At 50.7% G+C, this 115,343-nt stretch carries 98 protein-coding genes (2 of these 98 running past the window's edge); 78 read left to right on the plus strand and 20 right to left on the minus strand.

Translation table 11 applies throughout. From position 1 onward, the window contains the following. A protein-coding gene (locus AC0YNX_RS24655) for an ABC transporter ATP-binding protein (protein WP_475818347.1) crosses the window boundary here: on the plus strand, positions 1-682 show its 3' portion. Its footprint begins 245 nt before the window's first position; 682 of the gene's 927 nt are visible here — the last part of the coding sequence; the start codon falls outside the window, past its left edge; its stop codon occupies positions 680-682. Next, entirely contained in the window at positions 675-1,409 is a 735-nt protein-coding gene (locus tag AC0YNX_RS24660) for an ABC transporter permease (protein ID WP_475818348.1), read from the plus strand. The genes AC0YNX_RS24655 and AC0YNX_RS24660 overlap by 8 nt, the downstream gene beginning before the upstream one ends. A gap of 96 nt (positions 1,410-1,505) precedes the next feature. Here the strand turns inward: AC0YNX_RS24660 and AC0YNX_RS24665 are convergent, their stop codons facing one another. Then, positions 1,506-2,375 carry an AraC family transcriptional regulator gene (locus AC0YNX_RS24665; RefSeq protein WP_475818349.1) on the minus strand — a complete coding sequence of 290 codons (870 nt, stop codon included), beginning with the start codon at positions 2,373-2,375 and terminating at the stop codon, positions 1,506-1,508. 171 nt (positions 2,376-2,546) lie between these two features. Here AC0YNX_RS24665 and AC0YNX_RS24670 point away from each other — a divergent pair, with 171 nt between their 5' ends. The 9 genes from AC0YNX_RS24670 (at position 2,547) to melA (ending at position 13,850) form a co-directional block, all read left to right on the plus strand. Beyond that, positions 2,547-4,097: a HEAT repeat domain-containing protein gene (locus tag AC0YNX_RS24670; protein WP_475818350.1), complete on the plus strand. Its 1,551-nt coding sequence runs from the start codon at positions 2,547-2,549 to the stop codon at positions 4,095-4,097. Positions 4,098-4,300: 203 nt separating this feature from the next. Beyond that, positions 4,301-4,957 (plus strand): GntR family transcriptional regulator, encoded by a 657-nt coding sequence (locus tag AC0YNX_RS24675; RefSeq protein WP_475818351.1) that lies wholly within the window; start codon positions 4,301-4,303, stop codon positions 4,955-4,957. A gap of 117 nt (positions 4,958-5,074) precedes the next feature. After that, the gene (locus AC0YNX_RS24680; protein WP_475818352.1) at positions 5,075-5,998 is read left to right on the plus strand and encodes an ABC transporter permease; all 924 of its coding nucleotides are present in this window, start codon (positions 5,075-5,077) and stop codon (positions 5,996-5,998) included. Between the two features lie 16 nt (positions 5,999-6,014). After that, positions 6,015-6,917, plus strand: coding sequence for a carbohydrate ABC transporter permease (locus AC0YNX_RS24685; protein ID WP_475818353.1), 903 nt, complete (start codon positions 6,015-6,017; stop codon positions 6,915-6,917). Between the two features lie 105 nt (positions 6,918-7,022). Next, positions 7,023-8,732 (plus strand): type 2 periplasmic-binding domain-containing protein, encoded by a 1,710-nt coding sequence (locus AC0YNX_RS24690; RefSeq protein WP_475818354.1) that lies wholly within the window; start codon positions 7,023-7,025, stop codon positions 8,730-8,732. 44 nt (positions 8,733-8,776) lie between these two features. Then, positions 8,777-9,874, plus strand: coding sequence for a mandelate racemase/muconate lactonizing enzyme family protein (locus tag AC0YNX_RS24695; protein ID WP_475818355.1), 1,098 nt, complete (start codon positions 8,777-8,779; stop codon positions 9,872-9,874). Positions 9,875-10,107: 233 nt separating this feature from the next. Further along, positions 10,108-11,298, plus strand: a complete 1,191-nt coding sequence (locus AC0YNX_RS24700; protein ID WP_475818356.1) for a SulP family inorganic anion transporter — start codon at positions 10,108-10,110, stop codon at positions 11,296-11,298. A 23-nt stretch (positions 11,299-11,321) separates the two neighbouring features. Next, positions 11,322-12,218 carry a helix-turn-helix domain-containing protein gene (locus AC0YNX_RS24705; protein ID WP_475818357.1) on the plus strand — a complete coding sequence of 299 codons (897 nt, stop codon included), beginning with the start codon at positions 11,322-11,324 and terminating at the stop codon, positions 12,216-12,218. Positions 12,219-12,353: 135 nt separating this feature from the next. Then, positions 12,354-13,850 (plus strand): alpha-galactosidase, encoded by a 1,497-nt coding sequence (melA, locus tag AC0YNX_RS24710; RefSeq protein ID WP_475818358.1) that lies wholly within the window; start codon positions 12,354-12,356, stop codon positions 13,848-13,850. Between the two features lie 65 nt (positions 13,851-13,915). Here melA and AC0YNX_RS24715 read toward each other — a convergent pair whose 3' ends face one another. From AC0YNX_RS24715 to AC0YNX_RS24730, 4 genes are all read right to left on the minus strand, one after another. Continuing rightward, positions 13,916-14,689, minus strand: coding sequence for a pirin family protein (locus tag AC0YNX_RS24715; RefSeq protein WP_475818529.1), 774 nt, complete (start codon positions 14,687-14,689; stop codon positions 13,916-13,918). 70 nt (positions 14,690-14,759) lie between these two features. After that, complete coding sequence (locus AC0YNX_RS24720; protein ID WP_475818359.1) at positions 14,760-15,149, minus strand: DoxX family protein; 390 nt, start codon at positions 15,147-15,149, stop codon at positions 14,760-14,762. 93 nt (positions 15,150-15,242) lie between these two features. Then, positions 15,243-15,698, minus strand: a complete 456-nt coding sequence (locus AC0YNX_RS24725) for a MarR family winged helix-turn-helix transcriptional regulator (protein WP_475818360.1) — start codon at positions 15,696-15,698, stop codon at positions 15,243-15,245. Between the two features lie 221 nt (positions 15,699-15,919). Then, complete coding sequence (locus AC0YNX_RS24730; protein WP_475818361.1) at positions 15,920-16,654, minus strand: hypothetical protein; 735 nt, start codon at positions 16,652-16,654, stop codon at positions 15,920-15,922. Positions 16,655-17,004: 350 nt separating this feature from the next. Between AC0YNX_RS24730 and coxB the strand changes: the two genes are divergently transcribed. From coxB to AC0YNX_RS24790, 12 genes are all read left to right on the plus strand, one after another. After that, complete coding sequence (coxB, locus tag AC0YNX_RS24735; protein ID WP_475818362.1) at positions 17,005-18,048, plus strand: cytochrome c oxidase subunit II; 1,044 nt, start codon at positions 17,005-17,007, stop codon at positions 18,046-18,048. A 9-nt stretch (positions 18,049-18,057) separates the two neighbouring features. Further along, entirely contained in the window at positions 18,058-19,968 is a 1,911-nt protein-coding gene (ctaD, locus tag AC0YNX_RS24740; protein WP_475818363.1) for a cytochrome c oxidase subunit I, read from the plus strand. Then, the gene (locus AC0YNX_RS24745; protein WP_475818364.1) at positions 19,965-20,585 is read left to right on the plus strand and encodes a cytochrome (ubi)quinol oxidase subunit III; all 621 of its coding nucleotides are present in this window, start codon (positions 19,965-19,967) and stop codon (positions 20,583-20,585) included. The genes ctaD and AC0YNX_RS24745 overlap by 4 nt, the downstream gene beginning before the upstream one ends. 3 nt (positions 20,586-20,588) lie before the next feature. After that, positions 20,589-20,906: a cytochrome C oxidase subunit IV family protein gene (locus AC0YNX_RS24750; RefSeq protein WP_475818365.1), complete on the plus strand. Its 318-nt coding sequence runs from the start codon at positions 20,589-20,591 to the stop codon at positions 20,904-20,906. 84 nt (positions 20,907-20,990) lie between these two features. Continuing rightward, entirely contained in the window at positions 20,991-21,890 is a 900-nt protein-coding gene (gene ctaG, locus AC0YNX_RS24755) for a cytochrome c oxidase assembly factor CtaG (protein ID WP_475818366.1), read from the plus strand. A gap of 43 nt (positions 21,891-21,933) precedes the next feature. After that, positions 21,934-22,398, plus strand: coding sequence for a DUF420 domain-containing protein (locus tag AC0YNX_RS24760; protein WP_475818367.1), 465 nt, complete (start codon positions 21,934-21,936; stop codon positions 22,396-22,398). A gap of 157 nt (positions 22,399-22,555) precedes the next feature. After that, positions 22,556-23,593: an aldose 1-epimerase family protein gene (locus AC0YNX_RS24765; RefSeq protein WP_475818368.1), complete on the plus strand. Its 1,038-nt coding sequence runs from the start codon at positions 22,556-22,558 to the stop codon at positions 23,591-23,593. 14 nt (positions 23,594-23,607) lie between these two features. Further along, positions 23,608-24,369: a DeoR/GlpR family DNA-binding transcription regulator gene (locus tag AC0YNX_RS24770; protein WP_475818369.1), complete on the plus strand. Its 762-nt coding sequence runs from the start codon at positions 23,608-23,610 to the stop codon at positions 24,367-24,369. A 214-nt stretch (positions 24,370-24,583) separates the two neighbouring features. After that, the gene (locus AC0YNX_RS24775) at positions 24,584-25,402 is read left to right on the plus strand and encodes a class I fructose-bisphosphate aldolase (protein WP_475818370.1); all 819 of its coding nucleotides are present in this window, start codon (positions 24,584-24,586) and stop codon (positions 25,400-25,402) included. Between the two features lies 1 nt (position 25,403). Beyond that, on the plus strand, positions 25,404-26,564 hold the full coding sequence (locus AC0YNX_RS24780) for a Gfo/Idh/MocA family protein (protein ID WP_475818371.1): 1,161 nt from the start codon (positions 25,404-25,406) through the stop codon (positions 26,562-26,564). A gap of 2 nt (positions 26,565-26,566) precedes the next feature. Beyond that, entirely contained in the window at positions 26,567-27,820 is a 1,254-nt protein-coding gene (locus AC0YNX_RS24785) for a carbohydrate kinase family protein (RefSeq protein WP_475818372.1), read from the plus strand. Positions 27,821-28,044: 224 nt separating this feature from the next. After that, the gene (locus AC0YNX_RS24790) at positions 28,045-28,593 is read left to right on the plus strand and encodes a D-lyxose/D-mannose family sugar isomerase (protein WP_475818373.1); all 549 of its coding nucleotides are present in this window, start codon (positions 28,045-28,047) and stop codon (positions 28,591-28,593) included. A gap of 165 nt (positions 28,594-28,758) precedes the next feature. Here the strand turns inward: AC0YNX_RS24790 and AC0YNX_RS24795 are convergent, their stop codons facing one another. Then, positions 28,759-29,469: a FadR/GntR family transcriptional regulator gene (locus AC0YNX_RS24795; RefSeq protein ID WP_475818374.1), complete on the minus strand. Its 711-nt coding sequence runs from the start codon at positions 29,467-29,469 to the stop codon at positions 28,759-28,761. A gap of 156 nt (positions 29,470-29,625) precedes the next feature. Between AC0YNX_RS24795 and glcD the strand changes: the two genes are divergently transcribed. The 6 genes from glcD (at position 29,626) to AC0YNX_RS24825 (ending at position 36,833) form a co-directional block, all read left to right on the plus strand. Continuing rightward, on the plus strand, positions 29,626-31,041 hold the full coding sequence (glcD, locus tag AC0YNX_RS24800) for a glycolate oxidase subunit GlcD (protein WP_475818375.1): 1,416 nt from the start codon (positions 29,626-29,628) through the stop codon (positions 31,039-31,041). Beyond that, complete coding sequence (locus AC0YNX_RS24805) at positions 31,034-32,554, plus strand: (Fe-S)-binding protein (RefSeq protein ID WP_475818376.1); 1,521 nt, start codon at positions 31,034-31,036, stop codon at positions 32,552-32,554. The genes glcD and AC0YNX_RS24805 overlap by 8 nt, the downstream gene beginning before the upstream one ends. A gap of 130 nt (positions 32,555-32,684) precedes the next feature. After that, positions 32,685-33,125, plus strand: coding sequence for a hypothetical protein (locus AC0YNX_RS24810; protein WP_475818377.1), 441 nt, complete (start codon positions 32,685-32,687; stop codon positions 33,123-33,125). After that, positions 33,115-33,828, plus strand: coding sequence for a M24 family metallopeptidase (locus AC0YNX_RS24815; protein ID WP_475818378.1), 714 nt, complete (start codon positions 33,115-33,117; stop codon positions 33,826-33,828). Before AC0YNX_RS24810 ends, AC0YNX_RS24815 begins: the two co-directional genes overlap by 11 nt. 775 nt (positions 33,829-34,603) lie before the next feature. After that, on the plus strand, positions 34,604-35,506 hold the full coding sequence (locus AC0YNX_RS24820; RefSeq protein ID WP_475818379.1) for an ABC transporter ATP-binding protein: 903 nt from the start codon (positions 34,604-34,606) through the stop codon (positions 35,504-35,506). Next, entirely contained in the window at positions 35,499-36,833 is a 1,335-nt protein-coding gene (locus AC0YNX_RS24825) for an ABC transporter permease (RefSeq protein WP_475818530.1), read from the plus strand. Before AC0YNX_RS24820 ends, AC0YNX_RS24825 begins: the two co-directional genes overlap by 8 nt. 57 nt (positions 36,834-36,890) lie before the next feature. On the opposite strand, the gene AC0YNX_RS24830 is transcribed toward AC0YNX_RS24825, so the two are convergent. The 5 genes from AC0YNX_RS24830 to AC0YNX_RS24850 form a co-directional block, all read right to left on the minus strand. Continuing rightward, entirely contained in the window at positions 36,891-37,982 is a 1,092-nt protein-coding gene (locus AC0YNX_RS24830) for a GerAB/ArcD/ProY family transporter (RefSeq protein WP_475818380.1), read from the minus strand. Between the two features lie 33 nt (positions 37,983-38,015). Next, a complete protein-coding gene (locus tag AC0YNX_RS24835) occupies positions 38,016-38,231 on the minus strand; it encodes a hypothetical protein (RefSeq protein ID WP_475818381.1) in 216 nt (71 codons plus the stop codon). Further along, the gene (locus AC0YNX_RS24840) at positions 38,231-39,430 is read right to left on the minus strand and encodes a Ger(x)C family spore germination protein (protein WP_475818382.1); all 1,200 of its coding nucleotides are present in this window, start codon (positions 39,428-39,430) and stop codon (positions 38,231-38,233) included. Before AC0YNX_RS24840 ends, AC0YNX_RS24835 begins: the two co-directional genes overlap by 1 nt. A 3-nt stretch (positions 39,431-39,433) precedes the next feature. Next, positions 39,434-41,017 (minus strand): spore germination protein, encoded by a 1,584-nt coding sequence (locus AC0YNX_RS24845; protein WP_475818383.1) that lies wholly within the window; start codon positions 41,015-41,017, stop codon positions 39,434-39,436. Between the two features lie 144 nt (positions 41,018-41,161). Further along, entirely contained in the window at positions 41,162-42,022 is an 861-nt protein-coding gene (locus tag AC0YNX_RS24850; RefSeq protein WP_475818384.1) for an AraC family transcriptional regulator, read from the minus strand. Positions 42,023-42,168: 146 nt separating this feature from the next. Here AC0YNX_RS24850 and AC0YNX_RS24855 point away from each other — a divergent pair, with 146 nt between their 5' ends. From AC0YNX_RS24855 to AC0YNX_RS24870, 4 genes are all read left to right on the plus strand, one after another. Then, positions 42,169-43,113 (plus strand): aldo/keto reductase, encoded by a 945-nt coding sequence (locus AC0YNX_RS24855; protein WP_475818385.1) that lies wholly within the window; start codon positions 42,169-42,171, stop codon positions 43,111-43,113. Positions 43,114-43,128: 15 nt separating this feature from the next. After that, the gene (locus tag AC0YNX_RS24860) at positions 43,129-44,148 is read left to right on the plus strand and encodes a zinc-binding alcohol dehydrogenase family protein (protein WP_475818386.1); all 1,020 of its coding nucleotides are present in this window, start codon (positions 43,129-43,131) and stop codon (positions 44,146-44,148) included. A 129-nt stretch (positions 44,149-44,277) separates the two neighbouring features. Then, a complete protein-coding gene (locus tag AC0YNX_RS24865) occupies positions 44,278-45,903 on the plus strand; it encodes a glycoside hydrolase family 140 protein (RefSeq protein WP_475818387.1) in 1,626 nt (541 codons plus the stop codon). Between the two features lie 127 nt (positions 45,904-46,030). Further along, the gene (locus tag AC0YNX_RS24870; RefSeq protein ID WP_475818388.1) at positions 46,031-46,873 is read left to right on the plus strand and encodes a TetR/AcrR family transcriptional regulator; all 843 of its coding nucleotides are present in this window, start codon (positions 46,031-46,033) and stop codon (positions 46,871-46,873) included. A gap of 78 nt (positions 46,874-46,951) precedes the next feature. Here AC0YNX_RS24870 and AC0YNX_RS24875 read toward each other — a convergent pair whose 3' ends face one another. Next, entirely contained in the window at positions 46,952-47,740 is a 789-nt protein-coding gene (locus tag AC0YNX_RS24875; RefSeq protein ID WP_475818389.1) for an ABC transporter permease, read from the minus strand. Continuing rightward, positions 47,737-48,624 (minus strand): ATP-binding cassette domain-containing protein, encoded by an 888-nt coding sequence (locus tag AC0YNX_RS24880; protein WP_475818390.1) that lies wholly within the window; start codon positions 48,622-48,624, stop codon positions 47,737-47,739. Before AC0YNX_RS24880 ends, AC0YNX_RS24875 begins: the two co-directional genes overlap by 4 nt. Positions 48,625-49,614: 990 nt before the next feature. Between AC0YNX_RS24880 and AC0YNX_RS24885 the strand changes: the two genes are divergently transcribed. Beyond that, positions 49,615-49,803: a hypothetical protein gene (locus tag AC0YNX_RS24885; protein ID WP_475818391.1), complete on the plus strand. Its 189-nt coding sequence runs from the start codon at positions 49,615-49,617 to the stop codon at positions 49,801-49,803. Between the two features lie 57 nt (positions 49,804-49,860). On the opposite strand, the gene AC0YNX_RS24890 is transcribed toward AC0YNX_RS24885, so the two are convergent. Beyond that, positions 49,861-51,069, minus strand: a complete 1,209-nt coding sequence (locus AC0YNX_RS24890) for an ROK family protein (protein ID WP_475818392.1) — start codon at positions 51,067-51,069, stop codon at positions 49,861-49,863. A 221-nt stretch (positions 51,070-51,290) separates the two neighbouring features. On the opposite strand from AC0YNX_RS24890, the gene AC0YNX_RS24895 reads away from it, so the two are divergent. Both AC0YNX_RS24895 and AC0YNX_RS24900 read left to right on the plus strand, forming a co-directional pair. Continuing rightward, positions 51,291-51,929, plus strand: coding sequence for a chromate transporter (locus AC0YNX_RS24895; protein ID WP_475818393.1), 639 nt, complete (start codon positions 51,291-51,293; stop codon positions 51,927-51,929). Positions 51,930-51,949: 20 nt separating this feature from the next. Continuing rightward, positions 51,950-52,483, plus strand: coding sequence for a chromate transporter (locus AC0YNX_RS24900; RefSeq protein WP_475818394.1), 534 nt, complete (start codon positions 51,950-51,952; stop codon positions 52,481-52,483). A gap of 72 nt (positions 52,484-52,555) precedes the next feature. Here the strand turns inward: AC0YNX_RS24900 and AC0YNX_RS24905 are convergent, their stop codons facing one another. Next, the gene (locus AC0YNX_RS24905) at positions 52,556-53,557 is read right to left on the minus strand and encodes a formylglycine-generating enzyme family protein (protein WP_475818395.1); all 1,002 of its coding nucleotides are present in this window, start codon (positions 53,555-53,557) and stop codon (positions 52,556-52,558) included. A 177-nt stretch (positions 53,558-53,734) separates the two neighbouring features. Between AC0YNX_RS24905 and AC0YNX_RS24910 the strand changes: the two genes are divergently transcribed. Beyond that, positions 53,735-55,207: an arylsulfatase gene (locus AC0YNX_RS24910; RefSeq protein ID WP_475818396.1), complete on the plus strand. Its 1,473-nt coding sequence runs from the start codon at positions 53,735-53,737 to the stop codon at positions 55,205-55,207. Between the two features lie 332 nt (positions 55,208-55,539). Here AC0YNX_RS24910 and AC0YNX_RS24915 read toward each other — a convergent pair whose 3' ends face one another. After that, complete coding sequence (locus AC0YNX_RS24915; protein WP_475818397.1) at positions 55,540-56,415, minus strand: helix-turn-helix domain-containing protein; 876 nt, start codon at positions 56,413-56,415, stop codon at positions 55,540-55,542. A gap of 150 nt (positions 56,416-56,565) precedes the next feature. Here AC0YNX_RS24915 and AC0YNX_RS24920 point away from each other — a divergent pair, with 150 nt between their 5' ends. Both AC0YNX_RS24920 and AC0YNX_RS24925 read left to right on the plus strand, forming a co-directional pair. Further along, on the plus strand, positions 56,566-58,563 hold the full coding sequence (locus AC0YNX_RS24920; RefSeq protein WP_475818398.1) for a glycoside hydrolase family 127 protein: 1,998 nt from the start codon (positions 56,566-56,568) through the stop codon (positions 58,561-58,563). Between the two features lie 183 nt (positions 58,564-58,746). Continuing rightward, positions 58,747-60,039, plus strand: coding sequence for a hypothetical protein (locus AC0YNX_RS24925; protein ID WP_475818399.1), 1,293 nt, complete (start codon positions 58,747-58,749; stop codon positions 60,037-60,039). On the opposite strand, the gene AC0YNX_RS24930 is transcribed toward AC0YNX_RS24925, so the two are convergent. Then, positions 60,016-60,204, minus strand: coding sequence for a hypothetical protein (locus AC0YNX_RS24930; RefSeq protein WP_475818400.1), 189 nt, complete (start codon positions 60,202-60,204; stop codon positions 60,016-60,018). The genes AC0YNX_RS24925 and AC0YNX_RS24930 overlap by 24 nt on opposite strands. Before the next feature lie 41 nt (positions 60,205-60,245). Next, the gene (locus tag AC0YNX_RS24935; RefSeq protein ID WP_475818401.1) at positions 60,246-61,100 is read right to left on the minus strand and encodes a helix-turn-helix domain-containing protein; all 855 of its coding nucleotides are present in this window, start codon (positions 61,098-61,100) and stop codon (positions 60,246-60,248) included. Between the two features lie 184 nt (positions 61,101-61,284). On the opposite strand from AC0YNX_RS24935, the gene AC0YNX_RS24940 reads away from it, so the two are divergent. From AC0YNX_RS24940 to AC0YNX_RS24980, 9 genes are all read left to right on the plus strand, one after another. Continuing rightward, on the plus strand, positions 61,285-62,628 hold the full coding sequence (locus AC0YNX_RS24940) for an ABC transporter substrate-binding protein (RefSeq protein WP_475818402.1): 1,344 nt from the start codon (positions 61,285-61,287) through the stop codon (positions 62,626-62,628). Between the two features lie 68 nt (positions 62,629-62,696). After that, the gene (locus tag AC0YNX_RS24945; RefSeq protein ID WP_475818403.1) at positions 62,697-63,599 is read left to right on the plus strand and encodes a carbohydrate ABC transporter permease; all 903 of its coding nucleotides are present in this window, start codon (positions 62,697-62,699) and stop codon (positions 63,597-63,599) included. A 28-nt stretch (positions 63,600-63,627) separates the two neighbouring features. Further along, a complete protein-coding gene (locus AC0YNX_RS24950) occupies positions 63,628-64,464 on the plus strand; it encodes a carbohydrate ABC transporter permease (RefSeq protein ID WP_475818404.1) in 837 nt (278 codons plus the stop codon). A 68-nt stretch (positions 64,465-64,532) separates the two neighbouring features. Further along, on the plus strand, positions 64,533-65,090 hold the full coding sequence (locus AC0YNX_RS24955; RefSeq protein WP_475818405.1) for a P-loop nucleotide/nucleoside kinase family protein: 558 nt from the start codon (positions 64,533-64,535) through the stop codon (positions 65,088-65,090). A gap of 93 nt (positions 65,091-65,183) precedes the next feature. Further along, positions 65,184-65,570 carry a VOC family protein gene (locus AC0YNX_RS24960; protein ID WP_475818406.1) on the plus strand — a complete coding sequence of 129 codons (387 nt, stop codon included), beginning with the start codon at positions 65,184-65,186 and terminating at the stop codon, positions 65,568-65,570. 630 nt (positions 65,571-66,200) lie between these two features. Then, a complete protein-coding gene (locus AC0YNX_RS24965) occupies positions 66,201-66,737 on the plus strand; it encodes an SMI1/KNR4 family protein (protein WP_475818407.1) in 537 nt (178 codons plus the stop codon). 149 nt (positions 66,738-66,886) lie between these two features. Continuing rightward, complete coding sequence (locus AC0YNX_RS24970) at positions 66,887-67,399, plus strand: phosphoesterase (protein ID WP_475818408.1); 513 nt, start codon at positions 66,887-66,889, stop codon at positions 67,397-67,399. A 174-nt stretch (positions 67,400-67,573) separates the two neighbouring features. Next, positions 67,574-69,151: a histidine kinase N-terminal 7TM domain-containing diguanylate cyclase gene (locus tag AC0YNX_RS24975; protein ID WP_475818409.1), complete on the plus strand. Its 1,578-nt coding sequence runs from the start codon at positions 67,574-67,576 to the stop codon at positions 69,149-69,151. Between the two features lie 158 nt (positions 69,152-69,309). After that, a complete protein-coding gene (locus AC0YNX_RS24980) occupies positions 69,310-70,344 on the plus strand; it encodes an aminoglycoside phosphotransferase family protein (protein WP_475818410.1) in 1,035 nt (344 codons plus the stop codon). Between the two features lie 218 nt (positions 70,345-70,562). On the opposite strand, the gene AC0YNX_RS24985 is transcribed toward AC0YNX_RS24980, so the two are convergent. Continuing rightward, a complete protein-coding gene (locus AC0YNX_RS24985; protein WP_475818411.1) occupies positions 70,563-76,502 on the minus strand; it encodes a galactose-binding domain-containing protein in 5,940 nt (1,979 codons plus the stop codon). 608 nt (positions 76,503-77,110) lie between these two features. Here AC0YNX_RS24985 and AC0YNX_RS24990 point away from each other — a divergent pair. From AC0YNX_RS24990 to AC0YNX_RS25065, 16 genes are all read left to right on the plus strand, one after another. Further along, positions 77,111-78,808 (plus strand): alpha-1,3-galactosidase-related protein, encoded by a 1,698-nt coding sequence (locus AC0YNX_RS24990; RefSeq protein WP_475818412.1) that lies wholly within the window; start codon positions 77,111-77,113, stop codon positions 78,806-78,808. 323 nt (positions 78,809-79,131) lie between these two features. After that, entirely contained in the window at positions 79,132-80,205 is a 1,074-nt protein-coding gene (locus tag AC0YNX_RS24995; RefSeq protein ID WP_475818413.1) for a hypothetical protein, read from the plus strand. 198 nt (positions 80,206-80,403) lie between these two features. Then, positions 80,404-81,246 carry an undecaprenyl-diphosphate phosphatase gene (locus AC0YNX_RS25000; protein ID WP_475818414.1) on the plus strand — a complete coding sequence of 281 codons (843 nt, stop codon included), beginning with the start codon at positions 80,404-80,406 and terminating at the stop codon, positions 81,244-81,246. Positions 81,247-81,298: 52 nt separating this feature from the next. Further along, a complete protein-coding gene (locus AC0YNX_RS25005; protein WP_475818415.1) occupies positions 81,299-81,754 on the plus strand; it encodes a divergent PAP2 family protein in 456 nt (151 codons plus the stop codon). A gap of 328 nt (positions 81,755-82,082) precedes the next feature. Continuing rightward, positions 82,083-82,766 carry a response regulator transcription factor gene (locus AC0YNX_RS25010; RefSeq protein ID WP_475818416.1) on the plus strand — a complete coding sequence of 228 codons (684 nt, stop codon included), beginning with the start codon at positions 82,083-82,085 and terminating at the stop codon, positions 82,764-82,766. Positions 82,767-82,771: 5 nt separating this feature from the next. Continuing rightward, positions 82,772-84,130, plus strand: coding sequence for a sensor histidine kinase (locus tag AC0YNX_RS25015; protein WP_475818417.1), 1,359 nt, complete (start codon positions 82,772-82,774; stop codon positions 84,128-84,130). Positions 84,131-84,188: 58 nt separating this feature from the next. Further along, a complete protein-coding gene (locus tag AC0YNX_RS25020) occupies positions 84,189-84,944 on the plus strand; it encodes a hypothetical protein (RefSeq protein WP_475818418.1) in 756 nt (251 codons plus the stop codon). A 544-nt stretch (positions 84,945-85,488) separates the two neighbouring features. Next, complete coding sequence (locus tag AC0YNX_RS25025) at positions 85,489-86,436, plus strand: lysylphosphatidylglycerol synthase transmembrane domain-containing protein (protein ID WP_475818419.1); 948 nt, start codon at positions 85,489-85,491, stop codon at positions 86,434-86,436. Further along, the gene (locus AC0YNX_RS25030; protein ID WP_475818420.1) at positions 86,433-87,995 is read left to right on the plus strand and encodes an alkaline phosphatase family protein; all 1,563 of its coding nucleotides are present in this window, start codon (positions 86,433-86,435) and stop codon (positions 87,993-87,995) included. Before AC0YNX_RS25025 ends, AC0YNX_RS25030 begins: the two co-directional genes overlap by 4 nt. After that, positions 87,946-88,704: a glycosyltransferase family 2 protein gene (locus tag AC0YNX_RS25035; protein ID WP_475818421.1), complete on the plus strand. Its 759-nt coding sequence runs from the start codon at positions 87,946-87,948 to the stop codon at positions 88,702-88,704. The genes AC0YNX_RS25030 and AC0YNX_RS25035 overlap by 50 nt, the downstream gene beginning before the upstream one ends. A gap of 198 nt (positions 88,705-88,902) precedes the next feature. Then, complete coding sequence (locus AC0YNX_RS25040; RefSeq protein ID WP_475818422.1) at positions 88,903-90,105, plus strand: hypothetical protein; 1,203 nt, start codon at positions 88,903-88,905, stop codon at positions 90,103-90,105. Between the two features lie 24 nt (positions 90,106-90,129). Continuing rightward, positions 90,130-91,611, plus strand: a complete 1,482-nt coding sequence (locus tag AC0YNX_RS25045; RefSeq protein WP_475818423.1) for a stalk domain-containing protein — start codon at positions 90,130-90,132, stop codon at positions 91,609-91,611. 84 nt (positions 91,612-91,695) lie between these two features. After that, on the plus strand, positions 91,696-92,619 hold the full coding sequence (locus AC0YNX_RS25050) for an FTR1 family iron permease (protein ID WP_475818424.1): 924 nt from the start codon (positions 91,696-91,698) through the stop codon (positions 92,617-92,619). Positions 92,620-92,718: 99 nt separating this feature from the next. Then, on the plus strand, positions 92,719-93,396 hold the full coding sequence (locus AC0YNX_RS25055) for a response regulator transcription factor (protein WP_475818425.1): 678 nt from the start codon (positions 92,719-92,721) through the stop codon (positions 93,394-93,396). Further along, positions 93,393-94,820, plus strand: a complete 1,428-nt coding sequence (locus tag AC0YNX_RS25060) for a HAMP domain-containing sensor histidine kinase (protein ID WP_475818426.1) — start codon at positions 93,393-93,395, stop codon at positions 94,818-94,820. The genes AC0YNX_RS25055 and AC0YNX_RS25060 overlap by 4 nt, the downstream gene beginning before the upstream one ends. Before the next feature lie 86 nt (positions 94,821-94,906). Continuing rightward, on the plus strand, positions 94,907-95,932 hold the full coding sequence (locus tag AC0YNX_RS25065; RefSeq protein WP_475818531.1) for an extracellular solute-binding protein: 1,026 nt from the start codon (positions 94,907-94,909) through the stop codon (positions 95,930-95,932). Positions 95,933-96,042: 110 nt separating this feature from the next. Here the strand turns inward: AC0YNX_RS25065 and AC0YNX_RS25070 are convergent, their stop codons facing one another. Then, on the minus strand, positions 96,043-96,591 hold the full coding sequence (locus AC0YNX_RS25070) for a TetR/AcrR family transcriptional regulator (RefSeq protein WP_475818427.1): 549 nt from the start codon (positions 96,589-96,591) through the stop codon (positions 96,043-96,045). A 193-nt stretch (positions 96,592-96,784) separates the two neighbouring features. On the opposite strand from AC0YNX_RS25070, the gene AC0YNX_RS25075 reads away from it, so the two are divergent. The 14 genes from AC0YNX_RS25075 to AC0YNX_RS25140 all read left to right on the plus strand — a co-directional run. Continuing rightward, positions 96,785-97,834 carry an NAD(P)-dependent alcohol dehydrogenase gene (locus AC0YNX_RS25075; RefSeq protein ID WP_475818428.1) on the plus strand — a complete coding sequence of 350 codons (1,050 nt, stop codon included), beginning with the start codon at positions 96,785-96,787 and terminating at the stop codon, positions 97,832-97,834. Between the two features lie 85 nt (positions 97,835-97,919). After that, positions 97,920-98,597, plus strand: a complete 678-nt coding sequence (locus tag AC0YNX_RS25080; protein ID WP_475818429.1) for an SDR family NAD(P)-dependent oxidoreductase — start codon at positions 97,920-97,922, stop codon at positions 98,595-98,597. 47 nt (positions 98,598-98,644) lie between these two features. Beyond that, complete coding sequence (locus tag AC0YNX_RS25085; protein ID WP_475818430.1) at positions 98,645-99,502, plus strand: alpha/beta hydrolase; 858 nt, start codon at positions 98,645-98,647, stop codon at positions 99,500-99,502. Between the two features lie 161 nt (positions 99,503-99,663). Continuing rightward, positions 99,664-100,383, plus strand: coding sequence for an MBL fold metallo-hydrolase (locus tag AC0YNX_RS25090; protein ID WP_475818431.1), 720 nt, complete (start codon positions 99,664-99,666; stop codon positions 100,381-100,383). A gap of 52 nt (positions 100,384-100,435) precedes the next feature. Further along, complete coding sequence (locus AC0YNX_RS25095) at positions 100,436-101,008, plus strand: TetR-like C-terminal domain-containing protein (RefSeq protein WP_475818432.1); 573 nt, start codon at positions 100,436-100,438, stop codon at positions 101,006-101,008. Between the two features lie 47 nt (positions 101,009-101,055). Further along, positions 101,056-101,550, plus strand: coding sequence for an NUDIX hydrolase (locus AC0YNX_RS25100; RefSeq protein ID WP_475818433.1), 495 nt, complete (start codon positions 101,056-101,058; stop codon positions 101,548-101,550). 408 nt (positions 101,551-101,958) lie between these two features. Beyond that, complete coding sequence (locus AC0YNX_RS25105; protein WP_475818434.1) at positions 101,959-103,008, plus strand: Gfo/Idh/MocA family protein; 1,050 nt, start codon at positions 101,959-101,961, stop codon at positions 103,006-103,008. Positions 103,009-103,136: 128 nt separating this feature from the next. Continuing rightward, positions 103,137-104,756, plus strand: a complete 1,620-nt coding sequence (locus AC0YNX_RS25110) for a response regulator transcription factor (RefSeq protein ID WP_475818435.1) — start codon at positions 103,137-103,139, stop codon at positions 104,754-104,756. After that, the gene (locus tag AC0YNX_RS25115; RefSeq protein WP_475818436.1) at positions 104,753-106,462 is read left to right on the plus strand and encodes a cache domain-containing sensor histidine kinase; all 1,710 of its coding nucleotides are present in this window, start codon (positions 104,753-104,755) and stop codon (positions 106,460-106,462) included. The genes AC0YNX_RS25110 and AC0YNX_RS25115 overlap by 4 nt, the downstream gene beginning before the upstream one ends. Positions 106,463-106,628: 166 nt before the next feature. Further along, positions 106,629-107,609, plus strand: coding sequence for an ABC transporter permease (locus tag AC0YNX_RS25120; RefSeq protein WP_475818437.1), 981 nt, complete (start codon positions 106,629-106,631; stop codon positions 107,607-107,609). A 22-nt stretch (positions 107,610-107,631) separates the two neighbouring features. Beyond that, positions 107,632-108,528: a carbohydrate ABC transporter permease gene (locus AC0YNX_RS25125; RefSeq protein WP_475818438.1), complete on the plus strand. Its 897-nt coding sequence runs from the start codon at positions 107,632-107,634 to the stop codon at positions 108,526-108,528. 50 nt (positions 108,529-108,578) lie between these two features. Continuing rightward, positions 108,579-110,243 (plus strand): extracellular solute-binding protein, encoded by a 1,665-nt coding sequence (locus AC0YNX_RS25130; RefSeq protein ID WP_475818439.1) that lies wholly within the window; start codon positions 108,579-108,581, stop codon positions 110,241-110,243. 108 nt (positions 110,244-110,351) lie between these two features. Next, entirely contained in the window at positions 110,352-112,742 is a 2,391-nt protein-coding gene (locus AC0YNX_RS25135; protein ID WP_475818440.1) for a hypothetical protein, read from the plus strand. Next, on the plus strand, positions 112,742-115,343 hold the 5' portion of the coding sequence (locus AC0YNX_RS25140; protein WP_475818441.1) for an endo-alpha-N-acetylgalactosaminidase family protein. Its footprint extends 839 nt past the window's final position; the window shows 2,602 of its 3,441 coding nt (coding positions 1-2,602); it begins with the start codon at positions 112,742-112,744; its stop codon lies off the right edge, out of view. Before AC0YNX_RS25135 ends, AC0YNX_RS25140 begins: the two co-directional genes overlap by 1 nt.

Below are 115,343 nucleotides of genomic sequence, written 5' to 3' on the forward strand. Positions count from 1 at the left end.
CGTTATTGAGTATCCGGGCTTCTATCCAAACTTGACGGCAATCGAGAACCTGGAGCTTCATCGCAAAATGATGGGTGTTCGAGAGTCCGATGTGACCGAGGATGCCCTTCATACGACAGGGCTGTGGGATGCGCGCAATCGCAAAGCATCGAATTTCTCGCTTGGCATGAAGCAGCGCCTTGGCATCGCTCGCGCGATTCTTCACCGCCCTGAGCTGCTGATTCTGGATGAGCCGACAAATGGTCTTGATCCGATGGGGATTAAGGAGATCCGGCTTCTCATTCAAGAGCTGGCGCAGAAGAGGAAGATTACGATTCTCGTCTCCAGCCATATCTTGAGCGAAGTGGAGCAGCTGGCGACGAAGGTCGGCATCATTCATCGCGGCAGGATGCTGGAGGAGACGCCGATGCAGCTGCTGAAGGAGCGGAACCGTCAGTATATCAGCCTGCAAGTGGATGAGCCGGAGCGTTCGAAGGAGCTGCTCGCGAAGGAGATGGGCATTCAAGATTGCCGGCTTGATGAGGACGGCTGGCTGCGCATCTACGATGACGGCCATATGCCTGGCGAGATGAATCGCTTGCTCGTACGCGAGGGGATTCTCGTGAACAGTCTCCACGCGATGAAAGACTCGCTCGAGGATCACTTCGTTCGCTTGGTGGAAGGCGGTGCGGTACATGCTTGATCTGATTGCTTGCGAATGGCTGAAGTGGCGCAGATCGCGCATGCTCTGGCTGATTCTTCTCGGGGCGCTGCTGCCAGCTGTGCTGAATTTCTTCGTTGAAGTGCATAACTCAGGCACCGGCGCAGAGTTTGGGTGGAAAGGCTATTTCGGCGATAATCTCATGATGATGATGATGCTTATGTGTCCGGCCTTATATTCATTATTAATTGGTTACTTGTTCGCACGTGAGTTCCAGGAGCGTACCGTCAATAATATGCTGACAGGACCCTACTCGCGTAACCTGGTACTGGCTGCAAAATTCATTATAGCTGTCCCAGTGCTCGCATCCGTACTCATTCTCTCGTTCCTGCTGACGTTCGGCTCTGCCTTCGTGTTCACGTCAGATCTGCCGTCTGCTTCTGTTTTCTGGCATGCGCTCGGCAAATACGGTTTGCTCCTCGTCCTTGAATATGCGCTCGTACCGATAGCGGCTGCAGTTGCGCTGCTCTGGCGCAGCTACATCCCGGCGATGGGGCTCGGCGTATTCGCGGTCATCTCGGAGCTGACGATCATGCAGTCCAAGTACATTATGTACTATCCGTGGAGCGCTCCGCTGAACATGCTCGACACGATGAACGAGCACTACAAATCGACTTCGACCGGCATCATAACGATGTGCGTCGCTTTCATTGTACCGCTTCTCTTTATCTTGACGTACTTCCGCAGAACGGATGTACACAGCGGATAAATAGTAGCTAGCTTGTGCACCAAGAAAAAACTCACTGTCCATCAGGGCAGTGAGTTTTTTCTGTGCTTGTTTGCGCCCTTGGCGTACGAGGCGGCGTTAAACCTCAGATTCCCGAAAAGACTGAGGCGACTTCCCCGTGTATTTGCGGAACGTCCGAGAGAAGTAATGGACGGAGCTGAAGTGGTACTTGTCTGCGATTTGCATAATGCTGAGGTTAGAAGAACGCAGGTCTTCCTTCGCTCTGCTGATGCGGAATTGATTGATGTACTGGATCGGCGATAAGCCGGTTGTACGTTTGAACAGATCGAAGAAGTAGCCTCTACTGACGCCGAGCGAATCGGCGTAACGCTCAATGACCATATCTTCGCCGCTGAGCAGATCAACCTCCATTCTCTCCAGCAGCTTGCTGATGCGAGGATCCGGGATATGCGATTCTTGCAGCGAGTACGTTAAGAAGTGATGGATGAATTCGGCAAAATGGCTCTGAGCCGTCATGCTTCTCAGAAAGGTCCGCTCATTCGTATGCTCATTCGAGATAAAGCTTCGCTGAAGCAGATCGGTCCAGTTCAGCAGCGATGCGCTCACGTTTGAAATTTCGGGCAATGGGAAAGGGAACTTCTCGCCGAGCAGTTCCGTCCTCAGCAAACTGCGATCGTAGCAGATCGGGGCTGTTTCATCCTCGAATACGGCTGTGCGATCGACGTAAAACCAATCGAAATAGCAGCATACTTTCGTCATCGGCTCGTCCTTATCCGCGATCCAGTCATGGGGTTGTCCCGGCTCCATATAGACCATCATGCCTGGGTAGACTTCATATTGGTCGCCTCGCAGCCGGAAGAAGCCTTGTCCCTCCGTGATGATATAGATGGAGCTCGTATAGACGTAACGATTGAGGCTGGTCTGCCCGCGATAGAACGAATATTTGGTAGCGTAGTAGACATAAGGGTGGAATTTAGAGAAGTCCATCGCAGCCGAGTCCCTTCTTCATAGTGTGCTCGATTCATGTGCTTGATTGAATTGACCTGACTATTGTGCAACTGTCTGACTGTGAGCTAAATACAATTCAGGTCGATATCTAGTACATTAAATATAACACATCACTTATTCGAGAAGGGGCTGCATAGGATGGAAAGCGAGTTGAAATTGCTCAATGATGAGCAGATGATTCAGTTTATTACGAAAGGTTATGTCGTACTTCAGAACGAATTGCCGGAGCAACTGCACCGGAGCGTGATGAATCAAATCGACTTCGCTTTTCAGAATGAAGGGAATCCTGGCAATAATATTTTGGCGCGTGTCCCGGACATTCAGAAGTTCTTTGATACGCCTGTAACGAAGGGCGCGCTTACTAGCGTTCTAGGACCTGACTATTATATGCATCCGCATCGCCATATGCACTACAATCAGCCGGGCAACGGGAAGCCAGGCGGCGGAGAGTGGCACAAGGACGGCTTCTGGTCATCCATGCGCAGCCATCGTCCATGGTGGGTGATGATGTTCTATTACACGCAGGATATTACCGAAGATATGGGCCCGACGGCAATCATGCCCGGCTCCCAATATAATGAGAAATTCCCGAACCAGGCGGAGCTGCTGCCAACTGGCAAAGCGGGCACAATCGCGCTTGTTCACTTCGATCTCTGGCACAAAGCTTCGCTCAACACGTCGAACATTGACCGCTATATGCTCAAGTTCCAATTCGTCCGTCTAGCTGAACCGGCGTCGCCAAGCTGGAATCATACGAATGCAGTGCCGGCGTTCCCTGACGACGCACCAGATGCCCATTTGAATTTGTGGCATGACGTGTGGAACTGGCTCCGAGCGGATAGAAGTACGGCGAACATTGGCGGTGGCGGTAATGAGAACGAAGTCACTAGGCTAATCGAGGAGTTATCCAGTGAGGATGCAGTCATTCGCAGCCAAGCAGCTGACCAACTCGGCTTGATCGGCAAGGCAGCAGAAGCAGCTGTTCCGAAGCTGGCGGAGCTGATTCGCGATTCATCTGAGAATGTGGCGCTCAATGCCGTATATGCGCTTGGACATATTGGGGATTCCGGTACGGCTGCTTTGCTGAAGGAGCTTGGCGATGGCTCCAAGCTAACGGCACAGCGCGCGGCGTATGGACTTCAAGCAGCAGGAGCAGAAGCCATCCCGGGACTTATTCGTCTTCTGGCACTTGGCGAAGAGAACAGCAGGGCGCTCGCAGCCTTCGTGCTGGGTATGCTTGGATCGGAGGCTTCTTCCGCTGTTCCATCCTTAATTGTCGCGCTGAATGATGTAAGCGCTTGGGTTCGCCGCAACGTCGTGGAGGCGCTCGGCATGATCGGCGAGCCGGCGGATGAGACGGTTCCGGCGCTTGTGCGGACAATCGAAGAAGCGGTTGCGAAGGAGTCTGCGGCGGACCAGGAGAATGCGAGCAACGGATCCTATGTTTACAATCAAGAATATATTACGAACAAGATTGCCTATACAGCGGCATTATCCTTACTGCGAATCGGTAAGCAAGGCGATGCGGATCTGGTCATCGACGGTCTTGAAGCCGGTCTCCAGAGCAAGGACCGTTACGCGAGAGCTTACGCGTTCGAAGCGCTGACCGCGATCCGCACGGATCGGGCGGTAGATGTGCTGATCAAGCAATATCGCACGGCGCGCTGGTGCCCGGATACGCATAAGGCAAGCACGTTCTAATCGATAACTGGTGAATAGCCGCTGTGCTGGCTCTCCTGGCCGGCGGCATCTCTCCATGTGAAGTTTCGCCTAAACGCGAAGCTTCTTTGGTGCTGGCTGCCGGTCACGGAAATATCTGCTTCTAAACCGAATCATACATGATATACTATTGGACATAAACGAACCTCTTACAACTCCACTACACGAGAATAGGATGATCTGGGATGTCCAAGAAGCAATTAAGTCGTTATGTATTGACCGACGAGCTATACGCCCTATTAAAACAGCAAATTTTATCCCACGTTATGCCTGCAGGCGAGAAAATCAATATTGATAAGCTGGCAAGAGACTTCGGCGTGAGCAATATTCCGATCCGCGAGTCGTTATTCCGCCTGGCCTCCGAAGGCTTCGTGACCGTTATTCCGTTCAAAGGCATGTTCGTTGCAGAGATGAGCTTGAAGGATATCGATGAAATCTTTGAAATCCGCATTCAGCTGGAAGAACTCGCTATTCGTAAAGCAGCGACGCGGATCAAGAAGGAGCGTCTGCAGCAAATTCTGAATGCGCTTGATGGCAACAACGAAGTCATAGCGGATGAGAAGAACGAGGAGAATGAAGTACAACAAATGAACGAGGGACTGCATGGGACACTCTTAATCTATGCAGATAATTTCAATCTCCAGCAGATGGTGTCGTCGCTCATTGAACGGATCCATCGCTATTTGAATTTGCATCACTACAAGATCGATCTCGAAGCAGAGAAAGAAGAGCATCGCAGCATCGTCAATCACTTGCTCGCAGACAATACGGAAGAAGCGATTAAAGCGATGCGGTTGCATCTGCAGAACTCGTATGAGAGGCTAGTAGCCAATTTCAAATAATATCCAGGACCCTATCCTGTTTTTTTATAAATTCATGTTTACATTATAAATCGTGTATGATATTTTATTTCATGACAAAATAAGAGCGCTTTCATCGAAGGGGAGGGAAATGCCGGGATGGTCAAACCGGATACAGCTCGTCTGCAACGAAGAATACTCAGACACTGGCAGCTTTATCTCATTGTGCTGCTGCCGACGATCTTCTTAATCACGTTTAACTATGTACCAATGCTCGGTGTCCAGATCGCATTCAAGGAGTTTAGTCCTGTCAAAGGCATATGGGGAAGCCCGTGGGTAGGCGGCAAGCAGTTCAACATGTTCTTCACCTCTCCGTTCTTCTGGCCGGTTATTCGCAACACGCTGCTCCTTAGCGTCTATGCTTTGCTCATCGGAACACCTGCCGCCATTCTGTTGGCACTTGCGATGAACGAGGTGCCAAGCCAGCGGTTCAAGAAGGTCGTTCAAATGACGACTTATGCACCATACTTTATCTCCACTGTAGTCCTCGTCGGTATCATCAACATCGTTCTCTCTCCTAGCACCGGCATCTACGGGCAATTCACCCATCTTCTCGGCATTGATCAGGCCTATGATATTTTGGGCCAACCGAAAGCTTTCTCCTCTCTGTATGTTTGGTCAGGCGTCTGGCAGGAAACGGGATATGGGGCTGTTATTTATCTCGCTTCGCTCGCGAACATTAACCCGGAGCTGCACGAGGCGTCCAAGATTGATGGAGCTTCCAGGCTACAGCGGATCGTACATATTGATTTGCCGGCAATTCGCCCAACCATCATCGTTCTGCTCATTCTCTCCGTAGGCGGTTTGCTCAGCGTAGGCTTCGAGAAAGTGTTCCTGCTGCAAAATATGATCAATCTGGAAACCTCTGAAGTCATCTCGACTTACGTGTATAAGATCGGTCTCGTGAACACGAATTTCAGCTTTGCGGTTGCGGTCGGATTATTCAATTCCATTGTCGGCTTCATCCTGATCTTCACGACCAACCTGCTCGCCAGAAGATATTCCGACTCCAGCTTGTTCTAATGAAAGGGGACTCCACGTGAACCAAGCTATTCGCATTCGAGAATCCTGGGAGGACCGGCTGCTCCTAACGTTTGTATATGTGGTGTTAGGTCTTGTTACCATTGCCGTCGCTTACCCGATTATCTTTATCATCAGCTCATCCTTCAGCTCGTCCTCCGCCGTCATGGGCGGCAAAGTATGGTTCCTGCCGGTGGAGCCGACCTTGTACGGTTACGCAGCCGTGTTCAAGTATAAGCAAATTTGGACCGGTTACTTGAACTCCATCTTCTACACAGGAGTCGGTTCCACGCTAAGCGTCGCGCTTACCATTATGATGGCGTACCCGATCTCGAGAAAGACGTTCGTTGGCCGCAATATTCTCGTCTGGCTTCTGCTGTTTGCAATGCTGTTTAGCGGCGGACTCATTCCGTATTACTTGGTCGTTCGCAATTTGCATTTGCTTGGTACGGCTTGGGCGATGATTCTGCCAGGCGCGCTAAGCATCTTCTCGGTCATTGTTGCCAAGACGTTCTTTCAATCCTCGATTCCGAACGATCTGTACGAAGCGGCGCAAATCGACGGTTGCACGGACGCCGGATTTCTAGTAAGAGTCGTCCTGTTTCTGTCGAAGCCGGTCATCGCCGTACTGTTTCTATGGTCGGCCGTCGGCAACTGGAATTCTTACTTCAATGCATTGATCTTCCTCAACGACGCCAGCAAGTATCCGTTGCAGCTCGTGCTTCGAGAGATCTTGGTCGTCAACAATGTGGATACGAGCTCGATGTCGCTTAGCGCTGAGCAGTTAAAGCATTTTGAAGATATGAAGACGCTGCTGAAGTACTCGGTCATCGTGATTTCAAGCATTCCCGTGCTCATCCTGTATCCGTTTATTCAAAAATATTTCGTGCAGGGGGTGATGGTCGGGGCGATTAAGGAATAGTCCACCGTCCGAAAAACGTAAGCGTAGCGTAGTTTAGCAACTTAGCGGCAAGCGGCTTCATCCATTCATGCAAGTGTGATCGAGACAATTTCAGGAGGGGTGTTCATGTTGCGTATTACAAAACTTATCGTAGTTACGGCACTGATCAGCATCTTATTAATGGTATCTGCTTGTTCTTCCAATAACGGCAGCAATAATAGCGGAAGCACGGCAACGAATGATTCGGCTTCGACGAATGCGAATTCCGGTTCGGGCAATAGCACGGCTGCAGTCGATCAGGACAAAGTCGTGAATGTTTCCTTCTTCGCTGTACCTGGCGGCGATATCGTAGATTTGAAGACGAACTGGTTCACGACGTATGTCAAAGATAATTACAAGCTGGATATTAAGTTCAGCATCGCGCCATCGAGCGATGCGGCGACGAAGCAGTCCCTGCTGCTCTCAAGCGGCGATTATCCGGATGTATTCTGGAGCGCGAACTTCTCGCCTTCTGATATCCTGAAATACTCGAAGCAAGGGATTATCGTACCGCTTAACAAGTATATCGACGAGTACGCGCCGAATCTGGCAAAAGCAATTGAGAGCGCGCCAGGCTTGAAGTCGGCGATTACAGCCCCAGACGGCAACATCTATGGCTTGCCTAACTACAACACTTGCTGGCACTGCTTCTGGGGGAACAAAGCTTGGATCGATAAGAGCTTGCTGGACAAATACAATCTGCAAATGCCTGCGACAACGGAAGATTTCGAGCATGTGATGCAAGTATTCAAGGATAATGGCGTTACAGGCTACTCCGGCTCTTCGGATGGCTACGATGTCATTCCATTCCTGATGAATGCATTCACTTATGATAACGCTTCCGACTACTTTGATGTGCAAGACGGCAAAGTGTCGTATGCGCCAACGCTTGATGGCTGGAAGCAAGGTCTTGGTTACCTGAACAGCTTGTATAACAAAGGGCTCATTGATAAACAATCGCTTAGCCAGAAGGGCGATATCGTGAAGCAGCTGGCTGCACAAGGTAAAGTCGGCGTTGTTCCTTCACTCTACAGCGGTGCTTTCCTCGATATGAACGGCCCGAATTATAAGAACTGGGTAACGATTCCGCCGCTCAAAGGTCCGGATGGCGTACAATACGCAGCATTCAGCGGCAATAGCCCGAGATCGCTTTCTTTTGCAGTGACGAACAAAGCATCGGAAGAATCAATCGTAAGACTGATGAAGCTGGTGAACTTTATCTATACGCCTGAAGGCACGCAGATGATGAACTACGGTCCGGAAGGCAAGTATTGGACCAAGGCGGAGAACGGCGTCAAAGGTCTCGGCGGCGAGCAAGCACTGTTCATTACGCAGTCTGATAAATTCTATTCCGCAGGCGCGAAGCAGAATGAAGGCTGGAACCAAATGGGTCCTGTATTCCAAGATATGACGTGGAGAAATGGCTTCGTTAAAGCAACGTCTCCATTCACGCCTGATGGTCTGGAATCACTGCTGCTTCTGGAAACAATGAAGAATTATGCAGGTCACCAGCCGGCACAAGTGTACCCGGGCGCGATCTATATGGAGGATGCGCAGAACCAGAAGTTCGCGCTGCTCAAAACAAACATCGAGCAATACATGAAGCAGTGGACAGCTCAGTTCATTCTTGGTAACAAGTCGGTGGATAAAGACTGGCAGGAATACTTGGACGGCTTTAAGAAGCTGGACCTCGACGGTTATCTGAAAATCGCGCAAGATGCGATGACGACGCCTTTCGATACATCTGCATATCAATCCGATGCGAAGACCGTTGAATTCTTGTCTTCGTTGAAATAAGCAAGCCTATACAGAGCAGCGATTAGTGGAGGGAGAACTTACTTATGAAGATTACGAGCGCGAAGAGCTTTATTCTGCATGTTCCGATTACGCCGCCGATTACGGACGCCATCAATGTAGCGACGCACTGGGGTGTAACCGGCGTCCGCATTGAAACAGACGAAGGCATTACCGGATACGGCTATACCGGAACGACCGCCAAGGGCGATGAGATGATTGCAGATACGATTGATCGTTACTATGCCCCTGCGCTCGTTGGCAAGGATCCGACCATGATCAAGCAAATCTGGGATGAGCTGCGCTTTGGCCCGATGCACTGGATTGGCCGTGCCGGTATTACGCATATGGCGCTCGCGGCTGTAGATATTGCGCTGTGGGATATTGTCTCGAAGGCTGCGAATAAGCCGCTGTGGCAATATCTTGGCGGACATAAGCCGGAGAAGATTAAAGCGTACAATACGAACGGCGGCTGGCTCAATTGGAGCAAAGACCGTTTGATCGCAGACATTACGAATATCGTGGAGCAAGGCTTCTCGGCGGTGAAGATGAAGGTCGGCAAACCGGACCCGCGCGAGGACTTCGACCGTGTGCAGGCTGTGCGCAAGGCGATCGGCGATGACATCGGCCTCATGATCGACGTCAATCAGCAGTGGAATATTACGACTGCGATGACGTGGGGGAAGAAGCTGGAGCAGTTTGATCTGATGTGGCTGGAAGAGCCGCTTAACCCGGACGATATTGCAGGGCATCGCAAGCTGGCGGATGAGCTGAATGTGCCGATTGCGCTCGGCGAGCACGTGTATAACAAATATGCGTTCCGTGATTACATCCATCAAGGCGCCGTTGAATATGTGCAGGTTGACGTTACGCGTGTAGGCGGCGTAACCGAATGGCTGCAAGTAGCGGGACTCGCTGCGGCATATGACCTGCCAATATGCCCGCATGTCGGAGAGATGGGCCAAATTCATCAGCATTTGGTCGCATCGACGCAGAACGCGATCATGCTCGAGTACATCCCATGGATTCGGCATATCTTTGAAGAACCGGCAACTGTCGTTGATGGCTACTATAAGCTGCCGGAGCAGCCCGGTGCTTCAACGACCATTATTCCGCGTTACTTTGATGAGTATCGGATTCGATAGCAACCTCCGCATTACATTTCATGTTTTTTCAAGAAGGGACCTTCATTCGAGAAGGTCCCTTCTTTATTAAGCGCTCCTGCTGCGTTTTCCCGCTTGCGCCGATCTGAACCGCCGCTGAAGTAGAACCATTGAAATAGCCGTTGACCAGCCGATAAACGAGGAGTTATGCTTACCGATAGAACATCGTACTCGACTTGGAAGACTACAATTAAAAGCAACTAGAGGTGGATGAATTGATCGGTAATGGAACATGGCGCACGGAGTGGACGAAGGATGTAAGATTGAATGTGCTGGCAGGGATGACGGCAACGCTTGCACTTATCCCGGATTCATTGGCATTTTCATTTATGGCTGGCGTGCCGCCGCAGGTAGGTATTTATGCAACGATTTGTATTTTGCTCGTGATTACGTTCTTAGGCGGAAGACCGGGGATGATCTCGGCTGCAGCTGGCTCGATGTCGGTCCTGATGCTTACGCTTGTGAAGGAGCACGGCATTGCGTATCTCTTCGCAGCAACGGTATTGACCGGCATCATTCAATATTTGATGGGTGTTTTTAAGCTTGGCAAGCTCGTAAACTACGTGCCGCAGCCTGTTCTAACGGGCTTCGTGAATGCACTTGCAATTATGATCTTTATGTCGCAGCTTCGCTATTTAACCGAGGGCTCCTGGATGATGTATGTGCTCGTTGCGGCAGCGCTGCTAATCATCTATTTGCTGCCCCGGTACTTCAAAGCCATACCTTCGCCGCTCGCAGCAGTTGCTGTGCTGACAATCGTTGTATGGATATTCGGCATTGGCGATGTGACGCGAATTGGCGATATCGCGGCGATTGACGCTTCATTGCCGTCATTCTTGCTGCCGGACGTTCCGCTTTCCTGGGACACTTTCTTCATTATATTGCCGTACTCGCTTTCGCTTGCGGTGGTCGGTTTCACAGAGACGATGTTGACGCAGAACCTGCTCGATGAGATGACAGGCGAGAAGACCGATAAGAACAAAGAAATGCGCGGCCAAGGCATCGCCAACTTCATTGCCGGCTTCTTCGGCGGAATGGCAGGCTGTGCGTTAGTGGCGGAATCGGTCCTCAATGTGAAAATGGGCGGTCGGAACAGGTTGTCCATGCTAGTCGCGGCGCTGTTCCTGCTGCTGCTCGTCGTGGTGCTAGGCGATTTGCTATCGCTCATCCCGATGGCTGCGCTCGTTGGCATTATGCTCATGGTGTGCGTGGCGATTTTCGATTGGAAATCCGTCTTTCAGCTTCATAAAGTTCCGGCAGCGGAAACCATCGTCATGGTCATCACCGTTGGGGCAGTTGTCGTCACGCATGATCTCGCGATCGGGGTCATCGCAGGCGTCATTGTCAGCGCCTTGTTCGTTCTGCTTCGCAGAAGAAACGTAAAGCGCGGAGTCGTGCAAGAGTAGTAGGTAGAGGGAGGGGACTGCCCGTGCTGGAGCGCAAATACAGTTTGTATGATCCGTTATGGCGCGAGGGGGGCGATTACCGTCCCCATATCGTCGCTTACTACTATAAGCAATGGGTAGACTTTCATATGGATGTTCATGCGCATGATGCGATTGAGTTCATGTATGTCATCTCTGGCACCTGTGTTGTCGAGACGGAGGCAGGGGCGACCGCGATGCGCAAAGGTGATCTTATTCTGCTCGATGCCGGCGTCCCCCACAACTTAATTGTAGCGAAGGACAGTCCGTGTCGGATGCTGAACGTCGAGTTCACCTTCACGTCTTGCGACGGTATCTATCCTTCGATGAGGCAGCTGGCGGAGTGCAATTCGCCGTTGTCCCAGTTGCTCGAACGGCATCAGAATTCCATTGTTCTGCGCGACCCGAGCGAAATCCATCATATTCTCAAAAGCATCGTGATGGAGCTGGATACAGGCGGTTCGCGCAACGAGAGCATGACACATCTTCTCCTATCGCAGCTGCTTGTCCGCGTTGCGAGACTCGCGGCAGAGGAGCCGGAGAATCAGGCGACAGCGGCTTCGCACAATCAGCGCTACGTGCGCAAAGCGGCGGAGTACATGCATCAGCATTACGATTGCGATATTCAAGTGAAGGATATTGCTGCGGCTGTCAGCCTGCATCCGGTCTATCTTCAGCGGATTTTCAAAGCGACCATGCATATGACGATAACCGAATACTTGGCTGAACTTCGGGTCGAGAAGGCGAAGATGCTCCTTGCCCGCACGGACATTCCCATCATCGATATCGCTGATTATATCGGATTGAACAGCAGGCAGTATTTCAGTATGCTTTTCAAAAAAGTAACCGGTCTATCGCCGGCAGCCTATCGCAAATCGATTGAAATTCGGCGGCATGGATAGCTCTAGGTTGCAATAGTTGACATGCTCAGGCCAAAGCTGTTGGAAATGTGGAAACGCCTTCATCCGGACTCCTGCTACAATAATGATAATGAATCAAGCTGGTTCTCCAAACTATTCATGCAGGAGGGGTTTCGATTGCCATTTAAAGTGACCTTTATTGGAGCAGGCAGTATCGGGTTTACCCGCGGGCTGCTAAGGGATTTGCTGGCTGTGCCGGAGTTCCGCAATATCGAGATTGCGTTCACGGACATTAATGCGCATAACCTCGAGATGGTTACGCAGCTGTGCCAACGGGATATTGATGAGAATGGGCTGAACATCTCCATTCAACCGACGACTGACCGCAGGGAAGCGCTTCGCGGCGCGAAGTATGTGCTCTGCGTTGTGCGTATCGGCGGGCTTGAAGCGTTCCAGCATGATGTCGATATTCCGCTCAAATACGGCGTCGATCAGTGTGTCGGCGATACGCTTTGTGCTGGAGGCATTATGTACGGACAGCGCGGCATTGCGGCGATGCTCGATATTTGCAAAGACATCCGTGAGATGGCAGATCCGAATGTGCTGCTGCTCAACTATGCGAATCCGATGGCAATGCTCACCTGGGCATGCAATAAATACGGCGGCGTTCGCACGATCGGGCTTTGCCACGGCGTGCAAGGCGGCCATCACCAAATCGCGAATGCGTTCGGCCTTCAGAAGAAGGAAGTCGATATCATCTGCGCGGGCATCAACCATCAGACCTGGTATGTGTCCATCAAGCATAACGGCGTCGACAAGACGGGTGAGCTGCTGGAAGCGTTCGAGAAGCATCCGGAATATAGCCAAACCGAGAAAGTGCGTATCGATATGCTGCGCAGATTCGGCTATTATTCCACAGAATCCAATGGCCATCTGAGCGAATATGTACCTTGGTACCGCAAGCGTGCGGACGAGATCCAGGACTGGATCGACATGGGCGTATGGATCAATGGCGAGACGGGCGGTTACTTGCGCGTATGTACGGAAGGACGCCACTGGTTCGAGACCGACTTCCCGAACTGGATGAAGGGCGATCCGTATGTATACTCGGCGGATAAACGTTCGGAGGAACACGGCTCCTATATAATAGAAGGCCTAGAAACAGGCCGATTATATCGTGGGCATTTCAACGTCGTAAACAACGGAGTTATTACGAATCTGCCGAATGATGCTATCATTGAAGCGCCGGGGTATGTCGATGCCAACGGTATCAATATGCCGGTTGTCGGCGAACTGCCGCTCGGTCCCGCAGCGGTATGCAATGTGAGCATCTCCGTACAGCGACTCGCAGTCGAAGCCGCTGTTCGCGGCGACGACAAGCTGCTCCGCCAAGCGATGATGATGGACCCGCTCGTTGGCGCGGTGTGCAATCCGAAGGAAATTTGGCAGATGGTCGACGAGCTGCTCGTTGTGCAGGAGAAATGGCTCCCGCAATACGGTGCGTCGATTGAAGAGGCGAAGCAGCGGCTTGCCAGCGGCAACCTCATTCCGACGCGCGAAGATTACCGCGGAGCTGCTCGTCTCAAGACCAAATCGGTCGAAGAGATGATGGAGGATCGCGAAGCGGCAACGCGCAATGCAGGCGAAGCGGATAAAGCAAAGGCAGCACATTAATAGAAGAAGGGGATTGCTCCACCGCAGGCATCTTATGCTTGCGGGGGCAATCCCCTTCATTGTTATTAACGTTTTGGATAGAGCGGGTAATCGACATGGGACGGTACATCAATCAGGATGAGGCGAAGCGGTGCATCGCCAGTAGCTGTAATGATGGCTTCCTCGGCTTGGTCGGCTCTCGCTACAATGAAGTCTTTATGCTTGAACGCTGTGTCCTTGCCCGCCTGCGAAGCATAGGTCCAAGAACCGTCGCCGCGGATAGCAAGTGCAGTGAGCGTGCGTCCAGCTTCGATGGTTTGACTGTATGTCGCGCCAGCTTCAAGTTCAACGTCATACATTTGCGCATCAGCTACGATGGAGATCGGCGAGCCGAAGCCCATCACTGTTTTCTTCGTGTAGCCTTCGCCTTTAGCAATCGGGAATTCTTCATGCTCATATTGGTTGTATGTCGGTTTGGTTTTCACCGCTTCCTGGACAGATGGCTCGAACCAAATTTGGAAGCCTTCCATATCGGCGAAGAACCGTTCTTCATGGCTGACGCCGGAGCCGGTCTGCATAAGCTGAACGCCGCCTGCACCTATGATGCTCTTCGTGCCGAGCGTATCACCGTGTTCACCTTTGCCAGCCACAACATAAGTCATAATTTCGAACGCTTGATGCGGGTGAAGCGGGATGTGACCATCTTGGTTCGCGTGAGCCCATGCCCAATAGAACAGTGTGCTTACACGTTTCACTACCGAGCCTTCACCGGGGAAGCCGATTGGCTTCTGCTCCGTAATTTTGCCCCCGTCAAAAGCTCCAATTGCTTGCATGGTAGGTCCGTATACGAGTGTTTGTATCATGATAAATTCCTCCTATTAAATGTAGTTTCGCGTTTGAAGCTTTCATTTTCATTCAATATTAGCCGCATTAGCCGATTGCATATTCTCCTGCGCCGATCAGTGCAAGTCCAATTGCAACTGCGATCAACACGATGTTGTATTCCATACCGTTCTGAGTAACCCAGTAGCCGTTCTTGCGGTGTACCGAGATAATGGCCCCAAGCATCGTCAGGACAATCAGCACAGCTGCCGGGACCATCCAGAAACCGAGGACGAACAGCAGACCGCCACCTAGTTCAGCCAAACCTGCCAATAATGCGATCAGTACGCCGGGCTTCAAGCCGATGGAATCCATCCAACCGCCAGTTCCCTTGAGTCCATAACCACCGAACCAGCCGAAGAGCTTCTGTACCCCGTGACCTGCAAACGTCAAACCGACAACAACGCGAATAATTAATAATCCAAGTGCGATACTCATAATGTTCATTTCTCCCTTTATATATAATTAATATTTTGATTTCTTAAAATTAAGATATTTGATAAAACGAAGCAAGCGCACCAGTCTGATCGACTAAGTGAAGCTGCTCTGTGCGGCAATGCCGAGCTTCTTCAGGAGTTGAATCGCTTGCGCGCGTTCCTCTTCGGATAATCCGCTGACAGCTTTGCCGATTGCTTCTTTATGAAGCGGGAAGATCGAATCGAGAAGGGCTGTGCCTTCTGCTGTAATCTCCGCGAAAATTACTCTCCGGTCTGTAGGGCACGCCTTACGCTGAGCTAATCCTTTGGCAGCAAGCTTGTCGATGACGTAAGTAATGTTGCCGCTCGTCATTAAGATCTTCTCGCCGATCTGCTGAAGCGGCTGCTCGCCTTTATGATAGAGAAGCTCAAGGACAGCGAACTCAGTCGGATTGAGGCCATGCTTGCGAATGTCTTGATGAACATGAGCGCTAACCCATTGGGTTGCTCGGGATAGGACGACGAATAATTGAAGCTCATTGCTTGATTGTTGTTCATTCGGATTACTCATCTTACGTTCACCTCGCTCGCCATATCTCAATATCGAATATCTTAATTTAAAGATAAATTATTTTGGACCAAATGTCAAGCGCCATGATTGAAAAAGGGCAGAAGCTTTATCCACCTGTAAACGCAAGTGGTTAAAGTCTGCCCGAAAGCGTTGTGTATTCATGTATGTGATGTGCAGGTACGCGATCTCATATTAATGAAGAAACTCGGCTAGCTTCCTAATTAGGAATGATTCTTCGAACGCTGCTGCTGAACATTAAGCGGCTCTGGAACTTCGTTGCCGCCAGCAAACTGATGCTTAACAAGCTTATTAAAGGAAGAGATATATGGCGTGAGTGAGTGTCCCGCCCAAGCTTCCTGTGCATACTGAATGAGATGGTTGTTGAATTCCTTGTTCGCCGAGATGTGCACTTCCTGTACGGCAGGAGCCATACGTCGAACATGAACAGCGATTGTCTGCTTCAGCTCGCCGGAGATCTGATTGTGATCATTGATGGATAGAGCAGAGTTATACGGCGTCACCATACGTTGATTGTTCCAATACGGGCTGCCATTCTCTACATTATATACGCCTTCAGTCGTACCTCCATTGTTCTGCTCTCTTGGACCGCCGCTCTTCCGGGTTCCGGTTGCAGTCCAGTCCGTTGTAATTGCGACATAAGCATTCTTATCGGTAAGAAAAACAAGAGCGCCGGCTACGCCGTTAATGCTCGACACATTGCTTGAGATGAGCGAGCTGTACTCGAACCAGTGGTTATCATGCTGTCCGGGCAATCCGCTCATCGTGCCGTACATGCGACTGCCGAGCATTTTCGGATCGCCTTTTTGCTTAGTGCCATAATCGTAGGTGCTGTTCTGGACATGGCGTTCATAATTACAGCCGCTTAAAGCAAGTCCGAGCATGGCAACAGAAGCAATCAGGATGAGAAAAGAACGATAAGCTTCACGCTTTTTCATTAAGGGTAGCTCCTTTCATAAACCTATCTTTAGAATGGGCTCGAAAGAAGCAAATATGCATGTTATTTCAATACATAAAGAACCATGGTTTTTGCACACAATGAAGGATAGACATGGAGGCTTCAAGCGATGGATTGGCAAGTGGAAAAAACGAAAAAAGCGGCGAATTTACTGGTATGAGAACAATTTGTGAACACTGCTGGGAAGATTGACAAATAGCACCTCCAACTTTATATTAAATAAAGTGATTAGATTGCGGAAGTTGTCTAACATCTTGGATTTCACGCAGCACAGCCGCTTTTTGCGCCATCATACGGCAGCTGCGAAAACGTAAAAAGTGGGGTTGATTGATGATGAATCGGTGGCACGTTCTAAAACGGCTTATGCCGCTTCTTGTCGGAATGGTGTTACTGCTGTCAGCGTGTGGACGAGCAGACTTATCTACACTTAGACCGCAAGGGCCAGTAGCCGAAGAACAGTTTGGACTAATGAAATTAACGATCATGATCATGGTTGTGGTCGTTCTGGTTGTGTTTGCAATTGCAGTATACGTTATCATTCGTTTCCGCCGACGTCCAGGTGATAAGTCGATCCCTGTACAAGTGGAAGGTAACCACAAACTCGAGATTATTTGGACAGTTATTCCGATTGTCCTTCTAGTCATTCTTGGTGTGCCAACAGTTAAGTCTGTATTCGGACTTGCGAAGGATTACACACATGATCCGAAAGCCATTCAAATTCACGTAACAGCTCACCAATACTGGTGGGAATTCGAATACCCTAATCTGGGCGTGAAGACAGCGCAAGAGCTGATCATCCCGAATGATGCGGTTATCTCGGTTGAAGCAAAGACAGCAGACGTGCTTCACTCGTTCTGGATTCCTTCGCTGGCTGGTAAGACAGATACAAACCCAGGCGGCAACGTGAACACCATGTACTTCGAAGCTCCTAAGACGGGCGTATACCTCGGTAAATGTGCGGAGCTTTGCGGACCATCTCACTCCTTGATGGATTTCAAAGTTAAAGTTGTTGACCGTGCATCGTTCGACCGTTGGGTAGCAGCAATGAAGAATCCGGTTCAGCTTCCGGACGACCAACAGGTTGCTGATCTTCTTAATAAGCAATGCTTGTCTTGCCACGCTATTGGCGACAAAGGCGTTCAGCTGTATCCGAACCTGACAGGTATCGGAAGCCGTCAAGCTGTTGCAGGTATTCTCGTGAATACAGACAACCCGAAATATAAGAACGAAGGTTCCGTTGAGGACAACCTGAAGAGATGGATCAAGGATCCTCAAGAGGTTAAGCCAGGCACGCTCATGCCTAAGGTTGACCTGACTGACGATCAGATTGATGCCATTGCGAAGTACTTAGCAGGCTTGAAGCTAGAATATTAATACTTAGGAATGAAGGAGGTACCTACTTTGGCTCACGGACATAAGGTGAAACGGTATACCGGTCTGAAGGACTGGCTAACTACCGTAGACCATAAAAAAATCGGCATTCTGTACTTGCTGTCGGGCGGATTCTTCTTCCTGGTCGGCGGTTTGGAAGCCCTCCTGATTCGGATTCAGCTATGGAAGCCGCTCAACGATTTCGTTGCGGCACATACGTTCAACGAATTGTTGACGATGCATGGTACAACAATGATCTTCCTTGCAGCGATGCCGATGATCTTCGCGCTAATGAATGCGATCGTGCCATTGCAGATCGGCGCACGCGACGTTGCGTTCCCGTTCGTTAATGCGATTGGCTTCTGGACATTCTTCGCAGGCGGCGTCCTGTTGAATGTCAGTTGGTTCGCAGGCGGTGCGCCGGATGCGGGTTGGACAGCGTATGCTCCGCTCTCAACAACGACGTACAGCTCGACTCACGGTCTTGACTACTATGTAATCGGACTTCAAATCGCCGGTATCGGTACGCTGGTCGGCGGTATTAACTTCTTGGTTACAATCATCAACATGCGCGCTCCTGGTATGAGCTTCATGCGTATGCCGATGTTTACGTGGACAGCATTTATTACGTCCGCTCTGATCTTGTTCGCTTTCCCAGCACTTACTGTTGGTTTGGTAGCGATGATGTTCGACCGCTTATTCAGCGGTAACTTCTTCGAACCGACCAATGGCGGTAACGCGGTGCTATGGGAGCATATCTTCTGGATTTTCGGACATCCTGAGGTTTATATCCTCATCTTGCCGGCATTCGGTGTTATCTCTGAAGTTATCAGTACATTCTCGCGTAAGCGCTTGTTCGGTTACAGCTCGATGGTATTCGCAACTGTACTGATCGGCTTCCTTGGCTTCATGGTTTGGGCGCATCACATGTTCACAACAGGTCTTGGACCGGTTGCGAACGCATTGTTCTCGATTGCAACGATGTTGATCGCTGTGCCAACAGGTATCAAGATCTTTAATTGGCTGTTCACCATGTGGGGCGGTTCGATCCGTTTCACTACAGCGAATTTGTTCGCAGTCGGCTTCGTTCCTACGTTCGTAATGGGCGGCGTAACAGGCGTAATGCTTGCAGCAGCTCCAGCTGACTTCCAGTATCACGATTCGTACTTCGTCGTTGCTCACTTCCACTACGTAATCGTTGGTGGTTTGATCATGGGCTTGTTCTCGGGTCTGTACTACTGGTGGCCAAAAATGTTCGGTCGCATGCTGAATGAAGGTCTTGGTAAGCTTAGCTTCTGGGTATTCTTCCTTGGCTTCCACTTGACGTTCTTCGTACAGCATTTCCTTGGTTTGATGGGTATGCCTCGTCGTGTATGGACATATCTCGACGGTATGGGCTTCAACAACCTGAACATGATCAGTACGGTCGGCGCAATGCTGATGGGTATTGGTACGATTGTATTCCTTCTCAACGTTGTTATCACATCAATGAAACCACGTAACGCTTCCAACGATCCGTGGGAAGATGGCCGTACGCTGGAGTGGACAATTCCTTCTCCTGCACCTGAATACAACTTTGCAGTAACTCCGCTCGTTCGCGGTTATGATGCTTTCTGGAAAGAGAAGATGGAAGGTAAGAAAGAAATGGTTCCAGCTGAACCGCTTGGTCCGATTCATATGCCTTCACCTTCGATTCTGCCGTTCATTATGTCGATTGGTCTGTTCATCGCAGGTCTTGGCTTCATGTATGCTAAAGGCGACTATGGCACTGGCGCTTGGGCGTGGATCTTAAACCACCACATCATCGCTATCGCTGGCCTTGGAATTACACTTGCATGTATGTTCCTACGTTCCGTAATCGATGATCATGGCTTCCATATTGAAACGGATGAAATTCTTGGGGACAAGGGGGTTAAAGCATGAGCGGACACGCACACGTAGATGGTAAACTCCCTCACGAACCGGAAAAAGCAACACTAGAGGGTCGTAATAAAGTACTTGGTTTCTGGCTGTTCCTTGGCGGTGAAACGGTATTGTTCGGAACGCTGTTCTCAGCGTTCCTCGCTCTCCGCCATCAAGTCGGCGACGGCAACCCGACAGCGAATGAGCTGTTCGAGCTTCCTACTGTAGCACTCGCAACGTTCATCCTGTTGACTTCCTCGCTCACAAGCGTATTCGCGATTCAATCGTTGCATACGAACCGTGTGAAGTCGATGATCAACTGGCTCATTATTACGGTACTCTTCGGGCTTGCGTTCCTTGGCCTGGAGATCTATGAGTTCACGCACTATGTCCATGAAGGACATAAATTCTCCACTAGCGCATTCAGCACGTCGTTCTATACACTTGTTGGCTTCCACGGTGCTCACGTATTGTTCGGGGTTCTCTGGATCTCGATCTTGATCGCTCAAGTGTTAAAGAAAGGTCTGAATGTCGTTACTGCTCCTAAGGTATATGTGGCTGGTATGTACTGGCACTTTATCGACGTCGTGTGGGTATTCATCTTCACCGTCGTTTACTTGATGGGAAAGGTGGGCTAACGAATGGCTGGTCAACAACATTCCGCTACCGAAGAGAACAAGCGCCATAGACACGAAGGTCCTAAGAAACATATTATCGCGTTTATCTTCTCGATCTTGCTGACGATCATTGCATTCGCAATGGTCGCTGCAGGTGAAATTAATACTACGTTCATTTACATCATGCTCGTTGTGATGGCGCTCATTCAAGTTTTCATTCAAATGGGCTTCTGGATGCATATGAAAGATCGCGGACATATCTTCCCGATCGTAGGCATTCTTGGTGGCGTATTCGTCGTATTCACAATTGTCATCATGGCCGAGTACTGGGCTTGGTGGTAATACAGTCGTAATTGAAGAGAGGGAGGTCCTAGTTGGCCCCCTCTTTTGCTGTAAATGAGTGTGTTTGTGGAAAGGGGTACCAGTATGCTCGGATTGCAATATTTCAGCTTTGAAGCGCTGTGGAGCCCATGGTTTTTCTTCTTTATGACAGCATTAGTCATACTCTATTTCTACTTGGCTGGACCTTGGAAGGAAAAGCATGCACCAGAAGCGCCGCCTGTAACGGTGTTGCAGAAGACGTTGTTCATAACAGGTATGGTTCTCTATTATTTGGTGCAGGGCGGACCTTTGGAATTGCTTGGACATCTGATGTTTGCATTCCACATGGTTGATATGTCAGTTGCGTATTTAATCGTTCCACCGATTATTATGTTCAGTATTCCGGCTTACCTATGGAGAAGTATGTTCTCAGCTCCATTCTGGAAACGATTCAGATGGGCGACAAACCCGATTTTCTCGCTTATTGTGTTCAATGTATTGTTCTCGCTCTATCATTTGCCAGCCGTGCATGATTACGTGATGATTCACTTTGCCGTACATCGGATTTACTATCTCGTATTGCTAGTGACGGCATTCTTAATGTGGTGGCAGGTTACTTGCCCTATTCCGGAATGGAATCGACTCACGGATGTACGCAAAATGGCTTATATCTTCGCAAGCGGCATGCTCCTTACTCCTGCTTGTGCGCTTATTATTTTCAACGATACGCCGATGTATGCTACGTACAATGATCCCGAGATATGGGCGAAGGCGATGGGCTATTGTGTCTCCGGAGATCCGGCAGCATTGCTTGCTTCCTTCAAGGGACCGGCTTTCTTCAATCTTATGTCTCCTGCTGAAGATCAGCAGCTTGGCGGTATCATTATGAAGCTTGTACAAGAAGTGATGTATGGGGCTATTCTCGCCCATGTCTTCTTCCATTGGTATAAGAGAGAGCATGCCGATTCTGACGATCCGTTGCCAGAGCATGGCGCGCTGAGTTAGTCAGAAACGTTTCATATTAATAGAAGATTGGACGGGATGATGTTTGTCACTGTATGATGTTTTACCTGCGATAAGTACCTCCTTCATTGCCATTAGCGCCATTCTCGTTGCGATTGGCTGGAATCTCGCAATCAAGCGCAAGCTTGAAGCGCATAAGAAAGTGATGCTTGCCGGCGCAGTTGCGGCGTTGCTGTTCTTCATTATTTATATGAGCCGTACGATATTCGTCGGCAACACGGATTGGGGCGGCTCGGATGAGATGAAGCCGTACTATCTGACGTTCCTATTCTTCCACATCGTGCTTGCAACGGTAGGTGCGGTATTTGGTCTAACGACGCTAACGCTAGCATTCCGTAATCGGTTTGCGAAACACCGCAAGTGGGGTCGTATAACTTCTGTTGTGTGGTTATTCACGGCAGTTACAGGTATTACGGTATATGTGCTGCTATACCTGATGTATCCAGGCGGCCACACGAAGCCGGTTCTGGATGTATTGTTCGGCGGTTAAACAAGTTCGTTTGATGTAAGCAAGAGCGGTTAATCTCGATAAGAGATTATCCGCTCTTTTTTGTTCTTAAAGCCAAGTTTACAGATTCGCAGTGAGCCAGTAAAATACATGTTAAGATGGAACAATACATGTTTGTTTCAAACAGGAGGCGGTAATAGTGTTGCTTCATGGAAGAGAATATACACGCAGGGAGATCGAAGCACGCGTCGGGCGGATTGAACAGATCGGCGGCATTCGCAAGCTGACTTTAGCCGATGGCAATGAGCGCGGTTCGTCTGTCATTTCCGTTCGGACGGGGGCAGGCCTCTCTTTCGATGTAACGCCGGATAAGGGACTGGATCTGTCCGCTGCAACGTTCTCGGGCGGATCGTTATGTTGGCAGTCAGCTAACGGCGATGTGGCCCCCTCGTATTATGACGATAAAGAGCTCGGCTGGTTAAGAACGGCATCCGGCGGATTGTTAATGACTTGCGGTCTTATTAGCGCGGGTTCACCAAGCCATAGCGGAGGCACAAGCTACGGTCTTCATGGCAGAGCGCATCATACGCCAGCGAAGCAGGTTGCGGCTGAAGGCTATTGGATTGGGGATGAGTACGAGATTCGGATAGCGGGTATTATCGAAGAAACTTCGATGTTTGGAGGTCACCTGCGGTTACGTCGCGAAATCCGTACGAGGCTCGGGGAGAACCGGATCTCGATCCGGGATGTCGTGGAGAACGCTGGATTTGAAGCTTGTCCGCATATGATGCTGTATCATTTCAATTTCGGATATCCATTGCTGACAGAGCAGTCGGAGCTAGTATTCCCGAGTGGCAAAGTGAATGCGCTTGTTGCTGGCGTTCCGGTTGAAGGCTATGACAAGTGGACGGCGCCGGCTGCGCCATATCAAGAGCGTGTCTATTATCATGAGCTGGAGAAGTCAGCTATGGGTAGGCATGAAGTGACGATTCGCCAGCCGGAGTTTCCGATTGCGGCAGGGCTGACTGCTCCGATTGGACTGACTCTCGGCTGGAAATCGGATACCTTGCCGAAGCTGGTCCAGTGGAAAATGCCTGGGGCAGGGCTTCATGCACTAGGCATTGAGCCATCCAATTGCGGTGTAGAGGGCATGGAGATCGAGAAGCAGCGCGGGACGCTCGTGATGCTGGAGCCAGGCGAAGCGCGTGAATATGAACTGGATTTGACGATTGCGTAGGAGTGAGAGCAGCGATGACGATGAACTTGAATGAACGGCAGCAGCAGCTGATGACGATGCTGGAGAGCACGGGCGAAGTGAAGGTTGCGGTGCTCAAAGAGACGTTCGGCGTGACGGAAATGACAATTAGGCGCGACCTTGAGAAGCTGGAGCATGCCGGCTATGTGAAGCGGACGTTCGGTGGCGCGATACTCGCGTCGAAGGATGCGACACTGCAGGACCGCTCCGTGGTTATGACGGATGAGAAGAATCGAATTGGAAGAGCTGCTGCATCCCTTGTGCAGGAGAATGACTCGATCTTCATTGACGGCGGAACGACAACCTTATATGTGGCGCGGCATTTGAAGCCGGGCATGAACATAACGGTGGTGACGAATGCGCTGAATATTGCGCTGGAGCTACTGGAGAAGCGGATTACGACGGTTGTGACAGGCGGAATGGCGCTCGAAACGACCTCGACGCTTGTTGGCCCGGGGACGGTAGAGTCGATCGGGAGGATGGCTTTCGACCGCGTTTTCCTGGGAGCAACAGGCGTGAGTGCAAAGCATGGCTTCAGTAACTCGAACATGTATGAGGCAGAGATTAAGCGGATGGCGATAGCACAGACTGCTGAAGTCAACATCGTCGTCGACCACACGAAGTTTGGGGCGAAAGAGTTATTCTCCTTCGGCACGCTTGATGCGGTGCATCGCATCGTGTGCGATCAAGAGCCGGAGCAGTCACTGCTCGCGGCATGTAAGGAGAATAAGGTTGAACTGCTAGCTGCGGCAGAGTGAACACGTAGGCGATTGTTTGTTTATAACATTTTTATAGACAGGTATATGAGGGTTAGTTAGAATAATGTTATAAACGAACATGATTTGTTCGCATTATACAATTCGAAAACATGAAACGTAAACTTTTGCCAAAGGGACGGCTACAGCCGTTTACACTAGTAGCAGAACGAGGAGATGAATTCACATGTCAGCAGCGGCACCACGGTTAAATCGAATGTTTAGTGAGCAGGGGAAATGCTTTGACGTTGCGGTCGATCATGGTTTCTTCAATGAGTACTCTTTCTTATCCGGAATTGAGAATATGCAGACTGCGATTAAGACGATCGTGGAAGCGAATCCCGATTGTATTCAGCTGAGCATCGGACAAGCGAAGTGGTTGCAGAGTGTTCCTGGCAAGAAGAAGCCGGGACTAGTTCTGCGAACGGATGCGGCGAATATCTATGGTACAGAGCTGCCGCGTTTTCTGTTCAGCGAGTTGATTGACCGTGCGATTGAGAAGGCAGTTGCACTAGATGCCGTTGCGGTATGTGTGAACCTTCTGCTCCTTCCCGGTCAGCCGGAGCTGCATCATCAGTGTGTCCGCAATATCTCGCTGCTGAAGAGCGAGTGCGAGAAGTATGGCATGCCGCTTATGGTTGAGCCGCTTGTCATGCTGCCGAATGAGGCGAAGGGCGGTTACATGGTGGATGGCGATATTAACAAAATCATGCCGCTCGTTCGTCAAGGCGTGGAGCTCGGCGCAGATGTTATCAAAGCAGATCCAAGCGACGATGTAACGGAATATCACCGGGTCATCGAAGTGGCTTCAGGCATTCCGGTGCTCGTACGCGGCGGCGGCCGGGCAAGCGACGAAGAGATCGTAAACCGGACGGTAGAGCTGATGAACCAAGGCGCATCGGGTATCGTGTACGGCCGCAACGTTATTCAGCACCCGAATCCGGCAGGCATGACGAATGCGCTTATGGCAATCGTTCACCATGGCGCTAATGCTTCGGAGGCACTGGCGATTCTGGCTGGAAAGGGCGTGGAGTAGAATGAGCACGAGAGTCATTCGATTCGGCGTCATTGGCTGCGGCTTAATGGGCAAGGAATTCGCAAGTGCGGCTGCGAGATGGCTGCATCTGGATCGCGTGGAGTTCGAGCCGCAGATCGTGGCGGTGTGCGATGCGAACCTAGAAGCAACGAGATGGTTCAAGAAGCATGTACCGAGCGTGGAGCGCACCTATACCGATTACCGTGATCTGCTTGCAGATCCTGAGGTAGAAGCGGTATATTGCGCAGTGCCTCATAACCTGCATGCGCAAATCTATGTCGATATTATTGCTTCTGGCAAGCACTTGCTAGGCGAGAAGCCATTCGGAATTGATAGAGAGGCGAATGCGCGGATCTCGGCGGCGCTTGTTGCACATCCGGAGGTCATCGTTCGCTGCTCGTCAGAGTTTCCGTTCTTCCCAGGCGCGCAAGCTCTGATAAAGATGGTAGAAGAGGGCAAATTCGGCCGCATCATTGAGGTGGAAGCAGGCTTCTGGCACTCCAGTGACTTAGATCCTACGAAACCAATCAACTGGAAGCGACGTATTGCAACTAACGGGGAATACGGTTGTATGGGCGATCTCGGCATGCATGTCCTGCATTTGCCAATGCGTTTCGGCTGGAAGCCCAATAACATTCGTGCGCTGCTAAGCAAAATCGTGAGTGAGCGTCCAGACGGCAAGGGTGGCATGGCGCCATGCGAGACTTGGGACAATGCGATTCTGGCATGTCAGGTAGCAACAGCGGATGGCGGCTTTCCGATGGTACTGTCGACGAAGCGTATCGCGCCAGGGCATGCGAACACTTGGTTTATTCGCATACAAGGCACGGAGCTATCGGCGGAATTCAGCACCAAAAATCCGAAGCAGATCGCTACACTCCCGTATTCACCCGGTCAGCAGCAAGCATGGCATCTTGTAGATGTTCCGTATAAGTCGGCCTATGGAACAATTACAGGCGGTATCTTCGAATTCGGATTCTCGGATTCGATTCTGCAAATGTGGGCGGCGTTCTGCGACGAGCTCGCCAATGGCAGAGATGGGATGCAGCAGCCGTTCTACTGCGCAACGCCTGAGGAAGCGCGGGGCAGTCATCGCGTATTCAGTGCAGCACTCGCGTCCGAGCGAACAGGTCAAACGATTGCAATTGACTGGAGGGATTAGCGGTGATCGTTGCTCGCGCAGGTGCGGAAGTCGTCGTTGCCGGGCATATCTGCCTCGATGTCATTCCGGCTATGCATGAAATGAAAGAAGGGATAGGCGCGATCCTGGTCCCGGGCAAGCTGGTCGATATTGGCGCCGCCGTTATCGCGACAGGCGGCGCAGTATCCAACACGGGACTCGCGCTGCACCGGCTCGGGCTGCGCACGACGCTGATGGGCAAGATCGGTGATGACATGTTCGGCGGCGCCATAGTGAATGTGCTGCGCAACTACGGCGGAGAGGAACTGGCTGCGGGCATGATCGTTGCCTCAGGCGAGAGCAGCTCTTACACGCTAGTCATTAATCCGCCGAATATTGACCGGATCTTCCTGCACTGCACCGGAGCCAATGACACGTTCACGGCTGCGGATATACAGGAGGAGGCACTTGCCGGCGCAAGGCTGTTTCACTTCGGCTATCCGCCACTGATGCGGCGGATGTATGAGGATGGCGGCGACGAGCTCGCAGCGCTGCTGGCGAAGGCGAAGGGCGCGGGGCTTACCGTGTCGCTGGATCTGGCGAAGCCGGACCCGGAGTCGCCGGCGGGACGCGCGGACTGGCGCAGCATATTAATGAAAGCGCTACCGCAAGTGGACGTGTTCCTGCCGAGCTTCGAGGAGATTCTGTACATGCTGCGGCGAGAGCAGTACGAGTCGCTGCTTGAGCAGCATGGCACGAACGATCTGCTGCCGTTCGCAGAAGGGATTTTGCTGCGCGAGCTGTCGCAGGAGCTGCTCGATCTCGGGGTCAGCATCGTCGTGCTCAAGCTTGGGGAGCACGGATTGTACCTGCGGACGACGGACGATGCAGCGAAGCTTGCTGCGATCGGAGCGGCGGCGCCAGAGCAGCTGGACGCATGGGTGAACCGCGAGCTGCTCGTGCCTTGCTTCGAGGTCGTAGTCGCCGGCACGACTGGAGCCGGCGATTGCACAATAGCGGGCTTCGTAGCGGGCCTCTTGAAGGGGCTCGCGCCGGAAGCGGTGTTGAATGGCGCCGTTGCAGTCGGCGCCTGCAATGTGGAGCAGTCGGACGCGACGAGCGGCGTGCCCGCATGGGAAGCCGTGCAGCAGCGGATGGCGGCAGGTTGGCGCCGCCGTGAGGTGAAGCTGGCGCTGCCTGGCTGGCGAAGCGGCTTAAACAGTGCGGTTGGTGCTGGAGGCGGCGTGGTTGATGGTGCTGCCGATGGTGTGTGGTATGGGCCGGAAGAGCAGGAGTGAGCGGCGGTAAGCGATTGTTTAAGGTTGTGAAGCCAACTGGAAGAATGCCCGAAGGGCGGAACGAAGTCGGAGCAGCGCTAGCGGTCGCCTTTGTATTTGGAGTCCAACATCTAAGTGTTTAATTGAATCCAGGGACTCCAAATACAACAGCGAGCGTAGACTCGTACCGTCTGTAGGGCATGTTGTCCAGTTGAGTATAATTTTTAAGGGGAGGCACTAAAGGGATGAGAAGAAGCGAAGTGCGCGCGGCGCAGAAGCGGACGGCGGCGATGTTTGATCGTGCTGGCATTACATTGACACCGGAAGAGCGAAGCAATATTGAGGTTGCGGAGTTTGGGCTTGGCGAGCTGGATCGTCAAGGGCTTGAGCTCGTGACGTACATTAATAACGAGCGTTACTGTGCGAAGGATCTCATCTTGTTCCCGGGCCAGACCTGTCCCGAGCATCTGCATCCGCCGGTTGGCGACGATCCCGGCAAGACGGAGACGTTCCGCTGCCGGTATGGCATCGTATGGCTCTACGTTGAAGGCGAGAGCAACGGCACGATTCAGGCGCAGGTGCCAAGGGGAAGCGAGGACTATTACACCGTCTTCCATGAGATCGAGCTGAAGCCGGGACAGCAGTATACCATCCCGCCAGGCACGAAGCATTGGTTCCAAGCTGGGGAGAAAGGTGCGGTCGTGTCGGAGTTCTCGAGTACGAGCCGCGATGAATTTGATATTTTCACCGATCCGCGCGTGTTGCGAGTTCCGGTTATTGAGGAAGATCTATAGAACGAAATGGCAAGGACACCTTCTCATTCAGAAGGTGTCCTTTATTCAATCTATATCCGCTCCCGAGCCTAACGGTTTTCTAATTCCCATTGTTTATTGCTAACGGTGAGCGGTTTGATGGAGCCGGAGAGAGTCTACGACGGCTTAAGCTGATGCTAGGCGTGGCTACGAGAGATTGCCGGTCTTGTCGCGCAGCACCTGCTCCACTTTGGAGAGATGCGCATCCATGCGAGCTGCGGCTTGACCGGCATCCTGCAGCCGGATCGCGTCGATGATGCCGCTGTGCTCCTCTAGCAGCCTGCGTGCCGACTGCTGTTCGGCGTAGAACCAGAGCGAGCGCGTATCGCGCATGCTCTCATGAAGGCGCTGCGAGAGCGACTTCATCAGCTCGATCAGCATCGGGTTGCGCGTTGCGCGCGTGATCTGCTCGTGCAGCTGCACGTCAGCCTGCTCGCCGAAAGCTTCGTCGTCTAGTCGCTGCTCCATCTCCGCAAGCGTTGCCTGCATGGCAGCAAGATCCTCCACGCTGCGATGCTTCGCGGCGAGGGAAGCGCAGCCGGTCTCGAGCACTTTGCGCACTTCGAGCAGCTGGAGCAGGGAGTCTGCGCGATCCAGCCAGTCTTCTCGCGCTGGGGTATCGTCCTGCGTCTCCGGTGGAGCGAGCACGAAAGTGCCGCCCCCTTGGCGGATGTCGAGCAGCCCTTTCGCCTTGAGCGCGCTTAACGCTTCGCGGATTGTAGAACGACCGACATTATATTGGGCAGCGAGGTCGACAACGGAAGGGAGCTTGTCTCCTGGCAACAAGTCGCCTGCTGTGATGCGATCGTGGAGCTCGAGGGATACCCATTCGTAGCTTTTGAGCGGCCTTGCTTGCATGGGGAATCCTCCTTCGGATAACGGTGGTCAGCGCTATTTTTCGAATAGTTAAATATGCATATCCGGTTTCTCCATCTTATGATATACTACTTCCAAAACAAAGTCATCAGATGACCTGATCTATTATTCGTACATGAGGCTAGGGGGAACCGTACCATGCTAGGCGATTCGGTAAAACAGAAGCTGCGCGAAATTGTCGGCAGCCAGTGGTTTAAAGACGACAAGGAATCCTTGATTACACATTCCTATGACAGTACGCCAATGCTGCAATCGCTGCCTGACGGGGTGATTTATCCGGAGAACACGGCGCAAGTGTCTGCGATCTTGAAGCTGCTGAATGAGCACCGGATTCCGGTCGTAAGCCGGGGTTCGGGCACGAATCTATGCGGGGGGACGGTCCCGGTAGAGGGCGGCATTGTCATGGTTATGCACCGGATGAACCGGATTCTTGAGGTCGATCTCGAAAATCTCACTGCTACCGTTCAGCCCGGCCTCAATACGAAGCAATTCAGCACTCATGTCGAAGGGCTGGGGCTGTTCTATCCACCTGATCCTGGAAGTATGGCGATCTCGACCATCGGGGGCAACATTGCGGAATGCTCCGGCGGCTTGCGCGGTCTCAAATATGGCACAACCAAAGATTACGTCATCGGGCTGGAGGCTGTTCTCGCGAATGGTGAGATTATCCGGACCGGCGGGAAGCTGATGAAGGATGTGGCGGGCTACGATCTTACGAAGCTGCTCGTTGGTTCGGAAGGAACGCTCGCCGTTGTAACTGAAGCAATTCTGAAGCTCATCCCGCCGCCGAAGACGAAGAAGACGATGCTTGCGATGTATAAGGACCTCTACGGCGCTGCCCGGACGGTCTCCAAAATCATCGAGAATCGCATCATTCCGGCGACTCTTGAGTTTCTGGATAATCCGACGATTCAGGTCGTGGATGATTTTGCGAAGCTGGGGCTGCCGCGTGATATGGACGCGATTCTTCTCATCGAGCAGGACGGCGATCCGGAGATGGTGGAGCGGGATATTGCGCGCATCGCGGAGATATGCCAGAGCGAAAATGCGGACCGTGTGAGCATCGCAGCGACCGAAGAGGAAGCGCTGAAGCTGATGACCGCTCGGCGGAGCGCCTTCACAGCGCTGGCACGCTTAAGGCCGACGACGATTCTCGAGGATGCGACAGTGCCTCGCTCAAAGATCGCCGAGATGGTGCTCGCAATCAACGAGATAGCGGCGCGGCACAATGTAACGATCTGCACGTTCGGCCATGCCGGTGACGGCAACCTGCATCCAACGGCGACGACGGACGCGCGGGATAAGGAGGAAATTCATCGTGTGGAAGAGGCTTTCGAGGAGATTTTTGAAGCGGCAATCCGACTCGGAGGCACGATTACTGGCGAACATGGCGTCGGGCTAGTGAAGGCACCGTACTTGGAGTGGAAGGTCGGTTCGGCGGGGATTGATGTGATGCGGGGGATCAAGACGGCTTTTGACCCGAACAATATTCTGAATCCGGGCAAAATGTTCGCGAAGTCCACGCGCAAAAGGGTGGTGCTCGGTCATGCCTAATGTGCTCGTGTCGATGTTGGAGGCTAAGGACAATAAGGCCGGCGGTTCTAGTTCCTGCAGTGAGCTCGCGACAACGCTGAAGAATACGCTGAACTATGATCAGCTGACGAACTGCATGCGCTGCGGCTTCTGTCTGCCGGCTTGTCCGACCTTCCGTGAGACGGGGATCGAAGCAGAGTCTCCGCGTGGACGGATTGCTCTTATGAAAGCTGTTGCGGATGGCTTGATGGACCCGGATTATGCGTTCGAGACGCAGATGAACCATTGTCTCGGCTGCCGCGCTTGCGAGCCGGCGTGCCCAGCGGACGTGAAGTACGGGCAGCTGCTGGAACAGGCGCGGGATTCGGTGGAGCAGCATACAGAGAGCCACCGCTGGTGGGTGAAGCTGGCGCGGAAGACCGCGTTCGAAGGGATATTCCCGCATCAAGGGCGGATGCGTCTGCTTGGCGGCGCACTACAGGTGTATCAGAAGTCCGGTCTTCGCGGACTAGTGCGCGGCAGCGGCATGATGAAGCTGTTCCCGAAGCATATGGAGCAGATGGAGCGCATCCTGCCGGATGCATCGTACCGCGGCGTTGTGGAGCAGATCGGTTCCGTTCATCCGGCGAAGGGCGAGCGAGTCGGCACGGTCGGTTTGTTCCGCGGCTGCATTATGGATGTGCTGTTCACGGAGACGAACAAGCATACCGTAGAGCTGCTGAATGCAGCGGGCTTCGACGTCGTTATTCCCGAGTCGCAGAACTGCTGCGGCGCGCTTCATGCGCATAGCGGCGAGCAGGACGGTGCGCGCGAGCTGGCGAAGAGCAACATTGCCGCGTTCAAAGCGGCAGGTGTCGATTGGATCGCCTCGAATGCGGGAGGCTGCGGGGCGCTGCTTGTGGAGTATGACCATCTGCTGCACGATGATCCTCTGTATGCCAGCGATGCAAAATGGTTCGCGAAGCGGACGCTTGATGTGAGCAAGCTGCTCGTGGAGCACGGCCGCTTGCAGTCAGCGGCTACGGCGGCTGTTGCTGCGAGCAAGGTGCAGGGGACTGCGCCGAGCTGTAGCGGTGGGTCTGCAGCGTCCGCGGCTGGCACGGTGAAGGCCGCGGGCGAGACTACTGCTGCGGCTGGCTGCGGTGGCAGCTGCAGTGGCGTCGGCTTTGCAGCGGCGGATCCGGTGCGCATCACTTACCAGGATTCGTGCCATCTGCGCAATGTCATGCGCTCCTCCGAAGCGCCTCGCAAGCTGATGAAGAGCGTCGCGAATGCGGAGTTCGTCGAGCTCTACGAGTCGGACCGCTGCTGCGGATCAGCGGGCATCTACAACTTGACCCAGCCGGAGATGGCAGGTCAAATTCTCGATCACAAGATGGACCATGTGGGGCGGACCGGCGCGCATTATTTGCTGACGAGCAACCCGGGCTGCTTGCTGCAGATGAAGCTTGGTATCGAGAAGCATGGGATGAGCGGGAAGATGGAGGCCGTTCATTTGGTTGATTTTCTGCATGAGCGGATTTGCAAGGAATAGTGTTTTGCTTAGAAGGCGGCTGCGCGCTTGTTGATCAAGTGCATAGTCGTCTTTTTGCATCATTGTCAAAATAGGGATAACCCGTCGCCGCATACCTATGAGTAACAACAGGCGAAAGAGGTGCAGCCGTATGGGGAGATCGCTCGGTTCGTGGCTGATCAGGCTGCTCATTGCGATGTTTATGATTCTGTTTATCTATCCGGCGATTGCGTTCGCATGCCTTGTGATCGGCTTTACTCCGTCCTGGCGGTCGGGACTCGTGATGCTTGCATCTGCTTTGCTGCTGTGGGTTATCCTGAAGCGGGAAGCGAGGCAGATTAGAGCTGTAGGCCGAGCATCGGGTGAGCAGCATCAGCTTAGTCAATTTCCCGGTATGTATGATAATGAAGCGTCATCTTCACCGCCGCCGCTTAGCGATATCTATTACGATATTGCCGAAGGCTTGCGGGAGCAGGAGAACCTGATGAATCTATTGAATAGGGATGCAGATAGACGGCATCCGGCTGGCTGCCGTTGCGCGGCTTGTCCAATCGATACGAGCAGGGAAAGAGGAGAAGCGCATGGAGCTTGAGTCAGAGGAGTTAGCGCGGTACCGATACGTACAGACGATTGCAAAGGAGACGATGCGGGAGCTGGATGATTTTATACGTATTGGTGTGACGGAGGATGAAATCGCAGCTCAGGCAGAAGCAATTATGCGGGGCAAGGGGATCGAAGCATTCTGGTACTATGACATCGGCGCTTTCGTCCATGTTGGTGAACGAACCGTCATCTCGGAATCGGGGAGGAACTATAGGCGAACGGCAGCGGTGGTCGGGAGCGACGATATTGTAACAGTCGACCTCAGCCCAGTCGCTAAGGATCAATATTGGGGAGACTATGCGCGGACATTCGTTATTGCAGGCGGCAGGGTGCGGGACGAGGGGCAAGCAGAGAAAAGTGAGCTCTCAGCTGGCATCGCTGTGGAGAAGGAGCTTCATCGGGAGTTCATGTCCTATGCGAAGCCGGAAATGACCTTCGAGGATGTCTATGTTCACATGAATGCGGCGATAGAGCGGCTCGATTATGTGAATTTAGATTTTGCGGGAAATCTGGGGCATACCATCGAGCGGGAAAAAGGGTACCGCCTTTACATCGAAGCGGGCAATCGGATGAAGCTGGGCGAAGCCCGGCTCTTTACATTTGAACCGCATATCAAGCGTCGGACAGGCAGGTATGGTTATAAAAGAGAGGATATCTACTACTTCCGTGACGGGAGATTGCATGTGTTGTAGGCTGCAGCGTTCACCTCTGCCTCTGGTCAAACTAACCAACAATCTGTAGCTGAGAGACCACATACGTGCTCTCAGCACCCAAACCGCGCCAAAATTCGGCTGAGTGCACACATAGGTGCTCTCACCGCTGCAGTCGTCCAAACTAACCAACAATCTGAGGCTGAGAGAACGCATACGTGCTCTCAGCCACCAAAACCGCGCAAAAAGTTGGCTGAGAGAACGTATATGTGCTCTCACCGCTGCAGTCGTCCAAACTAACCAACAATCTGAGGCTGAGAGAACACATATGTGCTCTCACGAATGGAAATCTCCAAAAAAGCAGAATTCGCGCTATTGAGAGAGTCAAAATCCTCTCTCAACACGTAAAAGCGCCGTTACGACGATCTGAAAGAGTAAATACGCTCTCTCAGAAAAACAACGACCGCCGGGCATATAAACCGGCGGTCTTTCTACTGCTCCTCCCCCAAGCGGAGGAAGAGGAAGAGAGTGCCCGGAGGGCGGTATGGAGGTGGAGCAGCGTCAGGAGTCGCCTACTCTAAATGATCAGCATGGTCTGGACCACGCTGATCATTTAGAGTTTGTTGTCGGATTCCAAACCTATAAATGTTTTATATAATCAGGGAATCCGAACAACAACAGCGAGCGAAGCCCCGTACCGCCCGCAGGGCACGGTTCCCCTCCTATTCCTTCGCGCCTCTTTTTCCAATGGTTTACTTTCATTCCCCCTCTTGCTTATACTGTAACTATCACGTCTGTGAGAGGAGTTTTGCAGGAAATGAATGCATTATCGCTCGAACAAGTTTTCAAGCAGTACGGCGAGAAGACGGCAGTGAACGGCATCAGCTTCGATGTAGGGCAGGGGGAAATTTACGGGCTGCTTGGCGCGAACGGGGCGGGCAAGACGACAACGATGCGGATGGTGCTCGGGCTCATCTATCCCGATTCCGGCCAAATCCGTTATAACGGCAAAGCCTACAGCAAAGAACAGCTGCATGGACTCGGCTATTTGCCGGAGGAGCGGGGCCTGTATCCGAAAGTGATTGTAAGTGACCAAATCATATATCTGGCGCAGCTGCGCGGCATGTCGAAGCGTGATGCAGACCAGAATTTGAAGCGCTGGCTCGATCGGTTCGGCGTGCCGGAGTATTATGGCAAGAAGGTTGAAGAGCTGTCCAAGGGCAATCAGCAAAAGATCCAATTCATCGCGTCGGTCATCCATAAGCCGGCTATCGTCATCATGGACGAAGCGTTCAGCGGACTTGATCCGGTCAACGTGGAGCTGCTGAAGTCAACGGTGAAGGAGCTACGCGACAGCGGCACGAGCATTCTATTCTCGACGCACCGGATGGAGCATGTTGAGGAGCTTTGCCGCAACATTACGATTTTACATAGGTCTAATCCTGTTCTTCAAGGCAATCTGAAAGCGATCAAGAAGCAGTTTCCGCGGGAGCGAATCATGCTAGCCACAGATGGCGATGTGTCTGGACTCGCCGATATTCAAGGGGTGATGAATGTCACTCGTCATGAGTACGGCTATGAGCTACTGATTAGCAATGAAGCAGCTGGCAGACCAGCTCTGGAACTCGCACTACGCCAAACCAACGTCACGCGTTTTGAAATCATGGAGCCAACGCTCAATGAAATTTTCATTAAGACGGTAGGTGAAAACCATGAATAGCAGCTTCTGGACGGTCGTCGGATTTACGGCGAAGAATAAGGTAAGAACGAAAGCTTTTATCATCACAACGCTTATTATTGCGGTCATTATGAGTATCGGTATCAACTTGCCGTATATCATCTCCCAGCTGAGCGGTGAAGGCAAGCCAACAGCAGTCGGTTACATGGAGACGAAGGAAGATCAGTTGGGATCGCAGATGTTCACAGCCAGCCACATTGGCTCAGTGCTCGCCGGATATTATAAGCAGCAGCAGCCGAAGCCTGACCTTGAGATTATCTCCGTTAAACCAGCAAGCGACAGCGATCAAGACAACGAGTCAGCGCTCAAGCAAGCGGTAGCCGATGGAAAGATTGACGGGTATATCACATTTACGCCTAACAAAGAAGGATTCCCGACGGTTACGTATAAGTCCGAGAGCCTGATGGAGGGCAAAGTATCGCAGTCGTTGAAGACCGCGCTTCAAGTGGTGAAGCAGGAGATGGTTCTGAGCGGAGGCGGCCTAAGCGATGAGCTGAAGGCGCTCTTGCAATCGCCGATTCAGATCGACACGGTGCAAATCTCGACGACTGGCGGCGCAGGCTCGATCGGTCAAGGCAAGACGGAAGAGGAGCAAGGCATGGACATGGTCACCGTGTATGTCATTATCATCCTGCTCTTCATGGCTATTATGATCAGCGGTCAAATGATTGCAAGCGAGATTACTGCGGAGAAAAGCTCCCGTGTTATGGAGATTCTCATTACGAGCGTGGCACCGCTGAAGGCGATGTTTGGCAAAATATTCGGGATGTTCCTCGTCGTCCTGCTGCAGCTGGCGCTCTACATTCTCGTGATCATCGGCAACATGTCGATGCCGCAAAATAAAGATAAGCTGAGCAGCTTTGGCATTTCGCTCAGCGATATTGATCCGGTTCTCGTTATCTATGCGCTGCTGTTCTTCTTAACAGGCTATTACCTGTACGCGACTCTGTTCGCGGCAGTCGGCTCAATCGTCAGCCGGACGGAGGACCTCGGTCAAGCGGTGCTGCCGATTACAATGCTGTCGCTCGCAGGCTTCTACATCTGCATCCTTGGCGGCATTAACAACCCAGGCTCGACGCTTGTGAAGGTGTCGTCGTTCATCCCGTTCTTCTCACCGTATGCGATGGTGTGCCGTCTCGGATTGAGCGACCCGCCTTGGTGGCAGGTGTGGGTGTCGATTGGTATTTTGTTAGCGACGATTCTAGTGGCAGGCTGGCTGTCCGCGAAGATTTATCGCGCGGGCGTGCTCATGTACGGCAAGAAGCCGACGCTGCGTGAGATTGGCAAAGCGATGCGCGCTTATAAATAAGCAATTGGAGCAGGTCAATCTTGGTGTGATACCACCATGATTGACCTGCTTTTTTGTCTATTTACTCCTTGCAATTGCTCTGCGAATACCAGCCACAACAAGCAAAATGATCGGAATAACCAGCATGCTTAACAGAATATCGATTGGTGCAACCGTTCTTGCATGTTGACCTAAAGTAAAATAATTCGGAATCCCCCATAAGCTTAATGCCATTATCATTAAGCCAACAGGAAATACGATAGGCCGATAATCCGTAAGGTTCATACAATATCCGATCGACAATGCTGATACATAATAAAATACCGCGATTTTCACGAAATTTCCGGCAACCCACATCGTCAGAAGCAAAGCTTCTAGATTTTCGAAGAAGTCGGCGAAGCTAATATAACGAAATGCAATCAATACGGGGTACGTTTTACTGCCCGAGTCGTGCCCAAGCAAGAACAACACGATTAAATTGATAAATACCATACTAAAGACGATTGCACAGAGAGAAAGCAAAGCCCATTTCTTACCTTTTTGGGGATCTTTTAAACAGGGCAGAAAAAAGGACATTATAAAAAGCTGTGCTGCCCAAGCCTGAGGGCCAATCGAACCCTTAATAACAGGGAAAATTCCATGGTGTAGGATAGGGAACATGTTTTTAACGTTCAAGTCTGGGATAAGTAAACCAAGAAAACATATTGGCAAGATAAAGATCGGAGTTAGAATCATTGCACTCCTTGCGATCATCTCCGCCCCGCCATATACTGCAAAAGCAGTGAGCAACAAAATGGAGGATATGATGACTACGATTGGTGTTCTGAACAAAAAATTGCCGCTGACAAATTCGGCATATTGTCTGGTTATAAGACCTGCTGAATTCATAAGGTGAAAACTGATCCAGATTACCACAATCTTCCCTAAGGCTTTGCCAAGAATTTGCTCACTGTATTCAGCAATGGTCTTCTTTGGATAGAGCTGATGCAGCTTAAGAGCTGTATAAACGCATATACTACCGGTAATAAGGGCAAAAAAGCCGGTCATCCAGAAGTCATTATTTGCATACTGTGCCGAAATGGATGGCAGTACTAAGAATCCTGTCGCCAGTACGGTCGAGTACAAGACGAACGCTAATTGAAATGAAGAGATTTTTCCTCTCTCTAGCATCGGTAATCCCCCTTGGCCTTTCTAATTTGTACATTACTTCAGCAGTGCCTCGAACGGCTTATAAAGGGTCCGAAAAAAAGTTGAAGGACCTGCTACATGGGGCAGATCAAATATGAATAATAGCCAGCCAAGCATAAGCAGAACGATAAAAGCTGCCTTATCCTTCTTTGGTTTTTGCTTTAATTTCGGCCATTCGAAACGCGAGATTAGGATCACTACAGGCGTTATCCATAAAAAAAGCCAATTCATTAGTTCTTCACCTCTTCCGGAGGGACTCCCCCTGTAATGCTCGTCAGACCGGGTCTCAATATATGTGCTTCGATATCTATATACACTTCAACATTCGGGAACATCTCGTCCCATTGGTTTTTCTTTTGTTCCCAGATCTTAGGATATTTCCTGTGAAACGCCATGGCAAAGCCCAATATGTCCACCTTGACATCTTTTTGCACAACGTGAATTGTCGATTGCAATCGTTTCCTTACATCCTTTGCAAATGCTCTTTCGAAAATCTTGAATGCTTCCGGTTGCATCGGATTCAGCTTGGTACCGTTTTGAACGATACTGCCTTCGGTCTGTACTTTTAAGGTCATCTTCCATTGATCCCCTTCAATAGTGGGAATATACTTTACACTGGCTTTTACTGGATTAAGTGAGACAGTCCCATGTTCGTTATTTAGCTTAAAGGTGCTCGTATATTGTCTGATTTCATTCCTCATCCACATAACGCCTCTTGTCACTTTGCCCGAGATTTCCGCGACCATCTTGTCTTTCTTGAAAATAGCGGTCCCGAAAATATATGGCAACGTTTGATCTGGCTTAAGCGTTTCTTCCGCTGGCAAGATCTTAATCAACGGAAGGAGGGCAGCTTGTGAATCCCCAATCAGCATCATTGACAGCTCTTCCATTGTCACTTGAGTTCCTACGTGGCCTCTGGAAAACTCCCGCAGCACTTCAGCAGAAGAACGTTCAACAAGCGGAAGTACTTTCAGCGAATCCGCTGCATCCCCTTGACTCACAAACATATACGCACGCTCTCTTGTCTGGGGATGACGAAGCAAAAAATCGAATTGTTCGCGGATTCCATTCTTTGCGAACGCTTCACTAATGATAAATATTTTGCATTGTCCCCAAAATAATTTCCGAGGAACGATTTGCTGAAGTTTTGACAAAGCATCTGCCGTATCCTCTCCAAGTTCAGACCGTGTGGCGGTTGGTTGTCCGCCGCCGCCACCACCACTGCCTCCTCCAGCACCGGAACTCCCCATTTGATTTTTTGGGAGGAAGATTTGTGCGGTTACTCGAACTTGATTGTTCTTTGCTTTATCGATTGCTAATGCTGTTACCAACGCCAAATCATTGAGCTCTGTACGGTCCCAGCAGCCGCTAAATAGCATACATCCAAGGAGTAAGGGAACAAATTTCAATCGTTTATATAAAGATTTCAAATGTTAACCCTCATCTTCCATTCCCGTTTCGGGTTTTTGATTAGGAGCCTGACGGATATGATTATTCCCTCCTGTGAGGTCAGGACGCGTATCCATCATCCACAAAGGAGCTCTAATCAGGACGTCTCTCCATTGTCGGCCATTAGTGGTTGATAGGGTGGAAAGATATGGGACGCCGAAGGAGTGGATGTGGCATACATGAAGAAGAATACCGATAAAGCCCATCATTATACCGAGCAGTCCAAACATTCCCGCCAGTATCATCATCGGGAAGCGAAGTATCCTTACGGCGATCCCTACGGGATATCTGGGGATCATTAAAGAAGAGATGCCTCCTAGGGCAACCACGATTACCATCGGTGTTGAGATAAGACCAGCCTGCACGGCAGCTTGTCCGATAACGAGTGCGCCTACAATGCTCACGGCAGAGCCGATTTGCTTCGGCAATCGTACTCCTGCTTCACGAAGCGCTTCGAAGGAGATCTCCATCATCAACGCTTCAACAAGTGCCGGAAAAGGGACGACCTCCCTTGAGCTTGCCATACTGAGGAGCAATGAACCCGGAATCATCTCTTGATGAAAAGTGAGAATGGCAACATACAAAGAAGGAAGAAAAAGGGAAATCATGCTGAACGTGTAGCGCAGCCACCGGATAAAAGAGGCAATCATAAATCCTTGATAATAATCCTCTTGACTTTGCATTAAAGTAGCAAAGGTAACAGGTGCTATTAAGACAAAGGGCGTACCTTCCGTCAGAATGGCTATCCGTCCTTCTAACAAATTTCCGCAGGTTACATCAGGACGTTCCGTGGTAAGCAATTGCGGAAAAGGGGAAAATGGGAAATCATGTATCAATTCCTCGATATACCCACTCTCTAGAATTCCATCTATTTTAATGCTTTGGAGGCGATTCTTTACTTTTTCCACCAAGGCAATATCCGCAATACCCTCAATATAAGCAATGACGACATTGGTTTGCGTGTACTCGCCGATTATCATGGATTCCATCTTCAAATACGGGCTCTTGATGATTCGACGTATTTGGGAAGTATTGGTCCGAAGGGTCTCCGTAAACCCCTCCCGCGGGCCTCTGATTCCCGATTCTGCCGAAGGCTCCTCAATTGCACGTTTCTCCCATCTCGCTAGCCCTATTGCAACTCCTTGCAATTCGTTATCGATCATTAGGATCGAATAACCGGTTGAGAGAAACTCAATACATTTCAAGAAGTTGTTAAATTCCTTCACTTGTGGAACGTGCAATTTGTTCTTTATAGATTTCAGAGACATGCTGCCCGATTCTTCCGTTAAGAGAGGTGCAAGGACAAACTCTTCTATTCCTTTGGAATCGGATAAGCCTTCGATATACATAAGTAGGGCATTGGTATTCTCTCCGATGGTGAAGCAATGGAAAATCACGTCCGAGCAGTTGGCATAAATCGAACGGAGCATATCTAAATTCTGCTCCAAACTTGGATAAAGCTCCTGCGGCTGCGGATTATCGTGTAATGACTGCTCTTTAAGATGCTCAGCTTGTCTCATCATATTTCGCTTGTTAATCAAGTATTTAAAATAACCGATTTTCGACATGGGATAAAATCCCTCCGAACTCCTTTTGCTTTTATAATGATCATATCTTTCCCAATTTATGTAATCAGCGAAAATGAAAGAGGCCACCACCTATTGGTGGCAGCCGAGGCTAGCGATGCAAGATTAAGGTCATTGCACTTTTTATTATTCATGCTGCTGGCGATACGACCGCGGCGTCATGCCCGTTAATTTCTTGAAGGCTTGATAGAAGTGGGGAAGCCCCTGAAAGCCGCAGGCAAGCGCGACCGATTCGATGCTTTCGTCCGATGCAAGCAGCAGTTCCTTGGCACGGATAAGCCGCTTGGCATTCACATAGTCGGTGACATTCATCCCCGTGAGCTGCTTGAAGACTCGGGAGAAATGGGCCGCGCTGACACAGGCCTTTTCGGACAGCTCCCGTAATCCGCCGCACTGAACAGGGTCATTATCGATCGTTCGAAGCGCATGATGAATCCACTGCGGACCGATTCGAGTTCTTGCGGCAGCGGCTTCTCTAGTTGAAGGCTGCCGGCTAAGCTCCAACAGCAACTGCTGCAACTGCAAGATAACCGAATGGCGGTAACCGAGTGCTCGAGCCGATAACTCTTCTGCCATCCCAGTAAGGAACCTATTCGTAATTTGTCCGGCCTGCTCAGTGAGTTCCACTTTATATTGCTTCTTCTTACGCGCAATATCGAAGCACCTCAACGGATCGTAATCATCTCCGAGCGAATCCCGCTGGGCTAGCGTTGGGGCGAAGAACAGCGCGGTAGATACAATCGGCTCGCTGTCAGACGGGAATGAACGATGGACGGTATTGCCGGGAATGAGGAACAAGTCTCCGGCGCTCTTCTCGTAAAGGGCGTTATCAATAAAGAAAGTGCCTTTGCCTGAATGAACATATACGATTTCATACATGTCATGGAGATGATCGGGAAGCTCGTTCTCGGTATACCGAACCCCTTGGTAAACGAGATCGAACGGGAATAGCGGATCGAAGGAGAACGGTTTTCTCATCGGCTTCATGCTTCGCGCCTCCAGTACATTTTGAATAGCTATAATATATCAAAATCCGGAATGAAAAAGTGATTTTCTGATATTTTATTATGCCATTATGAGAGTAGAATGGAAGAAAAGAGGTAGTCATCGATAATAGGATTGGAGTGAAAGGAATGGAATATCGGCCACTAGGGAAGACCGGAATGAACGTTTCCAAGCTAAGCTTCGGAGCATCATCTCTGGGCTCCGTGTTTCGACCAACCGACGAAGCAGAGTCTATTCGTACGGTTCATGCCGCCGTTGATGCGGGCATCAACTACATGGATGTTTCCCCATATTACGGCGCCACCAAAGCCGAAGAAGTATTAGGCAAAGCGATAAGCCAGCTGTCGCGGGATCGGTTCTATCTGTCGACCAAAGCCGGGCGGTATGGAGCGGACCAGTTCGACTTCTCTGCCGCGCGAATTGAAGCCAGCCTGGAAGAGAGCCTGCGCAGACTGCATACCGATTATGTTGATATTTTGTTCCTTCACGATATTGAATTTGTACAGCCGGAGATCATTCTGGAAGAAGCAATCCCAGCATTAAACCGATTGAAGCAGCAGGGGAAAATCCGCTTTACGGGTATTTGCGGATTGCCTCTGTCCTTGTTTGAACAGCTGCTTCCCGCAATAGAGGTCGATGCGATCATCTCATACTGCCATTATGCGCTGAATGATACCTCGCTTACGCGATTGCTTCCACTGCTGAACGACAGAGGCGTCGGACTTGTGAATGCTTCGCCATTATCAATGGGACTTCTGAGCACGAGAGGTACACCGGAGTGGCATCCCGCGAGCGATGAACTGAAGTTTAAATGTAATCAGGCGGCTCAGCTGCTTGCGGATCGCGGTGAGGATATTGCTAAGCTTGCGGTCCAGTTCTCCACAAGCAATGAGCAGATCCCGACCACGCTGGTTAGCACTGCTAATCCCGCGAATATCATTCGAAATGCAAGATGGACCGAAGAACCGATCGATCAAGAGCTGCTCCATGCCGTGCTGGAGATACTAGCTCCAATTCATAATCAAACTTGGGTGAGCGGAGTGCCGAGATATAACGTGGATATCGAGGCGTAACGAGGAGGGGCTACGATGAAAGGGATTATTTGCGACCAAATAGAACAGTTCCGGATGACGGATGATCTTCCAGAGCCAGAGCTGCTGGACGGTCATGCGATTGTGAGTATCAAGCGAATTGGCATTTGCGGTACCGACTACCATGCGTTCAGAGGCAATCAACCGTTCTTCCATTATCCGCGCATATTAGGGCATGAGCTGTCGGGTATTATTGAGCAAATTGGCGATAATGAGGGCTCGCTGCGTCCAGGCGATCAAGTGTCTATCATTCCGTATTTACATTGCGGTCAATGTATCGCATGCCGGAGAGGGAAAACGAACTGCTGCACAGATATGCGCGTGCTTGGCGTACATGTCGATGGAGGGATGCGCGAACGGATCGCGGTGCCAATCTCTCACTTGCTTCCTACCGATGGTCTATCTCTGGATGAAGCGGCAATCGTTGAACCTCTCGCAATCGGCGCTCATGCTGTGCGTCGAGCGGGTATCGGCGCTGGCGACAGGGTTCTCGTGATAGGCTCCGGCCCCATTGGTCTTGGAGTGATGATATTTGCCAAACATGCTGGTGCTAGTGTTATTGCGATGGACGTGAACGAGGAACGGCTTGCTTTCTGCAAAGATTGGGCGAAGGTTGACCAGACGATCAACGCTTTGGAATCGGACGTGAAGCAGCGGCTATCCGAGTTAACCGAGGGAGAGTTCCCCATTGCTGTGTTTGACGCGACCGGAAATGCAGGTTCGATGAGCAGGTCATTCGAACTGGCGGCACATGGCGGAACGCTAATATTCGTCGGACTTGTCAAAGGAGAAATTACGTTCTCCGATCCTGATTTCCACAAACGTGAATTAACGCTGATGGGCAGCCGGAATGCGACAAAGGAAGATTTCAATCATGTTCTCCATGTTCTGCGTCATACGGATGTTGCGATCGATAAGTATATTACGCATCGTTCTTCGTTTGACGGAATGATAGATGCGTTCGATCAGTGGCTAAAGCCGGAGAGCAAGGTCATTAAAGCGATTGTCGAGTTGTAAGGAAATCTCCGGATAACGGTAGATTTCCTCGGTTTATTTACTATTTCCATCGCATAGCTTGATCTAAAATGAAAGCAGGCTTAGAAAGCAGGCAGCTGACATTTCTGCGAATCGGGATGGTGACAAAGCTTGGATAATAAGATAGCGGCAAAAGTATGGTCATGTGTGGAGCTTGCGTTCGAGGCGGAGAGAAGCTACGAGAATCCGTTTATGGATGTAGAGCTGCATGCTCGGTTTAGCGGTCCAAATGGACAGGAGCTTCTGATTCCTGGGTTTTGGGGTGGGAATCAGCAGTGGCGGATTCGATTCGCGCCGAGTGAAGCGGGCGAGTGGACGTACATAACCGTATGCTCGGAGGAGTCAGATAGCGGGCTGCATGGGCAGGATGGTACGGTAACGGCCGCCGATTGGCAGCCGGAGGAATTGATCGCTAATCCGAACCGAAGGGGATTCATCCGTGTTCATCAGTCGGGTCGCTCGTTCGAATATGCGGACGGAACGCCATTTTATTGGATGGGGGACACGCTCTGGTCGGCGCATACATTACGGTGCGATCTGGAGTCTACGCTGCCGACATACTTGGATGACCGTAAGCGCAAGGGCTTCAATGTCATTCAGATGGTAGTCGGTCATCCGACGGCAGATGAACACGATGAAGAGACGGCAAGCTATGTGAAATATGATCCGGAATACTTCCTCAACGAGGGAGGAGCTCCGTATCTGAAGCGATATTCTTGTATTAATCCGGCCTACTTCGATTACTTGGATCTGCGTATTGGGCTGATGCTGGAGCAAGGCTTCGTGCCTTGCCTAATGGCGATGTGGGGACAGGATCTGCAGGGCATTCAGGTAGAAGGCGCGAAGCATTATCTTCGTTATATCATTGCGCGGTATGCGGCTTACAATGTGATGTGGTCACCGACAGGCGAGTACTTGTTTACCAATGACGTAGAGGGATGGCGTGAGCTGGGGCAGGAAATTCACCGTTATGATCCGTACGGCCATCCGACCTCCGTTCATTCCATCGCGCCGCATAGCGCAAGTTGCCATTACCATGCAGAGGACTGGTATGACTTTAACTTGATCCAAGTCGGGCATGTGCTCGGGTTCAAAAACTTTATGGCGGAGCTCCCTCTGATCGACTATCGCTTGGAGCCGCCGAAGCCAGCTATTATGAGCGAATCCTGGTATGAGAACCATCCGAATTGCGTGCTGGAGGATGGTCGAATTGACGATAAGGCGATCCGGTTCGCAACCTATGTGCCGCTGCTGCAGGGCTGTATTGGACAGACATACGGCGCTCACGGAATTTGGTCGCTGTACAATGACGATCAGCAGGAGAAGTGGACGGACTTCTTCCGTCCGGATACCTGGACGCATGATCTGAATCTGCCCGGCTCCGGCCAGATGGCACATGTTCGGGCGCTCATGGAATCGGTTGATTGGCAGCAACTCGAGCCGCATCCGGAGTGGGTGAGCACGACGATAGAGAGCAATGTATATTGCGCGGCGATTCTACAGAAGCAGTATGTTGTCTACTGTACCGGCGGCAGGGCAGCAGCTCCGGTCATGGTCATGATTCTTGGGGAGAAGCGGGGCGGCGGGCAATATGCAGGCCAGTGGATGAACCCGAGGACAGGCGAATGGACGCCAGCCACAGGCGAGTTTCACGGCTATGGCAGCGGCATGATGTGGCGAGCGTACACGCCGGATCAGGAGGATTGGATCTTGCGGCTTGAGCGGATTGTAGAGTAATCGGATGGACGTGTTGAGCAGGAAAAGGATCTAGCCGGCTTTTATTTTGGATAGTGTCGAATTGTGATATACTGTTTATATAGTATACAATTTCGGTGCTTGAAGAGCATGATGCCGGAGGATCTGAATGATGCGGAAAGAAAACAATACAGATGTGACGCAAAATGAAACTGTCGATCCCGAAGCGAATGCGACAGTGAGCGCAGGCAGTGATGAGGTGCTCCAAAGCTTGCCGAATGCATTAGCCATAAGCTGGGGATACGTGAAGCAGCAGAAGCGAGGGCCCAAAGGCGAGCTCAGCATTAAGATGATCGTCGATGCAGCCGTCGTGATTGCGGACAAAGACGGGTTATCCGCCGTCTCTATGAATCGTGTCGCACAATCGCTTGGGTACTCCGCGATGTCGTTATACCGCTATATCCAGAGCAAAGAGGACCTGCTTCTGCTTATGCAGGAGGCCGTGTGCGACTTCGTGGTTCCGCCGAGCTCGTCTAATGTAGACTGGCGAGAAGACTTAAGGGAATACGTTCGGGTCACCTCATCCGTATTCTGTGATCATCCTTGGTTCGGCGATATACCGATCTCGGGCGTGCCGATGACGCCCAATCAATTGAGGTTCGTCGACTGGTCGCTCAGATCTATGCGCGGTATGCTGCTGAATGATTTTGAGAAAATGTCCATCGTGCTTCTAGTGAGCAGCTACGCCAGATCAGTCGGACTCCTCCAGCGGGATATGATTCGTGCCGTCCAAGCGGGTTCGACTCCGGAAGCGTTCAGCGGCCTTAGCTATACGGCCGCACTGAAGCAGCTCGTCTCGGCGGATGCTTATCCGGACCTGCATCCGATAGTTGCTTCCGGCGCTTACACGGGAGAGAACGAAACCGAGAATACGGTAGGCAATGACTTCGATTTCGGCCTAGAGCGGATACTCGACGGTATCCAGGCTTTTCTGGAACGGAAACAACCATAACAACAACAGCGCCCGGCCATCACGGCTGGAGCGCTGTTTTTTTGTATGTGATACAAGTGACAGAAGGCCATTGGCGATTTATCGCCGTCCTGCCTTCCGCTTGAAGACAAGGTTGGTCCATACGAATGCGATTGCTAACAGACCGAAGCACCAAGCAAGAGCCAGCCATCCGTTGTTATGAATCGGCGTTCCGTTCAGCAGTCCTCGAATCGTCTCAATTACCGGCGTAATCGGCTGGTGCTCCGCAACTCCGCGCAGCCATGAGGGCATCGTGTCGGTTGGAACGAAGGCGCTTGAGAGATAAGGGAGAAACAGCAGCACGAAGCCATAGCCGCTTGCCGCGCTCGGGTTGCCAGAGGAGAGTCCAATGGCGGCGAACAGCCAGGTGAGAGCGAGAATGAACAGCGTGATGTACCCGAGCGCTGCCAGCCATTCACTCACATAGGCAGAGGAGCGATAGCCGACGAGAAGGCCAACGCCGATGACAATTCCGGTAGCGATAAGATTGCGCGCCACACTTGCTACGATATGCCCCGTAATAACGGCAACGCTATGAAGCGGCATCGTACGGAAACGGTCGATGATGCCGTTCGTCATATCTTCGGCAACACTTACGGCCGTTGAGGAAGAGCCGAAGCCGGCACATAATAGAATGATGCCTGGAACAACATAGACTACGTAGTCCCCGCCGGGGTCAATCGCACCTCCGAATACATAAGTGAACATGAGCATAAGCATGACGGGGAGGATGATTGCCATGAGCAGCGCTTCGGTATTGCGCAAGCTTAGCCGGATGCTCCGTCCGATAAATACGATGTTTGTCGTGAGATAGGAAGCTTTCACTTCCGCCATTTGTGCAGGTGTCATACAGTAGCCTCCTCTTTCTGCCTCGTTGTAAGCGTAACGAATACATCGTCCATGCTCGGTTTGCGAATGGTGACACGCGTGCCAGGTGCAATTTGATCTCCAAGCCCATTAAGAATTCGCCGTACGTCCTGCACACTTCCGCTTGTTGGGATGGACATCACGACTTTCTCATGCTCGTCGATCAGTTCAATGACTTCGCCGCCGACACGGGCTTTCAGCTGTTCCGATGTGCCGGTCGCGACCACACTCCCGCCGGATATAACGGATATGATATCTGCTAGCTGATCCGCTTCTTCCAGATACTGTGTGGTGAGAAACACAGTTATTCCACGCGACTTGAGCTTCACAATAATGTCCCACAAAGCACGTCTGCTTGTCGTATCCAGTCCGGTAGTCGGTTCGTCCAAGAAGAGTACAGGGCGTTCGACGACGAGACTAATCGCCAGATCCAGCTTGCGGCGCATGCCGCCGGAATACGTCTTAACTCGTTTGTCTGCGGCAGCGGCCAAGTCGAAGAGCTCCAGCAGCTCGGCGGTTCTAGTTCGCGTCTGGGCAGCATTCAAGCCAGACAATCTGCCGATCATATTCAAGTTCTCCCGGCTAGTCAGCATATCGTCAACCGCGGCGAATTGTCCGGTCAAGCTAATCGAGCGTTTGACTCCGTTCTGCTCCGTCGCCACATCGTGTCCTGCCACCTTGGCGGTGCCTGCATCGACGCCTGTCAGTGTCGTCAGAATGTGGATCAGCGTCGTTTTGCCGGCGCCGTTCGGACCAAGCAGCGCATAAATGGTACCTGTTGGTACAGTCAAATCAATGTTGTCCAATACCGTCTGCTGACCATAGCTTTTGCGTAAGCCGCGAATTTCGATGGCATTTTGATTCATATGCATACCTCCATTGAATAAGTGATTATAGTGTAAACAGTTATTTATATAAACAGTATATATAATAAACAGTTAATTAGTCAACACATGGACAACACGCAAAACGGAAAATAGCTGGAAGCAGAGCGGAATGCCGAAAGCCGAAAGTGGGAAGCCGAAAGCCGAGAGCCGAGAGCGGGAAGCCGAAAGTGGGAAGCCGAAAGTGGGAAGCTGGAAGTGTGACCCGTGGGGATACACATAGGAGGAAACTGGAGCGGAATGCTGAAAGTGTGACCCGTGGGGATATACATTAGTGGAAAATAGAGCGGAATGCCGGAAGTGTGACCCGTGGGGATACACATCGGAGGAAAATGGAGCGAAATGCTGAAAGAGTGACCCGTGGGGATACACATTAGTGGAAAATAGAGCGGAATGCCGGAAGTGTGACCCGTGGGGATTCACATTGGTGGAAGATGAAGCGGAATGCTGGAAGTGTGTCCCGAAGGGATACACATTAGTGGAAGATGAAGCGAAATGCTGAAAGTGTGACCCATGGGGATACACATTAGTGGAAAATGGAGCGGAATGCTGGAAGTGTGACCCGTGGGGATATACATAGGAGGAAACTGGAGCGGAATGCTGGAAGTGTGACCCGTGGGGATACACATTAGTGGGAAATGGAGCGGAATGCCGGAAGTGTGACCCGTGGGGATACACATTGGTGGAAGATGAAGCGGAATGCTGAAAGTGTGACCCGTGGGGATTCACATTAGTGGAAGATGAAGCGGAATGCTGGAAGTATGACCCGTGGGGATACACATTAGTGGAAGATGAAGCGGAATGCTGGAAGTGTGACCCGAAGGGATACACATTAGTGGAAGATGAAGCGAAATGCTGAAAGAGTGACCCGTGGGGATACACATTAGTGGAAAATAGAGCGGAATGCCGGAAGAGTGACCCGTGGGGATACACATTGGTGGAAAATAGAGCGGAATGCTGGAAGTGTGACCCGTGGGGATACACATCGGCGGAAATCCACCGAAATGTGAGGAAGAAGCTGGTCTGGTGGACTACATTGGCGGAAATCCACCGAAATGGGAGGAAGAAGCTGGTCTGGTGGACTACATTGGTGGAAATCCGCCGAAATGGGAGAAAGAAGCTGGTCTGGTGGACTACATCGGCGGAACAAGTATAGAGTGAAGGGGCTGTCCCACAAGTCATGATGACCTGTGGGACAGCCCCTTCTTTAAGTAACTCCTATCCAATCTCAAGCCGATTCCTGACATTCAATGCCGCGCCGGTCACAACGGCGTCCTCGGCAAGGCTGCCCCTAGTGAAGCGCGGCGCGTAGTCAGGAGCGTAGTACGTATTCTTGAGAGCAGTCTCCGTCGCGATCCGATAGAAGTCGGGGCTTGAGTTCATGAGCACGCCGCCGAGCAGGACAAGCTCTGGATGATAGAGGTTAATCAGGTTCGCGAGTCCAATGCCAAGATAAGCAGCAGCTTGCTGGAAGGACTGCTTCACGGAAGGCTCGTCGTCGTTTAATGCCCGCACTAAGACCTCGTAATTGATCCGCTCCGGAGTGACGCCGTATCGCTCGCACAGCGATGATCCGCCTTTCTTGGCAATCGCCCGCGCGTCGCGCTCCAATGCGGGCACGGAGCAGAACGCTTCGAGCGCGCCGTAATTCCCGTGCTCATGCAGCCTCGGACCATCGGAATGAACGATCATCTGTCCGATGGAGCCTTCGGTATCGTATTTGCCATGTACGATGCGTCCGTTCGTCATCATGGCGGCGCGCAAGCTGACGCCAGCGTGCACGTAGAGCGCGTGCTCGGCTCGCGGTTCGGGTGGCGAGGCACCGATCTCGCCCATGAGCGCGGTGTTTGCTCCATTCTCCAAGAAGGTTCGGTGACCTGTCGCCTGCTCGAACATCTCGCAGATCGGAACGTCCGTCCACCCTTCGGCGGCGAAGTAGAGCGGGCGCAGAATGATGCCTTTGCTCCGGTCAAGCGGACCGACGGCACCGATTCCGAGGCCTAGGATTTGCTCGGCGCCGATTCCGTGATCCTTCAATAAACGCTTCATTAAGCCGGCCGCGTGTGCGACGAGAGCTTCCGGTCTCATGGTTTCATCCATCCACCAGCGGACGAGCGACTTCGGATTAAGCGCCATATCGAACAAGCCGAGCGTTGAAGAAAACCGGGATATTTCCAGTCCGAAAATATATCTGTAATCGGGATTAATACGGTAGAGGATCGGTTTACGCCCGCCGCTTGAAGGCCCGAAGCCGGTCCCTTCAATTAGACCTTCGGAAGCTAGGTCGTCGAGAAGCCTTGTCAGCGTGCTGTTCGTCAATTGGTCAGCCGCAAGCAGCTCGGCTTTGGATATGGTCCCGCCGCTCTCTGCAATTCGCGAATAGATTCTCTCTTTGGGAGTGGAAACTCGATTATCGATTAGGTTCACGGTCTATCCCTGCCAATCGGTTAGCTTTCGAATGAATGGTCCATCTGTAATTCATTATATCGCACTCTACTTGAATTCAAAATAGATTTTACTTATCGGAATACTATTTATCAATGCCTTATATATCAGACATAAATATTTTTGATAACAAATTCCGCGAAATACTTAATTCCAAAATGAAATAAAGATGGTATTATAGTGATATAAGGAGTTGAGCGGTCATGCTGAGCAAGTGGCAGAACCAATTGAAGACATGCGGCGAGTTGTTCGCTGTATTTACAAAGATCGGACCATCGACGTTCGGGGGCGGATACGCGATGATTCCAATTATCGAACGGGAGATCGTCGGCAAACGGCAGTGGCTGGATGAAGCGGAATTGGCAGACATGCTGTCACTCGCGGGCAGCGCGCCGGGAGGCGTAGCAGTGAACTCGGCCGTGTTCATCGGCTATCGCAAAGCCGGCATTGCCGGAGCCATCGCATCCATCATCGGCATTACGCTGCCAGCGCTTATGATCGTCATTGCGCTTAGCCTGGTGTACTTGCTGTACGGCTCGAATCCGAAGCTGATTGCGGCTTTGAAGGGGATTCACGGAGCAGTAATCGCACTCATTCTCATGGCTGCCTACAGGATGGCGAAAGCCTCTGTCATCGACAAGACGACGGCTGTTGTAGCTATGGCGACGGTCCTCTTGCAGGTCATACTGAAGATCAACCCGGTCTACATCGTCTTCATCGGGTTATTCGCGGGCATCGCGCTCATCAAGGGCAAGGAGCTGCTCGGACATCGAACGAGTATAGATAAGATGCCGACGGGGACAAGCGCGCATGAGCTCTTCGCGCCAGAGTATTACATTTAGGCAGAGAGAGGCGATAGACGATGATATGGCAATTGTTTTTTACGTTTCTAAAAATCGGGTTTGTCTCGTTCGGCGGCGGCTATGCGGTTATCCCGATGATTCAATATGAGGTCGAGGCGCATGGCTGGCTCGAGACCGAGCAGTTTCAACATGTAGTCGCGATGGCGGGTATGTCTCCCGGCCCGATCTCGACGAACACCGCGACGCTCGTCGGCTACGACTCGGCCGGCATACTAGGCGGCATTGCCGCAACACTCGGCATGGTGCTGCCGTCGCTTGCGGTCATTGTGCTGCTCTCGGCACTCTTCTTCCGGTTCCAAGGGAGTAAGTGGTTAAGGTCATCGCTTTACGGGCTCCGACCGATTATTGCGGGGATGATCGCGTATGCGGCGCTTCATTTTGGCTTCTTGAGCGGCCAAGAAGCGTTTACGTGGATGACCGTATCGACATTAGCCATTTGTGCGGGCTGTTTGGTGCTGCTCACTCGTTATAAGCTGCATCCGGTTGCCGTAATTGCTGCGGCAGGAGTTGCGGGAATCGTTATTTATACATGAGAAAAAGGTTGTCAGATTGAGGAGGACCTGCAGTAGGCAGGTCCCATCCCTTCGTCCGACAACCTTTTTTGTTTATGCATCGCGCGCGCAGCGGAAGCCGATATTGCTGCTGGAGCTGTCAGGCGTATTCGAGCTGCGTGCAGCTACGCGATAGCGATTGCAGTAGGACTTGTGACAGAGGAAGGAGCCGCCGCGCATGGACTTTGCTGTCCCCTTGGCTGGACCCTTCGGGTTGTGGCGAGGTCCTGTAAGGTGGAAGTTCGGACTGAACCAGTCTGAACACATTTCCCATACGTTTCCAGACATGTTATACAGCCCATAACCATTAGGCAGATAAGCGTTTACCGGCGCTGTTCCGACATAGCCGTCGCTGGCATGATTCTTCGTCGGGAATTTTCCTTGCCAGATATTGCAGCGATGCTCGCCGCCTTGTTTTAATTCATCGCCCCACGGATATCTCTTCTGGACGAGCCCTCCGCGCGCGGCGTATTCCCACTCTGATTCGGTAGGAAGCCGTTTGCCGGCCCATCGGCAGTACGCTTCGGCATCCTTCCAGGTGACGTGGACGACAGGATGGTCTAACCGGCTTGCAATATCGGAATCCGGTCCTTCCGGATGCCGCCAGTCTGCTCCTTGCACGACCCACCACCACGGCGTGCTCTGTACGGCATTGGTGACCTTCTTCGCCGTTTCGGGAGAGACGAGTAGATGAAACACGAACGACCAGCCGAATTGCTCGGTCTCAGTTACATAGCCTGTCTCATCTACGAAACGGGCAAATTCTGCATTGCTGACTGCGCAAGGATCCATATAGAACGGCTCCAGCGTCACTTCACGGACCGGTCCTTCGCCGTCAGCTGGAAATCCCTCGCGGTCGTCCGTTCCCATCAAGAAGCTTCCGCCTTCCAGCAACAGCATGCTCTGCACTTCTGTTCGTTCCGACTCAGCCTGGGCAGCTGCTGCATAGCGCGGCTCGAGCTGTATTGAAGCTTGCGCGTCTTGCGGAGCATCCATATTCGCTTCGCTCCGCTTAGCTGCGCAGCAAGGTTTAATTGAAGATGATTGCAGGTCCATTTGTCCGAGCTCCTTTTTCGCTAGCGTTTGAAGTCATTATACATGGAATTCGGCGTTTTCACTTATTTTTTATGGGTAAGAATCCCGAATTTGATATCCAGCGAGGCTATGTTTGCAAGTAAAATGGAGTTAGATGCTTGATACAAATAATGAACCGCACAATGGGAGGATATAAGGATGCAGCCGAATATTTTGTTGATTACCGTTGATCAAATGAGAGGGGACTTATTGCACTATCTGGGCCATCCCGTCATTCAAACTCCGAATTTGGACAATTTGGCGAGGAATGGGGCCACCTTTACGAACGCCTACACAGCAACGCCTACTTGCGTCCCGGCAAGAGCCGCAATCATGACCGGCATGAAACAGGAGAATCATGGCAGAGTCGGCTATCAGGATAAGGTTCCGTGGAACTATGAGCATACCATTGCGGGTGAATTCGCAGCTGCCGGATACCATACCCAGTGCGTTGGCAAAATGCATGTATATCCTACTCGCAACCTTTGCGGCTTCCATAACGTGGTGCTGCATGACGGCTATATGCATTACAACCGGAATCGTTCCCAGACGACTCCGCTGTCGTGGTGGGACCAGTGCGATGATTACGTGACTTGGCTTCGCGAGAAAGCAGGCTCAAACGTCGATATTATGGATAATGGCCTCGATTGCAACGCCTCAACGGTAGCGCGGCCTTGGCATCTGGATGAATCGCTGCATCCCACGAACTGGGCAGTGACGCAGTCCATCGACTTCTTGCGCAGGCGCGATCCGAGCAAGCCGTTCTTCTTATGGACTTCGTTCGTCCGGCCTCATCCTCCGCTTGATCCGCCGCAAGCTTTCCTCGATCTATACGACGGGATCGAGCTTCCGCAGCCGCCGATTGGCGATTGGGCGGAGCAGACTGACAGCAGACGGGAAGGCTTGAGTCCGACGACCGGCCGCGGCATTGTACATGAGCGTATGCGGTTGAAGGCGCTAGCCGCTTATTATGCGCTGATTACCCATATCGATCATCAAATTGGGCGGTTGTTGAATGCATTATTCGAATATGGCGTTCAGAACAACACAATTATCATGTTCACTGCGGATCATGGCGAGCTGATGGGCGATCATTTGCTGTATAAGAAGGCACTTCCGTATGAGGGAAGCGCGAAGGTTCCTTTTATACTGAACGATCCGACCGGTACATTGGGCTTGCAGAAAGGGAAGCTGGTGGATAACGTCATTGAATTGCAGGATATTATGCCGACGCTGCTTCATGCGGCAGCTGTTCCGATTCCGCATACAGTTGATGGGATGAGCGTGGTTCCACTCGCGCAGCAAGTGGAAAGCGGGGTAGAGTGGCGAGCTTATATTCATGGAGAACATACCTACGGCGAGCTGTCCTCCCACTATCTGACGGATGGCAAACGCAAGTATATCTGGTTCTCGCAGACTGGCGAAGAGCAATTGTTCGATTTGGAGCATGATCCGCAGGAGCTGCGCAATCTGGCTGGGCTCCAGGAGCACGAGAGCATGCTTTCGCTGTGGCGTGATCGGTTGATCAGTGAGCTTGACGGCCGGGAGGAAGGTTATTCGGACGGTTCGAAGCTTATTGTCGGACAAACACCAGTGAATGTGCTGAGCCATCTGATCTCTGGCAGGCATTGATAGTGTAGAGGAGGAGCCTCCGAATGAAGCAAAGGTAGGCTCTAACGGATGTGGCAGTGCTTATTTGCGCAAAAATAACCCTTCCTCAGATGTAACGGTTGTCAGAGGGCTTATTTGGCTCAAATCGGAAGAAAAAGCGGATGAAATCACCATATAGCGTTGCTGAGAACCGTTAGAGATTTATAAGAGAGATTTGAGGCGAAATAGCGCGTGTGGAAACCGTTAGCGGTTGCGAGGATACTAGGGAGCTTTCGTATGGAAGGCTCCCGAATTAGAGAAACCCGACTTCTTATAGAGGAGTCGGGTTTCTTGTATTAATCGTGGTTATAGGTCTATGACGAATACTGCTTGCGGAACCGCAGTGGCGAGACGCCGCTGTATTGCTTGAAGCAGCTGGAGAAGTAAGGCGCGTATTGGAAGCCGACGTGCTCGGCGATTTGCGCGATCGACCATTCCGTCTTGAGAAGCAGCAGCTTGGCTTGCTCCAGCCGATATTCGTGTAGGTATTCCATCGGCGTGCAGCGGTAGATCTCTTTCATGCATCGCACAACATAGTTCGGGTGAAAATGAAGCGCAGCCGCAAGGCTCTCGTTCGTCAGATCCGTCTGATAATGCTGCCGGAGGAACGCTTCCGTCTTCTCCGCAAGCTTCAATGCAGGGGAATCGCTCTTCCCGCTGTTGCTCTCTTCCAGCACATGCAGCAGTTCCAGGAAGAGCTGCTGCTCATTCCAGAATGCTTCGGAGCGGAGCGCGCCAGCCGAAGCAAGCAGCTTCTGCAAATGCCGCTCAGCCATCTCGAACTGTGGCGGTGACGCATACTGCCGAATCCGAATCGGGTGGGGGTTGCTCCAAGCATTGCGTACCGGATGGACAGCGTCTGGCGGAGAATCCGTATCCAACTGATGATAGGTCCCTGTGAAATCAAAATGAGTCCAATAGAAAACCGTCTCTTCCTCGCACGGTCTAACCGAATAATGATAGCGGTCAGGCAGCAGCAGCAGCGTCTGCCCTTTGGTCAACTCCCATTCCTGATCGTCCTCGCCGATGTAGAGCGTCCCTCGAACAACCCACAACAAATCGAAGAGTCCAATATTCCGCCGGCTCGGATGCTGCTCTCCCAGCTGCAAGGTCGTTAAGCCGGTCGTAATGTAATAGGGAATAGGCGGGATTTCCATGATGATGAATGTCTGCTGCTGGCTCATGCTCATGCGTTCGTAATCCTCTCTGAGTGAGTGTCATATTTTATAAAAAAGGTGTTGGACTTATTCGTAGTTTTCTATTGTTTATAACGATAAACTGGATAGCATGAATAGTCAAAAGTCATATAAAAGGCACTTAATATCCAGGAGGGAATACAGATGGGAGCACCGGCAAACGGCAAACAAGGGAAGCAAGATCCACAAGTGAGGATTAGCGATAAATTTTGGGATTTGTATCTAGAGCTTGTCAGGGAGACGGTCATTCCCTATCAGTGGGAAGCGCTGAATGATCGGATTGCGGATGCCGAACCGAGTTATGCGATCCGTAATTTCCGCATTGCGGCGGGGCTTGAAGCGGGCGAATACGGAGGGATGGTCTTTCAGGACAGCGACGTGGCGAAGTGGCTCGAGGCTGTAGGCTATTCGCTTGCGAATCATCCGGATGCAGCATTGGAACGAACGGCAGATGAAGTCATTGATTTGATTGCACTGGCTCAGCACGAAGATGGCTACTTGAATACGTATTTTACGGTCAAAGCGCCAGGAGAGCGGTGGACGAATCTCTACGAAGCGCATGAACTCTACTGTGCGGGCCATATGATCGAGGCTGCGGTTGCTTATTATGATGCAACGGGGAAGAGGAAGCTGCTCGACGTGATGTGCCGGTTCGCTGATTATATTGAGCAAGTATTTGGCAGCGAGCCAGGCAAGCTTCGAGGCTACGATGGGCACCAGGAGATTGAGCTTGCGCTGGTCAAGCTTCACAAGGCAACAAGCGAAGAACGATATTTGAATTTGGCGAAGTACTTCATCGATGAGCGCGGGGCGGAACCGAACTTCTTCACAGAAGAGTGTAGGCACAGTGAGGGAGTTAGTATTTGGACAAAGCAGAAGCTGCCTGTGCCATCTACTAAGCAATTGGCGTATTTGCAAGCGCATCGTCCGGTTCGCGAACAAGATACGGCTGTTGGTCACTCTGTTCGGGCTGTCTATATGTACGCGGCTATGGCAGATCTCGCAAGGCTTACGGAGGATTCGAGCTTGCTGGATGCCTGTCGGCGGTTATGGTCAAATACGACGAAGAAGCAGATGTACATTACGGGCGGAATTGGCTCGACGCACCACGGGGAGGCTTTTACGTTCGATTACGACCTGCCGAATGACACGATTTATGCGGAAACCTGTGCTTCCATCGGGTTGATCTTCTTTGCTCAGCGCATGCTGCAGCTAGAGGCGAAGAGTGATTACGCGGATGTCATGGAGCGGGCGCTGTATAACAATGTCATCGGCAGCATGTCGCAGGACGGCAAGCATTACTTCTACGTCAATCCGCTGGAAGTGTGGCCGAAGGCTTCGCAGCTAAATCCAGGTCGTCATCATGTTAAGGCCGTACGTCAAAAATGGTTCGGCTGCTCCTGCTGTCCGCCGAATGTCGCTCGCCTGCTCAGCTCCTTGAATGAGTATATCTATACGTCGTCTCCAGAGGACAATATCATTCATACGCATCTCTTTATTGGCAGCGAAGCTAGCTTTACGCTTGCGGCTGGCAATGTGTCGTTTACTCAGCAATCGAACCTTCCATGGGAAGGGCGAGTGTCGATTGAACTGACCGAAGCGCCGAATGAGGCGTTCACGCTTGCGCTGCGTATACCTTCGTGGAGTCGCGGGAAGGCGGATTTAACGATAAATGGCAGCAGGACGGAATACGAGGTGGAGAACGGATATGCCGCCGTATGCAGAGTTTGGTCGGCGGGTGATGTTGTAGTGTGGGAGCCTGAGCTCACCGTGCAGCTGACTGCCGCTCATCCGGAAATACGCGCGAATGCGGGCAAAGCCGCTATTGAGCGAGGGCCGTTGGTTTATTGCTTGGAGGAAGTCGATAACGGCGATGGACTCGCATCCTTGTCCATTCAAACAGGCATGAAGCTCCAATCCTCCTACGACACTAGCCTGCTTGGAGGTGCGGTAACCATTACAGCGGAAGGGGTATCGGATAATAGAGACTCATGGCAGCCGGATACACCATATCGCCCGCTAGATGATACCGAGCAGTCCCCAAACATAATCCTTAGAGCGGTGCCGTATTACTTGTGGGGGAATCGCCAGCCGGGAGAGATGACGGTGTGGATTCGGACGGCATCCCCGCGCGGGGAATAGGGTGAATAACAGATGGCTCGGGCACGTTCAATGCCGGAGAAACCATAGGTCGGCTCTCATCAAGGGAGTTCACGCTCAGTTGCACAAATAGTCCATCTTTTCGACTACGATGCTCATTTATCCATCCGTCCGGAAGGAGTATAGTCAATGTGAATCGACTACTCAAGCAGGGGGTTCTGGAGGATGCCGGAGCACAAGACACACAACCGGGTATTGCGGGATGTGGAAGCTGCAAGCAGCAAAATGAGAAGAACGTACCGCGCCGTCAGGGAAACGATGCGCGCGATGGCGGGGTATATGCCGACCATGGGCTGGTGGCCTGGCAAGAAGCTGCTGGCGCGGCATGTTTGGATGGATGCGCTGCATGCCGACATGCTGCGCACGCGCACGCTGGAGCTGCGTTATCCGCGAGTGGACGTGGAAGAAACCGTAGACGGCTGGCTGACGCTGACGCTCGACAAACTGCCGACAGCGGCGGACGACCGGCTATTTCTAGTCGGTGTGTATGAGGTCATCAAGCCGGCCATCTTGGCAGCGCTGACCGATTATCTTGCCCATTCCGATCGGCTGGATGACGCGCCGTCGTTCCTGTATGTCGGCCGAATCATTGCCGAGCTGCAGGAAGAGCTGGAGGAATATCGCAGCTTGCCGCTTCTGCCGGGTGCGGAAGATCGGCCGGATACGGAGGCGTGGAGAAGAATGGTCGCCGATGCCCTTACCCGCTGCGGCGGCATCGATGGGCCTGACCGCGAGGCGGTTCCGGCTAGTGAAGCGGGCGCGGACAGCGATCCGTATTTCGGTCGCCCCGATTACGAGCTGCCGTCAGAAGGCGGGCGAGATCGTTCCTGGGAACCTGCGGTGATGCAAGTATCGCCGCGTCCGGCTCGCAATTTCACGGAGCAACAAATCCATGTTGCCATCGATCATGCGAACGAGGTGTGGGCCTCCGAGACACCGGCCGCATTGATCTGGGAGTACCGGGAGAAGCCGTGGCGTCTTCATTTCGACGCGGCCCGCTGGTGCTATGACGAGATGCGGCATGCGATGATGGGCGTCGACAGGTTGACCGCGATTGGACTGTCGGTAGGCGTTGATTACCCGATGGTGCCGGATCATTGGCGCGCCTTCAAGCAATGCGGCGTCCGTTATTTGCTGCTCTTGCTGCACAAGCTGGAGCAAGGAGGGCCGACGCACAAACAGAATCTGAAGAAAATGTTTATCGAGAAGCAGGATCTTGATGCCGCGCAGGATTGCGACTACGACTGGGCTGACGAGGCTGGTCATCTTGCCTATGGGCTGGCCTGGATTAAGGCTGTTTTCCCAGATTGGGACAAACAGCGGATTATTGACGAAGGCAACCTGGTTTTCGCGGATTGGGGAGAGTGGATTCAAAGCCGGCACCGTGAGGGCAAGCACGGCTACGAGGTTTTCCTCGAGCGGATGGATCGCAAGCTAGCAGCGGTGGACGAAGCCTGATAAGCAGGAGTCGCAAGAAGACGCGCCGATGGCGAGCAAAGCAATGGAACCCGTAAGCCACTTGCGCTTGTTCGTCATTGTGCAGCGGCTCGCTTTCATGCGCCGCCGTGCGAGGCGCGCTTCCTGCTCATGCGGCAAATTACTTGAACAACCTTCAATATGCATACAACAGGCCGCCAGCCTTAAGCTGGCGGCCCGTCTGCATTTTACAGCGTCTCACGGAATCGCTTGGGGGAAACTCCTGCATATTTGCGAAACAGGCGGGAGAAATAGTAGATGTCTTGATAACTGAGCGCGTAGCCTATTTCCTTGACGGTGGCGGAAGTGTTGATCAGCAGCTTCTTTGCCTCGGATATTTTGAGCCGGTGCATGTATTCGTTGAACGGATAGCCGGTGTACAGCTTCACAATGCGGCGCAACGATGATACGGACAAATTATAGTCCCGTGCGATGGCGCTGTCGTCGACCGGGTCGTAGACGCGCAAGCCGAGCTCCTCGATGATCTTCAGCGTCTTCTCCGATTTGCCTTCGGCGGAGGAGGCTTGGTTCATCAGTGAAAATTCGTACAGCAGCGACTCCAGCTGCAGGGAAGCGCGGTCCGCATTGGCCGGAATGCCACTTTCGAGCAGGGAGATAATCAGCTCGAAGCGCTGCTGCCACATCTGCTCGGCGCCTACCTGTACGACCTCTCCTTGGTGAATGGAGCCGCATTCCAACAACTCTCCGATTCGCTCGCCTTCGAAGCCGATGTAATATTCTTCCCACGATCCGCCTTGCTCCGGGCCGTAATTGAAGGTCGCTCCATCCCAGACGAAGAACAGGCTGCCTTTCGTCACCTTCTGCACAGGGCCTGAGTCAGCCTGATAAGTCCCGCTGCCCTCGGCGATATAGGCCAGAGCCCAATTCTGAAAGTGAGCTCTCTTGCGACGCGATATCCGGCCGGGGAGGTGCCCCATGCCGCTGACGATCAGCTTGTTCTTGCGGAGCTTCGATTTGTCGACCTTCAAGTCGATTAAGCGTATCGGGAGCGGGCTAATCAAATAATCCATCAATGTTGTCATCGCTTCCATTGTCTCCTTTTTCGGTGGTACATACAATTACACTAACGGCGGGACAAACGAGCCGGGGCGATTCTCTCATGACAAACAGTATAGCACGGCACCATGTCCCGATCGATAGGAACGTCGGCTTGTCAGGTTGTAAAAAATTACAATAAAGGCAGGGGTTCAGATGGGAAAAAGAAAGATGAAAGTTTGGAGTATCAGCTTGGTGACCGCGGTGTCACTGCTGCTCGTTTCCGCTTGCGGCAACGGCGCGACGGACAACAAAAATGGAGCCGCTTCCAACAGCAGCAACTCGGGCAGTAACAGCTCGAGCAGCAGCGACTCCGAAAGCAACAGCTCGGACAAGTCGGGAAGCTCGTCTTCGGAGGCCGTCAAGATCAAATTCTCCAGCTTCCAGACAGGCGATGTTGCCAAGGACTGGGAGGAGAAGCGGTTTCCGGACTTCAAGAAAGCATCGGGCATCGATGTGGAGCATGTATTTATTAATCATCCCGACACGATCTCGACGCTCCTGATGTGGAACGCGGCCAAGACAATGCCCGATGCGGGCATGCTGAGCGCCGATTACTTGAGTTCCCTTGCAGCCCAAGGGATGCTGGTCGATCTATCGAAGTTCATCGAGCAGCATGATCCTGAATACGATCTCGGCCGGTTCTTCCCGAAGCTGCTGGACGCCTATCGCTATAACGGCGATGTGTACGGCTTGCCGAGCGACTTGGATCTTGGCCTGCTCTGGTACAACAAGGATATGTTCGACAAAGCCGGCCTCCCGTACCCGAACGGAGACTGGACATGGGACGATTATTTGGACGCTGCCAAGAAGCTGACGTCTGGCGACGGACCGGGCAAGGTTTACGGCACCACTCTTCCTCCGGCACAGACGCTGATGTGGCAGAACGGCGCCGATTTCCTCAGCCAAGACGGCAAGGAATCGACGATCGACAGCCCTGAAGCAGTCGAGACAATCTCCTTTATTTCCGATCTGGTTAACAAATATAATGTCACTCCCAAGCCTGGCTCTGATGGCGACAAATTCCAGCTTGGCAAAGCCGCCATGTCGCTCGGCGCTGGTCCGTGGTACGCCCATTACGTGCTCAAGGATGTGAAGTTCAATTGGGGCGTCGCGCCGCTGCCGAAAGGAAAGAACAAAGCGACGACGGCGTTCGGCTCGACCTTCGCCATATTCGCCTCCTCCGAGCATCAGGAAGAAGCATGGGAGTTCATTAAGTGGTTCTTGTCGGACGAGCAGCAGTTCATTCGGGCCAAGCAGTTCTCCTGGTTCCCGCCAGCTTCGACCGTACTCACCATGCCTGGCTTCGACGATGAATCGGTGCTTAACATGACGAAGGAGCAGAAGGATCTGGTCTTGAAGGAAACCGAATTCGGACGTGCTCCGCTCGTTGTCAAAAACCAGAACGAAATTAGTCAAATCGTCAATCGCGAGCTGTCGCTCGTCTGGGCGGGCGAGAAGAAACCTGAAGCGGCCGCTAAAGCGATCAAGGCAGGCGTGCAGCCGTTGTTGTAGTAGCACAAAGCATCAAGGGGCTGCGCCGGCCTGCCGGCTGCAGCCCCTTTGAACAGGAGGACGGATGGGTGTACGGACAACAACGAAAATCGAAAGCTTTCTTCTTGCGGAACATATACGGCTATGCATTTATTGCGCCCGCGATCGCGCTGATGGCCGTCTTCCTTATTTACCCGATCATATCGGGGCTGGTTCTTAGTTTCGAAAGCTGGGACGGCATCCATGGCAAAACGTTCGTCGGCTTCGGCAATTACGCCGAGATTTTTCGGGATGCCACCTTTTATACTGCACTTTTGAATACGCTTTATTTTGTCGTCGGGACAGTTCCGCTCATCGTCGTGCTGTCGCTGCTGTTCGCGGCGCTGCTGAATACCGGCCTGCGCGGAACGGCGTTCTTCCGCGGCGTATATTTCTTGCCGACGATCACTTCAGGCGTCGCCATCTCCGTCATCTGGAAGTGGCTCTACAACCCTGACTCCGGTCTGCTGAACAGCTGGCTGTACGAGCTGGGCTTGCCGACGCCGGACTGGCTCGGAAGCACCAAATATGCGATGCTGTCCATCATCATTATGAGCATCTGGAAATCGCTCGGCACGAACATTGTCATCATGCTGGCCGGGCTGCAGTCCGTCCCGAGCAGTCTGTATGAAGCTGCCGAAATCGACAGCGCCAGCCGTTTCCAGAAGTTTCGCCATATCACCGTGCCGCTGCTGTCGCCGACGATCTTCTTCATCTCCGTCATTTCGATCATCGGCTCCTTCCAGGTATTCGAGCAAGTGCTTGTCCTGACGGACGGCGGTCCCGGCAATTCCACGCTCGTAATGGTGTTCTACATCTATCGGGAAGCGTTTGAAAACTTCAATATGGGCTATGCCTCTGCCCTGTCGTTCGTATTGTTTGTGCTCATCTTGATCGTTACGTTTATCCAGTGGATCGGGAAGAAGTACTGGGTGTTTTCCGAGCTGGAGTAACACACGAAACTAAAGGGGTTGCCTTAAAATGATGTCTATCACACGCAAGCATCCGGGAGCAGCCATCGTGACCTATGCGATTCTGTTGCTGTTCGGCCTGTTCATGATACTGCCGTTTCTGTGGATGCTGTCCACGTCTCTGAAGGACAACCAGCTGGTTTACGCTTACCCGCCGGCATGGATACCTTCGCCCGCGCGCTGGCTCAATTACAAGGAGGCAGTCGCGGCTTTCCCATACGTACGCTATTTCTGGAACACGCTCTATATCTCCGGCCTGATCATCGCAGGAGTCCTGATTACCTCCGCGCTGGCCGGTTACGCCTTTGCCCGCATGCGGTTTCTGCTGCGCAATCAGCTATTCTTGCTTGTGCTGTCCGTCATGATGATTCCCGGCCAGGTCATTATGATTCCGACCTTCCTGCTGGTGCGGGATTTGGGCTGGATCGACTCGCATACGGCGCTGATCGTGCCGAGTCTCGTCTCGCCGTTCGGGATCTTTCTGATGAGACAGTTTTATATTACGCTGCCTGTCGAGCTGGAGGATGCGGCATCGATTGACGGCTGCAGCCCGCTGCGTACGTTCACGTCCATCTTCCTGCCGCTGTCCAAGCCTGCGCTGGCGACGCTCGGCGTCTTCACCTTCATGGGCGCCTGGAATTCGTTCCTGTGGCCGCTTATCTTGATCAGCACCAAATCGAAGCAGCTGCTGACCGTAGGGCTCATCCAATTTAATAATATGTATGCGACGCAATACAATCTGCTGATGGCGGCGACGCTGCTTGTGCTGCTTCCCGTTCTGATCGCCTACATGCTGGCTCAACGATTCTTCGTGGAAGGTATCGCGGCTACAGGGATCAAAGGCTGATGTTAGAAGGAAAGACAGCTATGAAGCGCGAATAGGAGTCAAATACCAATATGTGGATGGTGACTCCTATGAAGTTAGTACTCTTATTCGGCCCGATGGCTGTCGGCAAAATGACGGTAGGGCAAGAGCTTGAGAAGATAACGGATCTCAAGCTGTTCCATAATCATATGACGATAGAGCTTCTCTGTCCGTATTTCGGGTTTACCCCGGAGATGTGGGATTTGACCTATCAGTTCCGCATGCAGATCTTCGAGGCGTACGCGAAAGGTGACGGTTACGGAATGATTTTCACATTCGCTTGGGCGTTTGATGTGCCGGACGAATGGGTGTATGTGAAGCGCGTAGGAGACATCTTCGAAAAGAACGGCGGCGAGGTGTACTGGGTCGAGCTTGAGGCGGATCTGGATGTGAGAATCGAGCGGAATCGAAGCGAGAATCGGCTCGTTCATAAGCCTTCGAAGCGGGATGTGGCGGGGTCGGAAGCGAGAATGCTCGCCGCGGTGGAGCAGCACAGATTGAATTCCAATGAGGGCGAAATCGTGCACGATCGCTACTTGAGGATTAATAATACCGATCTGACGCCAGAGGAAGTCGCGGACCGGATAAAGATACATTTTAATTTGTAAACATTTTACAGTAATAGAGGGTTTCCAGTATCCAATAGAGAATTAGAACGGACAGGTATGACCGGATTTGATTCGAATAGGAGGAAATCCTCGATGACAGAGAAGTTGAAAGCAAGAATTGAGAACTCACTCACCGTATTGCTGGTCACGGATTTAGAGAAGTCGATGAAATACTACGAAGTGGCGCTCGGCTGCGAGGTCAATGAGTTCTGGGCGATTCGGGATAACTTTGGGCTCGGCTTCAAGCTCATACAGGCGCAAGACCCTGAGGATGTTTCGCCGAACAAAGGAACGTGGAACACCTACGCCTACGTTCATACGCATGAGGAGTTGGATGCGCTGTACGAGGAGTTCAAGTCAAACGGCGCGATCATTGCGTCTGAGCCGGTTGTGACGGAGCATGACTGGGGCGCTTGGAAGGATTTTTCTGTGCGTGACTTGGATGGGTATGTGATCGGCTTCGGGTCAGGGAAGAAGTAAGATTGGGGTAATCGTGAGATTATACTCCTCGGCTTCGCTAACGGTTGCCACGAATGCTATTAAGCCTCAGATGCCTCGTATGAAACGCTAACGGTTGTCAGAACGGCTATTTGGCGATATCGGCAGCGATATCAATCGATTTGAGCCCAATAAGCGCTCTGACAACCGTTAAATGTTAGAGAAGGTTATATTTACGTGAATAAGCACTGTGGCAACCGTTACAGTTTTTGTATAACCCCGTTCGACCGCAAAAGATATTTCTCGGGTAGTCTGAAGAGCAGTGACCATTGGTCACTGCTCTTCATTTTTCAGCGATGCTAACGAACTGATATCACCTTATTCGCCACGAAATGCAGCTCCTCAAATTCTAACGAACTCCAGCGGCGCTATTTGCCGCACTTTAAGCCTGACGCAACTATTTGCCCGTAATAGCGTAAATAGGATTCGTTAGCATGTGAAAGTGTGTGAATTCAGCCGAATATCGATGGCACGATTCGTTAGCATGAACAGTCATCGAGTCGGTCTGCCTGTCATCGCCTATAAATTACCTCTAAACAATGGAGGACATTTCTGCCAAGATAATAATGTAGGAGAATTATACTAGAATCCGAAATAGAATAGAGGTTTCACTTGATTAAACTTAACAATTCGACACAAGTAGATAGAAGCACGATTGATCGGTTTCAGAATACAATCAGATTGAAGCTTCCTGCCGACTATATTGCGTTCTTGGAAAATTATAATGGCGGGCATGCGGAGCCCAGCATTATTCAATTGCAGCTCTACCATCCACTGGACATCGAGTCTACAACCGTGTTGTCCTTCTTCGGTCTCGGTCTCGAACAAGGCGATAATCTGGAAGAGAAGTACAACTTCTACAAGAAGCGGCTGCCGGCAGATTCGATTCCGATCTGTAGCGCGGAGGGTGGGAATATCATTCTGATATCGCTCTCTATTGAGAATTACGGCGAAATTTATATGTGGGACCAAGAACGCGCAACACGCTATCGGGCGGAGCTGCGCGAGTTGCAATATATTACCGACTCCTTTGCTGATTTTCTCATTCGAATTATGCCCTACCATCTTAGCGGCGTCCCGATGAAGGATTATGAAGTGGAATCACTCTGGATTCATCCTGATTTCTATAAGATTATGAATGATGATTGAGCTTGGGGCTGATTGAATAATGAAAAGCGTTTATGTAATGACTCTATCTCTCCGACTTTCGGAAGGTGGAGCTTCTTTTTTAAGGTGGGAATCGGTTAGAATAGGTAGAACTTAACCGTCTATCAACGTTGACCAGAGGAGCTGCGACCATGCAAAAAGTATTCTTCATCTCGGACCATCATTTTGGACATAAGCATATTATCGATTTCGAATCGCGGCCTTTCGCCGATGTGGTTGAAATGAACGAGCGGATGATCGAGTGCTGGAATGCGGTCGTCAGCAAGCAGGATAAAGTGTTTCACTTGGGAGATTTCTCGTTCCTGAATCAAGAGAAGACGAAGGCGATCGTGTCGCGGCTGAACGGCTACAAGATCCTCATCCTCGGCAATCATGACCGGGGCCGTTCCCGTCAGTGGTGGCTGGACGTTGGCTTCGATGAAGTGAGCGAGCATCCGATCATCTACAAGGATTTCTTCTTCCTCTCGCATGAGCCGATGTACATGAACAAGCACATGCCTTACGTGAACGTGCATGGACATATCCACTCGCAGAAATATGCAGGCATCAACTATTTCAACGTCAGCGTCGAACACTGGAACTATACGCCGATTACGTTCGAGCAGATCCGCGATGCCGTTGTCCCTAACGAGGAAGGGGAATAAGGTAAGCGGGAATGTGCAGGACAGCTGGGCCAAAATGCTTTATACTGCTGGAAGAAGGATGCTGGCTACGTCTAGTAGTCTTCGAACCTCTTCGATAGTGGAGTCATCGCATGAATATGAATCGTTTGTGACCACGCAGCCAGGTTTCAACCGATATGTGGAGTTGTATATATAGTGGGAACGCCTTATTCGGCGATATTAACGCTTATGGTGACGGCCGGCGTCATTAATGTCATCATGGGCATTTACGTATTCTTTTATCGGTCCAAGCAATCCATGTCCAAAACATTCATCGCGTTCACGCTACTCTCGGCGGTTTATGTGTTTGGCTCGACGCTTGAGCTGTCATCGAGCACTCTTGCAGAAGTGAGGCTCTGGATAAAGTTTGAGTATTTCGGCATGCCTTTTCTGCCGCCGCTTAATCTGCTGCTCGTGATGTACTTCCTCGGCATGGACCGCTTCCTGAAGCGCCCTATTCGTCTTGGGTTGTTCATCGTTCCGGCCATTACATTCGTGCTTGTGCTGACGAATGACGCGCATGGGCTGTACTACCGCTCGATTGAGCTGAAGCAGGGGGCTTCTTTTCTAAAAGCGAACCTGAACGCTGGGCCGTGGTACATCATCGGGGGTGCATATACGTTCGGCTGTATGATCGGCGGCGTGACGCTGCTGCTCATCTACTGGAATCGCATGAAGTCTTCGTATCGTCTTCAGCATATGACCATGCTCGCGGCGCTGGTGCTGCCGCTGGCAGGAGACTTCTTGTACCTGGGCAATCTGACGCCAGATGGCATTGACCCGATTCCGGCTATTATGGCAGTCACGTCCGCACTCTATATGTGGGCGCTTGCCGGCAGAGGGATGTTAAACGTGGTGCCAATTGCCCGCGATAATCTGTTTGAGAGTATGAGCGACAGCGTTCTAGTGCTGGATCTGGAGAATCGGCTTGTCGATTATAATCCGGCAGCGGCGCGTGTGATGCCGGAGCTATCCGCACAGAATCTTGGCATGAATATTGATGAGCTATGGCAGCGCTACACCGACGAGCCGCTTGTGAATTTGGTGAACGGCTTTCAGGATGAGAGAGAAGTAATCTGGACGATCGACGATCGGTCCTATCATTACAGCGTTCGTTCTTCGGTCGTCAACAAGAGCGGAGGGCAGGAAGTCGGCAAACTGCTCATTCTGATTGATATTTCGGAGCAGGTCGAGCTGCAGAAGAAGCTGCATTCGCTTGCTTTCCACGATGGGCTGACGGGGATTTACAATCGCAATCACTTCTTGCATTTGAGTGAACAGCTCATCGCGCAGGCGGCAGAAGGCGATGGGAGATTCGCGGTTCTGCTGTTTGATGTTGATTATTTCAAAAGAATTAATGATACCCATGGCCATGATATCGGCGACCAAGCGCTGCTGCACGTTGTCACCGTATGCCGCGGCATGCTCCGTGATGGCGATGTGTTCGCCCGTTATGGCGGCGAGGAGTTCGTAGTCGCGCTGCCTGGCATGACGCTGACGGAGGCGGGACAAGCTGCGGAGCGCATCCGCGCCGAGATTGCCGCTCACCCTATGGCGCTGCCTGCGGAGAAGATTGCGATTACAGCCAGCTTCGGCGTTGCTGCCGGAGACAGCCATGCGGCTTACGAAGTGAAGCAGCTGCTCAAGCTGGCAGATCAAGCGCTGTATGATGCGAAGCACAGGGGCAGAAACCGGGTTTGTTTGGCTGATTATGCTGTTGCTGTAAGAGACTGATGAGGAAGTCGTCGGTCTCTTTTTTTGTTGCTTATCAACCAAATTCTCCCTAAAATGAACGTATCTTAGAAGAGAGCGAGTGATTGCTATGAGAACGACAGTATTGTTCAATCGGTCCGAGAAGACGAACGACAATAATGGGAGGTTTCACTCAAACGATGGATCAAGCGAAGGATACGATCAATTCAAATAAAAGTGAAGAAGCAGGAAGAGTAGCAGGAGTAGAAAAAGAGGGAAGAGTGGAAAAAGCGGAAGCAGTTACGGGAGCAAGTACGGATTCAGGCACGGAAGCAGTTGGCTTGCATGCCGGTGAGGTACGAGTGGAAGCCGCGCTCGTGAAGCGGCTGCTGGAAAGGCAGTTCCCGCAGTGGGCAGAGCTACCGCTTGTGCGGGTCGAGTCTACCGGGACCGACAACGCCATCTATCGGCTTGGCGATGAGTTGTCGGTACGGCTGCCCCGGATCGAGTGGGCGACGGGTCAGGCAGAGAAGGAGCTGCAGTGGCTGCCGAAGCTGGCTCCGCACTTGCCGCTAGCAATTCCTGCGCCGATTGCGATTGGAGAGCCTGCCGAAGGCTATCCTTGGCAGTGGGCTGTGTATCGGTGGTTCAGCGGTGTAGATGCCATCGTCGGAAGTATTGAAGATTTGGCTGAAGCGGCGAAGTCGATGGCGCAGTTCGTAGCCGCATTGCGCCGGATCGATCCGACCGGCGGGCCGCTTCCTGCCGGTTCTCGGCGGGACACGCTAGCGATGCGGGATGAGCTTGTCCGCAAGATTATTGCGGATCTGCACGGCGAGCTTGATCATGAAGCGGCGGTTGGTGCGTGGGATGCGGCGATGAAGCTGCCGGCGTGGCAAGGGGAGCCGCTATGGATTCACGGCGACCTTCATGCGGGGAACCTGCTTATCGATCAGGGGCGGCTGTCGGCCGTGATTGATTTTGGCTGTATGGGCGTAGGCGACCCGGCGTTCGACATGCTGTTCGCCTGGAGCATTCTCACGGCGGAGACGCGGGAGATCTTCCAGGCTGAGCTTCAGCCTGACGAGCAGACCTGGGAGCGGGGCAAAGGATTCGCGCTGTCGATGGGGCTGATCGCATACCCTTACTACAAGGAGAGCAATCCCGTGTTCGCAGGCGTGGCGAAGCGGATTATTGATGAAGTGCTCGCAGATTACCGCAGCAGCCTGGGGTAGGAAAGTGGCCGGCAGCTGAGAGAACACATATGTGCTCTCGCGCAGCAACCGGCGCGGATTCGTGCCTGAGAGAACGTATATGTGCTCTCGCGCTGGGCAGCAGCGGGCATGCTCATCGACCGAGGGACGTAGGTCAATATAAAGAAACAAGCTGACGCACGGAAGTATCCGGACGTCAGCTTGTTTGTGTTTTCTGATTACTTTGCAGTCAGGTCGGTTTACTCGTAAACCTCCATTTCCAGCAAGGAGTAGCCGTATTGCGTGTTGCGCTCTGTGCCATAAACTTTGACATAACGAGCTTCGGTAGGGTTAAAGAAAATGTTGTCGATATGTTCACGCTCGCGACCATTCGTCGCCTTGTAAACCGTTGTCCAGTTCTCGCCGTCTTCCGATACTTCGATCGCAAATGCTTTAGCCGAGGCATTCTCCCAGTTCAGAAGAACGCGGCTGATAGTGTGCTTCTCGCCAAGATCGACGCTGATCCATTGCGGATCGCTGAATGCCGATTCATAGCGTGTTCCTTTGTTGCCATCGACAGCGAGTTGTCCGCCTTGAAGCGGATTATCCGAAGTGGATGTGTCCTTATGAAGCGCAAGGTTCGTTGCAGCAATTATGGGTTGTACCACGGACACATCTTCATAACCGACGGCATGAACCGTTACAACATGAGGGCTAGCTTCCGTAAACAATGCGCGATTAAGGTTGATGTTGCCGTCCGTAATCGTGTATTGATTGGATTTCAGCGTAACGCCGTTCAATTCAACCGCGTTGATTGCAGTTCTCCAAGCCGCGTCATCAGCGAAAACGATATCGATCGGCTCTCCAACTACGTTATTCGTCGTATCTGCCGTCAGCGCTTGTCCTGCAAGAGGTGCCATGTCGCCGGCATAAACCTCAAACTCCCACAGCGAGAAGCCGTAAGGTGATCCGCGTTTGATCCCGTTCATCTTCACGTACTGCGCGCTGACAGGAGCGAAGGTGAGATCATCGATGCCGCCGTTGCCATTGTCAGCGGAGTAGACCGTCGTCCACGTTTTGCCGTCCATGGAGACGTCAATCGTATACGCTTTGCCGTACGCATTCTCCCAGTTCAGCACCACGCGATTAATTGTAGATACTTTGCCGAGGTTGATGCTCATCCATTGATTGTCTTCGAATGCCGATTCCCAGCGGCGATCCAAGCGGCCGTCAACTGCGTCGGCACTCGAGCGATGATAGTCCAGCGACGAGTCCGTCTCTTTGCCGAACGCAAGGTTCAACGGGTTCGGATTGGTGCCAGAATCCGGCGGCGGCGTATTCGGGCCGCCAGGCTGCTGGTTGCCAGCGATTGTTTGCTGAGCGGACGCTTCGCTGTAGCCTTTTGCCTGAATCGAGATCAAATACGTTTGCGCCTGGTTGAACAAAGAGGCATTCAACGTGATTTTGCCAGCGCTTAGTTGATATTGGTTCGCGTTAACTGTCGTGCCATTGATAGTAATAGACTCAATTGCAGCTCTCCAAGCATCGTCGTCACTAAACGTAATGTCGATGGGTTGACCAACGCTCGCGTTCGTCGAATCGGATACCAGATTCGGCGCGGATGGCAAGCCAGCCCCGTTGCCGTACACTTCAAACTCCCAGAGGGAGTAGCCGTAGTTCGTCGTACGCTCAGTGCCGTTCATCTTGACATAACGTGCAGCGATTGGCGCGAAGCCGATATCGTTGATGCCTGGTTTGCCAGTCGTTGTCTCATAGACGGTTGTCCAATCCTTGCCCTCCGTGGAAACTTCAACGGTATAACTCTTGCCTGCTGCATTCTCCCAGTTCAGAAGGACGCGGCTGATCGTTTCTTTCGATCCTAGATCGACAGTGATGGATTGCGCGTTGCTGAAGCTGGATTCCCATCTCGTCGTTTGGTTACCGTCAACTGCGAAGCTGCTTGCTTGGTTCGGAGCAGACGATGTGTTCGTTATTTTGCGAAGCGCTAGGTTGATGTTCGAGCTCGTCACGACGATTTGCTGAGCGCTCTTCGCGACATAGCCTTGTGCTTCGATCGTAACGTTGTAGATGCCGGCTTCAGGGAACAGGGCTTTGTCGAGTTTAATGGTGCCTGGCGCAACTTGGTATTGATCTGCAGCAAGCAACGTTCCGTTTACTGCAACCGTTTGAATCTTGTTTCTCCAGTCTTCGGCATCATCGAAGGTGATATCCATTGGCTGACCGGCACGGTTCATCGTCGTATCTGCGGCCAGATCCGGTGCATCCAGGCTGCCTGCCGGCGAACCGAACACTTCCAGCTCCCATAGGGAGTAGCCATAGTTCGTCGTACGTTCCGTACCTTCGACCTTCACGTATCTCGCGTTCACGGCAGGGAAGGTGATATCGTCGATGCCTTCATGACCGCGAGTCGTCGAATAGATAGGAGTCCAGCTCTGACCGTCTGTCGATACGAGAACATTGTAGCTCTTGCCGGCTGCATTCTCCCAGTTCAGGCGAATATGGCTGATTCTGTACTCGGACTTCAGGTTGACCCCGATGAATTGCGGATCGCTGAAAGCAGATTCCCAGCGCGTATCCAGCTTACCGTCAACGGCATACGAGCCCTGCTTGTTCGGGTTCTCGGAAGTGAAGGCAGGCTTGTTCAGCGCCAGGTTCACAACCGAGTTCGTAATGACAACCTGCTGTACGCTTGTTTCTGGATAGCCGTTAGATTGAACGGTAACTTTGTAGCTGGCTTCAACCGGGAACAAGGAGCTGTTCAAGGTGAGCTTGCCTGCTTGTACCGTATATTGCGATGGGTCAAGTACTTGCCCGTCCAATTGTACGGCGTCGATTGCTTCGCGCCATTTCAGATGATCGGCGAACGTGACTTCAATCGGTTGACCGAGCATGTTTTGCGTCTTGTCGGACGAAAGGACAGGAGGATCGTTAGCATCCAGATCCGTTACTTCCGTAGGATCGACCTTAACAAGCGATTTCGGACCGACTGTTGCAGAACCCGTTACGCCAGCTGCATTGTGGAACGTGATCGTGATCGCTGCGTTCGTAGGATTCCATATTTCAGCTGTGTACGTCGTACCTTTCTTATAGATGGAAGCGCCGGACCAGCCGGTTGCCCAAATGTCTTTGGTGCGCGAGCCGAGCGTTGCCATGTTGTGCACGAACCAGTACGTGTTGAAGATTTCGTTCTTCTGCGTGTTATCCACCGTAAACTTCTTAAGCACGTCTTGCGGATTGCTCAATGCTTCGATCGGCCATACGATGTGGTACCATGCATTCTCGGGACCTTTGTTATCCTTCACGAGACCGCCATACAAGTCGGCGACTTTCTTCTGATCGAAACCGTAGCTTGTCAGGTACTCGCCGGTAGGCAGCCAGTGGATCCCGTAGATGTTGACTGGATCTCCGCTGAAGAACGTACCGTAGTTATACGCGCTTCCGTATACTTGGCCAACCGATTTGTGATTGAAACCAGGCAGCCAGTTGTCGTTGTCGTAGTTGAACCAGTACTGCTCAACTGCTTTCAGCTCAGTCGTGAAGCCGTAGATCGAGATGTCACGCGTAGCTTTGTCACCGGACAGGAGACTCCACATGTATTCGCCGACCCAACCGAACAGGGACTCGCCAGCTGCTTCTTGGTTGTTTCCGTTGTTGTTATCGCCGTAACCGCCAGCCCATGAATGGCCTTCGTATGGATCGAAGTTACGCAGGAACGGATACATAGGATCTGTCTTGGACGGGTTCGCATAGTCGCGAATAAGATTCTCGACCATACCGCCGTAGTTGTCCTTGAAATCTTGATCGTACGTAGCGAGAACGGCAGAAGCGAAGACATAGTAACCATATGTGAAATGGTGATCCGTCAAGCCCGTGTTCGCGCCGAATTCGCTGTTCTTGTAGTACATCGTGCCCCAAGTCTTGTCATAGTACATGAAGTAGTCAGGCTCGCCCTTCGTGTACGTATACCAATCCGTCAGAATCGTTCTCAGACGGGACAGGAACACTTCCTTGTATGCTTGGTCGCCGACTTGATCGGCTATTAATACGCCCATAGCAAGCGGGTGCAGCACTTTACCTTGCCAGTAAGCGTCGCCGGACATGAAGTTCTTGGACGTTGATTCATCGAGGTAGCTCAATTCTTGAAGCAGCTCTTCGCGATTATAAGAAGGATCGCTCGGCTCCGTGAATTGAGGCACGATGCCGTTAAACTTATCCGTTGTCGTGAACGAGTTGCCTTCACGCAGCTTCAGCGTTCCGCGGATGGATGGATAAGAGAGAGTTGTCAGCGCCGTAGACGATTGCTTCCATTGATGCGGGAGCAGCGCCATCAACGTCGTCGAAGCCATGTCCGCACGCTTCTGGTCGATCTCTGCATCGAAGCGAGTAACGACATCGGAAGTGCTCTCGTCGAAGCTTGGTGTGACGACCGTGTTCTTAACGAATGCATAAGCATGTTTATAGAAGTAGTTCAGGTCGCTTGCTGCAGGCATCGATGCGACGGACAAGTAGTTGTCGCCGTTTCCGAGGCGGATTTTCACTTTATTGCCGACTTTCATGAAGACAGAGCCTGCCGGAGCAAAAGCACCATAGTTGCGGATGACCTCAGCCGCTTGCGGCGAGCCGTCAACGTTAGTTACGGTGAAGCCGATATGGTCACCATTCACGGTAGCGCCTTCGGATGTGAGAACTGCATTTCCTTTATCATCATAGAAGCGCGTGGATGCCGGGAAGTACAATTCCGCTGTCGTCGGATCGCTGAATTCCGAATACAAGTAAGGTGAGCCTTTGACGAACGTCGTTGTCATTTTTGGCGTATCGTTATCGCTCAGCGCTACGGTCGCAGACCAATCGCCGTAACCTACGATCTTGTTCTTGATGTTGTGCGAGCTGATGTTGCCGGCATGCAGATAGAAGTCCGGACCGCCATCGGCTGCTTGCGAGTTGCCCGTATCATTAACCCAGCCTGCGCCAGGATTCAGGACACTAAGTCCCATAGGCGTGTACTTGGATTTGAGCGGAAGCGTGATTAAGCTGTCGCTTAAGTCCTTGATTAGTACCGATTGCCACCAGTCATTGGAAGGAATTGGTGCTTTCAGAGCGTCAGACTTATTGATAGGCGGACGCGGCTGCGGCATGTTGATATCGCTTGTCAGATAGCTGCCTTTGCCAACATCGACCGTTGAAGCGGTAGGAAGAGAAGGAATCGAATAAACCGGCTTCGGATCCCCTTGCACATAATCGTAAACGCTTAAATCAAACAAGGAGTAGCCATAGCTTGTCGTCCGGCTAATGCCTTTCATTCTTACATATCGGCCCGACCCATACACTTGCTTATCCATCCAGCCGTCAGTACCATTCATTTCGCGATAAATGGTTTTCCAATTGAGCGCATCGTCGGACACTTGCAGATCGTAGATGCGTCCGGCTGCATTCTCCCAGTTCAGGCGTATGCGGCCGATGTCGTGCACGCTGCCGAGGTCGACATAGATCCACTCGTCGCTCGTGTGAGCGGAGGACCATCTTGTTGTTTTGTCTGCGTCGTTTACGTTCTCCGGCGGCATGGCAGGCTTATCTTTGTCAGCTTTCTCATAGGAGGAAGCAACGACCGGCTTATTCAGCGCGACGTCTTCCCCAAGGACGACAGGAAGCGGGTTTGTGCCGCCCGTACCATAGACCTCGAATTCCTTGATCGACACGCCGTATCCGCCGCTGCGCTCAAGCGATAGCATACGGACATAACGTCCTTCGCCAGACAAAACGATCGTATCTACGCCGCCGTCGCCTTTCGTATCGGAGTAGATGTCTGTCCATTTGGTCTCGTCATCGGACACTTGAATCTTGTACGACTTTGAGTAGGCATTCTCCCAGCGGATAATCGCCTTGTCGATCTTAGCGTGAGCGCCCAAATCGACGTAAATCCATTGCGGATCTGCGCTGAATGCGCTGCCCCACCGGGAATCCGTGTCTCCATCAACTGCTTTGTCAGGCGTTAGGCCGCCTTCGACTGATGAAGCATACGCCGCCCCCTCATACGTAAGCAGGTGCGAAGCCTCAGTTCCCTTTGCGCTGGCTGCGGAAACGGTTGTACCGCTCCATGAACCGAGAAGCATGGAGAGAGCGAGCACCGACGGAGCCGTCAGCGGCAATTTCTTACGTACTTTTCTTGCAAAAGAACTCATTCATCATTTCCTCCTCTGTTTTGCGCCTCTTGGGGCTTTTTTACCGGGCGACATTTCTCGCTAAGGCGGAATGTCGAAAATCAGAAAAAAATGGAATTTTTCCACCGCGATTATATAACCTGTCGAATTCAGATCACAATGAGCGAAACATCCTACTCCGCATATGAAATAGGTCGATATACTCATGCAATTTTTAACATGAAACGACGGGTGCCTGATTGTTCTGAGCGAGAATGAAAAAGATTCATAGGATGGCGCAAATGCCGTCCGAGCCGCAGGAATAACGAGGTTTTTGGAAGTGGAAGCAAGTTCCAGCTGTTGAAAAAACGAATAGGCCGCAGGACCCCAAAGGTATGTGTCTATTGAAATAGGAAGAATTGGCCCCTTTATCAAATCTTAATAATAAACTCGAAACAAAATCAGGATATTTCTTCCTGATAAGGAGAAATCAAGGGACTCTTGTAATAGAATAAAACGACAGGGGAAATTGATATTGCACATAACTGCTTATCATCCCTATAATAAGATCAAATTTGTTATGGCAATTCGTGATATCGCTTTCAACGGAAACTGGCAAGTATTACGAGCTTAAGCGAGGGAAATAACCAATGAGGAACATTCGTCTTACGGATTTCGGAGCGAAACCGAATAGCGGTGAAGATACGGTACTTCCTATGCGCCGCGCGCTAGAATTTGCTGCGCAACTGAAATCGCCTGTTGTGTTGGAATGTGTCGAGGGGAGTTACGATTTCTACCCGGAGCATGCTGCAAGATTGCCATTCTATATTACGAATAGCGCGAGCGAGCAAGAGAACCCGGACGTGACGAAGACGATCGGAGTGCTTCTCCAAGGTCTTCGCAATCTCATTCTTGAGGGTAATGGGGCATTATTTCGTTTTCACGGTAAATGTACGATGTTCGTTTTCGAGCAATGCGAGAATATAGAAGTTCGTAATCTCCAAACAGACTTCGCTAGACCGACGATGTCTGAAATGGCAGTGGAGGGAATGGGTGATCGGCATATCGAAGTGCGTGTTCATTCTGATTCCTGGTATGAGCTGAAGGGCGGAGACCTCTACTGGAAAGGTGAAGGCTGGAGTTATCGGGCTGGTCCGACGCAGCTCTTCGATCCGGTCACCAATACAACCTGGCGGGTTCGCAACCCGGTTCCGGACGCGCATCATGTTGAAGAGATTGAGCCTGGCAGGCTGCGGCTTCATTACAAAGAAGATAGCATGCCAGAAGCCGTAGTCGGCCTCACTTATCAGATGCGTGAAGGAACTCGTGATCAAGCCGGCGTATTCATTCATAAGAGCCGCAACATCACATGGAACAACGTTAATCTGTACTACACTCACGGATTAGGTGTAGTCGGACAATTCAGCGAAAACCTTACGTTTGATGGTTTATCGATTGCGCCGCGCGAGGGTTCGGGAAGAACAGCGGCTGCCTTTGCCGATGGCATTCATCTATCCAGCTGCCGAGGGCTTGTTCGAATAGTGAACTGTCATTTCGAAGGCACCCACGACGATCCGATTAATGTTCACGGCACTCATCTTCAAATCATCGACAAGCCTGCTGATAATCAGATCCTTGTGCGATTCATGCACGGTCAGAGCTATGGCTTTGATGCCTTTTTCCCAGGGGATGAGATCGAGTTTGTGAATACGGATTCACTAACGGCTTATGACAGCAATACTGTTGTTGACTGTCACCGTATAAGCCCGAGGGATATATTGTTGACTTTAGAACGCCCAGCTTCAACTTGCATCGAACCGAATGATGTTATAGAGAATGTGACCTGGACGCCGGAGGTTGAGATTTGCGGCAATCGATTCGCGCGTATCCCGACAAGAGGAATCCTGATTACAACAAGGCGGAAGGTCGTCATCGAGGAAAATCATTTCGATCGCCTCGCGATGAGCGCCATTCTTATTGCTGATGATGCAGAGAGCTGGTTTGAATCCGGCCGAGCCCTGGATGTCACGATACGGCAGAACACGTTCAATCGATGCGGGGGAGCAGAGCATCCCGTCATGTATATCGCTCCGGAGAATCGCTCCGTGGAACTCGGTAAGCCTGTTCATCGGAACGTTCTGATCGAAGGAAACACCATTATATCCTCGGATGCGCTTCTGCTCGATGCGAAGAGTACCCAGGGGCTTACGTTCCGGCAGAATAAAGTCGCTATTACGGGTTCTTTCCGTAAGAAGGTTGATCTAACCGAGGTTATCCGGTTAACGGCTTGCAGCGACATTCAGATCCAGGATAATAAGATCGTGTCGGAGAATGAGGTGCAACCATGAGCAAGTGTCTGCTCAAGCTGAAAGCATGCGGCTTCAATACCTCTAACTTTGGGGTCACGCTTATGCAATTTACTCTGTGATCACTGTAATAGTACGACGATTAAAGAGGTCCCTAAAAAGAACCTTGTTAAATCAAGGTTCTTTTTTATTTTAGGAGACGTTCTTGTCGGTTTTTTCACGACATAAAAGTCCCACTATTATGTACGAACGACAAAAAAGTCACCATTTGGATCAGGGGAATGTTACAGTGCTGACAAGCGTTTGGTTTAAAATTCGGCTCAAATCATATTGTGGTTTTTGCGATGCGGGGGACTATGAGGATAATGAATGAGTTTGCTAGAAGAATGTTCTTTGCAATGTATAAAAAAGAACCTATAAATGTTGAGTATCAAAGAATTATTGATTCAATTGAGAATAAAACTATTTCTGATGATGCAATTGAACATTTAAATAACTCCTCACTATTAAACGACCTCCAAAATGAATCATTGATATTTAGTAATGATTCAATCTCTGATCTGATAATCAGTTTGGTTTTCACTCATACTAAAAACATTAAATTGAAAGAAACTATTAATTACATTTATGTCGGGTTTGTTGAAAGGGAAGATAAGCTACCACGACCTAAAGTGGAAGCGCCGTTTTTTGATGGATCACGTTTAATAATTATTGATGCAATAACGAAGTTGCAATTGGAGCAAATATGCGAGTTAATTTCTATTAAGTACATGCGGAAGTACGAATACCTTAACAATCTGACTGATGATTTTGATCATGAGTGGCTTAATAAATGTCGACAAAAATTTATTAATTATAGCCAGCTACAAAGTTTGGTTGACTATGAACGATTTCTAGTGGAGATAGGAGGGGAACAGTTACTCAATAAGTTTGCAGAGCTCCATAACGAAATATATGAGGTTTCGATGGGAGCAATTATTGGTCACGAAATTGGCCATTGTTATTTAAGTCATAATGGTTACACAAACAATATAGTTGAAAATCATAATATGGAAATTGAAGCAGACGAGAGTGGTGTACTCTTTGTCAAAGAATATCTACGTTATTATGATCAAACAATTGGTCAGAAACATATTGGTTTACAAGTGTGTGGAATCGCAGTATCCATTATATTAATTGCATTATCAACCCAAAGCTCCACACTAGTAGACAGCAGTACACATCCTTCAATAAGACGCAGGTATTGTCTAATGATTATTTCGATTCAGCGTCTATTTGGCAAGGAATTTGCTAAAGAAACAACAGATATTGTTAGTTGGTTTTGTGAGCTTTCGAATTTTTATCAGTGGGAAGAAGATTGGTGGTCATTTTCAGATATTATTTTTGAGGAGATAGAGAAGGTAATACCTGAATTAATGAAAAATGCAAAGGAAGTTTAAGTGATAAATGATAAGTAAATATTAGACGAACCAAATCATTTTCTGGAATGGACTACAGATCTCATAGAATGTCGATTAGAAATTTAATCTCTGTTAAGACAAAGTTAAGGTTAGATTCATTTTTGCTTGAGGTTATTGACCTACAGTAATAATTGCCTATACATGCATGACAAACAAAATAAGGAGTGTGTACTCATTATGCAAGACATTTTTACTGCCATCGTGCAAGGGATTGTGGAAGGACTTACCGAGTTTCTACCCGTCTCTTCGACGGGGCACCTAATTCTGAGCGGTAAACTTCTAGGCTTCTCTGGTGAGAAAGCAGATACATTTGAAATCATTATCCAGCTCGGCGCTATTTTAGCTGTAGCAGTCGTTTACTGGCGTCGAATCTTGAACTTACTCGGATTAATTCGGTTAAAGCCAAGCGTTATTGAATCTTATCAGTCTGAAGAAATTACTCAATCCAAACATAAACTCAATCTTCTCCATATTATTTTGGCTTGTTTCCCGGCCATGCTACTAGGATTGATCTTGCATTCATTTATCAAGAATTATTTATTTTCTCCTTATACGGTACTTGCTGGACTAGTTCTTGGCGGTATCTTCATGCTCATTGGTCAAAAGAAACAAGCACCTGTAGAAGCAGAAGGAATCGATCAAATCTCATATAGACAAGCTATACTTATCGGATTATACCAATGCCTCGCCCTATGGCCAGGGTTCTCCAGATCTGGAGCAACAATTGCAGGCGGCTTACTTTCGAATGTCAGTTACCGAGCGGCGACGAATTTCTCATTCTTAATTGCGATTCCCATGATGGTCGCAGCAAGTGGATACGAACTGCTTAAAAGCTACGATACTCTAACCTCTTCAGACATTGGTTTCTTTGTAACTGGTTTTGTTGTCGCTTTCTGTGTAGCGCTAGTTGCGGTCATCACGTTCTTGAAATTGCTTGAACGGTTTAAGCTCGCACCATTCGCGTATTATCGCTTCGCTCTTGCTGTCGTTTTTCTAGCTTACTTGTTGATGACAGCATGAGATAAGAGAAGCGTTTCATTCCCTAATGAACTTTGGAAGGAGTCCTCGTATCTTGAGCATTATTTCATATTTACCGTTAATCGCAGCGCTGATCTCCATCTTGGTGGCTCAACTCATCAAAATTCCAATTAACTTCTTTGCGAAGTCGGAGATCGATTGGCGGCGTGCAATTAGCACTGGCGGAATGCCAAGCTCGCATTCTGCAGCGGTTGCCGCACTGACAACTGGAGTCGGTTTGAAAGAAGGCTTTTCCTCCAGCTTGTTTGCGATAGCTTTCGTCTTTGGCGTTATAACGATGTATGATGCCGCCGGCATTCGTAGACATGCAGGTACACATGCATCACTACTGAATCGACTTACTAGTAGACTCGCAATAGAACAAAACGATAATCAGAAATTAAAATATCCGCTCCTTAAGGAAATGTTAGGGCATCGGCCTATTGAAGTACTAGCAGGTGCAGTTCTCGGAATCATAATCAGTCTAGTGCTTTGGCTTATTTTTACGTGAAGAACCGGGCGAAACTGCAATTGAAAAGGATAAGGATGTGTCGATAACAAACCAATGTAAATTGAATCAGCACATTACCCGATTTCGTAGAATCTAGCAACAGTACGTCATGGAATCCTAATTCAAAGCTTAACTTGGCAACATAAATAACCCCAATCAAATGTGTGACAGCATTTGATTAGGGGTTATTTTTGTTATTAATCAAGGAAGTGAATGGTTTTGATATGATCAGAACTTTATGATATCAACTTATGATTTTTCATGTTTATTTCAGAATTAATTGGTATATTTTTTATCTATGAGGCTTTTGCAAGGGGGATAGTTAAGAATGCGTATATTGCTGGCTGAGGACGATGAGACGCTAGGTGAGCTAACGGAGCACCAGTTGAAAAGGCAATATCATGTCGTCGATTGGATGAAGGATGGTCGCCAAGCGCAGGAAGCGATAGCTACTGGTCGTTATGATGTATATGTATTAGATTGGATGTTGCCTGAGTTGACCGGTTTAGAGCTCGTAAGGGAGATCCGCGGGAAGGAAGATCATACTCCGATTCTACTATTGACGGCTCGAGATGCAGTGCAAGACCGGGTGGAGGGGTTACGCGCAGGGGCAGATGACTACATGATTAAGCCTTTTGCTTTTGAAGAGCTGGAAGCAAGGTTATTCGCCTTGTTCAGGCGGCAGGATAGGGGATATCATTCATCGGATACACTCAGCTTAGGGGATATAACGGCAAATATGAGCCGATTTGAAGTAACCCGTAGAGGAACGGTAATTACATTAACACGACGCGAGTTTCAATTGCTCGTCTGTTTGATGCGCCACGTTGGTCAAGTCCTCTCGCGAGAGCAACTACTTGATCAAGTGTGGGGACTTGCGTCGGATGTGACGCTTAACGTCGTTGACGCTACAATTCGATTACTTCGCAAAAAAATGGACGGGCCTTATGAAACAAAATGCATCCAAAGCGTTTATGGCGCTGGATACCGGTTTATGATAGGTGGGGAATGAGATCAATGTTTAAACGGACACGAACCCGGCTAACGCGAGAATTTTCGCTTACTATTGGTATTATTCTGATGATCTCCGCTATTTTTTCTTTATGGATGGTACAGCAAATGCTGACAACGACAGAAGACAGTCAACTTAAATCTTTAAGCAATCAATATGAGGCTGAGCTTCAGAAGTTGATCGAGTCTCCAAAGGGGAATGTGTTGTTCGATCCTTCGGTGAATAAGGAGAAGTTGAACTCGTTTTACGAACCAGGAGGCTTACAACTTAACCAAATGGCTTGGTTGTTCGATCCAAGCGGAGAAATGATATTTGAATCCTCGCCATCTAACAAGAACTCGTCCGGGGTGAATTTTCCACTAACGGCGCTCCTACCAAGCCTCCACGCGGAACCAGATAATGTTTACCGAAATGTAAGCGCGAATGGAAGAACCTTTCGAATCGGCGGCACGATACTTTCAAATAGTAAACTCACGGACTATAGAATTATAGTTGCACAGGAAGTCACCAGTGATATCGATCTATTAACGCAGCTACGATGGGCGTTTGCGGGGTTCGCCTTGCTTATGTTAGCTGCAGGAGGGGCTGCGGGTTATATATTGGCGGGACGCGCGATGGGACCGATATCACAAGCGTTCCATCGACAGGAACAATTCACTTCCGATGCGTCGCATGAACTTCGGACACCGCTTAGTATTTTGAAATCTGCCTACGAGGTGCTAGATGAGGAGAGCGATAAACTGCCTGACTTCCATCGTAATGTATTTATGAAGTCAGGTCGTGAAATTCATCATATGAGCCGGTTAGTCGACAATTTACTTGTGCTTGCGCGAAGCGATAGCGGGCGGCTTGATTTGGTCTTATCACGATTTTCTCTGCGTCATACAATTCGCCAAGTGATGGAACAATTAGAGCCAATTGCGTCTTCAAAGCATGTGAAGTTGATCTGGGAAAATAGCCAAAGTGGATCTGGAGCAGATGAAGCGATGATTCAAGCCGATGAGGTACGCATTCGTCAGCTTATCTTAATCGTGATCGAGAATGCCATTCAGTATAACCGGGAAGGCGGGAGTGTTACCGTCTCCTTGGAAACAGATCCTCAGAAGGTATCCTTTATTGTTAGCGATACGGGGATAGGCATTGAGAACGAGCATCTGCCTCGTATTTTCGAACGATTTTATCGTATGGATAAGGCCCGGACTCGCCGGTCGGAAGGAACTGGCCTTGGTCTAGCGATTGCCAAACAAATTGTTGATGCACACCGGGCAAAAATAGAAGTGTGGAGTACACCTCAGGTCGGTACGACGCTTCGTGTCTCTTTTCCGAGTATTTCAGATTCTTTTCAGAATGTTTCTTTATCTTAATCCATGTAGCCTCCTGATTATAGGGATGGCAAATTCGAAAAGAAGAAGGGATCAAACAATGAAGAAAAATTGGAAGCTCGCTGGCGCAGCGCTGCTAATCGCGATTGCAGTTCCGGTAACCGCTTATGCGGCAGACAACCTAAATGGAAAATCACAGGATGACAAGAAATCAAGCTATGCAGAGGCTCAGAAAGGTGAGAAACCAAGTCCAGGAAAAGACGATAAGTTAGAATTAGATTTGGAAACAATCGCTAAATCAAAGCTCGACCTGGATCAAGAAACGATCGAGCAAGCCCAAAAAGAAGGTAAATCGCTTGCAGATATCGCGAAAGAAAAAGGCAAAGCGCTTCAGCCGCTTATTGATGAGCTAACGAAGGAGATCAGTGATGCGATATTAGCACATCTCGACCCTAAGGATCTCACAGCTCAGGAGAAGGAGAATGTGAAGAAGAAGGCATCCATGGAAGCAGAACGCATCTTCGCAGAACCGCTCAACAAGGAGAGTGCTAAGCAAGAGGGTAGCGACTGGAATCTCGCAGCGGCACTGAAATTAATCGGAATTGACAAGGCTACATTCGCTGAGCAGGTTCAAGGAGGTAAGTCATTCGCTGACATCGCAAAAGATCATGACGTTACTCGTCAGCAGCTAATCGATACGCTAATGTCAGACTTCACTGCCAAAATTGATTCAGTAAAAGCAGAAGGTGCAATTACACAAGAACTAGCAGATCAGAAGAAGCAAGCTTTACTGAAGGAAGTTGAAGATTTCGTAGACCATACACAGACGATGTTCGTGATCAAGGATAAGAAATAGGTACTAGTTGATGATTATCCGCGAAGTCGATCGATAATTTATAATCAAAAGTCCCGAAGAATTTATTCTTCGGGACTTTATTCTTTTTCACATCATTCTCTAATTTTCGTTAGATATAATTCCAAATAGGAAGTGGAATGATTATCATTCTCATTAAATCTCTGGGATGGCGGTGGCTGATGGATAGTCGACGTATGTTTTCGCAGATTGGATACGATCGTAAATACATTTCAAAACTTAAGCCGAGATCGCTTAGACTGAAATATTTAATTCTTTATTTGCTCTGTGAGAGAGGGAGCGCAACGACTATCGAGTTGGCCGAGACATTGTTCGTTCCGATCATTTCTGTTCGAAAAATGGTCAAGAGTCTGAAGATTAGCGGTTTCATTGCTTCACAACCGGGCCCTGTCGAGCGGTTGTTCATCCTACCTAACGGTATTCAGGTTGCAACTGCAGCACGTCAGGAGGGAAAGGGAAGAGAAGCCCACAGTTCCGATCTCACACGCATTCAGTATGATGAGCCGTTAATCCTGCCTTATTCGAAATGAACAAGAAGCTTCTTGTATATACAATCGCATTAGTCTTATTGGTAGTGTTTGTATGTTTAAGTTGGTTTGGGTTTGAAGCTCCTGAGTTCTTCGATCTTCTTTGTAATCTAGGACAACATCCGGGATGGGTCGCGCTCATGTTCACCGCTTACTTCATTTCATTCGTTCTAAAGGCGGAAGCGTGGAGAAACTACGCTGGCGTCAAGTATAAGCGTAATCTGTATTTACATGCCATACATTACAGCTTGCTGGTCAATCATCTACTGCCAATCAAATTAGGCGATTTCGTACGTACCGGCATCTTAATGAAAGTGACACGCAAGAAATGGGACGACGCCTTACATTCCGTTGTGGTTATGAGGTTAGCGGATGTTGTTGTGCTGGCTGCTTTTGCAGGTGCTGGGGCGCTATGGCTCGGATTAACAATATCCTGGGTCGCGATTGCTGCGATCGTCACTGGGGCAATTGTGATCATTCTTATAATGAAGCGAAATCCGAATCGGCTTCCATCTTTTGTACACAGGCATGCAGCTTCGTTGAGGAGTGTCGCATTATCTCGGCGTGGACCTTTTATTTTGGCATTGATCACTGCGAGTTGGGTACTAGAGGCGGCCGTTGTGTACGGCGTAATTCGTATCGGCCAAGTTAATATTGATGCGGCTTCGACAGTTTGGGCGAATAGTGTGACTATCGGCGGGCAGGTTTTCCAAGTGACTCCTGGCGGCATAGGGACCTATGAGAGCACGTTAAGCGGTGCATTAATCGTCCTGGGCCTGAATTGGAAGGATGCATATCACGTGGCGCTGGTGACCCATACCTTTAAGTTCGCCTTTGCATTCTTGGTAGGCGGGTATTCATTAGTTCGATTCCCGATTAACTTACGTGAAGCTCGAAGTTGGACTTCCATGCGATTGAAACGAAACCAGGAAAGGAACCATGTATGAAAAAAGCTTCTTCTTTCGAAATCGTGGCGGCCAGATGCTGGAACCTATTAAACGAAGGAAAGCCGTTCACGCCGATATTTGCTATTGGTCTTTTCATCTTGTATCGATCGGACCAATGGATGGATGTGGATTTCTGGATGGCGGCAAGCTCTTCGCTGCTGCTAGTCGTTCCGTTGCTCGCGATCTTCTATTTATTTGATTATCCGCTTTTTCTGCGGAATTACTTGTGGCTCCCTCTCATCGCTTCGCTGTTGCTGTGGGAACTGCGTAATCTATCTCTCTACGTATTCGCAATAGGCTTGTACTTTTTCTTCACCGTCTTTTTCTGGGGCACGTTCTATTATCGAATGAGGATTGGCACGACGTGGTGGAATTTCACTCGCTTCTGGAAGTTAGTGCTCAAGAACAGCGATTCGACAAGCGGCAATGCGCAGGAGCAACTGCCAAAGCTATTATTAATTCTCTTCTTATGGAACCACTACTATGTTTGGTGTGAATCGGTGAAGGCAAATGCATCCCTGCTGTCGGATCAATTTGGTGAAATCATAACTCTTGGCGTGTTTACACTGTGCCTGTGGTTGTATAGTTGGGTCCTTCACGCGAATTTGTTTGATTGGAAACCGAAGGAAGTGGACCAGTTCACAAGTCAATCCGATCCAACAGGAAATGCAGTTAATGACAAAGTAATCGTAATCGTCGTTGACGGTATGCGCAAAGAACGATTCGAAGAAGCCAATGCGCCATTCATGAAGAAGCTTCGTTCGGAAGGAACCGAATATTCGCAGATGGAGACGGTCTATCCGGCGAGAACGGTCGTTTGTTTCTCCTCCATGTTCACCGGCACGTACCCGAAGGATCATGGCATTCGATCCAATATGGTGTGGAAATTAGGCATACGAGTAGAGAGCATTTTCGATGCTCTGCGCAAGGTCGGCAAGAAGGGAAGGCTGCTAGGCATTGCTCATTTGATTGATTCGATGGGAGACGATGTCGAAAGTGTAACGGCAGTCATGCACAATGACGTAGCTGATCGGAACATCATTGAAAGGGCGAAACGGATCATGGACGAACAGAATCCCGATTTGTTCATCGTTCAATTGATCGGAGTCGATCAAACCGGTCATAGCAGAGGCGTTTTATATGACGATTACATAACGAAAATTGGAGAAGCAGACAAACTTATCGAGGAGTTCGTCGAATGGCTTACCGTTCGAGGCATGATGGCCAATACAACGCTGATTCTATGTGCGGATCATGGACAGGCGGATGGTATAGGCGGACATGGCCATTTGGACGAAGGAGAGCGATTCGTTCCATTCTTCTTGCATGGTCCAACGATTCGGCCAGGTTGCCGGATTGATGAGAAGCAATCACTTATCTCGATGGCGCCGACACTAGCTCATCTACTAGGTTCGCCTTTTCCGAGTAGCAGCAGGGGGAGAGTGCTATTGGAAGCACTCATGCCAGCTAAGAGAAGCACATTTAACGTAGGCAAAAAGGAGCAAGAGAATGATCGCAACAGGAAGCAAGAAATTAATCGTATTTATCCCGGCGCATAACGAAGAAGGGGACGTTGGCCAAGTGATTGCCAGAGTACCTCGGCAGTTTCATCCTGCCATTTCTGTTCAAGTCATCGTCATTAACGACGGTTCGACAGATAGAACAGTCTCGGTCGCCATGGAGGCAGGGGCAGATAAGATCATTTCTTTCCCCGTAAACAAGGGCTTGGGGGCGGCCGTTCGCGAAGGGCTGGCGCAATGCTGCCAACTTGGAGCGGATATTGGATTAATGATTGATGCAGATAACGAATACCCACCTGAGCAAATTCCAGATGTCGTGGCACCAATCATTGCCGGTAAGGCGGATTATACGTTCGGCTCGCGGTTCAAAGGCCAAATTGCGGGCATGAAGGCACATAGGAGAATCGGGAATTACGTCTTCACGCTGCTGCAATCCATTCTACTTCGCAAATGGATCTTCGATGGCCAATCCGGCATGCGAGGGTTCTCTCGGGAAGCGATGGAGCACGCAGAAATTATCCACGATTACAATTACGCACAAGTGCTGACATTAAATTTACTTAGAAAAGGGTTTCGTTTGGAAGAGGTGCCAATCTCCTATCGAGTTCGGATGCAAGGCCAGTCATTCATTAAGTTTCGTCAATACATGTGCGCAGTTCTGCCGGCAGTCTACAGAGAAATGAGAAGACCGGTCAGGGATAAGCAGATCTCCAAGAGCAAGAAGAAAGTGCTTGAAACCATATCGTAAGGAGGAAAACGAGTTGACTTTCGCAACAGGAGGCACAAGAAATGCCGTTTCGGTATGTGCGATGGTTTGCGTTTTTCGGTGCCGTAGCAGTCCTTATCGGATTGTTTGGCCTGAATTTGAAGTTCGCCAGTCCGTTCGTTCGTTCATGGGATGAAGCGAATAGGCTCTGGCGAAAAGAAAGAAGAGGAGGTTGCGCAAGTGTATAGATGGCTTCGAGGCGGCATCATAGCGGTTTTGCTTCTTCTATGGATCGCTCCTACCCAAGCGATGGCTTACTCCTACGGGGATGCCAACACGGAGGACGTCGCCGAAACCTACAAAGCAATTGAAGCTTCTCTTAATGGCTCCTCGCCAGATTGGAGTGCAGCTACTGAATTGCACAAAGCTAGGAGATCCGAAATCAAAGCGCACTTCGGAGAAGCGGTCGCGGTTACGCTGGATAAGAACATCGAAGCAAAAAATGCCAAGCTGTTCATCGCAAACTATAAGGCGGTTCTCGTAATGAATCTGGATCGTCGATTTACGTATGCGAATCAAGACGTCAAGGATTACGCTGCTGCGAAATTGCTTCTGGCAAAGGCGAAAGCGACTTACGACGTGCTCGCTCCTTATGTGCCTACGGGAACGAATGAGGTGTACAAAGCATTTGACGACGCACTAGATGCTCTCGGTAATCCAGGCTTGTTCGGCGTAGGGAAGAAAGATGTAGATCCCGAGAAGTTCAAGACGAAAGTAGATTTTATTTATTCGAAGGTCAAACCGAACTTTCCGTACAAGCCTTATGTTAAACCAGCAGAGAGTAAGCCTGTGAAATCAGACAGCGTGACTAAACCCGATCAGAAACCGGTAACTAAGCCTGATCCGGTCAAGGAGACACCGGTCAAGGAATCGCCTGTCAAGGAATCACCGGCCAAGGAAACTACGCATGTCAAAGAATCATCGGTCAAGGAAACACCGGTCAAAGATGTGAAACCTACGGTCACGCAAGATCCTAAGGAAGCTGAAGCCCTTCCACAAGTGAAAGAGGAGAAGCCAGCCGTGCCGACGACTACAGAAGAGTCGGTATCTCCTGAGCCGAGCGACACCAAAGAGACGGAAGGTGAACTAGACGCGGCTGAATCTGAAACTGTATCAACGGCAGCAGAAGAATCGGCGTCGAATTCCACACCTCAAGATGAAGAACTTGTCGAGGATTCGGCTTCAGCGGGCTCGGTAGAGTCAGAGCAATCTGAACTTGTAGCCGAGGCACCGGGAGAACTCGTAATAGATGAAAGCAAGCAGCATGCTCCGATGGAACGATCGGACAAAACGAATTCCAAAGTTACTCTGTTTGCAATTGCTGGTGTGGTAGTGGCCGGCGGTGGCGTTATTTGGTTGATTCGCAAAAAAGGCTGGATCTAATTATAAATCAAAGGAGAATTAATAATGCGTAAATTCATTTCATTATCATTAAGTCTAGCGCTCATCCTCTCTACTGTATTCATGTTTGCTTCTGCCGTAAGCGCGGAATCGAAGTTTAGTATCAAAGAGGACGCGGAAATAGCAGCGAGACTCCAAGCTTTCACAGATATTAAAGCACTATTTACGGATAAAACAGACTTGAAAGCGGTCAAAGAATTGTACGTGAGCAAATTCCAGACGGAAACAAAACGAATCGACTCGACGATCAAAGCAGATGATCCGAAGATCGATGAGAACGTTATGTTTGTACTCGACAATGCAATCCTTGGTCATTTAAATGTAAATCAGGCAAAGCAAGCTGTTGATAAAGGCCTGCAATGGTATTTCTACTTTGCTATGCGCGATGCGATCAGCAATAAAGTAAGAACGGCTATTGCGAAGGATGACTATGCGACGGCTGTAATCGAATTTGACAAAGTCGTACAGATCTATGAAGGCGCGATTCAAAGCACGGTAGCGAAACGCGATGCTTCGTACGGTTTGGATATGGTCGGCATCTTGAAAGGTACGATAGAGCAACTGATTAAAGACATCGCGGACAAGAACGTAAACGATTTCAACATCCACCGCCAAGTACTGGATAAAACGATTATTAAAACGTATGCCCTAGCAACATATACTTACGCGACGAATATCGCGACGAAGCCGGTAGCGGATCAACCGGCTGCTATCACGGAAGGCTACTTCCTTTATTTGCCCGTCTACACGTACTTGAGAGGCGGAAGCATCGAAGATGCGAACTACGTACTGAGCGCATTCGCTTCCGGCGATGCCAGCAAAGTCAACAAAGACAAAATTCAAGCGGCACTTCAGCGTACGATGATCGGTAAAGTATCGGAATATGTCACGAATGCGTATGTCAAACTGACTGCCGGAGACCTCCAAGGAGCCCGGGGTTACGCAATGGAAGGTAACATGTTCTTATCGACACAAGAAGCGTTCTTCACGAAGGAAGATTATGCTGCAGCCCTTGCATACGCGCAGCAATTTGCAGATGCAATTGATCATTCTGATCTCGCGGCAGCTAAAGCTGCATCATTCCAAGTGCTGAAGTACCTCGTAGTCAAAGATGGTACTCAAATTACAATCAACGACAAAACGTATATCGTGGACGGTCAAAGCCGAACGGCTGCGAATGCTCCGTTCATTAATACTAAAACGTACCGTACTCTCGTTCCAGTACGCTTAATTGCAGATGTGATTAAAGCCCAAGTCAGCTACGACGACGCTACGCAAACCGTCAAAATCGTTAAAGACGGGAAGTCGACAGAACTCAAGGTTGGTTCTGATACAATCGTACAAGATGGTAAAGCCAATGAGACTGTGAAGCTTGATCAGCCTGTTATCATTCAGAATGGCGGATCGTTCATTCCTCTACGCGCTGTAGCTGAACTGTTCGGCATGGGCGTATTTAACGACAAGCAAAACATTATTATTCTGCGATAATTTACATCGTCCGATCGAAGACGCTTGCGCGATTGCGCAAGTGTCTTCCTCAGGTTTTACAGTTGCTAGGAGGGAGGATTAAGAATGGATATGCAGTCTTTTCTGATCACGTTCCGGGAAGCGCTTGAAGCGATCCTCATTGTTGGCGTGATTTTGACTTATCTTAAGAAAATCGGGCAAACGGATTGGAACAAATGGGTGTGGGTAGGCGTTGGTCTCGCAATAGCTGCGAGCTATGGGGTCGCGCTCGTCTTTCAAACGGTTTTAACCGGGTTTGGGACAATGGGCAGCCAGAATTACTTGAAAATCGGTATCATGATCGTTTCCTGTTTACTCCTATCTCATATGGTATTGTTCATGAGTAAACAAAGCCGCAATCTCCAAGGCGAGGTTGAATCGAAGATCGCTACGATCTTGACGGTAGGTGGCGCGCTGAACATGATTCTTCATTCGTTCCTCGTCGTCGTTAGGGAAGGCGTGGAGACGGTGTTCTTCTTCGCGGCCATTACCGGAGGAGACATACAGAAAGCGTTGCAAAGCTGGGGTGCTCTCTTAGGTCTGATCTTAGCTATCGTTATTGGCTATTTGTTCTTCAAGGGTACGAGAAGAATTCAACTCAAAACGTTCTTTCGCATCACAAGCGTATTCCTCTTGATGATTGCGGGAGGACTGCTTGTTCAAGCGATAGGAATTATGCAGGATATCGGCATGATGGGGACGGTATACAGGACGCCAGGAGGCGAAGTCGGAGAGGTGTACAATCTGACGGCGTTCATGCCGGAGCACCCCCTTGACGAGACGCAGTACATACGCGATACGGGCAAAACACCGCTCATTAATGGACAGATCGGTATCTTTTTCAAAGCTTTTCTCGGGTATACACAAAACCCTTCTTTAGAAGAATTTGTGCTTTACTGGGCGTATTACGTCGTGCTTTTCATCTTCTTGAGCGCATCCAAAGTAAAAGCTGAAAAGTCGAAAACGAAGATTACCGAAGAAGTGGCATAATAATATTTTGAAAAACAAGTGTTGAATGAAGGACAAACATAGACTAGAATGTAACCTATAATGATAATCATTCTCAATGTATGCGGGGATTAAAATGAAATGAAGAAAGTATTGCTTATTGAGGACGAGAGGAATATGTCGCGAATGATCGAACTCGAGCTTCGCTACGAGTCTTTTTTCGTCACGACTGCATCCGAGGGTCACTCAGGACTTCATGTTGCTTTGTCGGAAGAGTGGGATGTGATTTTGCTAGACTTGATGCTCCCCGGGTTGGATGGACTGGAAATCTGCCGCAGAATACGTACTGTAAAAGCCACTCCGATTATCATGTTAAGCGCAAAGGACAGCGTAATCGACAGAGTATCCGGATTGGACTGTGGGGCAGACGACTACTTGCCGAAACCTTTCGCGATCGAAGAATTGCTCGCTCGCATTAGAGTGGTATTTCGTAGAGAGCAAAACCGATATGACAACCAGATGCCGATACTCCAATACCAAGGACTAAGTCTCGACCCTAATACGAGAATTGTAATGAACGAAGGGACTAAAGTCGATTTGACGAAGCGGGAGTATTCGCTACTCTCGGAATTTCTAAGCAATGCCAACCGAGTTCTGGACCGTGAAACGTTGCTGGATAAGGTGTGGGGCTTCGAAGCGGCAGTCGATACGAACGTCGTGGATGTATACGTACGATACTTGCGCCGAAAAATCGATATCCCTGGCAAACCGAGCTATATCGAGACGTTAAGGGGAATCGGTTATGTGATGAGACGATGAGCTTAAAACGCAGGATGGGATTCGTCACCAGAATGCCGATTAAACTTAAACTTACATTAGGGTCCGCCATCTTGCTTGCTTTGCTGTTTCTTGGATACAACTCGCTTCAATATCTAATTATGGAGAAATGGATTATTGATCGGGAGAAGAGCGCTGTCCAAAGAAACATGAACGGGATCTTGAATTACTTTCTCGAAAGAGAAACCGGGTTTAAGACTTCGGAGTTACCTGACATTCGGCACTATTTGGATAAAGTCACCCGAGACGATCAACGAATCCGAATCCTCGACAAAGAGGGTAAGATAGCCATTGCAGTGTCAAATCTGGATTTTCCTTTAGTAGCGGAGCCGGCATCAACGATGCATACGGGATTGACAATTATTCGAGGAGACGAGCATTCCTTGCTCGTAATGAGAAGTCCTCTAACCATCTTTGACTTCGAGGGTACGGTGGAAATCGTAAAAGGCATGAGCGAATTCGAGCAACTGATTGCAGCGATATCGCGTGTTATGATTTATTTCGCCTTGGCGGCCATCGCGCTAAGCTTTTTGGTTGGTTGGCTATTAGCGAGACGTTTGTTGAAGCCGCTTCAATCCATGGCGGTAACGATTCGGAATATTCAAAGAAACGGACTGCAGGAAAGGATGGTACCTGCATCGAACGGTGACGAGATTGCCATACTTATGCAACTGTTCAATGAAATGATGGATCAGGTAGAGGCATCGTTCCAGCAGCAAAGCCGATTCGTCGAAGATGCATCCCACGAGCTCAGGACGCCGATTGCGATTGTAGAGGGACACCTTGCTTTGTTGCGTAGATGGGGCAAAGAGGAACCTGCGGTATTAGATGAATCATTGACGGCATCCCTTCATGAGTTTACTAGGCTTAAAGGACTTGTCACGGAGCTTCTTACCTTGTCGCGTGCTGAGAAAACGAATCTCATTGATGAAGCCTTACTTACTGAACCCGCCGCTGAAATTAAACGAATTGCCGGACATATTGGACTTATTTTTCCGGCTTTCCGGATCGATAGCGATTTGGACGCGCTAAGAGACTATTCCCTTTGCATTTCGCCAGAGCACTTAGAGCAAGTATTACTCATCGTGATGGAGAATGCGGTTAAGTATTCCATGCAAAGCAACTTGATTCGAGTGACGTCGGAAATTCGGGGAGATAAAGCCTTCCTTTTCATAACTGATTACGGGATTGGGATTCCAGAGAAGGATCTTCCTTACGTAATGAATCGCTTCTATCGCGTGGATAAAGCGCGGAGCCGTGATCTGGGTGGTAACGGATTAGGACTTGCTATCGCCAAGAGGCTGATCGAACGTTATGAGGGAACGCTTCAAGTCATGAGCAAGGAAAATAGGGGCACGACAGTGGCCATTGGTTTACGATATTCCATTCTGGATGAATGCCGATAGGGAGGAGAATTCGAGTGAGCGGAAGACGATTCTTTAAGCGCCGAACGTTGTTTGCCTTTGTATTATTCTTTTGCGCAGGTTGCGGTATGTTCGACAAAGAGGCAGAATTGGCACTTAATACGTACGAGCGTATAGATGATAGACCGAAAGCTTCGGCGGAAAATTCCGTTACGGTGTTCACCGCCCGTCACTACTCGGCGGATAGTATATTATTCGAAGCATTCGAGAAACAAACAGGCATTCATGTGAACGAAGTCAAAGGTACCGCTGAGGAATTGATATCGGAGATGAAGCGAGAGGGCGAGAAATCTGAGGCAGATCTTTTCTTCACGGTAGATGGCGGCGTATTGAGTGAAGCGAAACGCGCTGACATACTGCAGCCGCTTAGCTCGGATGTGATTGATCGGAATGTACCAATCGGGAAGAGGGATTCCGATCATTATTGGATCGGAGTAACGACCCGTGCGCGAGTCATTGTATACGCAAAAGACAAAGTCGATAGAGCAGAGCTTTCTACATATGAGAACTTAACGGATTCGAAATGGAAAGGGAGGCTGCTTATCCGCTCTTCTTCCAACTTGTACAATCAATCACTGCTAGCCTCGTTCCTCTCGATAGACGGGAAGTTAGAAGCCGAGAACTGGGCTTCAGGAATTGTACATAACTTCGCACGACCTCCTGAGGGAGGCGATAGGGAGCAAGCGATGGCGATTGCTCAAGGGAAGGGCGATGTCGCGATTATGAACACTTATTATATTGGACAGCTATCCGTATCGGAAGATGCGGAAGAGGTGCGGGCTTCGCAAACAATCGGCGTATTTTTCCCGAATCAGGAGACGAACGGTACGCACATTAATATTAGCGGCATCGGACTTGCGAAATACTCGAAACACGAAGAGAACGCGAAAAAGTTGGTTGAGTACATGACAAGTGTAGAAGGACAGTCGCTACTGTCTCATGAAAGCTTCGAATTCCCAGTGAACGAGCAAGCGGAACTTCCCGAGTTGTTGAAGTCATGGGGAACATTCAAAGCGCAAGACATCGACTTTGATGATCTAGATGAGTACCGAGATGAAGCTATTGGCATTTTTAAGCGTGCAGGCTGGTCTTGATTAAGCATAAAAGTTGAGTATACAATGTTTAAGCGAGCAGAAGTGCTCGTTTTTTTTGTATCGCAAGCCAGGGGGAGTGGAGTAGAGGAATCACATCATGAATTACTAGACTACAAACTCCTGCTCAGCAGCGATCCAACTTGTTTAGCTATTACTTGAGGCGGATACGGCATACCCTGCCTAATCCACCATTCAATTACACCTACATAAGCATTCCCAGCGTATTGCAAGATGATATCATCGCTTAATTCCATATTTTTACGGCTTTCTCTGTCGATTTCGTTCTTGAAGCCTTCCATAAAAGAAGCAAGCAGCTTCGTTCTAAATGATGACGGAGTTCCTTTGCTAGCTAGCATAGTCGAAAAAAACAAATAATTTTTTTCGAAGTATTCAAAGTAGGGAACCAGTGCATCGGTCCAATCCATTTCGCATGCCCATTTATCCATCTCGCCTAACTCATTAATATGTGTGTCTATAAGTTTATCTAGTAAATCATATTTATCCTGATAGTGCAGGTAAATCGTTCCGCGATTTAGGTTAGCTCTGTCTGCAATATCCTGAATTGTGATGTCATCGAAATCTTTTTCAATCATCAGTACTAATACAGCCTGCTTTAGGGCTTCCTGCGTTTTAAGAATTCTTCGATCTACTTTAGCCATTGTAATTCCACCACTCATACTAGATTAATAAACACTTTGAGCTATTGTGTTGAGATATTAACACAAAGAGCTTTTTTAACCATTGAATACAAGCTTATTACTTCTATAATATTAGACATCAGTTGATTAAACAAATTGATTTGTATTATTAAGTGTTGTTGTTGTTGAAGATGATATCCATGGAGGTTAAAAGATGATAAAAGCAAATGCACGTGCGGTATTCGGACCGGAAGGGCCATTCAAACTGACAACAATTGAACGCAGAGATCTTCAACCTCATGATGTCCTTATCGAGATTAAGTTTGCAGGAATATGCCATTCTGACATCCATGCTGCTAGAGGTGAATGGGGACCAGTGAACTATCCTCTTGTTCCAGGGCACGAAATTGCCGGGATCGTTACCAAAGTAGGTTCAGAAGTGAAAAAATATGCTATTGGGGACCGTGTTGGGGTAGGCTGCATGGTTGACTCCTGCAGAGAGTGTGTTCATTGCCACAATGGAGATGAACATTATTGTCTTAACGGGAATACCGGTACCTACGCTGCTACTGATAGATATGGGCACTATACGCAAGGTGGTTATTCCAGCCATATCGTAGTATCCGAAGATTTCGTCGTACGAATTCCGGGCAGCATAGCGCTTGACGCAGCAGCACCACTTCTGTGCGCCGGGATTACGACGTACTCGCCGCTTCGTCACTGGAAAGCAGGTCTGGGAAAGAAGGTAGCTGTAGTAGGATTCGGTGGTCTTGGCCATATGGCCGTAAAGCTTGCTCATGCTATGGGGGCAGAGGTTACGGTTCTATCACAGACACTGAAGAAGGAAAATGACGGATTACGGCTTGGTGCGAGCCATTATCATGCTACCAATGATCCAGAGACGTTTAATAAATTAGCAGGTTCATTCGACCTTATCATCAATACAGTAAGTGCGACAATTGATGTAAATGCTTATCTTTCGTTGCTGGCGCTGGATGGCACGATGATCAATGTAGGAGCTCCGGCAGATGCGATGCCCATACATGTGTTACCTCTTATCCTTAAGCGCCGTTCGTTTGCTGGATCGACAATTGGCGGAATTCGAGAAACGCAGGAAATGCTCGATTTTTGTGCTGAACATCAGATTGTGCCTGAAATTGAGGTTATATCCGCAAATCAGATTGATGAAGCTTGGGAACGCGTGCTAGCTTCGGATGTCCGATATCGATTTGTGATCGAAATCAGCACGATGGAGACGGAATAACGGCAAGCATTTGAAGACTTGGTCCTATGCATCGGAACGATTTATCCAAGAATATATCGGTATGGCCAATTGGAGGGTCTCGAAGGTGAAGGATAAGCCAGCAGCTCTTGTTACAGGAGCGAATCGGGGAATCGGATATGAACTCGTCAAACAATTGGCCTCTTCGGGGTTCAAAGTCTTATTGTCAAGCAGGGATCCTAAGCAGGGGGCGGAAGCTGCGCAGCGACTTGCTAAGTCCGGATTGGATGTATGTTTTGTCCAAATGGACGTCACCGATCAAGAAAGTATCCGCCAAGCAGCTACTACCTTAACCGAGACTGTTGGCCGATTAGACGTACTGATCAACAACGCAGGCGTCTATTTGGATAGGGGTACCACGTTAATGACTATGGATCCTGCGATTCTGAAGGAAACGCTGTCCACGAATTTCTTAGGCGCTTATCATGTCATGCGTTCATTTATTCCTCTGATGGAAAACCGGGGCTTTGGAAGGATCATTAATATATCTTGGAAATATGAAGCAATGAATGCCACGTTGTCTCCAGGGGCTGGTGCGTATAAGATATCTAAACTCGCGTTGAATGCAATGACGCGGTTGGTTGCAGCAGAAGTAAGTGATGACATTAAATTTTATTCAATAGATCCGGGCTGGTTAAGTTCGGATAGGGGTGGGCCTACTGCTTTGAGATCTCCAAAACGTGATGCAGAATTGATTCTCCGGTTGACGATGGAATCTGAAAGACCTCGTGTAAGTTTCTTCTGAGGTGGCGAGGCAATGGATTGGTAGAATAACCATTGGAGGTAATCTTTATGGCATTGGCACAAGTCAACTTTTTTTCTAAATCATTAATGAGAACCGTCCCTATTCAAGTTATCTTGCCCATGGATAAACTGAGTTTTACAGAGATGACTGAGAGGGAGAACAAACCTTATAAAACGCTGTATCTGCTTCATGGACTTTTCGGTAATTATACGGATTGGTTATCGGGAACCCGAATCCAAAAATGGGCGGAAGAGAAGGACTTGGTCGTGGTGATGCCTTCCGGCGATAATTCGTTTTACGTTGACCATCCTGCGCCGGGCGGCGGCAATCAATACGGTGAATTTATCGGGAAAGAACTGGTGGCGATCACCCGTAAAATGTTTAATCTGTCACATAAACGCGAAGATACCTTCATCGCTGGTCTTTCCATGGGCGGTTATGGAGCGATCATAAATGGATTAACCTACCACGATACGTTCGGTTACGTTGCCGGTCTCTCCAGTGCGCTTATCCTTGAACACGCAACTCATTGGACTTATGATGCGTCATTTATTCATAACTGTGCATATTACGAAAGCTGTTTCGGTGATCTTCGCGAAGCGCTAACGAGCGATAAAAATCCCAAGGTTCTCGTGAAAAAATTGAGAGGAAAAATGCAAGTAAATCCAGATCTGAATCTCCCCACAATGTATTTGGCTTGCGGTACCGAAGATTATACCTTGCTCGATGCTAACCGTGAGTTAAGAGATATCCTTATCGATAATGAGATTAAACTGACGTACGCGGAAGGACCAGGCGGGCATGATTGGGATTATTGGGATACACATATCAAAAAGGTGATTGACTGGCTTCCGTTAGACGAAGATGCTTCAGCAGGGTTGAATAGTGGCATTGTAGGCGTGTAACTGCCAGGTTACAATGGTTGAGAAATAGAAACGGCAGCTATGAGGCTGCCGTTTCTATCTTCATGATCAGCAAATTCCCCATTGACAAAAACTAATCCGATTAGTTATTCTAAAAACAATAAAACTAATCATATTAGTTTTCCTGAGGAGGTACGATAATAATGAGAATAACGCGCAAAGGTGACTTGTATCAGCTGACGTTTATGCCTAGATTTTTTCCTGTGAATTGCTACATCATCGATGAGGGCAATGAGCTGACGCTTATCGATGCGGCGCTGCCGTTCAGCGCCGATCCGATTCTGCAAGCGGCGAAGGATATCGGCAAGCCGATTACGCGCATCGTGCTGACGCATGCGCACGGCGACCATGTCGGCGCGCTCGACAAGCTGAAGGCGGCGCTGCCGAGCGCGAAGGTATACATCTCGGCGCGGGATTCTCGTCTGCTCGCGGGAGATCGCACGCTGCTTGAAGGCGAGCCGAACACGCCGATCAAGGGCGGCGTGCCGACGAAGCTGACGACTCGCGCAGATGTTCTGCTAAGCGACGGAGACATGATCGGATCGCTGCGCGCCGTAGCTTCGCCGGGGCATACGCCAGGTTCTATGGCTTTCCAAGATATGCGAAGCGGCGCACTCGTTGCAGGCGACGCGATTCAGACGCGCGGCGGCGTAGCGGTATCGGGACAGTTCAAGCTGTGGTTCCCGTTCCCTGCATTCGCCACTTGGCATAAGGAAACCGCACTCGCCAGCGTACGCAAGCTTCGCGACCTCAAGCCAACCTTGCTCGCTGTCGGGCACGGAGAACTGCTGGAGAATCCGTCTGCCGCTTTGAACAAGGCCATCTCAGAAGCAGAGAGCAAGCTCGGACTGCAGCAGCGATAGCTCTCTTCAACGCACAACATCACAACACCACATTACATTCTAAGGAGACCTCATGATGCCAAGAGCTGGACTTGATCTTAGTACGATTTTGCAAGCGGCGGCTGAACTTGTCGATGCGGAAGGACTGGATACGCTAACGCTAGCCACTTTGGCGCAGAAGCTAGGCATTCGCTCGCCATCGCTCTATAATCATGTCAACGGACTGCCGGGGCTTCGCCACGAACTAACGCTTCATGGCCTTAACCGGCTCGGAGCGGTTATGCGCAGCGCCGTTCAAGACAAGAGTAGAGATGAAGCAATTCGCGCACTCGCGCACGCCTATCTTGAATTTGCACGTAAGCACCCTGGACTCTATGCCGTCACGCAGCGTGTGATGGACCGTGCGGACCAGCAGATTCAGCAAGCGGCGGGCAATATCGCAGCCATACCAATTGAGGTGCTGCGCGAATATGGACTGGATAACGAGCTGAGCATTCATCTCGTGCGTGGTCTCCGCAGCCTGATGCACGGCTTTGCTTCAATCGAGCAGCAGGGCGGGTTCGGGATGCCGATTGATCTGAACGTCAGTTTCCAGCTGATGGTCGATACGTTTCTTGCCGGTATTCACGCACAATCGTCGAAGTAACTCGTACTCGTACCAATCCATTCATTTTCGAGGAGGCGTCCCCCAACATGTTTCTAGTCAATTCTCGTGCACTGATAGAACGGACAATTGATGGCAACATCGAAATTATAGTTCAGACCAGGAATAAGCCAGGCGGACCTCAGCGAATCGAGCTTCCGGGCGGAAGAATCGAACCATATGAATCCCTACACAAGGCTCTTATAAGGGAAGTGAAGGAAGAAACAGGACTAGACGTTATGGAAATCGAAGGCGAGGATACACGGATAGACACCGTAGGCATCGACCCTGATTTTGAAGTGGAATGTTTGAAACCATTTGCCGTTTATCAAACCACGAAAGGGCCGTTTGATTCGGTCGGCGCCTATTTCCGCTGCAAAGCCACTGGCGAATTGTTGAGTGCGGGCGATGAAACGAAGAATCCTAGATGGGTGAATGTAGACGAGTTACGGCGGTTGATGAGTGAAGATCCGCTGCAATTCTCAGATGTAGACCGTGCAGGAATCATGTATTATCTCAAATATGTTGAACAACACCGTCCTTAAGGACGGTTTTTTTATTATTCTGCCAGGCCGTTCCCCACAAGGAGCTACTCGCACCATGCCTACATTCAGCACGCTCAGCATCAGACTGCTAAGCCACCGTTGCTAACGGAACACAGACGCGTTATCGAGGCAAATTCCAAGGTTTGAAAAATGTAACGGAACACAGAGGGCTTATTTCCAGCAATGGGGTGCATTTTGGGGCAATACCGGAGAAATAGCTGCTCTATGGTCCGTTAGAGCGAGAGATGAGTCAGAAAACGGCGGATAAGCTGTACGTTCCGTTAGACCGACAAGTTTTTGCACAAAATCAACCATCCCAAAGTTGCGGTGATCTATCCGAGAGGGATTCACGGCGCGCATGCAGAAGCATTAGGAAGAGCTTACCCGAGTAGGAGGAATGAGAAGACGATGAGCAAATATCGAATTGGCTTAATTGGACTCGGCGGCATGGCGCAGGCGCATATCCGCTGGATGTCCGCGTTCGCAGACCGCATGGAATTGGTTGCGGTAAGCGATGTGAATGAAGAAGCGCTGGCGCGAGTCGGCGAGCAGCAGGGCATTGCGCCGTCGAAGCGCTATGCGAACTATGCGGCGCTTATTGCAGACCCCGACGTGGACGCGATCGTGTCCGTTACGCCGAACAACGTGCATGCGGACATCGTCGCGCACTGCCTGGCGGCGCGCAAGCCGTTCATGGCAGAGAAGCCGTTCACCCGCGTCTTCGAGGAAGCGGTGCCGCTGCTCGCGCAATACGAGCAGCACCCTGTGCCGGCGATGATCGGCTTCACGTATCGCTTCACGCCGGCGTTCCGCTATGCGCGAGAGCTGATCCGCGAAGGGAAGCTCGGACAGATTCGCAGCTTCTCGAGCCAGTATCTGCAAGGCTGGGGAGCGCCGCAGTATAACGTGGGCTACAATTGGCGCTTCGACAAGTCGGTGACAGGCACCGGAACGCTCGGCGACCTCGGCTCGCACATGATCGATATGGCACGCTTCCTGTTCGGAGAATTCGAGGAGCTGTCGGCGCAGCTGCATACGATCGTGCCGGAGCGTCTTGATTCGCGAACCGGAGAGCTGGTGAAGATCGAAGTCGATGACTTCGCGAGCTTCCAGGCGCGGATGAGCGGAGACGTGCACGGCGTCTTCCAAACGTCGCGCAACGCGATCGGCTCCGGCAACCAGCACGAGATATCCATCTACGGAGACACCGGCACGCTCCATGCCTCGACGGAGGACCCGAACAAGATCGTATGGATTCGTGAGGAAGACGGGCAACTGGCACGCACGGTTCTGAACGTGCCGAAGCGCTGCGAAGTGACGCAATACGAGCAGTTTCTGGCTCTGTTGGACGGCGGTGAGCCTGACGGACTGCCGGGCTTTATGGACGGCTATCGCAATCAGCAGGTGCTTGATGCGATCATCCGGGCGAGCGAATTGAAGACGGTTGTACAACTATAACGAGAGAGGGAACCGTCCGCAGCCGAAGCTGCGGGCGGTTTTTTTGCTGCAAGCTATCGATAGACGAGCCTACATTCATCTATTCCCACTCGTAAGTGAATCAGTTAGAATTGGGATAAGTTTTTTCCGTGAAGCGGTTTCAGCGTGATTATGGATTCGAGGTGAATGCTGTGCTCAAGATGCTCATTGTTGATGATGAACGATTCGAAAGAGATGGCGTTAAATTTCTGATTGAGAAGTACGGACTGCCGCTTGAGACCTTTGAAGCGGACAGCGGCGAGAGTGCGCTGGCGTTTATGAAAGAGCATCCGGTCGATATATTATTCTCGGATATTCGTATGAATGGGATGGATGGTCTGCAGCTTGCAGCCCAAATCCGTGAGCTGGACATCCCGGTGAAGGTGATCTTCATGAGCGCTTACGGCGAATTTGAATACGCGCAGCGTGCGATTGACCTTAAGGCGATCCGCTATATTCTGAAGCCGGTACAGGTGGATGAGTTTCTGAAGGTCGTATCGCAGGTCATGCAGCTGTGCAATGAAGAGCTCGAGCTGAAGGAGAAGCAGCAGCGGATGGAAGAAGCTTACCGCAACGACGCGCTTTATTCGAAGCAGAAGCTGCTGTCGAATCTGGTGCTCGGCCATTCTGCAAGCGGCGCTGAGCTGCAAGCGGTACCGCTTGCAACGCTAATCGGCATCCCGCGCGTACGGCTTGTTATGCTGGATTCGAGAACGAGATTCTTCGATCTTCTCGATCAACATTTTGACCAGCGGCTCGCTGAAGTGTTGAAGCGCAGCTTCGAGCTTGTCCATCTGAACGAGTTCCAAAGCTTGCTAATCCTCGGTGGGAATGATCTATCGCGAGAGGAGCTTATCGCTTCCGGAGAGCGTTTCATTCGCTGGTTCCACGACTTGTACGGCGGGGATCTTAGTATCGTCATGGGTGGTCTTGCCGAAGACAGCGAGCAGCTCGTCAACGAATTTACTGCCGTTGAATCGATGCTGGAATATAAGTTTTATCATGATGAAGGCACGGTGCTGCTCGCCCATTCTGCGGCCCATGGCAAAGAAGAGATGCAGGCTGTCGTGGATGAGGCGCTTACAGAGTTAAGGCAACATATAACGCAATCTCGCTACGAGCTGACCAAGCTGCGATTCGAGCAGCTGTTTAACGATTTGCGCAGCAGCGAGCAGTTTTCTGTCATCTATGTCAAGTATATTTGCACTGAAATTGTGAAGGCCATCTTCGAAGCATCGGCGAAGAAGAGCGCCGCTTCGTTCAAGCAGCAGCTGGAGCAGATTTACCGTGCCTCCAAGCTAAGCGATCTGCGTAAGGTCATTCTGTCGATTCTGGAAGAGAAGGAGTCTCAAACTACGGGCTCCGCTTCCGGTTCAGCAGGCTCCACTTCCGGGTCGCCTGATTCGATGCGCAAGGTCATTGAGAATATTGTGCAGATTATTGAGAGCGAGTACAGCTCCGATCTGTCGCTGGATGCGCTGGCTGATCGCGTGTATCTCTCTCCAAGCTACTTAAGCCATCTGTTCAAGAAGCAGCTCGGTGTCAGCTTCAATAAGTATTTGACCGTATTCCGAATGGAGCGGACGAAGGAGCTTCTGGTGACGACCAATCGCAAAATCATCGACATTGGCTTGGAAGTCGGCTACAGCAATTTCCCTTATTTCAGCTCGCTCTTCAAAAACCACTACGGCAAGACGCCGTCGCAATATCGGGAAGAGGCGGTTCGATGAAGAAGGCGATCACCGAGCTGTTCAATAGGCTGCGATTCAAGCATAAGCTGTTTCTATCCTATCTGATCGTCATCATTATCCCGATTATCGTGCTCGGCGTGTACGCGTACAATCAATCCGAGCAGATGCTGAAGATTCAAGGGATTGGGGGCATCGAGAAGAACGTCGATACGATCACGAGCGGGATCAACGGCTCTATGGAGCGGTACAATCATACGATGCAGACGATCGTGTACAATAAGACATTTCAGAAGATCGTAACGAATGACTATCGGGATCTCGTCAACCTCTCCTACGACTTGAATGAGTACTTGTCGCCTTATTTTACGATGATGACAATTATGGATAAGGATATTGCTGAAATTAAGTTCTACACTCAGACCTATGTGCCGGAATACGGACAATCTGTCCAGCTAGCGAGCCGTGTCAGCGACCAGGGGTGGTACAAGGAAGCGTTGAAGGGAACAGGCAGCCAGTGGTTCTCGGACAATGGCAAAGACAACGGTATTATTGTGGTCAGCAAGTTCCCTCAGTTCCCTAATGACAAAGATACGAATATGGTGTACATGCGCATCAACGAGGAGAGCCTGTTTAACAACATCGCTGCGCTCGCCAAGGATGACATGGTTGTCATTACTGACAAGCAGGACCGAATTATCTATTCGAACCGGCAAGCTTCCGCTGCTGTCAAGCCGGCTGTGGACCTCGCTCAACTTAGTACGCTTAACGAAGGCGTTATCAATTATGCCGGGGCCAAATCCTATCTCGTGAAGAAGCCCGTTGCGCTGACCGATTGGACGATCTATTGTATCGTCCCCGCCGCGCAGCTGACACAGAATGCCGGCTCGATTATTAATGCAACGCTCATTATTATCGCTTCGTGCATCATTATCGTTCTCATTATCATCTGGATCTTCTCCAAGACGATGCTGCGGCGCGTGCTCTCGCTCAACTCGCTTATGAAGCGGGTGGAGATTGGAGACCTCAGCATGCGGGTCCGCAGCGAGTCGAAGGACGAGATCGGTGAATTAACGAACCGCTTCGGCAACATGCTCGTTCGTCTCAATGAGCTCATTGACGAGCTGTTCCGCAACAAGATCGTCCAGAAGGAAGCGGAGTTCAAGGCGCTGCAATGGCAGATGAATCCGCATTTTCTGTACAATACGCTGTCGTTCATTAACTGGAAGGCGCTGCGAAGCGATGCTCATGATATTAGCCATGTCGTCACGACCTTGTCGAAATTTTATCGGACGGGACTGAACCGAGGGGACAACATCATACCGGTGCGAGATGAGCTGGAGCATGTGAGGTGCTATGTCGAGATTATTCAGACGATGAAGGACAACAGCTTCGATGTCGTCTATGAGATTGACGAAGCGGTGTTCAGCTGTAACACGATCAACTTTATTCTGCAGCCGCTGGCAGAGAATGCAATCATACATGGCATCAACCGCAAAGAGAACGGGCGTGGCGTATTGAAAGTAACGGCGGCGCTGATCGAGGGGAAAGTTGCGTTCACCGTTGAGGACAATGGAAACGGCATGCCGCCGGAAGTAGCAGAGACATTGCTGGAGAGCCAGTCATCCGGTTATGGACTGAAGAACGTCAAGGAGCGGCTCCAGCTGAAGTTCGGTTCGGATTACAGCATTTCGGTTGAGAGTGTAGTAGAGCAAGGCACGCAGATGAAGATTGTTATACCTGCGTGACGCTAATATGGAAGCCTGTCCCAGATACTGGGGCAGGCTTTTATCATTTTTTACGGAACATCGTAGAAAACTGAAAGTATTCGCAAATATTTGATAATTTCAAGGGAAATCAGCTTTGTTATAGTTTTGTTAAAGGAATTCGCTAGCGAAGAAAGGAGTGCCGCGGGTGAACGAAACAGCAATCGTTAGCCAGTCGAACACCGCTGTCCGTGATGTAAAGCTAGAACGGGCGAGGGTGAGAAAAGAGAAACTCAAGAAGGTTAAACAGTACCGCGTGCTGCTTCTGATGATGGTGCCAGCGGTCATCTATTACATCGTTTTTCACTATTTGCCGATGTATGGCGTCCTGCTCGCCTTTAAAGATTTTAAGATTCTAAAAGGGATTGTGGGCAGTCCCTGGGTAGGCCTTGATGTCTTCCACAAAATCTTTCAAGACGATTACTTCTACACCGTGCTCAAGAACACGATCGTCATCAGCTTCTACAAGCTCATCTTCGGATTCCCGGTGCCCATTATATTCGCACTGCTGCTGAGCGAAGTGATGAACGCCAAGTACAAGAAGCTGGTTCAGACGGTATCCTATCTGCCCCACTTCATCTCGTGGGTTGTGCTCGCCGGTATCTTCTTCACCTTCTTCTCGATGGGGGGACCGATTAACACGATCATTACCTACTTTGGCGGCGATCCTGTGCTGTTCCTGGCAGATCCGAGATACTTCCGGACGATTCTCGTCGTCACCGGTATCTTCCAAGGCTTCGGCTGGGGCTCGATCATCTATTTCGCAGCGATCTCAAGCATTGATCCGATGCTGTACGAAGCGGCGATTATCGACGGAGCGGGGCGGTTCAAGCGGATGTTCTACATCTCCATCCCCATGCTGATCCCGATTATCGCGATTATGCTAATCCTCTCGATGTCCGGCATTCTCGATGCAGGCTTCGATCAGATCTTTAACCTGTACAATGCGCAGGTGTACAACGTTTCCGACATTATCGACACCTATGTGTACCGCAAAGGTATCGTCGAGATGAGCTATAGCTACGCCACGGCAGTCGGCCTGTTCAAATCAGTTGTCGCCTTGATCCTCATCTTCGTCGTCAACCGGATTGTGAAGCTGATCGGTGGCAAGGATCATGCGCTATGGTAGTACGAACAGGAGGTGCCCCTAGATGATTAACGTAAAGAAATCACCGGTTGACCGATTTATCGATCTCATTATATATGCGGTGCTTGGCATCATTATGGTCATCACGCTGTACCCGTTCTGGACGCAAGTCGTCATCTCGCTGGACGGCGGAGGCGTGGACGGAGCTGCATATGCTTCAGGGTTCGTGCTCTTCCCATCCAAGCTGACCTTCGGAAGCTATAAGCTTGCCTTTCAATTCAAAGAGCTATGGACCGGCTACACCTATACGCTGCTCCGGACCGTGCTTGGCGTGACGTTCTCCATCCTGTTTACTTCGATGACGGCATACCCGCTCTCGAAGAAGGATTTGCCCTGGAATAAATATTTTACCGGCATGATTCTGTTCACGATGCTGTTCGCGGGAGGGACGATTCCATCCTACCTGCTGATCAAAGAGCTTCATATGATGAACACCATCTGGGCGCTTGTCGTGCCAGGCATGATCGGAGCGTTCAACGTCCTCATCATGCGGAACTTCTTCCGCTCCATCCCGGAAGAGCTGGAAGAGTCGGCACGCGTCGACGGAGCCGGATACCTTCGGATATTCACGCAGGTGGTGCTTCCGCTCTCAAAGCCGGTCATTGCCACGGTTGCCCTCTGGGTCGGCGTCGGCCACTGGAACGCATGGTTCGATTCACTGATGTACATTACCGATCCGGGTAAGCAGGTGCTGCAGGTTGTCCTTCGCAAAATCATCATCCAGAACAATACATCCGACATTACGCTGCTTATTCAAAATCTGGGCAAGGATACCGAGTTCTCGGGGCGTCAGCTGCAAGCGACGATCGTTATGTTCTCTATTATCCCGATGCTCATTGTATACCCTTTTATCCAGAAGTATTTTGTCAAAGGTGTTATGATTGGTGCTATTAAGGGATAACATCCCCTCTAATAGATATAGCAATGTACATTAATAGGGGAGTGGTCGATGTGAAGAACAGCAATAAGCGTTGGATAGCAGGCGCAATGGCAAGCTCGCTTCTGCTTACGGTATTGGCGGGATGCGGAAGCTCGAACTCGAATGGAAATGCGGGAACGAACAATTCGGCGAAGTCGGATAATGCGGCGAGCACGAATACGGAGAATGCGTCTTCATCGAACAATGCGGCAGCGGATAACAAACCGGCAGAGAAGAAACTGCTGAAGTTCTGGACGGCCAGCCCTGAAATCGCGAAGGCAGATGCGCCGGGCGTGAAGGCAATCCGCGATAAATTCGGCGTCGACGTCGAATTCGTGCCAACTGGCGGCGAAGGCTTCAAAGAGAAAGTAAACCTGATGATCTCCTCCGGCGATATTCCGGACTGGATGAAGGAGCCATCGTTTACGGACTATGATAAATACTTGCAACAAGGCATTATCGCGGAAATTCCGCAAAACCTCATTGAAGAGAACATGCCCAAATATGTGGAATGGCTTAAGCGCTTCCTTGGCGACGATCCGTTCAAATATGTTAGACGTGATGGCAAAATCTACGCGCTTCCAGTTATCTGGGATATCGGGATCGATGGCCTAGACCTTGGATTCCGCGAAGATTGGATGAAGAAGGTTGGCGTGACGAAGACGCCTGAGACGGTTGAAGAGATGGAAGATCTGCTGACGAAGTTCCGCAACGACGATCCAGACGGCAATGGCAAGAAGGATACGTACGGCATGACCGCTTCCGGCGAGAACATTGAGAGCATGTTCAGCTCCGTGTTCGGCGCATTCGACGCATACCCGAACATCTTCCGCGAGAAAGACGGCAAGGTCGTTCGCGGCGAGATCGAGCCAGGCGCGAAGCAAGCGCTTGAAGTGCTGAACCGCTGGTATAAGAAGGGCATTATTGACCCTGAGTTCGTCGTGAATAAAGGCAACAATGTCGAGGATAAAGTGCTGACGGATAAAGTTGGAGCAGTCGAGTACTACTGGTGGTCCTTCCTGCCAGGCACTGCGTTCCTTGGCGGCGAGCAATGGTATGACAAGCTGAAGGCGAAACATGCTGACTTCAACTTCGCCATTACAGGCGGGGTGAAAGGTCCGGACGGCAAGTACGGCATCTCGCAATACAACCCGGCGTATGCATCCGGCGTCGTATTCGGCAAGCAGCTGGCAGACGATCAGGACAAAATGATCAAATACATGCAGGTGTTCGAGGCTTCCCAATTCGAGCCGGACATCTACGAGAAGCTGAACTTCGGCGATAAGGATCAACAGTGGAAGCTCGGCGATAAAGGCACAGTGGAATACTTGGGTGCGTTCACGGATGAGAAAGAGCGCCAGAAGCTTGGTCTTGGCAGCTACTCGATGAGCGGCTCGTTCAATGACTATGATTTCCAAACGTCCTATACATCCGATGCAAGCCTGCGCCAGCTGGCGAAGGACACAAGAGCGAAGGGCACGCGTGTCATCGACATTCTTGCTCCATTCAACAAGCCTGTCTACAACGAAACACAAGATAAGCTGAAGCAGTTCACGACGCAGAACTTCATCGACTTCATCACAGGACGCAAGTCGCTGAATGACTTCGACTCGTTCGTAGCCGAGTGGAAGAGCATGGGCGGCGAGAAAGTGCTGGAAGAAGCTCAGCAAGTGTATGATGCGAATTTGAAACAATAATACGTTAGGCCATGGTGTCCTTTCCAATGCGAGTTGGGGAGGACATCCGTGTTTACGAGCGTATAGGAACAATTATGAAGAGTCAGTAGGCAAAAGGAGAGGGATTAAATGACGATGACGATGGCACGAATTGAAGCGGGGAAGCTGTCTTTTCTAATCAGTAACAAAGGGGAAATAATCGGGCTGCGTAACACGGCCAGCGGTGTCAGCATCGAGCTGGATGGGCACCACAATCCGCTTCTGCAAATTGTGAAGGGCAGAGCTGTTGAAGCTCCTGGTTCGGCTGAGTATGACGAGCAAAGCGGCGTGATGGCGCTCTATTATGAACAGTCAGGCACGGAAGTAGACATCCGTGTCATAGTGAAGCAGCAATATGTCACCTTCGAGGTCATTCTCATCGCGGTCGCGCAAGGCCAAGAAGAAGTTGACGCTCTCATCTGGGGGCCATATGTGACGAAGCTTGCCGATTCGATCGGCGAGTCTGTCGGCGTCGTTCATGATGGTGACTTCGCGGTCGGAATGCTGGCGCTGAATGCGAAGACTATCGGAGGCTGGCCTGCGGAGCTGTCGCGTCTGGCATTCGCGAATGAGCCTTATGCGGACAGCAAATTCGAGTATGGCGACAGCACGGCATGGCCGGTCAGCGAAGGCAGCCTTCTGCAAGCTTTCGCTCGTAACCGGACGAAAGCCGGTCGCCGCCCGGTCTGGAATTTGACCGATATTGAAGTGCAGCCGCTGCAAGGGGACGAGGCGCAGCTCGGCGGTACAGCTATTGCGCTCTTCGGCTGCGACGTGAGCGAAGTGCTGGATACCATTGAAGCGGTTGAGATCGGCGAAGGATTGCCGCATCCGATGATTGAAGGGGAATGGGGCAAGAAGTCGAAGGCTGCGAACCAGTCGTATCTCATCACGGACTTCTCGGAAACCACAATCGGCGACGCCGTCGCGTATACGAAGAAAGCGGGTCTCAAGTATGTATACCACCCGGACCCATTCACGAAGTGGGGGCATTTCGTGCTGAAGCCGGGGCAGTTCCCGAGCGGCGATGAAAGCATGCGTGCCTGTGTGAAGCAGGCAGGGGATGAAGGCGTATATGTCGGTGTTCATACGCTGACGAACTTTACGACGCTGAACGATCCATACGTGACGCCGGTTCCGCATGAGGGCTTGCAGACAGTTGGTGTATCGCGGCTAGTCGAAGCGACGGGGACTGAGGACATTGAGCTCGTTATTGATGATCCTCGTCCGTTTACGGAGAACCTGTTCCGAAAATCCGCTAGGCTTGGCACGGAGCTGATCGAGTATGAGTCCGTCTCGGAACAGGCACCGTGGAAGCTGCTCGGCGTGAACCGGGGTGTGAACGGAACTGTGGCGGCTGCGCATGAGGCTGGCGCAGCGATCGGCCGGTTATGGGATCACCCGTACGATGTGTTCTTCCCGAACATGGAATTGCAGGATAAGTTTACGAATCGGTTAACAGAGCTGTTCCAACAAACAGGGCTGCGGCAGATTTCATTCGATGGGCTTGAAGGCTGCTATGCGACCGGTCATGACGGCTACGGCGTGAACCGCTTCGTCAAGCAGTGCTATGAAGGCTGGGAGCATGAGGTCATTAACGATGCAAGCATCGTTGTGCCGAACTATCTATGGCATATCTTCACCCGTTTCAATTGGGGCGAGCCTTGGGGCGTATCGACGCGCGAAGGCCAGCTCGAATGGCGACTGACGAACCAGCGTTATTTTGCGCGGAATTTCATACCTCCGATGCTTGGCTGGTTCCTCGTGCGCTCTGTTTCGGATCGCTTCGAGGCGACGACGCTCGATGAGATCGAATGGGTGCTCTCCAAGGCAGCGGGCTTCGACGCTGGCTTCGCTCTTGTTGCGGACATGGCAGTCCTTCGTCGTAACGGCAATGTCGAGGAGCTGCTAGCAGCCGTTAGCGAATGGGAGACCGCGCGGCAGCTGGGTGTCTTCTCGGATGAGCAGCGGGAACGGATGCGCGATCCGAAGAGTGATTGGCACTTGGAAGCGGCAGGCGAGGAAGGCTGGCTGTTATATCCGGTGAGCATCTCGAAGCCGCTCACCTGCAGTCCGGAGGAGCTTCAGCCGGGGCAGCCTGGCGGATCGGATTGGGCGTTCTTCAACAAGTTTGGCGAGCAGCCGCTGCGCTTCACGCTTCGCGTCTCGCCATCCTATGGCAACGAAGATGCGTCCGTGAAACGGCCGACCTTCTATACGCAAGGCACATATATGACGTTCGAGACGGAGATTGCTCCCAATCAGTATTTGGTATATGACGGCGGTTCGATGGGCCGCGTTTATGACCAGAATTGGAATTTCATACGGGAAGTGAAAGCTAGCGCGGAGGCGCCGGTGCTGCGCGCAGGGGGACAGACGCTGTCGTTCAGCTGCAAATTCGAGGGCGATCCGAAGCCGGTCGTCACGGTTCAAGTGACGACTCGCGGCGAATGCGAGATTATCCCCAAGGGAGCCAACTAATGCAGCGGCTGCGCGAGTATACCATTGTTCGAGGCAGCGGACAGTGGCTTGAAGAGCAGGCAGACGGCTCTTCGGTGCTGTCAGCCGGGGGCTCGGATACGATAGCGTTGTTCTCGGAGGAGAAGAGGAGGAAGCTCGCTGATGGCGAGCTTCTCTTCACAATGACTCCACTTGGTCTTGCGGGCAGAGTCGGTGCAATTATCCGATATTCCTCGGCAGACAGCTGGATCTTCATCGGCTGTGATACGCCGATGGATCCATTCGGCAAAAGCACCTGGATATGGGCGCTACCGAACGGACAACAGGGCGTGCTGTTCAAGTCGGACCCACTCTATGAGAATCACCGCTATGAGCTCGTGATTCGGTATATAGGGACTGTTCTAACCGTCATCATGAATGGCTACGAAGTTTATCATGGCAGCATTCCAGAGCTGGCAGCTGTTCAGTCGCCCGGAGCTTCGGGATTCCGCGCTTGGAGTGCGGAAGATGGCAGTGGTGATGGATGCGCCCGAATAAGCGATGTGAGCGAGAGAGAGATTGACGCGCAGAGGTATCAAGCGCAGCAAGCTTCTAGCACAAGTACAGAAAGCTGGACATTATCCTCTGAGCTGCTAGAGGCAGAGGTAGATGCTGCATTCCCTCGTGTGATCGGGTATCGCTGGCTAGCATCCGATGCGATCTTGCATGGGCAGGAGGAGCAGCTGCAATACGTCGATCTGAACAACGAGCGGTATGAGCCGCTCGTTTCCGCTGAGCGGCGGTCGTCGGCCACGGCTGCGTATACGCTTGAGTTCCCCGAGCTGCAGGTCGTGATGACTGCGGTAATTTCCGTATCCGGCGCATTGCTAGCCTTTACGATTACCAATATTCAAGAGCGCGGCGAGTTCCGCATTCGGACAATTGCGCTGCCGAACCACGGGCTTGTCTCTGTGCGGGATACGCAAGCAGGCGCAGCAGCTGCGTTATCGGAAGGGATCAAAGGCGACACGTTCGCTGTTGCCGCTGATCTGAAGCCGGAAGCCGCCCCCGAGTATAAAGCAATTGCTATTCTGCATACCGCACAGCTGGCAGCAAGCGTAATGGGCAATTCGCTAAACAATCGCAGGCGGCTGTGTGTGCAGACTGTGCAGCGAAGCGGGTATAAACAAACGGCGCTGTGGCATGGCTATTGGACGTACCGGGGACCGGATATGCAAATTACCGGCGAGCCGTGGGCGAAGGTGCTTGTGGCGGCGGATCGCAATGGCGACGGTATTGTCGATTGGCAAGACGGCGCGATAGCCGTGCGCGAAGCACTGCCGCCGATACCGGGAGCAGAAACGCTGAGGAGCAGTTATGCGCATATTGCGATGAACTTCGGCAGCTTGGCGCAGTTTCCTTTTCTAAGGATACTGGACAATGTGAAGAAGCTTCATCTATATACTGATGGCTTCGGTCAGATGCTGGAGCTGAAGGGCTACCAAAGCGAGGGACATGATAGCGGACATCCGGATTATGGTAATAATTTCAATGAGCGGGCTGGCGGATTGCATGATCTGAACTTGCTTGCCGAGCGGGCACTTGACTACGGCGCCGTCATTGGCGTGCATATCAATCACAGCGAGGCGTATCCGGAAGCGAGATCGTATTCGTCCTCCCTTGTGACGACGACCCCCGGCTGGCGATGGATGGATCAGTCGTATTATATCGACCGGGAAGCGGATATTCTGTCCGGCAACTTTGATAATCGACTCGAGGAGCTGAAGGAGCAGGCTCCTAACCTAGGGTTTATCTATGTCGATACATACCGGGATGAGCACTGGGCGGCTTGGCGTCTGACTGAGAAGCTTCGCGGACTTGGCTATACGATCTGGACGGAGGAGGCTGATGCGCTCGATGCGGATGCGGTATGGACGCATGACTCAACGGGCGACAGTGTCATCTCCCGGTTCATTCGCCATCAGGACAAGGATGCGTATGCCGAGGATGTGCTGCTGAAGGGCGGCTACGCCCGCTATGGCGATAACGGATTCATGGGCTGGCAGAATGAGCGTGACCTCACAGCCGTCATCCGCTCTTTCTATACGAAGCAGTTGCCATATCGGTACTTGATGCATTTTGCGCTGATGCAATGGACGCCATCGGTTGAAGCGGTTCTTGAGGGAGGCGTCATATCGAGGATCGAGGATGGAGCTGCGGTCATTCGTAAGGATGGACGCTTGATCGCGCGTGGCGATACTGTCTTCCTGCCGTGGGACCCGATTCTCGAGACGAAGATTTACCATTGGAACGCAGAAGGCGGCAAGACGCAATGGCAGCTTCCACCTCACTGGCCGCAGAATGGCAGCGTGAAGCTGTACCGGCTTACTGCGCTGGGGCGTGTTCATGAGCAGGATGTCGAGGTGATCGCGGGCACGGTTATGGTATACGCGGAAGCAAACACGCCATATGTGCTGTACATGGAGGAAGCGCCGCCTAATCCGAAGATCATCTGGGGTGAGGGGAGTCCCGTGAAGGATATGGGCTTCGATAGCCATAGCTTCGACTGGTGGACGAAGACCTCCTCCTCCGATGACACGGAACATATTGCAATCGCGGCGACGAGCTATGGTCAATCTTACC

This window comes from Paenibacillus sp. J31R98 (genome assembly GCF_056269245.1).

Coding starts and splice junctions, on each gene's coding strand:
- AC0YNX_RS24875 (WP_475818389.1), bottom strand. CDS start 47,740: ATGACACCTGCACAAATGGCGGAAGTGAAAGCTTCCTATCTCACGACA.
- AC0YNX_RS25030 (WP_475818420.1), top strand. CDS start 86,433: ATGAAAAAAGCTTCTTCTTTCGAAATCGTGGCGGCCAGATGCTGGAAC.
- AC0YNX_RS25070 (WP_475818427.1), bottom strand. CDS start 96,591: ATGGCTAAAGTAGATCGAAGAATTCTTAAAACGCAGGAAGCCCTAAAG.
- ctaD (WP_475818363.1), top strand. CDS start 18,058: ATGAAGGAGGTACCTACTTTGGCTCACGGACATAAGGTGAAACGGTAT.
- AC0YNX_RS24990 (WP_475818412.1), top strand. CDS start 77,111: ATGAGGAACATTCGTCTTACGGATTTCGGAGCGAAACCGAATAGCGGT.
- AC0YNX_RS25125 (WP_475818438.1), top strand. CDS start 107,632: ATGATTAACGTAAAGAAATCACCGGTTGACCGATTTATCGATCTCATT.
- AC0YNX_RS24880 (WP_475818390.1), bottom strand. CDS start 48,624: ATGAATCAAAATGCCATCGAAATTCGCGGCTTACGCAAAAGCTATGGT.
- AC0YNX_RS24680 (WP_475818352.1), top strand. CDS start 5,075: ATGGTCAAACCGGATACAGCTCGTCTGCAACGAAGAATACTCAGACAC.
- AC0YNX_RS24665 (WP_475818349.1), bottom strand. CDS start 2,375: ATGGACTTCTCTAAATTCCACCCTTATGTCTACTACGCTACCAAATAT.
- AC0YNX_RS25115 (WP_475818436.1), top strand. CDS start 104,753: ATGAAGAAGGCGATCACCGAGCTGTTCAATAGGCTGCGATTCAAGCAT.
- AC0YNX_RS25010 (WP_475818416.1), top strand. CDS start 82,083: ATGCGTATATTGCTGGCTGAGGACGATGAGACGCTAGGTGAGCTAACG.
- AC0YNX_RS25045 (WP_475818423.1), top strand. CDS start 90,130: ATGCGTAAATTCATTTCATTATCATTAAGTCTAGCGCTCATCCTCTCT.
- AC0YNX_RS24675 (WP_475818351.1), top strand. CDS start 4,301: ATGTCCAAGAAGCAATTAAGTCGTTATGTATTGACCGACGAGCTATAC.
- AC0YNX_RS24815 (WP_475818378.1), top strand. CDS start 33,115: ATGGAGCTTGAGTCAGAGGAGTTAGCGCGGTACCGATACGTACAGACG.
- AC0YNX_RS24870 (WP_475818388.1), top strand. CDS start 46,031: ATGATGCGGAAAGAAAACAATACAGATGTGACGCAAAATGAAACTGTC.
- AC0YNX_RS25025 (WP_475818419.1), top strand. CDS start 85,489: ATGAACAAGAAGCTTCTTGTATATACAATCGCATTAGTCTTATTGGTA.
- AC0YNX_RS25105 (WP_475818434.1), top strand. CDS start 101,959: ATGAGCAAATATCGAATTGGCTTAATTGGACTCGGCGGCATGGCGCAG.
- AC0YNX_RS24855 (WP_475818385.1), top strand. CDS start 42,169: ATGGAATATCGGCCACTAGGGAAGACCGGAATGAACGTTTCCAAGCTA.
- AC0YNX_RS25000 (WP_475818414.1), top strand. CDS start 80,404: ATGCAAGACATTTTTACTGCCATCGTGCAAGGGATTGTGGAAGGACTT.
- ctaG (WP_475818366.1), top strand. CDS start 20,991: ATGCTCGGATTGCAATATTTCAGCTTTGAAGCGCTGTGGAGCCCATGG.
- AC0YNX_RS24730 (WP_475818361.1), bottom strand. CDS start 16,654: ATGAAAAAGCGTGAAGCTTATCGTTCTTTTCTCATCCTGATTGCTTCT.
- AC0YNX_RS24750 (WP_475818365.1), top strand. CDS start 20,589: ATGGCTGGTCAACAACATTCCGCTACCGAAGAGAACAAGCGCCATAGA.
- AC0YNX_RS24940 (WP_475818402.1), top strand. CDS start 61,285: ATGAAAGTTTGGAGTATCAGCTTGGTGACCGCGGTGTCACTGCTGCTC.
- AC0YNX_RS24835 (WP_475818381.1), bottom strand. CDS start 38,231: ATGAATTGGCTTTTTTTATGGATAACGCCTGTAGTGATCCTAATCTCG.
- AC0YNX_RS24995 (WP_475818413.1), top strand. CDS start 79,132: ATGAATGAGTTTGCTAGAAGAATGTTCTTTGCAATGTATAAAAAAGAA.
- AC0YNX_RS25135 (WP_475818440.1), top strand. CDS start 110,352: ATGACGATGACGATGGCACGAATTGAAGCGGGGAAGCTGTCTTTTCTA.
- AC0YNX_RS24845 (WP_475818383.1), bottom strand. CDS start 41,017: ATGTCGAAAATCGGTTATTTTAAATACTTGATTAACAAGCGAAATATG.
- AC0YNX_RS24805 (WP_475818376.1), top strand. CDS start 31,034: ATGCCTAATGTGCTCGTGTCGATGTTGGAGGCTAAGGACAATAAGGCC.
- AC0YNX_RS24935 (WP_475818401.1), bottom strand. CDS start 61,100: ATGACAACATTGATGGATTATTTGATTAGCCCGCTCCCGATACGCTTA.
- AC0YNX_RS25055 (WP_475818425.1), top strand. CDS start 92,719: ATGAAGAAAGTATTGCTTATTGAGGACGAGAGGAATATGTCGCGAATG.
- AC0YNX_RS24920 (WP_475818398.1), top strand. CDS start 56,566: ATGGGAGCACCGGCAAACGGCAAACAAGGGAAGCAAGATCCACAAGTG.
- AC0YNX_RS24925 (WP_475818399.1), top strand. CDS start 58,747: ATGCCGGAGCACAAGACACACAACCGGGTATTGCGGGATGTGGAAGCT.
- AC0YNX_RS24980 (WP_475818410.1), top strand. CDS start 69,310: ATGGATCAAGCGAAGGATACGATCAATTCAAATAAAAGTGAAGAAGCA.
- AC0YNX_RS24810 (WP_475818377.1), top strand. CDS start 32,685: ATGGGGAGATCGCTCGGTTCGTGGCTGATCAGGCTGCTCATTGCGATG.
- coxB (WP_475818362.1), top strand. CDS start 17,005: ATGATGAATCGGTGGCACGTTCTAAAACGGCTTATGCCGCTTCTTGTC.
- AC0YNX_RS25050 (WP_475818424.1), top strand. CDS start 91,696: ATGGATATGCAGTCTTTTCTGATCACGTTCCGGGAAGCGCTTGAAGCG.
- AC0YNX_RS25065 (WP_475818531.1), top strand. CDS start 94,907: ATGTTCGACAAAGAGGCAGAATTGGCACTTAATACGTACGAGCGTATA.
- AC0YNX_RS24850 (WP_475818384.1), bottom strand. CDS start 42,022: ATGAAGCCGATGAGAAAACCGTTCTCCTTCGATCCGCTATTCCCGTTC.
- AC0YNX_RS24780 (WP_475818371.1), top strand. CDS start 25,404: ATGAGCACGAGAGTCATTCGATTCGGCGTCATTGGCTGCGGCTTAATG.
- AC0YNX_RS25095 (WP_475818432.1), top strand. CDS start 100,436: ATGATGCCAAGAGCTGGACTTGATCTTAGTACGATTTTGCAAGCGGCG.
- AC0YNX_RS24825 (WP_475818530.1), top strand. CDS start 35,499: ATGAATAGCAGCTTCTGGACGGTCGTCGGATTTACGGCGAAGAATAAG.
- AC0YNX_RS25075 (WP_475818428.1), top strand. CDS start 96,785: ATGATAAAAGCAAATGCACGTGCGGTATTCGGACCGGAAGGGCCATTC.
- AC0YNX_RS24745 (WP_475818364.1), top strand. CDS start 19,965: ATGAGCGGACACGCACACGTAGATGGTAAACTCCCTCACGAACCGGAA.
- AC0YNX_RS25100 (WP_475818433.1), top strand. CDS start 101,056: ATGTTTCTAGTCAATTCTCGTGCACTGATAGAACGGACAATTGATGGC.
- AC0YNX_RS24725 (WP_475818360.1), bottom strand. CDS start 15,698: ATGAGTAATCCGAATGAACAACAATCAAGCAATGAGCTTCAATTATTC.
- AC0YNX_RS24960 (WP_475818406.1), top strand. CDS start 65,184: ATGACAGAGAAGTTGAAAGCAAGAATTGAGAACTCACTCACCGTATTG.
- glcD (WP_475818375.1), top strand. CDS start 29,626: ATGCTAGGCGATTCGGTAAAACAGAAGCTGCGCGAAATTGTCGGCAGC.
- AC0YNX_RS24770 (WP_475818369.1), top strand. CDS start 23,608: ATGACGATGAACTTGAATGAACGGCAGCAGCAGCTGATGACGATGCTG.
- AC0YNX_RS25085 (WP_475818430.1), top strand. CDS start 98,645: ATGGCATTGGCACAAGTCAACTTTTTTTCTAAATCATTAATGAGAACC.
- AC0YNX_RS24790 (WP_475818373.1), top strand. CDS start 28,045: ATGAGAAGAAGCGAAGTGCGCGCGGCGCAGAAGCGGACGGCGGCGATG.
- AC0YNX_RS24900 (WP_475818394.1), top strand. CDS start 51,950: ATGATATGGCAATTGTTTTTTACGTTTCTAAAAATCGGGTTTGTCTCG.
- AC0YNX_RS24950 (WP_475818404.1), top strand. CDS start 63,628: ATGATGTCTATCACACGCAAGCATCCGGGAGCAGCCATCGTGACCTAT.
- AC0YNX_RS24915 (WP_475818397.1), bottom strand. CDS start 56,415: ATGAGCATGAGCCAGCAGCAGACATTCATCATCATGGAAATCCCGCCT.
- AC0YNX_RS25060 (WP_475818426.1), top strand. CDS start 93,393: ATGAGCTTAAAACGCAGGATGGGATTCGTCACCAGAATGCCGATTAAA.
- AC0YNX_RS24930 (WP_475818400.1), bottom strand. CDS start 60,204: ATGCATATTGAAGGTTGTTCAAGTAATTTGCCGCATGAGCAGGAAGCG.
- AC0YNX_RS24820 (WP_475818379.1), top strand. CDS start 34,604: ATGAATGCATTATCGCTCGAACAAGTTTTCAAGCAGTACGGCGAGAAG.
- AC0YNX_RS25035 (WP_475818421.1), top strand. CDS start 87,946: ATGATCGCAACAGGAAGCAAGAAATTAATCGTATTTATCCCGGCGCAT.
- AC0YNX_RS24695 (WP_475818355.1), top strand. CDS start 8,777: ATGAAGATTACGAGCGCGAAGAGCTTTATTCTGCATGTTCCGATTACG.
- AC0YNX_RS24720 (WP_475818359.1), bottom strand. CDS start 15,149: ATGAGTATCGCACTTGGATTATTAATTATTCGCGTTGTTGTCGGTTTG.
- AC0YNX_RS24795 (WP_475818374.1), bottom strand. CDS start 29,469: ATGCAAGCAAGGCCGCTCAAAAGCTACGAATGGGTATCCCTCGAGCTC.
- AC0YNX_RS24690 (WP_475818354.1), top strand. CDS start 7,023: ATGTTGCGTATTACAAAACTTATCGTAGTTACGGCACTGATCAGCATC.
- AC0YNX_RS24860 (WP_475818386.1), top strand. CDS start 43,129: ATGAAAGGGATTATTTGCGACCAAATAGAACAGTTCCGGATGACGGAT.
- AC0YNX_RS24910 (WP_475818396.1), top strand. CDS start 53,735: ATGCAGCCGAATATTTTGTTGATTACCGTTGATCAAATGAGAGGGGAC.
- AC0YNX_RS24985 (WP_475818411.1), bottom strand. CDS start 76,502: ATGAGTTCTTTTGCAAGAAAAGTACGTAAGAAATTGCCGCTGACGGCT.
- AC0YNX_RS24830 (WP_475818380.1), bottom strand. CDS start 37,982: ATGCTAGAGAGAGGAAAAATCTCTTCATTTCAATTAGCGTTCGTCTTG.
- AC0YNX_RS24895 (WP_475818393.1), top strand. CDS start 51,291: ATGCTGAGCAAGTGGCAGAACCAATTGAAGACATGCGGCGAGTTGTTC.
- AC0YNX_RS25015 (WP_475818417.1), top strand. CDS start 82,772: ATGTTTAAACGGACACGAACCCGGCTAACGCGAGAATTTTCGCTTACT.
- AC0YNX_RS25020 (WP_475818418.1), top strand. CDS start 84,189: ATGAAGAAAAATTGGAAGCTCGCTGGCGCAGCGCTGCTAATCGCGATT.
- AC0YNX_RS24970 (WP_475818408.1), top strand. CDS start 66,887: ATGCAAAAAGTATTCTTCATCTCGGACCATCATTTTGGACATAAGCAT.
- AC0YNX_RS24660 (WP_475818348.1), top strand. CDS start 675: ATGCTTGATCTGATTGCTTGCGAATGGCTGAAGTGGCGCAGATCGCGC.
- AC0YNX_RS24775 (WP_475818370.1), top strand. CDS start 24,584: ATGTTTAGTGAGCAGGGGAAATGCTTTGACGTTGCGGTCGATCATGGT.
- AC0YNX_RS25090 (WP_475818431.1), top strand. CDS start 99,664: ATGAGAATAACGCGCAAAGGTGACTTGTATCAGCTGACGTTTATGCCT.
- AC0YNX_RS24905 (WP_475818395.1), bottom strand. CDS start 53,557: ATGGACCTGCAATCATCTTCAATTAAACCTTGCTGCGCAGCTAAGCGG.
- AC0YNX_RS24955 (WP_475818405.1), top strand. CDS start 64,533: ATGAAGTTAGTACTCTTATTCGGCCCGATGGCTGTCGGCAAAATGACG.